The following is a 112,143-nucleotide window of genomic DNA, read 5'->3' on the forward strand; positions in this document are numbered from 1 at the left end:
ATGTTTAGGCGAGGCAGCTATATAGAAAAGGCTGACTTCCCTTCGCGAATCGGCTATGAAGCATCCGGGATAGTCATTGAAGTCGGGGAAGAGGTAAATCATTTACGCCTTGGGGACGAGGTTTGTATTGTCCCTCAGATGGGGCTTTCTCAGAACGGCTGCTACGCAGAAGAGGTTGTCGTACCAAATGAATATGTGGCACTCAAACCAGCAGGGCTAACCTTTGCCGAAGGCGCAGCAGCTTGGATGCAGTACCTGACAGCTTATGGCGCTTTGGTCGAAATTGCTAACGTGCAAAAAGGCGATGCAGTACTGATAACCGCCGCATCGAGCAGTGTTGGATTGGCTGCGATTCAAATTGTGAATTCTCTGGGGGGTATCCCTATCGCTACAACTCTAACAGGAGCTAAAAAGGCTGCTGTGCTCAAGGCTGGCGCGGCCCATGTGATTGCAGCCCAAGAAGAACCGCTGCTGGATAGCTTGAGAGGTATCTTGGGAGAAAACAATTTAAAAGTCGCATTTGATGCTGTCGGTGGGCCGCAGATAGCTGAAATTGCTGAAGCAATGAGCCCTGAAGGAACAATAATAGTACACGGAGCATTAAGTCCCGAAGTCACTCCTTTTCCCTTAAAAATAGCACTTCGTAAAAGTCTGACAGTTAGGGGATATGTGTTTACTGAAGTTATAAAAGACATCGAGCGTTTTCGCAGAGCAAAGCAATTTATCCACTCGGGTTTATCCGAGGGAACACTCAAGCCTGTCATTGATCGAAGCTTTAAATTTGAAGAGATAGTAGCAGCGCATCACTATCTGGAGTCCAATCAGCAGATTGGTAAAATAGTGGTCGTACTTGATTAACAGATGAAGGAAAACTTTATCTGTGTGTTGTGCTGGATATGGCAGTCTGGCAACGTCCTGAGGCGACACAGGCAATACTGCTTTCGGATCGTGGAACGCAATTTACCAGCGGCGATTATCAACGGTACTTAAAAAACAACGACTTATTGGGGAGCATGAGTGCTGTCGGTCATTGTGCCGATATATTTTTTTACATCGAGCGGTTTCATAATCCATTAATGCGACTTAGAGTAGCGAATCAAGACAGGTAGTTTACAAACGTTTTAAACCGTCCGTAGAAACGGGGTAGAACCCCCGCCAGAACAATAAGACAAAGGGGTAGTGTATGGTAATTAACGATCTTCTCTGGCGGCGACCGCGCCATCACATGGATGTCGATGAAGCCCATGACCACGTGCACTGGGTGGAACTTTTCTTCGATCTGGTCCATGTAGTGACAATTTTCATTCTGGGGAATTACCTGTCCCATCATCTGGGGTGGCAAGGATTCTGGGTGTTTACGGGAATGTTCCTGGCGATTTTCTATGCCTGGGCAGACAGCTCGGTCTATAACTCACTGTATATCTCCACGGACATGCCGCATCGCGTGGTGATGGCACTTAAGATTGTCACAATGATGACCATCGCAGCGGCGATTCCCGACGTGGGCGGTGAAGGCTGGATGTATTTCGCGCTGGCCTGGACTTATTTCGACTGCGTCGGCAATGAAAAACCGAAGAGCCGCACCAGTGCCGTGCTGCTGAGATACTGGTTTGCTCACATCGTGATTTTGTGGAGTGCGGTGACGATTGGCGTTGCGCTGGCCGGAGAAGTCTACGTCGGCCTGTGGGAGCCTTATCCGCCCGGCTACGCCGCGCTTGGCTCGGTCGGCCTTGCGGTGTTTTTAGCTTCGCTATGGGCGCTGCGTCGAACCGTGGCTGATGCCACCGACAAATACCATAGCGCCGGCCTGAGGCTGTTCGGCATTGTCATGGCGCTGGTTGTGCTAGCCGTTCATCCCCTCATACCGTCGATTGTCAGCAACGGCCTTTGGGCCCTGGCGCTGTTCTCGCAGATTGGTGTACCGATTTTTCTAGCGGTAAGAGATGCGCGCCGGTTTGATAAAATACTGTGATGGAACATGGCTACGCCCATGCAATTTGACAAATAGCCGTCAGGGATTTGATGCGCTCTTCTTATGCTCATTAAGCCGTAGAACCACATTCTGTTCGGAAGTATTCATCAAGCCGGCCTTTTTGTTTTCGTGATCAGTGATTGTCCGTCGGCGCTGTCCACGCCGGCGCTTCGTCCACAGTTAGCCGTGCGTCCTCCCGCATGGCGTGCCCCAGTGACTCTTCCAGCTTCATGAACAACTGCGCGTAGCGCGGGCTGAATTGGATGCCTTCCTCGATGTTGCGCCAGGCGTTGAACAGTTGGTCTTCGTTGGCAACGAAGGACTGGGTCATCCGGCAAGCGCGTTCTGGCTGGACGCCCATGGCGGTGAGGGCTTAAATTCTGGCGCGCTTTTGGGGCTCAGCGGCCTTACGGCCTAAATCGCTCATGCTTCGCTTGTCTTGTATCCGCTGTCGTCAAGCTGAAGCCCCAAAAGTTTAAATAATACCGATAGCGCCTTCTTTTAAATCCTGCGGTTTAAGAATGTGGTTTTTTACGGCGGTTAGCGCCGTAAAACTTAAAGGTGGTAAACTGGTTCTTTATATGTTAGTTTATATAAATTAGATTTCACGGCGCTATTCGCCGCAAAATTGGCAAATGATAAACTATAGAAAGGTTTTTGCGCTTGGATAAGGGCACTACTTTACAGGAAGACGTAGCGAAAGGTGCTTATAAACAGTCACTTAAGACGCTTTTGCCCTATGGCATGCTGGCTACCAAAAAGTGGTTGGCAGAGCAGGGCTTAAGTGCTCATGCACTGGACAATGCGGTCAAAACTGACACGTTATTGCTATTAGCTACAGGTGTTTATAGCCAGTACTCCCGCTCGGTGAGTTGGGAGGGCGTAATATCTTCTATGCAGCGTATGGAAAGGCGGGAAGGCGAACAACTGCCGCCTGTGGTGGTCGGTGGGCTGTCTGCTCTCTCCTTATCGGGTTTGTCACAGTATTTATCATTGGGTAATACGCCACATATCCACTTATATGCTGCGGGAAAGTTGCCGACGTGGCTTGCGCGTCTATCGCTGCCCGTTGAGTTTAAAGGGCATAGTACAAGTAAACTGTGGCCTGAAAGCTTATCTAAGGATAAAGCTTTCGTTAAAGAGTATGAGTGGGAAGCGGAATTGCCTCCTGTGTATTTTTCATGCCCAGAGAAAGCCATACTGGAAGTACTGACGGACTTACCGGAAAACGTGTCATTTGAGCACGCTGATGAACTTATGCAAGGTCTGGTGAATTTGTCACCCAGAAAGCTTGATACACTTTTAATCGCATGCAAAAGCGTAAAGGCTAAACGCTTGTTCTTCTGGCTTGCGAAGCGCCAAGCTTACCCTTGGTTTAGCAAGTTGCAGGTAAAGGATTACGATTTAGGCTCAGGAAAGCGTGTTGTTGCTAAAGGCGGGAAGTTGGATGCGGAGTATCTAATAACCGTGCCGTCGCATATGGCGTCGGTGAGTGAAGGGTAAGTTCAGGGATGGATAGAAATAGCATTTACTACAAGCAAGTGCAGCTTTAGATGAAGGTTTTGCCTTTTGTCGCTAAACAGGAATGTTTTGCGCTTAAAGGTGGTACAGCAATTAATCTCTTTGTCAGAGAATTTCCGCGCTTGTCTGTTGATATTGATTTGGTCTATCTGCCCATGAAAGGCCGTGATGAAGCCTTGCAGGAAATTTGTGATGCACTCGATGCTATCAGTGCTGAATTAAAAGCAGCGTTTAAAGACATAGAGCTGACCGAAGCCTATAAGTCGAAGCGTGATGCACTGAGGCTGATCGTTGCCCGCAACGGTGTGAAGATCAAGGTGGAATTATCACCTGTATTACGCGGCACGGTTTATGAGCCGAAGCTCATGGAAGTGTGCGCCGCTGTAGAAGATGAATTCGGTTATGTAGAAGTTCCTGTCGTCGCATTGGCGGATCTATATGCTGGTAAAATATGTGCAGCATTGGATAGACAGCATCCAAGAGACTTATTTGATGTTAAGTGGCTTTTGGAAAATGAAGGGCTGACTGACGAGATTCGCAAAGCTTTGCTGGTGTATCTCTCAAGCCACAATAGGCCTATGGCCGAATTGCTAAAGCCCCAGTTTAAGGATATTTCGGCCATTTATGCGGGTGAATTTGCCAACATGGCCGAGACCGATGTTCCCTTGGAAGAGCTGGAAGCAGTTAGGGATCGATTGGTAGCGCTTATTCATCAAGGGCTAACCGAAAATGAAAAAGCGTTTTTACTGTCGTTTAAAAACCGTGAGCCAGACTGGCCGCTGCTCGAATTGAGCGGAGTTAGTGAGCTTCCGGCCATTAAGTGGAAACAAATTAATCTGGCTAAAATGCCAGATGAAAAACATAAGCCGGCGCTAGAAAAGCTGAAAGAAGTACTGGGCGTATGATTTATAGCGCTTAGACATTTTGCTAGAATGGCGCTCAAATTTATCAATGCTTTGATGGGAGGTTTTGCTGGCTGTAGGCCTTGGCAGACAACTTGAAAATCAGGGCTTAGAGTTAACTTTATTTTTTTGTACAAACTTTTGTACAAAATGGGAATTTGGATACATGGCAAACGCCGATTTTCTTAATGAAATCAATAAGCGAAGAACATTCGCTATCATCTCGCACCCGGACGCCGGTAAAACAACCATCACCGAAAAAGTGCTGTTATACGGACAAGCATTGCAGACCGCCGGTACCGTTAAAGGTAAAAAGTCCGGCCAGCATGCTAAATCCGACTGGATGGAAATGGAAAAAGAGCGGGGGATCTCCGTTACCACTTCCGTTATGCAATTTCCCTATGGTGATAATCTGGTTAACCTGCTCGACACGCCGGGACACGAAGATTTCTCTGAAGATACCTATCGCACACTCACTGCTGTTGACTCCTGTCTGATGGTAATTGATGCGGCAAAAGGGGTTGAGGATCGCACCCGCAAACTGATGGAAGTGACCCGTCTTCGGGATACGCCGATCATCACGTTCATGAACAAGCTGGACCGTGATATTCGCGACCCCATGGAGTTGCTGGATGAAGTGGAAACAGAACTTAACATTGCCTGCGCACCGGTGACCTGGCCGATTGGCTGTGGGAAGCAGTTTAAAGGGGTTTACCACATTCATCGAGACGAAACGATTTTGTATAAAACCGGTCAGGGCCATACCATTCAGGATGTTCAGATCATCAAAGGGCTGGATAACCCGGAGCTGGATGCCGCAGTAGGCGATGGCCTGGCTGCTGAGTTCCGGGATGAACTTGAGCTGGTCATGGGGGCTTCTAACGAGTTTGATCAGGAGCTGTTCCTGGCGGGTGAAATTACGCCGGTCTTTTTCGGTACCGCACTGGGTAACTTTGGTGTGGATCATATGCTTGATGGCCTCGTGGCCTGGGCACCGCAGCCACAAGGTCGCGAAACCGATAAAGGCAGTGTGGATGCACTGGAGCCGAAGTTCAGCGGCTTTGTGTTTAAGATCCAGGCTAATATGGACCCTAAACACCGCGACCGTATTGCGTTTTGCCGTATCGTGTCAGGCAAATACGAAAAAGGCATGAAAATGCGTCATACGCGGATTGGTAAAGATGTGCGTATTTCCGACGCGCTCACCTTTTTAGCGGGCGACCGGGCATTGCTCGAGGAAGCTTACGCCGGTGACATTATCGGCCTGCACAATCACGGCTCTATCCGTATTGGTGACACCTTCTCCTCGGGTGAAAATTACCGCTTTACCGGTATTCCCAACTTTGCGCCGGAGCTGTTTAAGCGCATTCGCCTGCGCGACCCGCTGAAAATGAAGCAGCTTCAAAAAGGCCTTATTCAGTTGTCTGAAGAAGGCGCGGTACAGGTATTCCGCCCACTGGCGAATAACGACCTGATCGTTGGTGCGGTAGGTGTACTGCAGTTCGACGTGGTAGTGGCACGCCTTAAAGCCGAATACAACGTTGATGCACTGTATGAGCATGTCAGTGTGGCCACTGCCCGCTGGGTGTATTCTGACAGTGAGAAGAAGCTCGATGAATTCCGCCGTAAAGCCGAGCAAAACCTGGCGCTAGACGGTGGTGATAACTTAGCTTACGTTGCGCCAACCATGGTGAACCTGTCGCTGGCACAGGAACGCTACCCCGATATTGAATTTAGAACGACTCGCGAGCACTAGAGACCACAATGAATATTCACGCACTTCTTATTTCTCGTTTTTCTCAGGCCTTAAGTGACATGGGCATTACCGACGCACCGATCCCGGTAGCACGCAGTGGCCGACCTGAGTTTGGTGAATATCAGTTTAATGGTGCCATGGCGCTGGCCAAGCAGCTTAAACAAAAGCCCCGTGATATTGCCGGCATTATTTTAGAGCACGTAAAACTTGATGACGTGGCCAGCAAGCTTGAGATTGCCGGCCCTGGCTTTATTAATATTCATCTGGCCGACAACTGGCTGGCACAGCAGTGCCAGCAGGCGCTGGAAGATGCGCGCTCTGGCATTCCTTCTCAGGATGCACAAACGGTGGTGGTGGACTATTCTTCACCGAACCTGGCCAAAGAGATGCACGTTGGTCACCTGCGTACCACCATCATTGGCGACGCGGTGGTTAAACTGCTGGAGTTTCTTGGCCACAAGGTTATTCGCCAAAACCATATGGGCGACTGGGGCACGCAGTTTGGCATGCTGCTGGCGCACCTGAGCGATAAACTCAGCGCCAATGCCGTAGCCGAAACCGCACTTTCTGATCTGGAAAACTTTTACCGGGAAGCCAAAATCCGTTTCGATGAGGAAGAAGGCTTTGCCGATCGGGCCCGTGAATATGTCGTGAAACTGCAAAGCGGCGACCAGCAGTGTGCCGAGCTCTGGCATCTGTTCATCGATGTGTCTATTTCGCACAGTGAAGAAGTATATGAAAAACTCAATGTTAGTCTGACCCGCAAGGACATTATGGGCGAATCCGCCTATAACGAAGATCTGCCACACGTGGTAGCTGAGCTGAAAGAGAAGGGCATTGCTGTGGAAGATCAGGGCGCCCAGGTGGTATTCCTTGAAGAGCTGGCCGACAAAGAAGGCAACCCGGCAGTGTATATCGTGCAAAAATCCGGTGGTGGTTACCTGTATGCGACCACAGATTTGGCGGCAATGCGCTATCGCAGCGGAAAATTGGGCGCAGACCGCACCCTGATCCTGACCGATGCCCGCCAGGCGCTGCACTTTAAACAAACTGAAATTGTCGGTCGCAAAGCCGGCTTTATGCAGCCAGAACAAACTTACGAACACTGCCCGTTTGGTATGATGCTCGGTAGTGACGGCAAGCCGTTTAAAACCCGCAGTGGTGGTACCGTTAAACTGGTAGAGCTGCTGGATGAAGCGGTTGAGCGTGCGCGTAAATTGCTGGCCGAGAGAGATACCGGTTTAAGCGCTGACGAACTTAACGATGTTGCCCGCAAAGTGGGCATCGGTGCCGTTAAGTACGCCGATTTAAGTAAAAACCGTACCACCGATTATGTATTCAACTGGGATACCATGCTGAGCTTTGAAGGCAATACCGCGCCTTATCTGCAATATGCATACACCCGGGTGCAGAGCCTGTTCCGCAAGGCTGAGGTGAGCCCTACCGCACTGAATGCCACTATTAGCATTGAACATGCGCAGGAGCATGCCCTGGCGGTGCAGTTGTTACAACTGGAAGAACAACTGAATGTGGTTGCCCGAGATGCCACGCCGCATGTGCTGTGTAGCTACTTATATGATCTGGCCAGCCACTTTATGAGCTTTTATGAAGCTTGCCCGGTATTAAAGAGTGATGTGCCTGAAGCCACCCGTAACAGTCGTTTAGCCTTATCGGCACTGGTTGCCAAAGAGCTGAAACTGGGCCTTGAGCTGCTGGGCATCGAAACACTGGAAAAAATGTAAGGCTGATAAACGCCCACACTCACTTTGTTAATAAGGAAGACTTCATGGTTAAAGTACTGGCATTCTCAGGTAGCACCCGTAGCGGCTCATTAAATCAGGCGTTGGTGGAAAATGCCGCCGATGCCGCGCGCGAAGCGGGCGCAGAGGTTACGGTAATCAACCTGGCTGACTATGCGATGCCAATCTTTAATCAGGATGAGGAAGACGAGTACGGTATTCCTGAACGGGCCCAGGCATTTAAACAGCTGCTTATCGATCACGATGCCTTTTTAATTGCCAGCCCGGAGTACAACAGCAGTTATCCGGCGGTGCTGAAAAATGCCATCGACTGGGCGTCGCGCAAAGCCGGTGATGAAGCCGTGCTGGCCGCCTACAAAAACAAAGTAGTTGGTTTGATGGCCGCTTCGCCAGGCGCGCTGGGTGGCATGCGTGTGCTGGTGGTACTTCGCATGCTAATGCAAAACCTGATGTGTGTGGTGACGCCTGCGCAGGTGTCGGTAGCCAAAGCGGCCGACAAGCTTACCGACGCCGGCAAGCTTACCGACGATACCGTTAAGAAGCAGTTAGCTAACTTAGCCTCGCAAGTGGTCTCCATGGCTGAAAAGCTTAAGGATTAACAGCACTCTGTCTGCGCACTTAGCATACAAAACGACTGTTAAAAGCAGGCCAAATCCGGTACTATCCGTGCCCTTAAAAATGAATCAGTTAAAAGGTCATTATGTTTGAAGTAAACCCTGTGCTAAATGCGATTCGGGATATCCGTGAGCGTACTGCAGCGCTTCGGGGGTATCTTTGACTTTGATGTAAAGTCAGAGCGCTTAGAAGAAGTTAACCGCGAACTCGAAAGTCCCGACGTGTGGAATGAGCCCGAGCGAGCTCAGGCCCTTGGCAAAGAAAAAGTCGCCCTGGAAAAGGTGGTAGAAACCATTGTTAACCTGGAACAAGGTGCCGAAGACGTTGATGGCCTGGTCGAGCTGGCCGTTGAAGCCGAAGATGAAGAAACCTTCGTCGAGGCGCAGGGTGAGTTAGACGGCCTGATCGCGCAACTGGAAACCCTTGAGTTTCGCCGTATGTTTGCCGGCCCGAATGATACCTGTGACTGCTATCTGGATATCCAGTCAGGCTCTGGTGGTACCGAAGCCCAGGACTGGGCCAATATGCTGCTCAGAATGTACCTGCGCTGGGGTGAAGAGCACGGCTTTAAAACCGAACTTATCGAAGTCTCCGACGGCGACGTGGCAGGCATTAAAAGTGCTACCGTACGCTTTGAAGGCGAGTATGCCTTTGGTTGGCTACGCACCGAAACCGGTGTTCATCGTCTGGTACGTAAGTCGCCTTTTGATTCGGGTAACCGCCGCCACACTTCTTTTGCGTCGGCCTTTGTTTACCCTGAAATTGATGATGATATTGAAATCGATATCAATCCGTCTGATTTACGCATCGACACCTACCGTGCCTCTGGTGCTGGTGGTCAGCACGTTAACCGGACCGACTCGGCGGTGCGTATTACCCACGAACCAACGGGTATTGTGGTGCAGTGTCAGAACGACCGTTCACAGCATAAAAACAAAGATCAGGCGATGAAGCAGTTAAAAGCCAAACTCTATGAGTTTGAACTGCAAAAGCAAAATGCCGAAAAGCAAGCCATGGAAGACAACAAATCCGATATCGGCTGGGGCAGTCAGATCCGCTCTTACGTGCTGGATGACTCGCGCATTAAGGATTTGCGCACCGGTGTTGAAACCCGTAATACCCAGGCCGTTCTGGACGGTGGGTTAGATAAATTTATTGAAGCCAGCCTGAAATCGGGGCTGTAGTAACTCAACTTTAAGTGAACAGACTATGAGCGAACAACAACTCGACGAAAATAAACTGATTGCCGAGCGCCGCGCCAAATTAAGCGCTATCCGCGAAAACTGTCGCGCTAACGGTTTTCCGAATGGCTTCCGTCGCGAAAATTACGCCGAGGAACTGCAAGGTCAGTTCGGTGAGCTGGATAAAGAAACCCTCGAAGCTCAGGACAACCAGGTCAGTATCGCAGGCCGTGTAATGGCCAAGCGTGGCCCTTTCCTGTTGTTACAGGACATGACCGGCCGCATTCAGGCTTATGCTGACAAAGCCACGCAAAAAGACATTAAAGCCCGCTATGGTTCACTGGATATTGGTGACATCATCGGCGTGGCCGGTGCGTTGCACAAATCAGGTAAGGGTGATTTATATGTGAACATGGCCAGCTACGAACTGCTGACCAAATCACTGCGCCCGTTACCTGAAAAGTTTCATGGTTTAACCGACCAGGAAACCAAGTATCGTCAGCGTTACGTGGACCTTATCACCAGCGAAAAGACTCGCGAGACCTTTGTGGTGCGCAGCAAAATCGTTAACGGTATCCGTAATTTCCTCACCACCCGTAACTACATTGAAGTAGAAACGCCCATGTTGCAGGTAATCCCTGGCGGGGCGACAGCGAAGCCGTTTGTGACGCATCACAACTCGCTGGATATCGATATGTACTTACGTATCGCGCCAGAACTGTATCTTAAGCGTCTGGTAGTCGGTGGCTTCGAACGTGTGTTCGAGATTAACCGTAACTTCCGAAACGAGGGGCTATCTACCCGTCATAACCCCGAATTTACCATGCTGGAATTCTATCAGGCTTACGCAGATTACAACGATCTGATGAACCTGACTGAAGACATGCTGCGTACGCTGGCTGAAGATATCCTGGGTACCACCGAACTGGTGAATACCGTGCGTGATACCCAAGGCAACGTGGTAGAAGAAAAACACTACGACTTTGGTAAACCTTTCGACCGCCTGAGTATGGGTGAAGCCATCCTGAAATACTGGCCAGAAGCAAATGAAGCCGCTATCCGTGACCCGGAAGCGCATCTTGATGAGCTGAAAGCCATGGCGAAACAGCTGCACATTAAAGAGCCCGAGGTGGATGGGATCTGGGGTGCCGGTAAATATCTGTGCGAAATTTTTGAAGCGACTGCCGAAGAAAAACTCGAACAGCCCACGTTTATTACTGAGTACCCGTGGGAAGTTTCCCCTCTGGCCCGTCGTAACGATGCCAATCCGTTTATCACCGACCGCTTTGAGTTCTTCGTGGGCGGCCGCGAACTGGCCAACGGTTTCAGCGAGCTCAATGATCCGGAAGATCAGGCTGAGCGTTTCCGCAAGCAGGTGGAAGAAAAAGACGCCGGCGACGATGAAGCAATGCATTACGACGAAGATTACATCCGTGCCCTGGAGTTTGGTTTACCACCCACAGCAGGTGAGGGTATCGGTATCGACCGTCTGACCATGTTGTTTACCGACAGTCCGACGATTAAAGACGTAATCCTGTTCCCGCACATGAAACCGGAAGTGCAGGCTCAGGACGCTGAATAAGCGCTAAAGCGTTTTTATCGCTTTGTATAAAAGGGTATTGGTGGGCACATCAATACCCTTTTTCTTTGCCTGTTTAACAATGTAGCCGTTGATGCCCTCTATCTCGGTGGTGCGTTTGTTGATCACATCCTGATGCATGCTGCAAAAGTTCTCTGCGGTACGTTCGATCACGTTAAATACCAGATCGGTGATGGTATTTACCTCAAGCTCTATCTTGCACGCTCTGGCAACCGCGCACACTTCTTCACATACAGCGGCAATGGTTTCAGCGTATTGAGCTGCCAGCAGTCCGCCGTTGGGGATATTGTTAAGCGCGGTTAACGGGTTGATGGCACAGTTAACCGCGAGCTTTTGCCAGAGTGCGGTTTCGATATCATCACGCCAGGTCACCGGGCCGATACAGCGATTCATCATTTCCGCAATATGGGTATTCAGCGGCGCTCTGGTAGTGTGGCAGGGCGAGCTACCCAACATGGTTTCCCCTTTGCCGGTATACCTGATACTGGTGGCCGAGGTTTTAAGTGCGCCATGGCTGGTGGTGGCCAGAAATACCGGGTTATCCGGCAGATATTTGGCTGCCAGTTCCATCCCGCCCATACCATTATGAAGCAGGATCACTGCTGTTGAAGCTGGCAACTTATGCCGCCAGGTTTTCAGTGCTTCTTTAAGCTGCGTCACCTTAAGCGGTACTATCAATAAGTCGTTAGCCGTGAGCGCTTTGTCAGCACAGTCAGGCGGTTCGAGGCTTACCGACTGCCCGTTCAACAACGCCACATTGTTAAGCGCGGTGCTGCCGGGCCTGGGCCATAAGCGATAAGGTGTCGCGGATAACTGTGCGCCGGCGGCACATAGCCCGCCAATAGCACCACTGCCGAGAATATTCACGGTCATGGTCATATCAGATATCCTTATCCCGGGTTTTTACAGCAGGTCTGGGCCAGTTAAGCGTATTGGGGTGGGGCGCCTGAGCAAGCCAGTTTGCGATACTGCTGTGTGCAAAATATTCGCCAACAGACGGTGTGCAGAATACGCTTACCGGTTCACCTTCATATTCAAATTCAAGGCCCCAGGCATGCAGATACAGTCTGTCTGCGGGCATGGCGGTGTAGAGGGTATCGCCAACAATGGGGCTGCCCAGGCTTTTCATGGCAACACGGATCTGGTGGGTTTTACCACTTAAGGGTTTTACCAGCATCAGACGGGGCGCATCGGTAAAGCCATAACTAAAAAATTGGGTAACGGCAGGATTTTGCTGCGATTTTAATAATATATGCTGACCGTTACGGCGGTTTTTCATATCGCCGGTTATGGTGCCCTGTTTCTTTTTGGGTTTCTTCTCGACCAGCGCCAGATAATACTTTTGTACCTGTCGGGTACGAAACAGGACTTCGAAGCGTGCCGCAGCCTGAGGGTTGCGCGCCAGAATTAAACAGCCGGAGGTGCCGTCGTCAAGCCGATGAACCAGGTGTAAGTCTGTTTCTTTCAATGCTTTGCAAACCTGTTGCACAATGCCATGGTTAGCATCGTGCATGGTAACTCCGGCAGGTTTGTTAATGATGAAGAAATCGGAATGACTGAAAATGACTTCAGTCATCAGGCATTAGCATCTTCTAAGATGGCCAGGGCTTTGTCATATTCCAGCGACGACACTGCATCGACTAATTCCTGCTGGTGACTGCTATTAAGATCGAGCGTTGTCAGCCAGTTGTTGAGTTTTTCGTCGTTGATGTATTCGTGATGTTGTAATGCCTGACTCAGCGCCTGATAGGTTTGCTGCTTTTCGTCTGATGGAGCCGCTTTAGCGTTTGCAGTCAGCTCAGAATCGTCTGGTAGTTCCTCAATAACCCGGATGGTTTCAGCCAGGCGGTGAATTAATTCTTTCAATGAGGACTGTTCGGGCTTGCCCAGTTTGAGTTCTTCATTGACCAGACGGCTTGATTGATAGACTGCCGTGCAGCCAAGATTACCTGACACGCCTTTTAAGGTGTGTACCAGGTTCTCAGCTTCTGTTATCTCCTGTTGGGCGAGCATGGTTTGCAAACGGGTATCCAAAGACTGATACTCAGCTGCAAACTTGCGCAACAGGCGATATAACAGGCTACGGTTGCCATTTAGCTGCCGTAATCCGAAGTCAAAATCTATTACCATTGGCTGTTCTTGCATAAGTTCCTGTAATCTCGATATATCTGTAAATACGAAAAAATGCCGACGAGGCTTTAACAGTAAACATTTACGTGTAATTATTGTTAAACTTGTCACGTAAACTTAACGTACCTTCGCAGATGGATGCGCCATCCACTAAATTCCGGAATGTTTAATGTTGTTCAGATTTATCCTGTTGGGTTTGATTGCCCATTTATTATATGGTTGCTCTCAGACATCCGATCTCTCACCGGCCAATACAAAAAGTGTAGCACAACCTGTTGCTATTGCTTATGAGAAATATCAATTAAAAAACGGACTTACCGTTATCCTTCACGAAGATCACTCTGATCCGCTGGTGCATGTGGATGTAACCTACCACGTGGGCTCAGCCAGAGAGGAGCCCGGTAAAACCGGCTTTGCTCACTTTTATGAGCACATGATGTTTCAGGGCTCAGCCAATGTGGCCGATGAACAGCATTTTAAGCTGATCACCGATGCCGGAGGCACGCTTAATGGTTCAACTAATCGTGACAGAACCAATTATTATCAGACCGTGCCAGCTAATCAGTTAGAGAAAGTTCTCTGGCTGGAATCAGACCGGATGGGTTTTTTGTTACCGGCTGTGACCCAGGAAAAGTTTGAGATCCAGCGCGAAACCGTTAAAAACGAACGGGCCGAGCGCATTGATAACCAGCCTTATGCCCGCCGCCACGAGCGCATTGGCGAGGTGCTGTATCCCGAAGGTCATCCGTATTCCTGGCTGACGATTGGCTATACTGAAGATCTCGACCGGGTCGACGTTAACGACCTCAAAGCGTTTTTTAAACGCTGGTACGGGCCCAACAATGCGGTGTTATCTATTGGTGGTGATATTAATGTCGCTCAAACCAAAGCCTGGATTGAAAAGTATTTTGGTGATTTGCCGGCCGGTCCTGAGGTTAAAGCTCAGTTGCCAGCGCCCGCATCGCTTAGCGAAAACAAATTCATCACCATGCAGGACAACGTGCACCTGCCGCTGGTGCAAATAGTCTTTCCTACCGTGTATGCACGGCACGAAGACGAAGCCGCGCTCGACGTACTGGCCAGTATTCTGGGCAGTGGCAAAACATCGGTGTTTTACGAACAACTGGTGAAAACCGGCAAGGTGGTTCAGGCCGGTGTCTCTCATCCCTGTAGTGAACTTGCCTGCGAATTCAATCTGGTGGCCCTGGTGTCGCCGGAATCAGAACATTCACTGGCCTCGATTTACAGCGAAATTGAAACCATCCTGGCAGACTTTGAAAGCCGCCCGTTCGATGACGATGCCCTGGCCAGAGTTAAAGCGAATATTAAGGCATCTACCATTTATGGTTTGCAGAGTGTTAGCGGCAAAGTATCAACCCTGGCTTATAACGAAACCTTTTTTGGCAAGCCTGATTTAATGAATGAGGATGTTGAGCGTTATAGCGAAGTCACCAGGGAAGACGTATACCGGGTTTTCGAGCGGTATATAAAAGACCAGGCAGCGGTTGTTCTGAGTGTGGTACCCGAAGGTCAGCCCGCTTTAGCGGTTAAGCCTGCCACTGTTAGTCAGCCAGAGCGCCAGGTGGTGGTCAGTGCTAACAAACAGCAATTAGATACCAACCAAACACCAACGTCTGATTTTGACCGGAGCCAGATACCAGCAGCCGGTGAACCTCCGGTAGTAACTATTCCCAGTTTCTGGCAGCTCAAGCTGCGCAATGGTATTCAGGTACTGGGGGTCACAAACGATGAAACGCCCACGGTAACCATTACGCTGGATCTGGATGGCGGGATGTTACTGGATCCGGTGGATAAAGCCGGTTTATCGACGTTTACTGCGCTGATGATGAACGAATCAACGTTAAATTATTCTAATGAGGATATGTCCAACGCGCTGGCTAAAATGGGTTCCTCTATTAGTTTTGCCAGTAACGGCCGTTATACCCAGGTTTTTATCTCCAGTCTGACAGAGCACTTAAACGAGACGCTGGCGCTACTGGAAGAAAAGCTGTTTAACCCGGCGTTTAAAGCCGAGGATTTTGCCCGTATAAAGCAGCAATTACTCGATAACATTAATGCCCAGCGTAAAGAGCCGGGCGCTATCATGGAACAGGTTAAAACAGCTATATTGTGGGGTGGTGAGAACCGTGTTGGACTGCCTCCCGGCGGCACCGCAGAAACTGTTTCCCGGATCACCCTGGACGATATAAAAGCGTTTTACGAGCAGTACTATGTGCCGGCAAAAGGCACCATTGTGGTGGTGGGAGACATGACGCCTGGCCAAATCACTACCTATTTTGACTTCATCAATACCTGGCAGGGGGATGACTATCAGATTGCCGATTACGGTGAGTTTCCTGAGTACGATGGTCAGCAAATTGTGCTGGTGGACGTGCCGGGAGCTGCCCAGAGCCTGGTAAGAATGGTTGAGCGGGCGATGCCCTATGATGCGACCGGCGATTATTTTCGTGCCCAGCTGATGAACTTTCCCCTCGGTGATGACTTTAACAGCCGGATTAATCTTAATCTGCGCGAAGACAAAGGTTACACCTACGGCGCGTTTTCGGCGTTTAATGGTGGTAAAACCCTGGGGTGGTTTGAGGCCGGTGCCGACCTGAAACAGGAGTTCACTGCGGCGGGTATTATGGAATTACTGGCTGAAATCAATCATTATCAGCAACGCGGTATCACGGATGCTGAACTCAGTTATATGCAAAATGCCTTTACCCTGAGTGAAGCATTAGAATACGAAACACCGCTGGATAAGGCCTCTTTTTTACGCCGTTTGCTGGCCTACGATCTACCGGTTAATTATAAAAAAGCACAAAAAGCTATATTGCTCAATATCAGTAAAGCTGAAATTGATTCTGTGGCCGCCAAGGCTTTGCACCCGGAGTTATTGCAAATCGTTGTTGTAGGAGACAAAAACGTGATCCTGCCTCAGCTTGAAACCCTTGGCATTGCGATAAAAGAAGTGAGTCCTGCAGGCCTGCAATAACAGTGATTTTAAGGCTTAACCGGGGCTGCGGCACCATAAATTAACCACTTTGTGCTATGAATTATGCTTGGGTCGATATAAATATTTGATATTATACGGCCTACAGCTAACCGTCTTGCAACCAATGTAAGTCGCAAACGACATTATGGAATCGACATTGCGCCAACTGACTCACGACCTTTCTTACGATTTTGAGGCCCTTAAATCATCTTCAGCGTTTTCTGCACTCAGTGCCATTAAACGCGGGGTTGAACGCGAATGCTTGCGGATAAATCCAACCGGCATGCTGGCAACGACGCCGCATCCAAAGGCGCTGGGAGCAGCTCTTACTCATGAGAGTATCACTACTGATTACTCTGAATCGCTGCTTGAATTTATTACGCCGCCTGAGTCTGACGTCAATACCACGCTGGCGCAGTTAGAAGACGTGCACAAATTTACCATCCATAATATTGGTGATGAACGCTTGTGGCCGCTGAGTATGCCTTGCTTTATTGAAAATGCGCAGGATATCCCTATCGCTTACTTTGGCGAGTCTAACGTTGGTAAAATGAAAAAAGCCTATCGGACGGGGTTACGTAACCGCTACGGTAGCATGATGCAGGCAATTTCAGGCGTTCACTTTAACTTTTCTGTACCCGATACATTCTGGCAGCACCTGGCCACTCAGAAAGGCGTGCAAGCTACCCAGGAATGGGTGTCTGAACAGTATTTTTCTCTGATCAGAAATTACCGCCGCAGTTGCTGGTTAATTCCGTATTTATTTGGCGCTTCTCCGGCATTGTGTAAGTCTTTCGTTGAAGGGCGTGAACACGGTCTGGACTTTAAACAGCTGGGGCGCGGCACGTTATATTTACCTTATGCTACCTCATTACGTATGAGCGGCTTGGGCTACACCAGTAATGAGCAGTCTTCTTTGCGTATCTGCTACAACTCAATCGATACCTATGTGCGCTTGTTACGCGAAGCTATGTACTCGCCGTCGAAGAATTACGCCGGTTTTGCTGCCGGCGAAGGCGGTGATTATCAACAGCTCAGTAAAAATGTACTGCAAATTGAAAACGAGTTTTACTCGCCAATCCGGCCTAAACAGCCCACTGCATCCGGTGAAAAGCCCACGGATGCGCTGGCACTGAGAGGCGTAAGTTACATCGAGGTTCGGGCACTGGATGTGAATCCGTTTAGTCCGGTTGGCATCGATAAAGCGCAAATGCATTTTCTGGATGTATTTCTGATGGCGTGCCTGCTTACCGAGAGCCCTAAGTTTGATGCCGAACGTTACAAAGAAACCGAGTTTAATCTTAACCGTGTAGTGCTCGAAGGACGCAAACCAGGCTTAAACTTACTGCAAAATGAGCAGGAAGTTGCCATGCGTGACTGGGCCGAAGCCCTGTTTGCCCGTTATGCCGAAGTAGCAGCCATTATGGACGAAAACTATGATGACAATCGCTACAGCGAAGCGGTTAAACGCGAATGGTTAAAAGTTGAAGATCCAGACTTAACTTTCTCAGGGCGCTGGCTGAATAAATTACTGGCAGAGGGTGACAACGCGGTAGTGGGGCGTGAATTAGCCGAAACCTATCGCCAGCAAATTGCCGGCTTTAATTATCACTTTAAATCGGCGGAAGATTTTGTTGCTGAAGCCGAGCGTTCTTTTGCCGCTCAGCGTGAGATTGAAGCCGGTGATGACATGTCATTCAGTGAGTTTATCAGCGATTACTTTGCCCGGGAGCCAGCCAAAAAAAATGCCTGACACGGGTCAGGCATAAGAATTTGTTCCAGGGAAACACACTTTCGGAACAGTAATTTGGACAGCATATGTACAAAAAGTTCAAACGAATTTGCATCTTTTTTTCCGGCTGGGTAATTTTTTTACCGATAGTGGTCACAGGGTGTGCCACCACGCCGCCAAAAGACACCAGCAATCTTTGTGAGATCTTTTACGAAAAGGAAGACTGGTACGATGCGGCGGCCGACATGCGTGATAAATGGGGCGTACCTATCCACGTGCCCATGGCCATGATGTACCAGGAAAGTTCTTTTCGTCACGATGCACTGCCGCCCCGCGATTACATTCTTTTCGGGCTCATTCCCTGGGGCAGAGTGAGTTCGGCTTACGGCTATTCTCAGGCCAAAACTCCCACCTGGAGCGACTACATTCGTGAAACCGGGAATTCCGGCGCTGATCGTGATGATTTTGACGATGCGATAGATTTTATGGGCTGGTTTATCAGTAAAACCCATAAAGTGAATGGTGTTTCAAAATGGGATGCCTACGCGCAATACCTCAATTATCATGAAGGGTGGGGTGGCTATCGTCGCAAAACTTATCTCAAGAAGGGTTGGCTGGTAAAAGTCTCGCAGCGCGTTAAGGGCCGTTCACTGCGCTATGCTACGCAATTAAAAACCTGCGAAGAAGATCTGCAGAAAAGCTGGTTCTTCAAGTTATTTGACTAACGTCTTACGGCGGCACCAAGCCCCTGGCCGGAAAAAAAAGCAGGCGGGGCAAGTGCCCGCCTGCCAGAAGTGGGATTCCGTCCAAGACCGTAAAATTTCCGGAAACCCAACAGGCATTTTTACTTTAATCTAAATGATAACTATTATCAATAAAAGTTTTTAAAACACCGTATATTAGGTTAGCCGCATTCTTTTGATCCAGGTCATGCTTTGCGCCAGGCGGACATTTTGATATTGATTTGGATCAGCGTTTTTTCTGCCTCACGAGCGCACACTATCACCATAGAAACAGCAAATAAAAAGGTGATTGTTATGTGGTCAATGTTATTAAAAGATCCAGTGGTATGGGGCTCATTACTTGGCATTTTTATCGTATGCGTAATGATGGCGTATTACACTTACTTATTCATCCACAACAGTGGTGATGACCATAAGTAGACCCGGAACCCCAGAAAGCGTGCCCAAAAAAAGTGATTGCGATTAACGCTTTTTGCTAAACGGTGACTCGACTTCCAGCAGTACCAGCAAGGCACCCTGCCCACCATATTCCAGCGGTGCCTGATGGAACGCCATTACTCTGGGATGTTGAATAAGGTAGTGGGGCAGCGCCTGTTTAAGAACGCCAGAACCTACGCCGTGAACGATACACACACAGTCAACATGCTCCTGCCAGGCTGTGTGCAGTAAAGCGGCTAATTCATGTTTTGCCTGTGCTTTGGTCAGGCCGTGTAAATCAAGAATGTAATCCGGGCTGTAATCGCCCCGGCGCAACTGTTTCAGCTCATAGCCCGGCACATCCTGTCGGCAGTAGCGGAGTGCACCTTCTGGCGGAATGAAGCCTTCAAAGGCGTCAGAAAACTCAAAACTGGCTCTGGCCTGCCGCTGAGTTTTTTGCTGGCGACGAATTTTCACTTCCGGACGGGGCGTCTCCGGCACATAAGTATCCTGCTTCAAAGGCGCTACACCTTTAATTTCTTGTTGAAATAACGCCGTATCATCACTGTCTTCGGTGTTCTGTTGGGCGGTGACAGGGGGAAATTGCGACTTAAATTTCACAGGCCAGGTTTCCTAATCTTCATTGCGAGCAATTTTGCACTAAATTAAGCATGTCCGAAGCGGACAACATTATGTATCATATCAGCTTTATAGTTTCAGGACATTGTAGCCCGTATGACCGACAAGTTTTACCTCGACGAAGCCATTGCTGATCTGCACTCCATGTTAGATATGGTGCGCTGGGCGGTTAGCCGGTTTAATGATGCAGAACTGTTTTACGGTCATGGTACCGACAATGCCTGGGATGAGGCCGTAAGCCTGGTATTTTATGCCCTGCATTTACCTCACACGTTAACCTCTCAAACCGGTGACGGTGTGTTTGCGGCGCGGCTCACCAAGAGTGAGCGCAGTAAGGTGGCCGAATTGGTCTTGCAACGAGTGCAAACGCGTTTACCTCTGCCTTATATTACTCATGAAGCTTGGTTTTGCGAACTGCTGTTTTATGTGGATGAGCGGGTGCTCATCCCACGCTCACCATTTGCTGAGCTAATTCAGGGCAAGTTTGCGACACATCTGCAGGATAATCCCACGCGCATTCTGGATATGTGCACCGGTGGCGGTTGCATAGCTATTGCACTGGCCTATGCGTTTGATGAGGCACAGGTTGATGCGGTGGATATCAGTGCTGATGCACTGGCCGTAGCAGAACTGAATATAGAAGAACACGGACTGAGCGAGCGGGTTTTCCCTTTGTACTCCGATTTGTTCAGTCAGCTCGAAGGACAACAATACGACTTAATCGTATCAAACCCGCCTTATGTGGACGCTGAGGATATGGCCGATTTGCCGGTAGAATTCCAGCACGAACCAGAACTGGCACTGGCCGCCGGGGATGATGGCCTCGATTTAGTCGAAACCATGATTGCCCGGGCCGGCAATTACCTTACCGAGCAGGGCGTCATGTTCGTCGAAGTCGGCAACAGCCTGGTGCATATGGAAGCCAGGTTCCCGGGACTGGATATAGAGTGGGTCGAACTGGCACAGGGTGGCCATGGTATTTTCGCTGTAACCAAAGCAGCATTAGACAGTTACAACCAACAGGATAAATAGAGAGATGGCGGGTAATACTTTCGGTAAAATATTTACGGTATCCACCTTTGGTGAGAGTCACGGCATCGCCCTTGGCGGTGTGGTAGACGGTTGTCCTCCGGGACTGGAACTGACCGAAGAAGATTTACAGGTAGATTTAGACCGTCGTAAACCAGGTACCTCACGCTATACCACAGCCCGTCGCGAAGACGACGAAGTGCAAATTTTATCTGGCGTGTTTGAAGGCAAAACCACCGGCACCAGTATTGGCCTGCTGATTAAAAACAAGGATCAGCGTAGTCAGGATTATTCCAATATAGCCAACCGCTTCCGTCCGGGGCATGCCGATTATACCTACCAGCAAAAATACGGTCTTCGCGATTACCGTGGCGGCGGTCGCTCCTCGGCGCGTGAAACGGCCATTCGCGTTGCTGCAGGCGGCATTGCTAAAAAATATCTCGAGCAGGTTCATGGGATTAAAATTCACGGCTTTCTGTCGCAGTTAGGGCCGGTTGCTATCGACACAGTTGACTACAGCATTATTAACGAAAACCCGTTTTTCTGCCCGGATGCATCGAAACTTGAAGCGCTGGATGAATACATGCGCGACCTGAAAAAGTCCGGCGACTCAATCGGTGCAAAAGTGTCTGTGGTTGCCACCAATATGCCGGTAGGCCTGGGTGAGCCGGTATTTGACCGTCTCGATGCCGATATTGCCGGTGCCATGATGGGCATTAACGCGGTTAAAGGCGTGGAAGTGGGTGATGGCTTTGATGTAGTGACCCAAAAGGGCAGTGAACATCGTGACACACTAACACCCGATGGCTTTGCCTCTAATCACTCTGGCGGCGTATTAGGCGGCATTTCAACGGGGCAGGATCTGGTAGTACACATGGCACTTAAGCCCACCTCAAGTATCTCAGTACCCGGCGAAACCATTGATACTGAAGGCAACGCTATTGATATCGTGACCAAGGGGCGTCATGACCCGTGCGTAGGTATTCGTGCCGTACCCATCGCCGAAGCCATGTTAGCGCTGGTGTTAATGGATCATTGCCTGCGTCATCGCGCACAAAATGCGGCGGTTCATTGCACTACGCCGATTATTCCGGGTTCAGCCAAATAAGATGCTGAATCCGACACTCAAGTAATGGCGGCGTCTTCCAGCCGCTTTGCTATTATAGCGCTCGGCCTTACCTACGCTCTGTATTTTGGTCAGTTAGGGGTTATCACTCCTTATCTTGGCGTCTTTCTTGATGGACGTGGTTTCACGTCGGTAGAAATTGGCGAGTTGTTTGCGGTTATCACCCTGGCACGCATTATCGGCCCTTCGCTGTGGGCAGGGGTTGCCGATCGTACCGGTAAAATCCTGTTTATTTTAAGACTCGGTAGCGGCTTAACCGTACTGAGTTTTATTGGTGTATTCTGGGCTTACTCATTCTGGTACCTGACGCTCGTCATGGGCCTGATGATGATGTTCTGGACTGCAGTGTTGCCGCAGCTTGAAGTACTCACCCTGCAAACTATTGAAGGCGACTCTAAACGTTATGGTCGTATTCGTTTGTGGGGCAGTATTGGCTTTATCGTACTCACTGTTTTAGTCGGTAAGGCACTGGATTTCTTTTCTACTGACGCGCCAATATATGCTTCGATGCTGGTTTTAATCGGGCTCTTTATCAGCAGCCTTACGCTTACTCAGCCGCAAAACCTTAAACCCAAAGCGGCTGTCGCAGTGCGGATCATGCCTTTTCTGCGGGATAAAGTGGCGTTGCTGTTTTTGCTGTCTAATGCCTTATTACAATTAAGCTTTGGGGCGTATTACGGCTTTTTTGCACTGTACATGCGGGATTTGGGTTATTCCGGCATGCAAACTGGTTTATTGATTGCGCTCGGAGTAACGGTAGAGGTTGGCATTTTCCTGGTCGCCCAGCGATTAATCTCCCGTTTTGGGGTGTGGCGTTTAATGGTGTTTTGCCTGCTGGCTACGGGCTTACGCTGGCTGGTTCTGGGCACCCTGGCAGATATGTTCTGGCTGGTTTTCTTCAGTCAGTTTATCCATGCTCTAAGCTTTGGCTTAAATCACTCTACCTCGATGCATTTTATCCATCACTATTTTCCAACCCAGATCCACGGACGAATCCAGGCCGCCTATATCAGCCTGGCGTTTGGGTTGGGGGGCGCCGTAGGCAATTATGCCGCAGGGTTATTGTGGCAACAGGGCGCCGGGTCCATGCTAACGTTCTCTGCAGCCGGGGCCTGTGCGGCGGCAGGTGGATTGGTATTACTGCTGATAACGCCGCAGCAAATGGACAAGCGCCGGGAAAGTTAATCCCGATCAAGGGGTCAGGTTCTTTGAAAACACGTTTTCATAGTAAGGTAAGCCTTTTGTTTATCGCAAGAAAGAAACAGACCTGTTGACCAGTATAAATTGATAGATTTTCAAATATGATTTAAGCCAGTTTGTTTTCAGGGGGAAATAAAATTGGCTCGTCGTCCAAGAGTATTGGTTCCAAATATGCCCGTACACGTTGTTCAACGAGGGAATAATAGACAAGCGTGTTTTTTTCGGGATAAAGACTATGCCGTTTACCTTAAAAAACTCAAAGAGTGTGCAGAAAAATTTAATGTGCGGGTTCATTGTTATGTACTGATGACAAACCATGTTCATTTACTTTTGCAAGCATCAGACTATGAGGGAATTAGTCATGTTATGCAGAGCTTAGGGCGCTACTATGTTCGCTATATCAACACCACTTACAATCGAACTGGCACGCTTTGGGAAGGTAGATTTAAATCAAGTTTGGTGAACACTGACGAGTACCTGCTTCAGGTTTACCAGTATATAGAATTAAATCCTGTCAGAGCAAACATGGTAGATCACCCAAAAGATTATACATGGAGTAGCTATCATGCAAACGGAGGTGATAAAAATATTGCTATGATAGAGCCTCATCCTCTCTATTTATCCCTTGGCGTTGACTCCGCGAGTCGAAAGTTGGCCTATAACCGTCTTCTCGACAACTCCTTATCAAATGAGATATTGAACAAGATTAGATTATCAATAAATAAGTCCAGGGTGCTGGGCGATGATAAATTTGTAAAGCAGATATCCGCAAAGCTTGAACGCTTTGCCGGATATCTTGAACACGGAGGGGATAGACGCTCTGAAGAGTTTAAAGAATGGTTTCAAAGAATCTGACCCCTTGATCGCTATTGCCTGATACAGCGGGCTATTACTGCTGGCTCGCCATCATCCTGTATCTGTTCGAGTTTTACGTCGAATTTCCACAGCCGGTGCAGGTGGCGCATCACTTCGTCTTTGCTGTCGGCCAGCGGAATGCCATTTTGCGGTACATACCGCAAAGTGAGCGAACGGTCGCCGCGCACATCCACGTTATACACCTGAATATTAGGCTCTAAGTTACTCAGATTGTACTGGGCGGAGAGCTTTTCCCGAATCGCGCGGTAGCCGCGCTCGTCGTGAATGGCCGATACGCTCACATAGGGTTTATCAGAATCATCTTCTACCGCAAACAGTTTAAAGTCCCGCATGACTTTGGGTGATAAAAACTGACTGATAAAGCTTTCATCCTTAAAGTTATGCATGGCGAAATGCACGGTTTCCAGCCAGTCCTTACCAGCAATGTCCGGGAACCAGTAACGGTCCTCGTCGGTAGGCTCCTGGCAAATCCGTTTGATATCCATAAACATATTAAAGCCCAGTGCATATGGATTGATACCGCTGTAATAAGGGCTGTTATAGTCGGGTTGAGTAACCACGCTGGTATGACTGTGCAGGAACTCTAGCATAAAACGGTCGGTTACCAGTCCTTCATCATAAAGCTTGTTTAAAATATGGTAATGCCAGAAACACGCCCAGCCTTCGTTCATTACCTGGGTTTGCTTTTGCGGATAAAAATACTGCGACACTTTGCGCACTATGCGCACAATTTCACGCTGCCAGGGCTCCAGCAGAGGGGCATTTTTTTCAATGAAATAAAGCAGGTTCTCCTGAGGCTCCGCCGGGAAACGCATAGCCTTCGGCTGATTTTTTTCTTTGCTGTCGGGCAGGGTGCGCCAAAGTTCATTTACCTGCGACTGCAAATACTTAGCCCGTTGTTTCTGGCGGCTCTTTTCTTCCTGCAGCGATAGCTTCTGCGGGCGTTTGTAACGGTCTACACCAAAATTCATCAGCGCGTGGCAGGAGTCCAGCGTTTGCTCGACTTCCTCGTAACCGTATTTTTGTTCGCATTTGGCAATGTAATTTTTGGCAAACACCAGATAATCGATAATTGAACTGGCATCGGTCCAGGTTTGAAACAGGTAATTGCCTTTAAAAAAGGAGTTGTGTCCGTAACAGGCATGAGCCATTACCAGCGCCTGCATGGTTATGGTATTTTCTTCCATCAGGTAAGCAATACACGGATTAGAATTAATCACTATTTCGTAGGCCAGGCCCATCTGACCGCGGCGGTATTGCTGCTCGTTCTGAATAAATTTTTTGCCAAATGACCAGTGGGTATAATTAATAGGCATACCAATACTGGCATAGGCATCCATCATTTGCTCGGCGGTGATCACCTCAATTTGGTTTGGATAAATGTCGAGTTTATATTCTTTGGCAATCCGGTCTATTTCAGTTTCATACTGGGCCAGCATATCGAAGGTCCAGTCAGGCCCGTCGCTGAGTGTTTTCTTTACGTCTGCTACTTCAGCCGTCATTAGCTTCCTCCGCTGGTCTCACTGGTTTTTTCAAACAGTTCACGGAATACAGGATAGATATCGCTGACCGAGATGATGTGTTTGCAAACAAAGTTACTGCAGGCTTCCTCCACGCTTTGATATTCCCGCCACAGGCTTTGGTGCTGGCGTTCGGTAATTTCGATGTAGGCGAAATAGCGCGTTACCGGTAGCAGTTTTTTCATCAGAATTTCGCGGCACTGAGGCGAGTCGTCGGCCCAGTTATCCCCGTCTGATGCCTGCGCGGCATAGATGTTCCAGTCGCTGTCCTGGTAGCGTTCGGCAATAATTTCGTCCATCAGTTTAAGCGCGCTGGATACAATGGTACCGCCGGTTTCCTGAGAGTAGAAAAACTCCTGCTCATCGACCTCTTTGGCCTGGGTATGATGGCGAATGTATACCACCTCGACGTTTTTATAGGTCCGGCTTAAAAACAAATAGAGCAGGATATAAAAACGCTTGGCCATGTCTTTGGTGGCCTGATCCATCGAGCCGGAGACATCCATCAGGCAAAACATCACTGCCTTGCTGGTAGGGACAGGCTTTTTCGCGTAGTTTTTAAAGCGTAAATCGAAGGTGTCAATAAACGGAACACCAGCAATTTTGGCTTTTAACGCGCCAATGGTTTTTTCCAGTTCGATAATCGCCACGGTGTTATCGTGTTTGTCGGCTTTAAGCTTCTCCAGCTCTTCTTCGGCCTCACGCAGCTTACGCCGATCTGCGGCAGTTAGCGCTACCCGTCTGGCCATCGAGCCTTTAAGTGAGCGCACAATATCCAGATTGGTAGGCACCCCGTCGGTTTGATAACCCGCGCGGTAAGTTTCGTACTGTACTACCTGATCGAACTGGCTGTTTTTTAAATTGGGCAGGGCCAAATCTTCAAACAGTAAGTCGAGGTATTCGTCTTTGGAGATGGAGAAGGTAAAGTCATCCTCACCTTCACCGCTATTACCGGCATCGCCCTGGCCTGAGCCCTGGCCGCCCTGAGGCGGCGGCCGATCGATTCGGTCACCGGCGGTAAACTGATCGTTACCTGGGTGAACAACCGTTCGTTTGCCGCCCTTACCGGTGTGAAATAATGGTTCGGAGATATCTTGTTTGGGTATGCTGATATGTTCGCCAGACTCGACGTCGGTCACCGAACGTTGACCGACGGCATCTGACACAGCGCGTTTGATTTGTTGCTTATATCGTTTTAAAAACCGCTGACGGTTAAGGGTACTTTTCCCTTTGCTATTTAACCTGCGGTCTATGAAATGTGCCATACAACCCCTTCACGCTAAATTGCACCCTAAGATGCTTTGCGGACACGCAGGTACCATTCGCACAGTAACCGTACTTGTTTTTGTGTATACCCTTTTTCCACCATTCGGTTCACAAAGTCGTCGTGTTTCTTACGATCTTCGGCAGACCCCTTGGTGTTAAACGAAATCACCGGCAGCAGATCTTCCGTATTGGAGAACATTTTCTTCTCTATTACGGTGCGCAGTTTTTCGTAGCTGGTCCAGTTAGGGTTTTTACCCCCGTTATTGGCCCGGGCGCGGAGCACAAAATTCACGATCTCATTACGGAAATCTTTCGGGTTACTGATACCGGCCGGTTTTTCAGTTTTCTCCAGCTCGGCATTCAGCGACGCACGATCAAACAGCTGACCGGTTTCCGGGTCGCGGTATTCCTGATCCTGGATCCAGAAGTCTGCATAGGTTACATAGCGGTCAAACAGGTTCTGGCCATATTCAGAGTAAGACTCCAGATAAGCCGTTTGAATTTCTTTGCCAATGAACTCCACGTAGTGCGGAATTAAGAAGCCTTTTAAAAACTCCTTATAGCGATCCGCCGTATCCTGAGGGAACTGCTCGCGCTCTATCTGCCGCTCCAGTACGTAGAAAAGGTGCACCGGATTGGCCGCCACTTCGGTATGATCAAAATTAAACACCCGCGACAGGATCTTAAACGCGAAACGGGTAGACAATCCTTCCATGCCCTCATCTACCCCGGCGTAATCACGATATTCCTGGTAAGACTTGGCTTTAGGATCGGTGTCTTTCAGACTTTCACCATCGTAAACCCGCATTTTCGAATAGATGCTGGAGTTTTCTGGTTCTTTGAGGCGTGACAGCACAATAAACTGGGCCAAACTTTTTAACGTGTCTGGTGCGCAGGGCGCGCCGTGTAATTCACTGTTTTGCAATAGTTTGTCGTAGATCCGCATTTCTTCAGAAACTCGCAGGCAATAAGGCACTTTTACAATGTAAACCCGGTCCAGGAACGCCTCATTGTTTTTGTTGTTGCGGAACGACTGCCATTCAGATTCGTTAGAGTGGGCCAGAATCAGCCCGTCAAAGGGCAGGGCGGAAAACCCTTCGGTAGGGTTATAATTGCCTTCCTGGGTTGCGGTTAGCAGCGGATGCAGCACCTTAATTGGTGCTTTAAACATTTCCACAAACTCCATCAGGCCCTGATTGGCCTTACACAGAGAGCCTGAGTAGCTGTAGGCATCGGGATCGTTCTGAGCAAATTGCTCCAGACGACGGATATCCACTTTACCGACCAGCGACGAAATATCCTGGTTGTTTTCATCGCCAGGTTCGGTTTTAGCAATGCCCATCTGATCGAGAATGGATGGATATACCTTCACGACTTTAAATTTAGTGATGTCACCGTTGTATTCATGCAGGCGCTTTCTGGCCCAGGGTGACATAATCGTTTTTAAATAGCGCTTTGGAATGCCGTACTCTTGCTCAAGAATGTTGCCGTCTTCATTTAAGTCAAACAGACAGAACGGATGGTCGTTAACCGGTGAGTCTTTAATCATGTAAATCGGCACCTTCTGCATCAGCTCTTTAAGCCGTTCAGCGAGTGATGATTTACCGCCACCTACCGGGCCTAACAAGTACAGAATTTGCTTCTTCTCTTCCAGCCCCTGAGCAGCGTGACGCAGGTAGGACACTATCTGTTCAATCGCTTCTTCCATGCCAAAAAATTCATGGAATGCCGGATAGCGGGCGATAACGCGGTTTGAGAAAATGCGGCTGAGTGCCGGATCGGTGGATGTGTCTATCATTTCAGGCTCACCAATGGCCTGTAGCAATCTTTCCGCGGAATTTGCATAGGCCATCGGGTCGTTTTTACAGATGTCTAAGAATTCCTGAATGGTAAACTCTTCTTGCTTATGTTTTTCATAGCGCTCTTGGTAATGCTCGAAAATACCCATAAATACCCCTGTATAAAAAACGGTCTCCCGTACTTCCAGCATAGTCCTATAATTTCAGAAAACAATGGGCAAAAGGTGTAATTCGTCGTTTATTTTTGCAACAAAAATGTTAATGAAATCATGAGGCCCAAGTGAACTAAGGGCTGGCAAAGAGCAGTAATAAGCAGAAAAAAGTGAAAATTATCAGTGTGGGAGAGAAGGATCGTACCCGCAGGGTGCGGGTACGAAAAAGGGCTTACGCGCCGAAGTTAGCGGCTGCGAATTCCCAGTTAACCAGTGCCCAGAAGCCACCTAAGTACTTAGGACGCAGGTTACGGTAGTCGATGTAATAAGCGTGTTCCCACAGGTCCACGGTCAGCACTGGGGTCAGGCTGTCGTCAGTTAGTGGGGTTGCTGCATTGCTGGTGTTAACGATATCCAGGCTACCGTCAGCAGTTTTAACCAGCCAGGTCCAGCTTGAACCAAAGTTGTTAACGGCTTTATCGTTGAATGCAGCCTGGAAGTCTTCAAAAGAACCCCATTTTGCAACGATTGCGTCTGCCAGTGCGCCAGTTGGCTCACCGCCGCCATTCGGGCTTAAGCAGTTCCAGTAGAACGTGTGGTTCCATACCTGAGCAGCGTTGTTGAATACGCCGCCTTCAGAAGTCTTAACGATTTCTTCCAGGCTCTTTGATTCCAGATCAGTACCTTCTACCAGACCATTCAGTTTGGTTACGTAAGTAGCGTGGTGTTTACCATAGTGGTAATCAAGCGTCTCAGCAGAAATGTGTGGCTCCAGAGCATCTTTTTCATAAGGTAACGCTGGTAGTTCAAAAGCCATATGAGTCTCCATTTTCTTGGTTAGTTGTACGTAGTCTGTTATCAGAATAAGTCTTTTTATCTAACGGTCATTTATCCCGACACCCTATGATATAGGGACGGATTTATTTAACCCAATGACAATTAGATGAAATTTTTCTTTTTTGAGTTAGTCGGCGGTGGTGGAAACCTATTACATCGCAGTCACAAAACCGGTAACCAATCCAAATGCTGTTGTGTGTCGTAACAAGCTGACTGACTATTTGTATTACAGATTAGCCCAAGCGCTTGTGAAACTCCAACATCAGCTTGCTATATCATAGGCATAAAAGCACTTATCGGATCACTTACGATAAGGCAAACTGTGAAATCAGAATTTATGCGCGGCACATATTAATGATACAATCGGGGCTACCCGCCCTTGAAAAGTGGCGTTCATGCATACATATCCCTGCAAAGGTAAAAAGTTAAGAGGCATTCATGGAAAACAACGGTGAACAAACCACATTAGAGCGTATTCAGCAGCAAATCTCAGAGAACCCAATCCTGCTGTATATGAAAGGCTCTCCTAAATTACCCAGCTGCGGCTTCTCAGCTCAGGCATCTCAGGCACTAATGTCCTGCGGTGAGCAATTTGCTTATGTTGATATTTTGCAAAACCCTGACATTCGCGCAGAGCTGCCAGCGTACGCTAACTGGCCTACGTTTCCTCAGCTATGGGTCGACGGCGAACTAGTTGGCGGGTGTGACATTATTCTGGAAATGTTCCAGCAGGGCGAACTTCAGCCACTGATTAAAGAAACCGCTGAGAAAACCAAAGCGGAATAGTCATCCTGCATCATTGAAAAAGCCGGCTGAACACAGCCGGCTTTTTTATGCCCGCTAAAGCGAAAATGTACCTCCAGGATACCCCGAATCAGCGTTTTTTTAGCTGGCCAAATACCTATAGACAAGTCACCAAACCCGATCCTCTATCACTCTGAAATATATTTTTAATTTGACATTTTTTGTTTGTTTATTAGCTGTTTAGAGTCTATAAAACGGTTGCTGTCAGGGCTTGCCCAGGCAGTGTTGAAGGTAAAAATAAACAGATAAAAAGGCCGGTATTTTGTTTGAATATAACAGATGGCAGTACCGACCAAAAAAGACAATCCGGGAAACCATTATGAAAACAAGTTTGACGAGAATTTCTGCGCAACTTCGTCTGGTGCTGGCAGCTTCTGTAGCCGCCACCAGTGTTGTTGCTACCCCCGCTCTGGCTCAGGATGATGCCGACGCTAAATCGGTTGAGAAAATCGCTGTTGTCGGTACCCGTGCCGCGCCGCGTTCGATTGGTGATTCTGCGGTACCTATCGATATTATTTCCGAAGAAGAGTTTGTTAATCAGGGCTCTACCGACATGGTATCCATGATGCAAACTGTTGTGCCGTCGTTTAATGTTAACGACCAGCCAATCAATGATGCTTCCACTCTGGTGCGTCCGGCTAACCTGCGCGGTATGGCGTCGGATCATACTCTGGTGCTGGTTAACGGTAAGCGTCGTCACCGTTCTGCGGTCATTACCTTTTTAGGCGGTGGCCTGTCTGATGGTGCTCAGGGACCAGATATTTCAACGATCCCGGCAGCTGCCTTAAAGCAGGTTGAAGTACTGCGGGACGGTGCTGCAGCCCAGTACGGTTCAGATGCTATTGCCGGTGTGGTCAACTTCGTGCTCAAAGACAGTGCCGAAGGCGGCATGTTTGAAGCCCGTTACGGCTCTCATTATGAAGGCGACGGTGACATGATGCAGTTAAGCGGTAACATCGGTTTACCTTTGGGGGACGATGGATTCGCTAATTTCACCGGTGAATACCGTACCGCTAATCCAACCTCGCGCAGTGTTCAGCGTGACGATGCTGCCGGACTGATTGCTGCCGGCAATACCGCAGTTGCCGATCCCGCTCAAATCTGGGGTAGCCCGGAAATCAAAGATGATCTTAAATTATTTGCCAACCTGGGAATGGATTTAAGCGATGATTCCCGTTTGTACCTGTTTGGTAACTACGCAGAGCGTGAAGTCGAAGGCGGTTTCTACTACCGTAACCCACATACCCGTGGCGGTGTTGCGGATGGCGGCACGGATGAAGACGGCACGCCGTTGTTGTTAGTGGGCGATTTGGATGGCGTTGGCACAGGCGTTGAATGTCCGTTAGTGCGCATTACCGATGGTAACGTGCTGGATGACGCCGATTATGGCCTGATAGCGGATAACTCTACCGCGGTAGGCGCTAACTGTTTTGCCTTTAATGAAATGTTCCCTGGCGGTTTTACACCGCGTTTTGGCGGCACCGTGGAAGACATGTCACTGGTGTTTGGTACCAGCGGCGAACTGGGTAATGAAATTGGTTATGACGTAAGCCTGAACTTCGGTCAGAACTCGGTTGACTTTGCTATCAGCAATACTATCAACCCTTCTTTGGGGCCGGATACGCCAACCTCATTTAAACCGGGTACTTACACCCAAACCGAAAAATCACTGGATATCGACTTAACCAAGCCTATTGATATGGGGCTGTCTGAGCCGGTTTATCTGGCCGGTGGTTTCCAGTACCGCCATGAGACTTACGAGAGTGAAGCAGGCGATCCGGCATCTTTTGCTATTGGACCGTTGGCATCACAAGGCTTTGGTATTGGCTCAAATGGTTTTCCTGGCTTGTCGACCCGTAGTGCCGGTGAAGCTTCGCGCCACAATATTGCCCTGTACCTGGATGCAGAAGCTTATCTGACAGACGACCTGCTGTTAACAGCGGCCGTTCGTTATGAGGACTTCTCAGACTTTGGTGACACTACCAAAGGCAAAGTGTCGCTGCGCTATCAGGCCACCGATGCCATTGCATTCCGTGGTGCTTTCAGCACTGGTTTTAAAGCGCCAACCATTGGTCAGAGTAACGTGCGAAACGTAACCACTGCCTTTGGTACCGATGGTCGCCTTATCGACCGCGCAACCTTGCCACCTACCGATCCTATTTCTGTTCAGAAGGGCGGTACTCAGTTAACGCCGGAAGAATCTGAGAGCATGAGCATTGGTATGGTAGCTGAGTTTGACAACGGTCTGTTCCTGACTGTGGATTACTATCACATTGAAGTAACCGATCGGATCAGCACTACTTCAGGGATCCGCTTAACCGAAGAAGACATTGAAGCCTTGCTTGCTCAGGGTGTAGAGGATGCCTCGAGCTTCTCGGAAGTGAGCTTCTTTACCAATGACTTTGATACCACTACTGAGGGCGTGGACATCGTCGCCAACTATTCTTTTGACATGTACGGCGGTGAAACCAAGCTTGCGCTGGCCTACAACTGGACATCGACTACCGTTGATGATGCGTCAGATAACATCTCAGCTGAACGAATTCATATGCTGGAAGATAACCTGCCGGCCATTCGTTATAGCCTGACTGCAAATCATACTAATGGTGACTGGCGTATCTTAGGTCGCATGAACTATGCTGGCAGCATCTATGAAGATCACCTGGACTCCGGGCTGCCTATCGATAATGTCAGCGCTGAGTTCACCTTTGATATGGAAGTGGGCTATCACTTTACTGATGACCTGCAACTGGTGGTCGGCGCCAAGAACCTGTTTGATGAGCGTCCCGATCGCAACGTGATGTGGGATAACGAAATTGCCGGTTCTAAATATCCGACAACATCACCAATCGGCATCAACGGTGGCTTTTATTATGTGAGAGGTATTTATACTTTTTAAGGTAGAATAATGCCACTGGCCGGCCGGGGTAGCCCGGCCGGTTGTTTATTTAGTGTAATAGTAGCCATGTTGCCAGATACAGAACAATGAGCGGACACTCTAAAATTGCCGCAACTTATTTGAAATACCGCCAGCGTCTGATGCGAGCGGTGGCAAATATTGTGGACGATAACGACGTCGAAGATATAGTGCAGGATGCCTTTGTTAAAAGTTATGAAGCTGAATTAAATCAGGAGATTCAGTACGAGCGGACTTACATGTTAAGAACGGTGCGTAATCTCGCCCTTAATCATGTGTCCCGGGCGGCGCATAAGCTGAACGACCAGGTCGATAATATGGACCTGTTGTCACACAGCAATATGGATGCGTCTCTGGAAAAACAGTTTGAAAGTAAACAGCGGTTTATTCACTTTTGCCAGGCAACGGAAAGTTTGTCGGCGGAAGTTAAACGCGTTTTTTTACTGAAGAAAGTGTACGATATGAGTCAGCGCGATATCGCCGAACTGCTGCAACTCAGTGAAAGTACAGTGGAAAAACATGTGGCTAAAGGGCTTATGCAATGCGCTCAGTTCCTGGCTCGCCAACAGCAGCCTCAGCGCGCTGACGACAGTCAGTCAAATCTGGGGTAGGTCAATAGTAGTTATGAGTAATGTAAGTCAATTCAACAGTAAAGAAACCATACAGGCTACCGCATGTGACTGGATAGCCGCTATTGATCGTGGGCTCACGGCGCAGGAAACCGAAGCGCTGAAACAATGGGTCGCCAGCAACCCTTCTCATCAGAAAGTACTGGCAGAGATGGCCGCATTGTGGGATGAGATTAGTGTGATGAACACGGTAAGGGAACTGGCACCGGTGCAAAATACCACCAGGCCATCACCATCCAGACGCTGGCTTATCGGTGCTGCGGCTGTGTTTATGCTTACCGGATTAATCAGCTGGCAGTGGCTGAGCAGCCCGGGTGAACCTGCGCAGCAGGTAATGCTAACGGAGCACAGCCAGACACTGGTAGGTGAACAAAAAACCGTTACTTTGGCTGACGGTTCAAAAGTATATTTAAACACCGATACCGAAATTCATGTGACCTTTTACGCCGACTCCCGTCAGGTAGCACTAATTAAAGGCGAGGCGCATTTTGAGGTTGCTAAAGACCCGGCAAAACCCTTTACGGTATCCGCCGGTAACAATGCGGTAACGGCGGTAGGCACCGCGTTTAATATGCAGTTTACCCGGGACAAGGCATTTGAGCTAACCGTAACTGAGGGCAAAGTCAGGGTCTCCACGCAATTAAATGAGCCGGCGTCAGAGCAGCAACCGAAACCGGTGATCGCTCGGGAAGGCGTAATGGTCTTCGCCGGCGAAAAAGTGCTGGTCAGTGATAAAGTCTCGCCCAGAGAGTCGCTGACGCAATCGGAAATCGCCCAGAGCCTTGCCTGGCAAGATGGCCAGATTGTTTTTACCGGCGAGCAATTGCCTCAGGCGCTGCAGGAAATCAGCCGCTATACACAGGTTAAGTTTGTGATTGATGATGATGCGCTTAAAGCTACGCGGGTTGCAGGCTACTTCCGTGTAGGGGATATCAAAGGCTTGCTGGCTGCGCTGGAAAATAGTTTTGCTATCAGCTCCTATGAAGGGGCGGATAAGACGATTCATCTGCATACCACATCCGGGTCGTGATAAAAAAGTGCACGGCCTGTCGCTTTGTGTAACTATTAGCGGAATTTTACCTAACTTTAACAAGTAACATTGCGCAAACGTTGTTCTCATTGTTGGCTTTTTACTGTTCTGCTGGTGGCTGCCGGGCCGGCAGCACCTGTTTTGGGCGCTGTTAAGGAATACTCCACAGCGCCGCAATATGACTTTTCCGTAAGGCCACAAACCGCCGATAAATCCCTTATCGAACTGGCCGGTCAGGCCAGAACGACGTTATTGTTTCCCTTTGAGCTGGCCCAGCAGGTTGTTTTACCTGGGATCCAGGGGCAATACTCCCTCGAAGACGCGTTAAACGTTTTATTAGAAAATTCTCCTCTTACCATTCACAGGGATAACAAAGGTTACCTGACTATTGTTCCCAGACAGACTGAGCCTTCGGTTAACGAGCTTAGCGAAGAAAGCCCAAAAGTAACCATTGATGAAGGGCCAGTCTATGAGCGTATTTCGGTGCTGGGTAACCGGGCATCGGCGCGGGGAGCATACGATTCGGCGGTTCCACTGGATATCATTGCTACCGACAATCCTTTTTTTGCCGGCAGTCAGACCATGCTCGACGCCTTAACTCAGGTGATCCCATCATTTAATGTCAGTGCGCAAACCACTAACGATGCAGCTATGCTGGTGCGACCGGCAAATCTTCGCGGGCTGGCTTCTGATCACACGCTAACGCTCGTAAACGGCAAACGGCGTCACCGTTCTGCCGTAATCACATTTCTGGGCGGCGGTTTGTCTGATGGTGCCCAGGGGCCGGATATTTCCGTATTGCCGGTAAGTGCTATTGAACAGGCCGAAGTACTGCGCGATGGCGCTGCGGCACAATATGGTTCCGATGCCATTGCCGGGGTGATGAACTTCAAATTAAAAAGTACGCCGGGGCAGGGCAGTATTACACTCACCGGCGGGCAGTATTCGGCCGGTGATGGTGAGCAGGTCAGCGTGCATGTAAGTCAGGGGCTGGCCATTGGCCAAAACGGAGCACTGCAGCTTAGCGCAGAGTATCAACAGCAGAAACCTACCGACCGCAGTGTTCAGCGCGAGGATGCCCAGGCACTGCTGGATGCCGGCAATCAAGCTATCGCAATACCTGCGCAACAGTGGGGCAGTGCGGCCATGGATCGTGATGTTAAACTGGCGGCGAATTTAGCTGTGCCTGTTTCCCGCCAGCATGAGATATACGCTTTTGCGCTGGGCACCAGCCGGGATATGGAAGGTGAGTTTTATTTCCGCAATCCTCAGCGTCGGCAGGGCGTATTCGTCACTGGAACGAACCAGCCTAATGAACTGCTAATTGCCGACCTGGACGGCTTAGATGAGGGCATTGAATGCCCTACCATTCTGTTAACTGGTGGTAATGTGCTGGCCAGTGTTGAGTACCAACAAATTGCCGATGAACAAAGTGCGGTGGGTCGTAATTGTTTTGCTTTTAACGAATGGTTTCCAGGCGGGTTTACGCCGCGCTTTGGTGGCCGGGTGAAAGATGGCACTTTTTACGCCGGCAGCCGCGGTGAGTTTGCAGATGCCTGGCATTACGACGTAAGTGTCGGAGCTGGCTATTCTGGTATTCGCTATTACATTAATAACACCGTTAACCCCTCACTTGGGCCTGATTCGCCCACCGCATTTCGGCCAGGGGGGGCTGCACAAATAGAACGTAATGCCAGTATCGGGCTACTCAAAAGCCTGCCTACCGGCTTTTATGAACCATTTACCCTGGCGCTGGGAATGGAATGGCGCAGCGAACGCTACCGACAAATTGCTGGCGAGCAGGCTTCATACGAGGTAGGACGTTTTGCGCAAAATCGCCAGGGCGTGAGCGCAGGGTTTTCGGTGGGCGCTAATGGCTTTCCCGGCTATCGACCAGAAACATCCGGTGAGTGGCAGCGTGAAACACGGGCTGTTTATGTGGATTTAACCATGCCTTTCAGTGATACCTGGTTGACTACTGCGGCGTTCAGGGCGGAAGACTTTTCTGACTTCGGTACCCACGTAGACGGTAAGTTAAGCCTTCGCTGGCAGGCTACTGAAACCCTGGCGTATCGCTCTTCGGTAAGTACCGGGTTTAAAGCCCCCACGGTCGGGCAGAGTAATATTATTAATATCAGTACTAAATTTGGTCTTAATGGACTGGAAGATCAGATCACGTTACCGCCCACTAATAGTGTGGCGGTTAAGCTGGGAGCCCGCGAATTGACCCCGGAAGAATCGGTTAATTTTAGTGTGGGCCTGATGGCCAGTCTGTCGCCTGCTGCGCAACTTACCCTGGATTTCTATCAGATCTATTTAGCGGATCGTATCAGCACAACGTCGGCCATAGAACTGGATGAACAAACCATCGGGTTATTACTTGAACAGGGGTTTGAAGAGGCTGAAACCTATCGCAGCGCGAAGTTTTTCACCAACGATTTTGATACCCGCACCCGGGGACTGGATTTGGTGTTTAACTGGCAGTTTGACTTGCAGGGCTGGCAGCATCAGTTATTAGCCACGTTAAACTGGACCGATACCCAGGTGATCCGTGTGACCGCTCAGGATTATGAGCAACGGGACGGCACCGTAAATCTGACGACCCAGCGGATCCGCATGCTCGAAGACAATCTGCCAGCTTACCGGGCCAACATCAGCCTGACGCAATCATTCGGCGCGCACCAGTTAGCCTGGCAAGTTCATTATTTTGGTGCCTTTTATGAAGATCATCTCGACGCTTCCGCCGGCTACGATATCGAATCGTCCGGGCGTTTCACCCTGGATGCGCGATGGTCCTATCAACTGGCTGACAGCTGGGAGTTTATGGTAGGGATGAACAATGTGTTTAATACCCAGCCCGAACTCAATCCACATCGCTTTGTTGCCGGAGCGAAATATCCGTCAACGAGTCCGGGTGGGTTTGATGGGCGTTATGGGTTTATTACGTTAAAAGCGGGCTGGTAAAACAGGGGGATATAAAAAAGGACGTTAGCCAACGTCCTTAAATAAACTTTCGTTAATGATGGTCGAGTCGATGACCTGTTGGGCCATTTGTATGCATTTGCCGCACTGCGAGCCCAATTGAAGCTGCTCACGCAGATCGCGTATATTGCCAACGCCACTGTCGGTTACCGCTTTGCGTATCGCGGTATCTGTTACACCGTAACACATGCAGACATACATAAAAGATAAACTCCAATACCAATATGCAAATGATAATAATTGTTATTTGAGGTTTTTGCAAATATTTTGTGCAGAATTATGACGATTTGGTCACATATCCGGGAAATAGCAGGTCATCTGGTCTGATGAGTTTAAAAAAGTCTGTAACGTCAATTGTATTTTCATTTATTGCACTCACTATATCAGGCAGCAGCAGATACTGATGTGATATAGATCACAACTACTGCCATTCACATAATGAAAATGGAGAATAGATATGAGCGTACTTGTTGGACGTCCAGCCCCGGATTTTACTGCAGCAGCCGTGTTAGGCAGTGGTGAAATTGTTGACAGCTTTACCCTGAGCGAAGCCATTAAAGGCAAAAAAGCAGTTGTCTTTTTCTATCCACTGGACTTTACCTTTGTATGTCCGTCAGAACTGATTGCTTTTGATAAGCGTTACGAAGAATTCACTAAGCGTGGCGTTGAGGTTATCGGTGTATCAATCGATTCTCAGTTCTCGCACAACGCATGGCGTAACACCCCTGTAAACGAAGGCGGAATCGGCCCGGTTAGATACACGCTGGTTGCCGACACCAAGCACGAAATTTGTCAGGCATATGACGTGGAGCATCCGGAAGCAGGTGTTGCATTCCGCGGTTCTTTCCTGATCGACAAAGAAGGTCAGGTGCGCCATCAGGTAGTTAACGATCTGCCTTTAGGTCGTAACATCGACGAAATGTTACGTATGGTTGATGCCCTGGACTTCCACGAAGAGCACGGTGAAGTGTGCCCGGCTGGCTGGACTGAAGGTAAAGCGGGTATGGACGCAAGCCCTGCCGGTGTTGCAAAGTATCTGTCTGAGAAATCAGAAGAACTTTAATCAAGAATTAGTTAATGAAAAGAGGCACTCCGGTGCCTCTTTTTTTTGCTTTAATTTTATCGGCCAGGCAAGCCCCGACTTGGTTATAGCGTTAATTGTTAAACTTAGTTTTCGTCAGGTACGGGCAATGGCCAGCCGCCCAGACTGGCGTAGCGATTAACGATATAGCAGAATAATTCGGCGGTTCTTTCGGCATCGTAGAGGGCAGAATGAGCTTCGTTCTGATCGAAGCTGATGCCGGCGGCCTGGCAGGCTTTCACCAGTACCGTTTGTCCTAAAGCAAGCCCGGCAAGTGTGGTGGTATCAAATGAAACAAACGGATGGAATGGCGTACGTTTAATATTACACCGCTCAATCGCCGCATTCACAAACCCCTGATCGAACGTGGCATTATGCGCCACGATTACGCTGCGCTGGCAGTCCGCGGCTTTTTGCAGCTTGCGAACATGTTTGCATAATCCTTTCATCGCTTCATCTTCACTAATTGCGCCACGTAACGCGCAGTCCGGATCGATACCATTAAAATCGAGTGCGGCCTGTTCCAGGTTTGCCCCCTCAAACGGCGTAATGTGCGCATGAAAGGTTTCGGCCGGCGCCAGCATACCATCGCTGTCCATGCTCAGAGTCACGGCTGCAATTTCTAACAAGGCATCGGTGGCGGCATTAAAGCCCGCAGTCTCGACATCAATAATGACCGGAAAGTAGCCTCTGAAGCGTTGTGACAAGGGGGGAATTGTTTGTGACATATCACTCTAAATCTGGTGGTTAAATAGTAAACCTGACGGTAATGGTGAATGGACCCGGTGTTCGGTTAAGCAAACTTCAGTTCTCATCAGGGGGAGAATTATGTCAATATTAGCGCTGACTATCTACCCGGTCCTAAACTTTTATTGTTCGTTGACGATAAGATAGAGACGAAGGTTAACAGGTTTATCGATTGCTGAGGCTATACATGTTGAAATCGGTTTCGCTTATTTCATTTTCCATTGGATTGTTAGGGATGGCTGCTGCGCCTGTGCAGGCATCGCTGCGTCAGTACCATTCAACGGTAGAAAGCTCACAGTGGCAACTCAGCGAGCAAACCCGGCTCAGCTGTACTCTCAGTCATGCATTACCCGGTTACGGTGAAGCCCAGTTTACCAGTGAGGCGTCCAAGCAGCTCAACATGGAGTTTGTGCTGGATATGAATCTGCTGCCTAAGAAGTTTGGCACGGCGGCGGTTTATGCGGTCCCCCCGAAGTGGATGCCCGGCGTCAGGGCCCGGCAAATTGCTGATATGACATTGCGCACCCAGTACGATGGTGACTTGCCCGAAGATACCGCCTGGACCATGCTCAGCGAGCTGGAAAAAGGGTTCTGGCCAATCATTTATTATCAGGATTGGTACAACCCGAATGACAAAGTTGCTGTAGGGCTGAATGCCAGTAACTTTGCGCCGGTATATCAGGAGTTTGTCAGCTGCGTAGCTAACTTACTGCCATACAGCTTTGATGACATCAGCTACACAGTGCTGAGCTATGAGAAAAACTCTACCGAGTTATCTAAATACTCCAAACGACGCCTGCAAATGATTGGTGACTATTTGCGTGAAGATAACGAGCTGGAACTGGTACTGCTTGATGGCTATACCGATAGCTACGGCGGTTCCTGGAATAACCAGCAACTATCGGTAAAACGCGCCAACGAAGTAAAAAATTTCCTTACCGACTTAGGTGTAGGTGAGGATCGCATTGCAATCACCGGGCACGGTGAGAAACGTCATATTGCGCCCAATACCACCAGTCAGTCGCGGGCAACAAACCGTAGGGTAGTGGTCAGGATGGCGAAATCCTGAATCAGATGAAGCATAAAAAAGCCGCGATAACTTTCGCGGCTTTTTTATAGGGTTGGTGGTTACTGGCTTTGAAGAAAGCGTTTCACCGGCGGCACCTGATCGGTAAAGACGCCGTCAAACTGCCATTTTTTTACCATCAGCATCAGCAGCTGTGAGGCAGAAATACCCGGTGGCAGGGCATCAGTTCGGAAGGTATAGGGATGTATTAGCAGACCAGCCTGTTGAGCCGCCTGTACCCAGGTGGTGAGTTCGGTGGTGGGCTGATTTTGCTCGTAACGGGTAACGTGACCGAGCCACGGGCCTATCCCCTGAACGTACCGGCTAACCTCCTGCATACCGGCTTCCGTTTTCAGTGCATCGTAGTCGGTTGGCGTTTCCTGCCAGCTGTTTTCTGCAATGAGTTGGATAAGCTTAACCTTTGCGCCAAGCGTTCGACGAAGCCGCTTGATTTCTTCAAAGTCAAAACACTGAATATAAATATTGGCACTGGCATCATCGAGATGATGTTCGCGCAATACCTCAAGCACCGCTTTACTGATATCCACGCCCTGTTCCCGATGCCAGGCAGGGGATTTGATTTCAGCATACAAACCCACGGAACCACCGGTAGTCGCATTAAGAGAAAGGATAGTGCTGATATGTTCCTCAAATGTTGCAACAGTAAACTGACCATTGCCCTGATATCGATTTGGATAGACCTGCTTGCCCTTTGCATCGGTGCGTTCGTGGACGTTTAATAACCTGAGTTCTGCCAGGGTAAAGTCCAGCGCATAATAACGGCCGTCCTCGCGGTGCCGGTTGGGGAATACCGTTTCTACATTGGTGACCGTTTCCAGGTGAATATCATGTAACACTACCAGATGACCATCGCTGGTCATCACCAGATCCTGCTCAATGTAGTCTGGTTGCTGGGCGTAGGCCATAGCCGTGGACGCCAGCGTATGCTCCGGCAGGTAACCCGACGCGCCGCGATGAGCAATAATATCGAACGCCATGGATTGAAATGACACCAGAGCGGTCAATGACAGGATACGCAGTGTTTTTAAAGAGAGTTTTAACACAAAAGGTTACTCAGGTTGGATTAATTCAATGGCATAACCGTCCGGATCGCGAACAAAGGCAATCACGGTTTTACCGCCTTTTACCGGCCCCGGTTTGCGATAAACATCTGCACCTTTTGTTTCCAGCTGTTCGCAAAAGGCATAGATATCCTCAACGGCGAAGGCAACGTGACCATAGGCATTGCCAGGGTCATACTCGTTATCTCCCCAGTTGTAGGTTAATTCCAGGACCGCTTGCTCAGACTCATCGGCATAACCTACAAATGCCAGGGTGTATTCGTATTCAGTATTCTCGCTTTTACGCAGTAACTTCATGCCCATGGTATCCACGTAGAACGCCAGGGAATCATCCAGGTCTTTGACCCGTAACATGGTGTGTAACATTCGCATAAAAAGCTCCTTAATCAGATATTATGATTCAGCTGTTTTTCAACCGTATGACAGTGACAGCGTTTATTGTGGCACTGTAATTAATCTGCAAAGCAGATTAAAGTAAATTGTGACCAGCAGCTTAAATAGCTGGTTTGAACGTCGCGCCAGGGCGTTGAAAGGAATTGTGATTTTTTTTCGCAGTAGTGTCACACTTTGGTGATTGGCAGTTTCCTTATATAAAATGGATGCTTAAAGGAAGCCAGTACAATGAAGAATAAACTAACCAGGTTGTGCAGTAAGACTCGAAATCCCACTTTAGGAGTCATTGTTGCCATTATAGTTGCGGTATGGGTGGCAAACGCAGAAGCACATGTTTTAAGTGCAGTGTGTCAGGGAGAGACCACCTCTCAGCAAGGAGCAACAGAATGAGTGCACAAAGCGTGATTTCAAGTGACGATGTGATTGCCGCACAGCAGGGCGATGAGTCCGCATTCAACCGGCTGGTGGCGGCCAGTCGTAATACCATAGCCAGCATCGCGCTGGCGATAACCCGCGATCTTGATGCCAGTGAGGAAATTACCCAGCAGGTGTTTATCAGTTGCTGGCAAAAGCTGCACACGCTTAAAAATGCGGCCAGCTTTTTACCCTGGGTACGTCAGTCGGCGCGCTATGCGGCCTATAACTACCTGCGCGATAATCGTCTGGCAGACCGTGTGGGCGGTGAGGAGGCTGATGCCTTATTCGCCGCCTATTGTGATGACGAATTGCCGCCAGAGACCCGCCTGAGCCGCGAACAAACAGGATTGCTCCTTAAGCAAGTGGTGGATGAACTGCCTGAAGAAAGCCGGGAAATGGTGTTGCTGTATTATCGGGAAGATCAGTCTGCCAGTCAGGTTGCAGAGTTACTTTCTGTTTCGCCGGAGCTGGTTCGCCAGCGCCTAAGCCGGGCGCGCAAAGCATTAAAAGCCAGTTTGCTGGAACGCTATGGCCAGCTTATTTTAACCACTGCACCCACGTTAACTATTACTTCCATATTACTGGCCGGAGTCAGTGTCAGCGCGCCTGCCCAGGCTTCTGGTGGCACGGTATTAGCGAAATCAGGCGGTGCTGGTGTGCTGAAAATTCTGCTAAGCGGCGCATTCTTTGCTGCTTTACTGGGTGCTTTGAGTGTGTTCTGGAGTACCCGGCTACCGCTTAAGAATATGACCATGGAAAGTCAGAAAGTACGCCTTAAACAGCTGCGCAAAATCACCATCATCTGGGTACTGGCCACTGGCGTATTGCTGGCTGCTGCTTATGAGTTAACTACCGGTTGGGTAATGCCAGTACTGGCTTATACTTTATTTGCCGGAGGGTTAAGCGTACAGGTTAAGAAAATGCAGCGGGTGATAATGTATGACCTGTTCGATAGTAAAACCTTATCGGCTGATTCAGAGCGCCAGGCCTTCTGGCAACGGTGTTGGGGTAACATTGGCCTGTACGGCGCGCTGCTGGTTGGTTTTGCCAGTATGATTATCGGGCTGATAGGCAGCGGCCGATTGTAATGAAAAAAGGCCGGCAGCAGCCGACGTGGCGGTGCAAGCAGGCATTTACGGGTGATCGTATCCTGAGTCCTGATTAAACAGCACATAGCGATTGTGCTGATGGGGAAGTACCTGAGAGCGGTATTGATTGGCTACCATCAGGTTTTGGCCGGTATAATTGACGTCCTTATTTAAAAGCAAAGTCCATTTTTAACCGACTGACGTCAAGGTCAAAATAACGCTTTATGGAAGGCTGCTTAACCACTACCGGATGCTCAAGCTGACAACTGATTAGGTGTTACGCCGGATGAAATTTACCTTCAGGAGCAGCAGGATTGTAATGAGTTTCAGGATCAGTCGTCGATTTTGTCTTTGTATTCGCACAAATCTTCAATAATGCACGAACCACAGCGAGGCTTTCTGGCCAGGCAGGTATACCGGCCATGCAGGATCAGCCAATGGTGAACGTCAACCTTAAACTCTTTCGGTACGACTTTAAGGAGCTTCTCTTCGACCTTATCGACATTTTTGCCCATGGCAAACTTGGTGCGATTGGAAACGCGGTAAATGTGGGTGTCTACCGCGATAGTGGGCCAGCCAAAGGCGGTGTTAAGCACCACATTAGCGGTCTTTCTGCCTACGCCGGGCAGCGCTTCCAGGGCTTCGCGACTTTCTGGTACTTCACTGTTATGTTGTTCAATCAGGATTTGGCAAAGCTTATGGACGTTTTGCGCCTTCGAATTAAACAGGCCAATGGTTTTAATGTACTCTTTTAAACCGTCAACGCCCAGTGCATAAATGGCCTCAGGCGTATTGGCTACCGGAAACAACTTATCGGTCGCTTTATTGACACTTACATCGGTGGCCTGAGCAGATAAGGTTACCGCAACCAGCAGCTCAAAAGGGCTGGAAAAATTGAGCTCAGTGGTCGGGTGCGGATTGGCATCACGAAGACGGGTTAAAATTTCCAGTCGTTTGGCTTTATTCATTACATCTAACTCTCTGCAGTTACCCGCGCGCGGACAACTGTTTTGGTTTCACTGGCAGCGGCTTTCTCTGCCATTTTTTTATCGATAACGTTTTTCACTGCAATCAACAGGCCCATGCCCAGAAATGCGCCGGGCGGCAAAATGGCCAGTAAAAAGGGATGCTCAGTGGTGAAAACAGTGACTTTCCAGCTCTCGGCACCTGCCCCAAACAGGCGTTCTGCACCGTTTAACAAGGTGCCGTTACCCAGCAGTTCCCTTAGCCCGCCGAGCACCACCAGAATAAACGTGAAGCCTAACCCCATCATCAGGCCATCAAATGCCGAAACCGGTAAAGGATTCTTTGATGCAAAGGCTTCGGCGCGACCGATAATGGCGCAGTTTGTCACAATAAGAGGGATAAATATCCCCAGAGCCAGGTAAAGCTCGTAGGTGAAGGCATTCATCAACAGCTGAATAATCGTCACGAAGGCGGCGATGATCATGACAAATACCGGAATACGAATCGCCGGGGTAACCCAGTGGCGAATGATCGACACGGTTGCATTTGAGCCAATCAGAACCAGTGCCGTAGCCAGACCCAGGCCAAGGCCGTTAATAACGCTTGATGTAACCGCCAGCAGCGGGCAGAGCCCGAGAAGCTGTACCAGTGCAGGATTGTTTTTCCATAATCCATCAATAGTGAGCTGCTTAAACATATTAATGCTGTCCTCCGGTCGGCGCTGAGGCCTGACAGTTGCTCGGCGTGTTGAACAGCTGATGTTGGTTAGCCTCAACATAAGCCAGTGTGCGCGCTACACTGCCAACCACGGCTCTGGGAGTAATGGTGGCGCCGGTAAACTGGTCAAACTGACCACCGTCTTTTTTTACCTGCCAGCGCTTGGCCTGGTCTTCATCGTATGATTTACCATTAAATGACAGCATCCAGTCACTGACGCTCATTTCAATTTTATCGCCAAGCCCTGGGGTTTCCTGATGTGATAATACTCTTACGCCTAGTACTTCACCGTTTATAGCAACGCCGGCTATCAGGTCAATATCGCCGCTGTAGCCATCGGGGGCGGTAAATTCTACCGCCAAGGCTACGTCGTTACCGCCTTGGCGTGCTCGGTAAACGGATTTGGGCTCATCACCCAGAGCGCTGGCGTCAATAGTAATACAGTCCACGTAAAGCTGATTATCATACAGTGCTGGCGGAACCACCTCATTGAGGGTTGCCAGCTTCTTTTTAGCCCGCTGTTCATCAATACGCTGTTTGGTGCCGTCGAAGGTAATGGCAATCAGTCCAGTGGTAACCAGGGCAAAACCGGTAAGAATAAGGCCGTTTTTGGTAATGCTGTTTAGCGGCATCAGGGCTCTCCTTCCGTTTGCTTAACCGGGCGCTGCTGGCCGTAAACCTTGGGCTGCGTGTAATAATCGATAAGCGGTACCGCCATGTTCATGATCACTACGCTAAATGCGATAGCATCGGGATAGCCACCAAAGGTGCGAATAATAACCGTCCAAAAGCCGATAGCAGCGCCAAAAATAAGCCGGCCGCGAGGCGTAGTGGATGCTGAAACCGGGTCGGTGGCAATGAAAAAGGCGCCAAACAATACTGCCCCGTTAACACAGTGAAACAATGCCGAGCCATAAACATCACCATTAATCATCGATAAAAAAGTGGCGGTGACGGCAACGCCTGCGATAAGCGAAGCGGGGATATGCCAACTGATGATCCGCTGTTGAATTAACACCAGACCACCCAGCAAATAGGCCAGCGCCACCGCGCTCCAACCCAGACTGGCTGACGACCATAAGCTGTCAGTAAATTGCTGGTGATTAATGGCCTCGGAATAAGTGTAACCCTGGCTCACCTGGGTTTTGACATAGTCCAGCGGCGTTGCCATGGTGACGCCGTCAATACCGGCTCTGAGCTGGTTAATATCATATCCGCTTTGACTGAACCCGGTAAAAATAACGCTAACAACATCGCCGAAGGTAACGGCGTGAGCGGCCAGTTCGCCGGGAGGCAACCAACTGCTCATCGCGGCCGGGAAAGAGATCAGCAGCATCACATAAGCTGCCATGGCAGGATTAAACAGGTTAAAGCCAAGACCGCCATACAGTTGCTTGACTACTGCAATGGCAAAGAACGTCCCGATAACAGTCATCCACCATGGTAACAGTGGCGGCAAACTAACCGCTAAGAGCAGGGCGGTTACCACGGCACTGTAATCCTGTAGCGCCTGACCAATCTGACGTTTTCGTAAGGCCACAATCGCACTTTCTGAAACCAGTGCGGTAGCCAGGGCAATAAGCATCTGTACCAGCACGCCCCAGCCAAAAAAGTACAGCTGGGCTATCACACCGGGCACCATGGCGTAGATGACCAGTCGCATAACCTGATCGGTACGGCGTCGCACATGCTGGTGAGGAGAGCTCGATAGTACTAACTTCATGATTATTCGTTATCCTCTGAACCGCTTTGCTCGGCTTCTCGCTGTGCTTTCTTAGCTTTGGCGCGGGCAATCGCAGCGGCGATTTTTGCCTTGCGCTGGGCTTGGGGTGAGTCTTCTTCCTGCGCAGGCTCTGCCGGTTCATGTTCGGTTGCCTGAGGCTCGCTCTCAGCTTGCTCAGCCGCTTGTTTTTTAGCTTTAGCTTTGGCGACAGCGGCGGCGATTTTAGCCTTGCGCTGGGCTTCCAGCGAGTCTTCTTCCTGCGCGGGCTCTGCCGGTGCATGTTCGGTTGCCTGAGGCTCGCTCTCGGCTTGCTCAGCCGCTTGCTTTTTAGCTTTTGCTTTGGCGACCGCAGCGGCGATTTTAGCTTTACGCTGGGCTTCCGGCGAGTCATCTTCCTGTGCGGGCTCTTGCGGTTCCAGTTCAGTTGCCTGAGGCTCGCTCTCAGCTTGCTCAGCCGCTTGTTTTTTAGCTTTTGCTTTGGCCACCGCAGCGGCGATTTTAGCTTTACGCTGATCTTCCCGGCTATCACTGTCATTGTCTGTTTCGGCCGAGCTTTCTGTTGGCGCGCCTGCTGCTTCTTTCTTCGCTTTTGCTCTGGCAACCGCTGCGGCTATTTTGGCTTTTCGTGCGTCTTTAGCGCTTTCTGCAGGTGCCGAGTCAGTTGCGTTTGCAGTGTCGTCCGGTTCTGTTTGCTGAGCGGCTTTTTTGGCTTTCGCTCTGGCCACGGCAGCTGCTACTTTTGCCTTGCGGTCGTCTTCAGCACTGCCTTGTGAATCAGCTACGGGAGCTTCGGCTTGCTGGGCTTTTTTAGCTTTTGCCCGGGCAATCGCAGCGGCAACCTTAGCTTTGTTGTCGTCAGGTTTAGCATCAGCACCTGCCGGATTTTCAGTTGCCTGAGCCTGTTCAGCCTTTTTAGCTTTTGCTCTGGCCAATGCTGCGGCTACTTTATCTTTAGCTCCACCGTCTTCGCCAGTGGCCGGTTGCGTGGCCTGCTTACGAGCTGCGGCAGCTTTTTTATGCTTGGCTTCACGCTCCTGCTTTTCTTTTTCAAGGCGGGCCTTGCGGGCTTCAAAACGCTGTTTGGATTTTTCTGCTTTGTCTTTATCGTCGCGCTGTATTCTGATTTGCGCCTTAGCCTTACGGTAATAGTGCACCAGCGGAATTTCACTTGGACAAACATAAGCACAGGCGCCGCACTCGATGCAGTCAAACAGGTTGTATTCTTCAGCTTTATCGAGCTCCAGTGCCTTACTGTGCCAGTACATTTGTTGTGGCAGCAGACTTACCGGGCAGGCATCAGCACAGGCACTACAGCGAATGCATGACAGCTCCCGCTGACTAAGGTTTAATTCTTTCTTAGCGGGGATCAGCAGGCAGTTGGTGATTTTCACTACCGGTACCTCAACAGAGGGCAGTGTAAAGCCCATCATCGGGCCGCCCATGATCACCGTGGGCGCTTTTTGTTTTTTAAGCTGATACTGCGCCTGGCTGAGCAGGTGCTCTATAGGAGTACCAATCAGTGCCCATACGTTTTGTGGTTTCTGCACGGCCTCACCGGTTACGGTAACCACTCGTTGTATTAATGGTTTACCGTGTAAAATGGCATCGGCGATGGCGTAGCAGGTGCCCACGTTAAACATCATCACACCAATGTCTGCCGGCAGGCCAGTACGTGGTACTTCGCGCCCGGTTAACACCTGAATAAGTTGTTTCTCGCCTCCGGCCGGATATTTTGTAGGTATTTGCACTACGCGAATAGCCGGCGTGTCGTTACACACCTGCTGCATGGCTTTGAAAGCTTCAGGTTTATTGTCCTCAATGGCGATGATCACCACTTTTGGCTCAATCAGGTGGCTCAGGATGTCTATTCCCTGGCGAATTTGCCAGGCAAACTCACGCATTAAACGGTCGTCGGCGGTGATATAGGGCTCGCATTCCACTCCGTTGATGATCAGGAACTCAACTTTTTTGCGCGCGGTGGATTTGATGTGGGTAGGAAAGCCCGCGCCGCCCATGCCGGCGATACCGGCCTCACAAATAGCGCTGATCAGCGATGATTTGGTCTGTTGCTGGTAATCAGCGATAGGTTTGAGCTCTGTCCAGGTGTCATTGCCATCCGCCTCGACAACCACACAAAGCTCTGGCAGACCACTGGGATGAGCCGTGGTGCGTTCTTCAATTGCCGTGACCAACCCTGAAGTTGGCGCATGTACCGGCACTGAAAAAGGATGCGGGCTGCTGGTTAGCGTTTGCCCTTTTAACACTTTATCGCCAACCGACACCAGACAAGCGCCAGCGGTGCCAATATGCTGTTTTACCGGAATAACCAGCTGTTTGGGGAGTGGCAAGGTGTTGATTGCTGTTTGATTGGACAGGTGTTTACGCCCGTCCGGGTGCACACCTCCGGGGAAGGTCCAGAACTTTTGCTGGTCGATGCGCTCGACTATCTGCTCAAAATCATACGGCATATCAGGAAATCACTTTAACCGGAATGTCGCCACGGGGTGTTTGATTAAAATCCCACTGCCAGGAGGCGGTAGTGGGGTCCACCGTGACCATATCTATACAATCTACCGGGCAGGGCTCCACGCAGAGATCGCAGCCTGTGCATGCATCGGTAATGACCGTGTGCATTTGTTTTGCTGCGCCAACGATGGCATCTACCGGGCAAGCCTGAATACACTTGGTACAGCCGATACATTCGTCTTCCCGGATGTAGGCAACTTTAGGCGCGGCATCTTCACCGTGCGCGGCATCCAGCGGTTTAGCTTCCACGCCCATCAGCTCAGCCAGCTCTTTAATGGTGGATTCGCCGCCCGGTGGGCACTTGTTGATGTCATCGCCGTTGGCGATGGCCTCTGCATAGGGACGACAGCCCGGGTAGCCACACTGACCACACTGGGTCTGCGGAAGAATAGCATCAACCTGGTCAACCAACGGGTCGCCTTCCACTTTAAAGCGTACCGCTGCATAGCCCAGAGCCAGCCCGAATGCCAGCGCCAGTAGCCCCAGCGCAATTAATGAAGATAGTAACATTACAACTTAACCAGTCCGCTAAAGCCCATAAAGGCCAGTGACATTAATCCGGCCGTGATCATAGCGATAGAAGCGCCTTTAAATGGCGTAGGCACGTCGGCTGCGGCCAGCCTTTCGCGCATAGCGGCGAACAATATCATGGCCAGTGAAAACCCCACCGCGGCGCCGAAACCATAAACAATACTTTCTACCAGATTATGCTGTTCGGTGAGATTGAGCAGAGCCACCCCAAGTACTGCACAATTGGTGGTAATCAGGGGCAGGAAAATGCCCAGTAACCGGTACAGCGTCGGGCTGGTTTTGTGAACGACCATTTCAGTAAACTGGACCACTACGGCAATGACCAGAATAAAGCTTAGTGTGCGTAAGAAACTAATACCCAATGGCAGTAGCAGGTAGGTTTCAACCAGGTAGCTGCACACCGATGCCAGCGTTAGCACGAAGGTGGTGGCCATTGACATACCTATGGCGGTTTCGAGCTTACTGGACACACCCATAAACGGGCAGAGTCCGAGAAACTTCACCAGAACAAAGTTATTTACCAGGACTGTACTGATCAGTAACAGTAGAAATTCGGTCATCAGGTTTTGCTTACGCCGTTATTCAGAATTTTGCCATCAGGGCCTGTTTGACTAAGTTGCCGGACAGGCCATAAATATTAGCTCCGTATTATCTAATATTTTGCTCACAATTAACAATGTTGTTCGACTTAGTTTTTGCTAGCTAACAGATTGATTGACGATGTATTACACCGATTGCGCTTTTGTATGCGGAACCGGCGGGGGAAGATCAGTTACTGGCTGGCGGTAGTGATTTATCACTGGTAAGAAAATTGAACAGAAGTTCAGTGACCGCATTCAGTTGTGCGCGCAGGCGTTTGGGGTAAAGTTGATTTAATTTGTCCAGACGATCAGCCTGGGTATGCCAGATATAACCCCAGCGTTGTTCCTGGTCGGGATTACAGGCGGTTTTTTCACTGCGGTCGAGGCAATCCCACAGTAATGGATGCAGAGTCTGTGAGTAGCCGTCGTAGCCATCACGACCATTAATAGAAAAATTAGTGGCTTCGATATAACCGACAGGAATACCAGCACAGGCAAAAGGCGCATGATCTGACCATTCACCTGTCTCACCTTCCGGGAAACCAGGAAAAGCAGGATGTAAGCTAAACGGCAAGGCGTTGGCGCTGGCAACGCTCAGTAGTGAATCGCGCACCGACGCAGACGAATTATATCTATCGTCTTTATCGCAACGTTTATAGGTTTTCTTAGTGGGGCTGTGAACATACAAGTGATCGCCACCTGCAATAGTATCCAGGTTAATCATTGCAGTGGGGAAGGGCGCTCCGGTTAAGAAACGGCTATCGGCTTGCAGCGCGGCAGTGAAAGCTTGTGAACCAAACAACCCCACTTCTTCGGCACCAAACAGCACCAGGGTTACGGAGTCATTGAGTTCCATGGTGCTGAGCTGTTGGCCCAGAGCCAGCAGCAACGCCACCGCGATACCGTTGTCTGTTACGCCCTGCGAACCTTCATCTTCTCCCGTAGAGTCGGCGTGGGCACCAATTACGAGATGCCCCTCTGACTTACCTGGGTAGGTAATCCAAACATTAGCACTGTGCTTTTCGTTGCTCTTTACAGTAAAGGTTACCGGCTGACTGTTAACGGCAAGTCCTGTGCTCTGGCTCCAGTACCGGTTGGTAAAGTCATGCAGCAACTGGCGCTCATTAGAACTGCCTGCAGGGCGGGCGCCATTTTCACTGACGATTTCCTGGAGAATCTGCCAGCTTTGCGTAGAAACCTGTGCTGATGGTGACAGGGTGGATGCGGTGTGCGCCAGGCTGATACTGCTAAACAGCAGTTGAGTAACGAGCAAAAGGTGAATCAGAAAAAAAGTGCGGGTCATAATCCGTTTGCAATCCGAATTGAAAAGACAGGTATAACAGATCTAACGCTGGTGTGCATCGAGATTAAGAGTGTCTGGAAAGTGCTAGGATGTTGCTTAAATAAATCTGGAGCCAGTAAGTTGGCTCCCCCTCCCCGACTCGAACGGGGGACCTGCGGATTAACAGTCCGTCGCTCTAACCAACTGAGCTAAGGGGGAACACTACGTCTTGCTACTTACTATTGAAACTTGGCTCCCCCTCCCCGACTCGAACGGGGGACCTGCGGATTAACAGTCCGTCGCTCTAACCAACTGAGCTAAGGGGGACCTGTGTTTCAACGGAGGCGAATATTAATGACGTAAGATTCTTGTGTCAACAAACTTCGTGAAAATTTTCTTTCGTTTGGACAAAAAATGTCATGTGACGGTGTTTCAGCTTAAAAAACAACCGAAACGCATGTTTTTTCGACTTTACTCAGGCTTATCAAGGCTAATTCATTGAATATTATTAGGTTAATGTGAGCTGTGGAAGAAGCAGAGTCGTCTGGTGGTACTTTAGTAATTTAAATAAATAAACCTATAACTAAAAGCTATTAAAAAACTGTTGAATACTGTTCGTATATACAGATTTTCATAAATATGTAACCATTGAGGTATTCTCACGAGGTTAGTCGTTACTTACAAAAATTGCTGCCGATTAGCGCCTAAGCCGCGCCAATACTGGCTCTTAATTAGTTATCCACCAAATCTGTGGATAACTATGTTGATAGAATTGTCGGATGACTAATTGCACTGCGGGCAAGTCAATTTATTGTCACATATATGTCACATTACGGCGATTTAAAAACAATATAAAACAATTACTTATATTTAATCTATTGGATAATAGACGAATGCATGTCATTTTTTTTATTGGGGGGATAGACATGATTTTTCTTGTGTGTTAAACGCTGAAGTAATGCGTGCGGTAACGCCCTGTTAACAATAAATTCACCTGATACACAATTTTGCGCGCTGTTCAAAAGTTATTCGGTTTTTAGCATGAAGGACAGGATTTGCTTCGAAACACCCTCAAAGCGCCCAATGCCTTGTGTACAGGCTGTCATATTCGTATTTGCGTGAAATATGAACAATTAAGTTTCCGTTATTAACCGTTAAATTGATAAAAAGAGCGGAAATGTTGCCGGTTTATGTTCTAGCGTTTTTATTTGATAAATCCCTGTTGTTCACTGACGCGGTCGATTACACTTGGAAATAACATTCATTGGCTTTAAAAATCGCAAAAATAATTAACCATTCCGGGCAAGATGCAACGTAGTTATTTAAAGCTACCCCGCTGATTGCCACATTATGCCGGGCAGGCAGCCAGTAACGTCAGTCTATTAAAGTATTAAGTGAGCAGAGTGAAGCAGGATAAATCACGAGATTTAATCAATGGTGATATTGCCGAGTCGTTAAAACGCATGACCGTTCCCATGATCATTGGCATGATCATGATGATGAGCTTTGGTCTTATCGATACTTTTTTTGTCAGCCTGCTGGGCACTGAGCCACTGGCTGCAATCAGCTTTACTTTTCCGGTGACTTTTACGCTTATCAGTTTGAATATCGGCCTCGGTATCGGAACCTCAGCCGTAATCGCCCGCCTGGCCGGACAGGGCAAGCAGGATGGAGCCCGGGAGACTGGCTCAGGGGCACTGATGCTGTCTTTTATTATGGTGGGCATTCTTGCGGTGTGCGGTGGCCTGAGTATTGATTTTGTGTTTCAGTTACTGGGCGCCCAGCAACATTTAATGCCGCATATCCATGACTACATGGAAATCTGGTATTTTGCTTCAGTATTTTTAGCTCTGCCGATGGTAGGCAACAGCGTGTTGCGCGCTCGCGGAGACACCAAAACCCCGAGTATTATTATGGCCACAGGTGGTGGTATCAATGCGCTGCTGGATCCTTTGTTTATTTTTGGCTTTGGGCCGGTGCCTGCCATGGGGATTGGTGGTGCCGCGCTGGCTACGCTTATTTCCTGGATTGTATGTTCTGTGTGGATCCTGTATTTACTGGCCAGGCAACGTAATTATATTCTACCCCGTCTGTTAACTGTAAAAGAACTGGCTGAACGTAGTCGTTCTATTCTACATATCGCACTACCAGCTGCCGGCGCAAATATGTTAACGCCCATTGCCGGCGCGATTCTGACCCGTGTTGTTGCAGGGTATGGCGAAGAAGCTGTTGCAGCATGGGGAGTAGGAAGCCGACTGGAGTCATTCACTACCATTTTAGTGCTGGCGCTATCGATGTCGTTACCTCCGTTTATCAGTCAGAACATGGGCGCCAATCGCTTTGAACGGGTTAAAGACGCCTATTGGTTGGTAGTAAAATTCGTGCTGGCGTGGCAATTGTTCATCAGTGTGGTGTTATGGTTGTGTTCTGGCCTGCTGGCATCGCTGTTTGCCAAAGAGCAGCAGGTGGCCGAATTGATCCAGATGTTTCTGATCATTGTACCTTTAGGGTATGGTTTACAGGGAATCGTTATCCTCACTAATTCCTCGCTAAACGCGATTCATTTACCTATGTCGGCGCTGGTACTTAGTGTGATCCGTCTGTTTGTCTTTTTTGTGCCGATCACCATTACCATGGGCATATTTTATGACTTGCAAGGTATCTTTAGCGGCGCGGTAATCGCGAATTTGCTGATGGCCATGGTATCAGTTTACTGGTTCCGGCGGTCTCTGCGGGTAGTCTCAGCACAAACACACGAATAAAGGTTTTTAATATGGCAGATAAAGGCTTTGAGCTTGTTTCCAAATATCAGCCTGCGGGTGACCAGCCCACGGCGATTGAAGCGCTGGTGGATGGACTGGAAAGCGGTCTTGCTCATCAGACGCTGTTGGGGGTAACCGGTTCAGGTAAGACCTTCACCATGGCAAATATTATTAACCAGGTTCAGCGACCAACATTGCTGCTGGCGCATAATAAAACTCTGGCGGCGCAGTTATACGGCGAGATGAAGGAATTCTTCCCGCATAATGCCGTAGAGTATTTCGTGTCTTACTATGACTATTATCAGCCAGAAGCTTACGTACCGAGCACCGATACCTTTATTGAGAAAGATGCCTCGATAAACGACCACATTGAACAAATGCGATTGTCGGCGACTAAAGCGCTTATGGAACGTCGTGATGTAGTGATTGTGGCCAGTGTCTCGGCCATCTACGGTTTGGGCGATCCGGAATCCTACATGAAAATGCTGCTGCATTTGCGCACCGGCGATACCATCAACCAGCGGGATATTTTAAGACGTCTGGCCGAGTTGCAATATAAGCGTAATGATTTGGCTTTTGAACGGGGCACGTTCAGGGTGCGCGGCGATGTGATTGATATCTTTCCGGCAGACTCTGAGAAACAGGCGGTGAGGGTAGAACTGTTTGATGAAGAAATTGATCGCATCAGTCTGTTTGATCCGCTCACCGGCTCAGTTGAGAAAAACGTGGTGCGGGCGACCGTATTCCCGAAAACGCACTATGTTACACCGCGGGAAAAAATTCTCAGCGCGGTGGACCGTATTAAAGATGAGCTCGCCGACCGTAAAAAGCAACTGCTGGAAGTCAATAAACTGCTGGAAGAGCAGCGCATTTCACAGCGCACTCAGTTCGACATCGAAATGATGCTGGAACTGGGCTATTGCTCCGGGATCGAGAACTATTCACGCTACCTCTCTGGCCGGGCGCCTGGCGAGCCACCACCAACATTGCTGGATTACTTTCCGGCTGATGGTCTGATGTTTATCGACGAATCCCATGTTACGGTGTCGCAGATCGGCGCAATGTACAAAGGCGACCGCTCGCGCAAGGAAACCCTGGTGGAATACGGGTTCCGGTTGCCGTCGGCACTGGATAACCGGCCGCTCAAGTTTGATGAATTCGAGCATATCTCACCACAAACCATTTATGTGTCAGCCACGCCAGGTAACTATGAACTGGAAAAATCCGACGGCGAGGTGGTTGAGCAGGTAGTGCGGCCCACCGGCTTACTGGATCCGGTGATCGAAGTACGCCCGGTGGCCACTCAGGTAGACGATGTGCTGTCTGAAATTCAACTGCGGGTAGCGGTGGATGAACGGGTACTCATTACCACACTGACAAAACGTATGGCCGAGGATTTAAGTGATTATCTTAATGAGCATGGCGTAAAAGTGCGTTATCTGCACTCGGATATCGATACGGTGGAGCGGATTGAGATCATCCGCGATTTGCGCCTGGGCAAGTTTGATGTGCTGGTAGGTATTAACCTGCTTAGGGAAGGTCTGGATATGCCTGAGGTGTCGCTGGTAGCGATTCTCGACGCCGACAAGGAAGGCTTCCTGCGCGCTGAAAAATCCCTCATTCAAACCATGGGTCGTGCGGCGCGTCATGTTAATGGGAAAGCCATTTTGTATGCCGATACTATTACCGGTTCTATGCGCAAGGCCATCGATGAAACCGAGCGTCGCCGCGCCAAACAGGTTGAACATAATACGGCGAACAACATTACGCCTCAGCGATTGCATAAACCTATTACTGACATAATGGATCTGGGTGACTCTGTAGCGCCAGGCTCTGGCCAGGTGAAGCTGCGTAAAGTGGCTGAGTCCAGGAAGGCCGCTAAAGCCGCTTCAGCAACTGAGCTGATGGCGCAGGTGAGCGAACTGGAAAAGCAGATGTTCGAATATGCCAAAGAGCTGGAGTTTGAAAAAGCAGCGTCGTTACGGGATGAAATTGAGCAACTAAGAAAACAGGTGGTAGCTCTCTCTTAGTGGCTTGAAATGTTGCCGGTATGGCCCGGCAGGCCGTTATTTTAGTGCTTTCCCTGTCGAACGCGAAAAATATGATTGTAAATATTGTGTACTGTGCCTATTATGGCTTGAGTATTGATAACCATACCTATTTTGGGTGCAATCATGTTAAACCGATTACAAGAATCTGATATCAAATTACTGCGGGTGTTTTATGCAGTAGCCAGTTGTAATGGCTTCACGGCAGCTGAGCCGGTATTAAGAATGCAGCGTCCCAATATCAGTGCCGCCATCAAAAAACTTGAGGAACGGCTGGATCTCGTTCTTTGTCATCGCGGTCGCGGTGGTTTTCAGATGACCAAAGAAGGCGAAGTGGTTTTTCAGGAAACCAAGCGTATCTTTAATGCCTTCGATAACTTTGTTTTTAATTTAAAATCACTGCACGACGACTATTCTGGCCACATTACCCTGGTATTGATGGCTGGCCTGCCGCTGTCTATGCATCTGGCGGTAAGCCGGGCAGTGAAAAGCACCATGAAAAAGTTTGATGATATTCACGTGAATATCCAAACTCGTTTGTATAACGAAGTGGAGCACGTGGCGCTGTCGGGTGAATGTCACCTGGTGATCTCAACCTACGACATGGTGAAACCGGAATCGGTGACTTTCCACCCCATTGGAACGTCTTGCCAGGGCCGCTTGTACTGCGCGCCTTCTCATCCGTTGGCCAAATACCGGGATGTGGATGCCTTACCTGAAAACGTCAGAATTGAAGATTACCCGGCCATTGGCATTTCCGGCTTATCTTCGGCCAATTATATCGATGGCGATCGTCGCCTGGCTATCCAGACATTCTCTGATTCATTTGATGCCGCGATGTCGGCCATGATGACAGGTGAGTATGTGGCGCTGCTGCCTGACTACATGGCAAAAGAGCAGGGCGTTGCGTTAGGACTGGTGCCTATTGCTAACGGTAATCTGTTTGAATTCAGCCATGAGCTGTTTGTAATGAACGGCAAGAATACCCGCTTAAACCCGGTATTGCGCCACTGCATTAAAGAGCTCAGCTACTTTATTACCGAAAGCCAGAAGTAAGGTTACGCGGTTAAAAATAAAGCGCCTGAATGAGAAATCATCAGGCGCTTTTTGTTAGCTGTTATTCGTAGTCGAGAGGATCGGTTTTACCATTGTCCCGGAAAGCTTCCAGGCGTTCCTGACAAGCTCCGCACTGACCACAGGCTTTTTCCCGGCCGTTATAACAGGTCCAGGTTTTACCGTAATCCAGACCCATTCTGAGGCCGTCAGTGAGAATAGCCGTTTTACTCACCTTCAGGTAAGGGGTAACTATTTCAACCGCCTCGTAATTGGCGATGGCACACACATCATTCATTTTTTCGACAAACTCAGGGCGGCAATCCGGATAGATAGCGTGATCACCTGAGTGGGCACCGTAATAAACCTTAGTGGCTTCTTCACTCACAGCATAACCCACCGCCATAGAGAGCAGTATCATATTACGGTTTGGCACAACGGTGGTTTTCATGCTGGGCTCTTCGTAATGCCCTTCAGGTACATCAATGTCACTGGTAAGCGCTGAGCCGCCTATCAGGTCGTTGATGGCAGAGATATCCACAATTTTGTGCGGAATCGATAGTTCGGCACACACCTGCGCAGCGTAATCGAGCTCTTTTTTGTGGCGCTGGCCGTAATTGAACGACAGAGCCATGGGCGACTTTCCATCTTCCAGGGCTTTGTTGAGCACGGTAAAAGAGTCCATGCCGCCGGAATAGATAACAATCACTTTTTCAGACATAACAGGTATAATTTAATAAATGATAACGGAATTTTATGCTATCCCTGCTAGAATCCCAACAAGAATCACGACAGGATTAAACAATTGACAGATCAACGACTCAATATCAATGAAATGTTCGAAACCATCCAGGGCGAGGGCGTTTATACCGGCGTGCCAGCGGTGTTTGTTCGCCTGCAAGGGTGTCCGGTAGGTTGTCCGTGGTGCGATACCAAGCACACCTGGGAGCTGAACGAGAACATGATAGACAGCGTTGATGCCGTGATAAATAAAACCGCTGAATCGGAGCGCTATTTCGGTATTTCAGAACTGGGTTTGCTGGCCCTGTTTGAGCAGCAGCGCTACCAGGCTAAGCACGTTGTTCTTACTGGCGGAGAGCCCTGCATGTACGATTTAACCGAGTTAACTGAGTTACTTCATGAGCATGGCTATACCACCCAAATTGAAACCAGTGGTGCATTTGAAGTGCGCTGCGCCAAAGACACCTGGGTGACCGTATCGCCCAAAATTAATATGAAAGGCGGCTACGACATTCTAACCAGCGCCCTTAAACGCGCCAACGAAATCAAACACCCCATCGCCATGCAAAAACACATTGATGAACTGGATGCGCTGCTGGCTCGCCTGGACGAGGTTCCGGGCATCATTTGCTTGCAACCCATCAGTCAGCAGCCCAGAGCCACTGAACTGGCCATCAAAACCTGTATCGAGCGTAACTGGCGTTTGTCGTTACAAACGCATAAATACGTCGGCATCGCCTGAGGCAAGGCCAATGAAGAAGCACATTATTACTCTTCAGCGCAGTAGGACTTTTCGCAGAATAGGTCTGCTGTTAGTACTGTTATTGTGGACGCTTAATGCCAGTGCGGCTAACTGGTCTATTCATTATCCGCGCCCCATTAATGAAAGTGACAGCCGCCATGAATATCCGTTAACACTGCTTAAACTGGCACTCAGTAAAACCGGTGTTCGCTACACGCTTACCCCGTCTGAACGTATTTTGCTGCAGGGCAAGGCGATTCGGCAATTAAAAGAAAACCGTGAAATCAACATTATCTGGGTTATGACAGATATGCAGCGCGAAAAAGAGCTGCTACCGATTCGTATCCCTATTCATAAAGGGTTGATTGGCTGGCGTGTGTTTTTAATTAATCAGGACTTTGCTGCTAAGTTTCAGGATATCCGTGAAGTAGGAGATTTAACCTCGTTAACGGTGCTACAGGGGGCTGAGTGGCCGGATACCAAAATTCTGCAGTCCAACGGGTTTAACGTACTTACAGTGTCTGATTTCCCCGAGGCATTTAACCGCCTTGAGTTGAAGCAGGGCGATTTTTTTCCGCGCGCGGTTAGCGAAGTATTAGGTGAATTGAATGCCCGTTCACTGGATGACGATATTGTGCTCGAGCCATCTTTGGTTGTGCATTATCCTGCGGCGATGTATTTCTTTGTGAATCGTTCCAATCCCACCATGGCGCGCTTGATTGAGACCGGCTTAAGAAGGGCACTGGAAGACGGCTCTTTCGATAATATCTTTGTCAGCCATCATCGTGAGGCGTTGCTTAAAGTTAACGTTGGTGAGCGCAAGGTGTTCCACCTGGAAAATCCATTACTCCCTAAGGAAACGCCTTTGGATGATAAAGCCTTATGGTTTGATCCGCAGTTACATACGCCCCAGAGCGCGGCTAAACAAGATTAATAAGCAGATACAAAAACAGCACCTCAAGGTGCTGTTTTTTTTAAAGTGAAAGCGTAGCTTATGCTTTACCGTGAACGCCCTGCATGGAGCGGCCAGATGGGTCGGCATTGTTCTTAAAGCTCTCATCCCATTCAAGGGCTTCAACCGTACTACAGGCGATAGATTTGCCACCAGGCACACAGCGAGCTGCTGTTTCTTGCGGGAAATACCCCTCAAAAATTGTGCGGTAGTAGTAACCTTCTTTGGTGTCCGGAGTATTGATTGGGAAGCGGAATTCCGCAGAAGCCAGCTGTTGATCGCTTACTTCGTTGGCTACAAAGTCCTTGATTGAGTCAATCCAGGAATAACCTACGCCGTCACCAAATTGTTCTTTCTGACGCCATAATACTTCTGGCGGCAGCGTTTCACCATTATCAAAGGCTTCACGCAGAATGTATTTCTCCATTTTGCCGTTGCCACACATTTTATCTTTCGGGTTGAGGCGCATAGCCACATCCATGAATTCTTTATCCAGGAAGGGTACACGGGCTTCGACACCCCAGGCTGAGGTGGCTTTGTTTGCACGGGCGCAATCGAACATGTGCAGGCGGTCCAGTTTTCGTACCGTCTCTTCATGGAACTCTTTGGCATTGGGTGCTTTGTGGAAGTACAGGTATCCACCAAAGATTTCATCAGAGCCTTCGCCAGACAGTACCATTTTGATGCCCATAGCTTTAATCTTACGGGTCATCAGGTACATTGGTGTAGCGGCACGGATAGTGGTGGTGTCGTAGGTTTCCAGGTGATAAATCACATCACGAATGGCATCCAGACCTTCCTGAATAGTGAAGTGGATTTCGTGATGCACCGTACCAATCATTTCTGCAACCTTTTGAGCAGCCACTAAATCGGGCGCACCTTCAAGGCCTACAGCAAATGAGTGCAAACGCGGCCACCAGGCATCGGATTTGTCTTCGTCTTCAACCCGTTTGGCAACGTATTTGGCGGCGACAGCAGAAACCAGCGATGAGTCCAGGCCACCCGATAACAGTACGGCGTAAGGCACGTCTGACATCATGTGCGACTTAACTGCTTTTTCGAAGGCTACACGCAGTTCTTCGATGTTCGACTCGTTATCTTTAACGGCGTCGTATTCCATCCAGTCGCGCTTATAGTACTTCACCATTTCACCGGTTTTGCTCCACATGTAGTGGCCCGGAGGAAATTCACTAATCGTTTTACAAACCGGGGCCAGCGCTTTCATCTCGGAAGCCACGTAGAAATTACCGTGTTCGTCGTAACCGGTATACAGCGGGATAATACCAATATGGTCACGGGCAATCAGATAGGCATCTTCTTTTTCGTCATACAGAATGAACGCAAACATGCCTTGTAAATCATCAATAAACTCAACACCGCGCTGTTGGTACAGCGGCAGAATGACCTCGCAGTCAGAGCGGGTTTTAAAGTTGTAAGGAGTGTCCAGCTCTTTAGCGAGCTGCTTGTGGTTGTAGATCTCACCATTTACAGCCAGAGCCTGGTGACCGTTGTCACTGATCAGTGGCTGGGCACCCGTATCAACATCGACGATTGCTAAACGCTCGTGACACAAAATGGTATTGTCATTATTCCAGATACCCGACCAGTCAGGGCCGCGGTGACGCAGCGTTTTGGTTAGTTCCAAAGCTTGGGTTCTGAGTTCAGACACATCGGTTTTGATATCTAAGATACCGAAAATACCACACATAAGAAGCGTTCTCTCTTGTCACATAGTTAAAGGATAATGTTTTCTGTCGGTGCTCGAATTGACGTACAGCGGTGGATTATTTTTTTGCAGGATAAAACCTTTACACTCGCGACTACTGAATGTGCCAGCATGAGCAAAAAATGCAAGTACAATCTGGTCTATTTAAACATTTAGATAAAAAAAACCGCCGAAAGCGGCGGTTTTCTGAAAGGGGCTGATTATTTGCGCTGAAACTCACTGGTTTCACGCCATTGCGGCCAACTGTCTTTGTTGGCGACTAAATAACCAACTTCCATCAATAGCTGGGTATCCTGAGATATTCCGCTCAGATCCCAGTCGTCCCGGAACTTGTCACACACCTGATGATAACAGCCGGTAACAATCACGCTGGTACGTTTGCGGTATTTCGCGGTTTCTTCGTCAAATGGCTCGCTTCCACCTTTGGCATAGAGCGCTGGCACGCCCACTTTCGCAAAGCTGAAATGATCGGAGCGATAGTAGTAACCCGCCTCAGGGCGATCTTCCTGAGTGACAGTACGTCCCTGACGAGTCGCAGCAATAGTCAGCTCTTCCTCAAGATCTGATTTACCCATGCCAATTACCGCGATGTCTTTGGTTTTACCCAGCACATTCATGGCATCCATATTGATATTGGCTACGGTTTTATCCAGCGGGATAATCGGGTTGTCGGCGTAGTACTTCGACCCAAGCAAGCCCTGTTCCTCGGCGGTGACAATTAAAAATGACACAGAACGTTTCGGCGCCGGAGTGAGTTTACTAAAGGCTTCAGCCATAACCAGTGCGGCGGCAGTACCGGTAGCATTATCGTGTGCGCCGTTATAGATCTGGTCGCCCTCCAGACTTTCATCCTTGCCCAGGTGATCCCAGTGCGATGTATAAATCACGTGCTCATCCGGTTTTTCGCTACCCGGCAGGGTTGCCAGCACATTGTAACTGGTTGATGCCTGATAGGTGTTTTTAACAGTTACCGACATGCTTTGATCGAGCGGCACGGAATAGGGGCCTTGCATGGCTTTGGCTTTTTCTTCCTCGAATTTCAGTCCGGCGTCCGCGAATACGCGGCTGGCTGCTTCCAGCGTTAACCAGCCTTCTACAGCAACGCGGCTGGCACCTTTGTCCGGACTAACCAGGCCGTACTGCGGGCCACTCCAGCTATTGGCAACAACCGACCAGCCATAAGAAGCCGGAGCCGTTTCGTGAACAATAATGGCACCCGCGGCGCCCTGACGGCTGGCTTCTTCGTATTTATAGCTCCAGCGACCGTAATAGGTCATGGTCGTGCCCTGAAACTTGCCACCTTCTGGGTTTTCAAATCCTGGGTCGTTAACCAGAATCACTACGGTTTTTCCGTCTACATCCAGCCCTTCGTAATCATTCCAGTCGTATTCCGGGGCATTGATGCCGTAACCAACAAAAACAAGCTCTGAATCGGTAAGTGTTACCACATTCTGCTCACGCTTGGAGCCAGCAACCATATCGGTTTTGTATTCAAAGGTGTGATCGCCAATGGTCATGGTCATGTCCGGATCGGCGGTAATTTCCATCAGCTCTACCGCTTGCAGGTAACTGTCGCCGTTACCAGGTTCAAGACCAAGCTTTTTAAATTCTGAAACCAGATAGTCGAGGGTTTTCTTTTCGCCTGCTGTGGTTGGCAGACGTCCCTCAAATTCATCAGACGCCAGGGTTTTCAATGGTGGTGCTATTTTGTCGGCGGTAATGCTGTTATATACCGCATCAAAGTTATTCTGTTCTGTCGGGGTTGTGGCCGCCGGTTCCTGTGAGCAGGCAGATAACCATGCCACAGAGGAAACAACTAACGGCAACAGGAGGATTTTTTTCATTTATTTTTCTCTGTTTGCTTTACATTAGCTTTCCAGTATAGAGAATTCAGTACAAAATTGAACTGCTAAGATATCCTCCGTTTTCTCATGTCGTCACAATCCGATTCAACTAGGTCACCCACTTTGCCATTAGACACATTATTTTCCACATTCAGGATGGAAGGGCGCAATGCGTTAAGTGCGCCGCAGCTTAATGACTGTGCAAAACTGATGGACGAAGGCTGGGCAGGTCCGGACTTTATTGACGATGACCAGGCCGATTTAGCAAACCGCTATTATGAAGTGTTTATCGCTGAGGAAAATCAGGTGCCAACACGCACCAACTGGCATGACACCTTTAATGCTATGATGTGGATAGCATTTCCGCGCACTAAAAAGCGGATTAATACACTGCACTGTGAGGAAATTGCGCAGTTTGGCGTGCACCCCAGAACCCCTAAACGTAATCGGATTACGCATTTTGATGAATGCGGGTTGGTGATTGCGGTACCACAAGACAAACTCGAAAAAGGTAATCAACTGTTGGAAAGGTTGGCAAACCATCAGTGGCAGGAATGTCTGGTTGATAATCAGCACGAATGGGGCAACACGTTGTTTCCAGTGATTATTGGTCATGCCCTTTACGAAATGTTGCTGGACCCGTTTATTGGCCTAACGGCAAAATGGCTTGCCGTGATTGTGCCTGAAGGGTTTGAGAAAATGGATGAGAAAACCCGCTATAAGGTGATAGATGCAGCATTGGCTGAGCGGCTTACTGAACTTGACGGGTTGGCGGCGAAAAACACCTTAAAACCTATTCCATTGCTGGGGATACCAGGCTGGTATTCAGAACAAACCGAGGCATTTTATGCCGATACAGGATATTTTCGGCCACTGGCGCCTAACGCGCCAGCTACCGTTCAATTGCCGCTTTGCCGAACTTAGAAAAGCTTCATCAGCGCCCAGACGCCCATAATGATTACAAAGGGAGCCGCTGCGATAATAGCAGACTTTTTGGTATCGAAACTGGTCCACTGGGTAATACCTACCGTTATCAGATAGACCGACCATAACGTTTCCAGTCGCAATGCCTGAGCGAAACCAAACCAGTCTGACTCCATACCGACATTAAAAATATAGGCAACGGATAAAGGACTCAGTATAGTGGGTAATACCTGATGGTTATCTTCAATCGCGATTAGGGCAATGCCCAGTAAAGCGCTAACCACAACCGGCATGCCTGCCCACCAGGTAAAGCCATACCAGTCGGTGTAACCGTTTAGGTTTTCTTCGTCGGACTTCGTTGTCAGGTTCAGATAGAGTGCCAGAATAGCATTAACCACAATAGGGCCCAGAATTCCGAACATAATCATGGCTACCATTACCTGAGGCTGAGCCATGTTACCGCGGATGTTATCTTGCTCGGCCGGGCTCAACTCGCCATACTGAGTGTCTACCAACATGTTTTTATACCACTCGAAATCAACAAAGTTGATATACAGGTAAGCGGGTAACACACTCATCAGAATAACAACGAAAAACGGTATCCAGGACCAGTTATTTTTTTCGTCGATGGCTCTGAACACGCCATTGGGCTTAAAAAAGATATTATTGCATGCCTGGAACGGATTGGTTACTTCCGACATCCCTGACTCCTTATATTTTGTAACATTTCTACAGATTATTATTTTTAATCATGCCAGTATACTCATAATTACCATCGGTTTGCGTGAAAAAATGTAACGAAGTTTCACAAGCCAAACGGACCAATAACAATAACTTAGGGAAGGATAATGATAGAAATCTCAAATCTGGCAAAAAAATTCGCCGTTGAGAATCCTAAAAAGCTCAGCGATCAGGAAAAAAAGGATCCCAGGTTAAAAGGGCGGTTTTTCCATTCTGTACAGGACGTGTCCTTTTACTGTGAATCCGGCGAAGTACTGGGGCTGCTAGGCCCGAATGGTGCCGGTAAAACTACCACGCTGCGGATGTTATCCACTGCTCTAACTCCAGACAGTGGTGAAATCATTATAAATGGCACCAATGTGGTGACCAAGCCGGTGGTGGCCCGGCAAATGATAGGTTTTCTGTCTGGTTCAACCGGGCTATACGGGCGTTTAACTGGCCGCGAAAACATTGCCTACTTTGGTCAGCTGCATGGTATGAGTGAAGAACAGATAGATGCAAAAATCAGCGAGCTGGCTGATATTCTGGATATGCATACCTTTTTAGACCGTCGCAGTGAAAATTTCTCGACCGGTATGAAACAAAAAACCGCCATTGCCCGTGCGGTGGTGCACGACCCTAAGGTGGTGATTCTGGATGAGCCCACAACCGGCCTGGATATTATGGCCGCACAGACCGTGCTCGACTTTATCCGTCGCCTGAAAGATCAGGGCGTGCCGGTGATTTTTTCCACTCATCATCTGGATGAGGTGGCGGAATTGTGTGATCGGGTAACGGTTATTCATCATGGCAAGACCCATTTCTCTGACTCCTTTGATGCGTTTAAAGCGCAGGCTGAAGGATCACTTCACAAATCATTTATGCATGTCATTAATCAGGGAGCGTAGTTATGTGGAAAGTCATGCTGAAAGAAATAAAAGAATTGCTGCGCGACAGAAAAACGTTATTTTTCATGGTGGCATTGCCAATCCTGGTGTTTCCGCTATTGATTGGTGTGGTGATGTTTTTTGCCGGTAAGGCGGTTGATAAAGCCGAAAATAAAGTCCTCGATTATGCCGTAGTGGGCGCACAATATGCGCCGGCTCTGGTGGAAGACTTAGCTGCATCTGATTTATTCAATCAGGTTATGATTGATGAAGGTGAGGATATTGCGGCTTTTGTAAAATCGGAACAGGCCGATTTCGTGCTGGTTATTCCCGATAACTTTAGTGAGGACGCGCTGCAAAGTGGCCAGATTGAACTGAGCCTCTACTTAAATGATGCTGGCCTTAACATGGTACGCCGCCGACTGGATAAAATCGTTGATGTGTATGCCGAGCGCAGTCAGCAGAAAGCCTTCGCCTCACTTGAGCTGGATGAATCACAACAACAGGCGCTTATTGAGCCTATCGTGATTAAGAAAGTCGATGTGGCTGACAAACGGGAAAACTGGGGTGAAAAGATTGGCGGCATGATCCCTTACTTTATCTTTATGCTGTGTTTACAAGGCGCCATGATCCCTGCAACTGATTTAGGCGCAGGTGAGAAAGAGCGTGGCACACTGGAGACCCTGCTTATTTCGCCCATTGAACGCCATAAATTGGTGTTAGGTAAGTTCCTTACTATTGCGCTGGCAGGAGCCACCTCGGCGTTAATTACGGTGTCGAGTATGGCTGTGTGGGGCCTGGTAATTAGTCAGGGTATGGCAATTAAGATGGTTAGCGAGTTTATGAGCGCCATCAACGCTATCGACTTTGTGCTGATGTTCTTAATGCTGGTACCTGTGGTAGCGATCTTCTCAGCAGTGCTGTTGAGTCTGTCAATTTACGCGCGCAGCTTTAAAGAAGCTCAAGGCTATATGACGCCTCTGGTATTTGCCGTTATCGTGCCGGTTATGCTTGCAATGCTGCCCGGCGTCGAACTTAAAGGCGGCTGGGCCTGGGTACCGTTAACAAACGTAGCCCTGGCTATCAAAGAGCTGATCAAAGGCACCATGGATTACTTCCAGCTGTTTGCCATCTTCTCTTCCACCGCAGTCATTGCAGGTGCACTTCTGTACTTCTGTGTGTTCTGGTTCAACAAAGAAAAAGTGTTGTTCCGATAGCCTCTGTTAAAACGATGCCTGGTATCTTTTTACTCCGGAAGCGCCTGAGAGGCGCTATCCGGGGTCTCCTTAACAGAAAAACTTGCTAAATAATCAACGGACATGAACATTACCCAAATAGCGTGTTTTGGCGACGAGGCAAAAACGACGCTTTTATAATAAATAAAGCGCACATTACCTACTTATTTGTTCAGATACTGTACTTAATCATTTTCTCTGGCTTAATAGTCGATTAATATAACGTATACCACTGATTAAAACGGATTCCGCGTCAGTTGATGTTATTTAATTTAACCAATGAAAAGTGATAAATATGGATATACCTCTGGTAACGATTGTTGTGCCCATCTACAACGTGGAAAAATATCTTCATAGTTGTCTTGAGAGCATTTTCTCAATTAATTCAAATCAGTTTGAAGTTATTCTTATCGATGACGGGTCAACCGATAATTCTGGAGAGATTGCTGCTTTGTTTGCCGAAAAGTATGCAGATATATCCCGTTTTATCAGGCAGACTAATGCAGGCATTTCAGCAAGCCGGAATAGAGGCGTCGAGTTAGCCAGCGGTGAGTGGATTATATTCATAGATAGTGACGACCTGATTGCCCCTAAAGGGATGAAGGCTGTTTTTGATGCCTTGCAAGAGTTTGATGGCGACGTATTGGCCTTTGATTGGTGTAAATACGTCAATGGTTCAGGGAAATTGGTTGAAAAAAGTGTACGCAAGAACCCGCTCATAAGTGCCGGCATTGTTGATGGCCAAAAATATATGAGTGAGCAAGTTGAGTCTGGGATTTTAAATTTTGTTACTGTGTGGGATAAGGCTTACCGCCGCAAAACACTGTTGGACAACGCCGTTCAGTTTATTCCGGGCAGAATGCATGAAGATGTAGCGTTTACTTTTCAATTATTTCTGCACAACATTAAAGTCAAATACCTTGATGTATTAGTGGTATTTTATCGCATTAATCGCGAGGGCAGCATTATGACTGATTATAATCGCGGTAAATATCGTCACGTTTTAAGCAATGTGGAATTTCTGTTGAATGAGTTCTCTCGTCAACAAGTCACAGAAATACTTTTTTATGATTATCTTGTCTTTTTGGCTGGTACGGTTAGTAAAGGCGGAGTCACTGTACCAATAAAATTGATTTTCAGGTTATTCTGGACACCAGTTAGTATGAAAAAACGTTTGGTTTTGCTCGCTTTAGTTGCACGGAATCCTCTCATGCAATTGAGAAAAATGCGTGAATTACTTTATTTGCCTAATTTAAAATTTTCATCACGAGCTGACTAAAGAGACTGGGCTGGTGACTTGGCCTATGACAACCTTCACCGGGTTAACTATCTGGTTTTACATTGTCTGCAAGTTTAATCGGCATTACTTATACACGCTTACCAATAAATTGCGCCCTTAACGGGCGCAATTTGTTTTAGATATGTTCCAGTAGCTTTACTCAGAAATAAACCCAGTTAAGCAGTGCTATCACGATGGATGAGTACACTATCGAAATGGGTAAACCAAAGCGAATAAAGTGGCTGAATTTGTAATTGGCCGCGTTAAATACCAGCAGGTTCGTTTGGTATCCATAAGGCGATATAAAGCTTGCACTGGCAGCGAAGGCAACCGCCAGGGCAAACGGCAGTAACGGCGCACCAATGATTTCCACCAGGCCGTAGGCAAAGGGGAACATTAATGCAGCCGCTGCGTTATTGGTTACAAACTCGGTGAGCAGCAGCGTAAGTACGTACACCACAATGAGTGCCATAAGCCAGTTGGTATCAGCCAGATAGGGCAGCAGTAACTCGGTGCTTATATCGATGACGCCAGATTGCTCGAGCCCGGTAGCCAGCGATAATGCCCCCACTATAACCACAATCAGGTTTAATGGCAGGTTACGTTTTATTTCCCCGTTTGTAGTGACTTTCGCGCCCAGCAGAACGGCGGCAAAAAATAGCAAACCGATGCCGAGCGGCACCATGTCGGTGGCAGCAAGAAATACCGTAAGCAAAAAGCCACCCACAGTGATCCATTCCTGGGGTGTGGAGAGAGGGCGCGCAATACGCTGCTCGGAAAGAATAAAGAAGTTCTTTGAGATATTGTGCCGACTGTGGAAGTCTGGCCCTGCGGCAAGTAATAAAAAGTCACCGGCCTGCAGTTTAATTTCGCCCAGTTTGCCGGAAAGCTGTTCACCGTCGCGGCGAATCGCTACCACGGCGGCATCAAACAGCGCCCTGAAGCCCAGTGCTTTGATAGTCTGGCCAATAATTTGCGCACGGTTAGAAACGATTACCTCGGTAAGGTTTTCACGCAAAATACCGTCGGTCTCGGCGAAGGTTTTGAGCCCCTTAATGTGACTCAGAGTATCGAGATTCTTTACGTTTCCGGAGAAGATGAGCTTGTCATCGGCCTGGATTATCAACTCGGGGCTAACCGGCGTGATCAGCTTACCCTGGCGAACAACCTCTACCAGGAACAGTTCAGGCAGGTTACGCAAATGGTTTTGCTCAACGGTTTTACCAACCAGTTCTGAGTCTTCACTGACTTCGGCTTCAACGATGTACTCTCGGTAATCACGTTGTTTGCTGGCAATATCCGGTAGCAGTGGTGAAAGCATAAACATCAGCAGCCCGCAGCTTAATCCGGCCACTAAACCAAACAGGGTAAAGTCAAGAAAGCCGAAACCCGGGTGGCCATGTTCCTGTAAGAAACTGTCGACGATCAGGTTGGTTGATGTGCCGATGAGCGTAACCGTTCCGCCAAGAATGGCTGCATAGGATAGGGGAATGAGTAACCGCGAGGCTGGGTGGTACTGGTTCTGCTTAACAGGCCCAATCAGGCTAGCCACAATCGCGGTGTTGTTCAATAACGCCGATGAGAAAAAAGTCAGGCCAAACAGGCGCCAGTAGGACTTGGTAAAACTGGCCGTTACTAATTTTCGACCAAGACGCTTGATAAACGCCGTTTTATCGATGGCGCTGCTAACCAGTAGCAACAGAATAAGAGTAATTAAGCCCTTATTGGTTAAGTTATCGAGAATTTGATCAAAGGTAATCTGCTGGGTAGTCAGCAGACCCAACACCGTTAATGCAAATACAGTAGAAGGGCGCTGATTTGTAAAAATCAGCGCCCCGATGGTACCAAAGAAAAACATCAGTACCAGTAGCTGGTTAAGTTCCATCTTGCGAGAACCTGCTCCTACAGCTTGCTAATATCGAGAGCATTCCAGTGTGGGAAGTGCTTACGAACCAACTCGTTAAATTCCAGTTCAAAGGCTGAGAATTCCTGAGTTTGATGCTGCTGGTCCTTGGCGATTTCATCGATGATCATACCCGCACCTACGGTACCGTTAGTCAGGCGATCAATTACGATGTACGCGCCGGTAGCACGGTTTTTCTGGTAATTATCACAAGGCACTGGCTGGGTAAATTTCAGGTCAACTACGGCAATTTCGTTCAGATTCATGTGCACGCCCTGAGTTTCTTCAAGGGTGTTCACGTCGATCAGGTGATCGATTTCAGCTACCGAACCAGACGTCATCTGACTGGCAAATTTAAACAGATACTGCTTGTTAGGCATCATTGGCTCATCAGCCATCCATACCAGGTGCGACTTATACTGAGTGCTTAGCAGAGGCAGATTGTCTGATTTAACAATCATATCGCCGCGAGAGATATCAATCTCATCTTCCAGCGTTAAGGTAACTGCCAGTGGTGGGTAAGCCACGTCTAAATCGCCGTCAAAAGTCACGATGGATTTTACTTTCGACTTCTTGCCAGAAGGCAGTGCGGTAATTTCATCACCTGGTTTAACTGAACCGGATACCACGGTACCGGCAAAGCCACGGAAGTCGAGGTTAGGACGGTTGACGTATTGTACCGGGAAGCGGAAATCGTCGGTGTTCGCGTCTTTCTGGATTTCGATATTTTCCAGCATCGTCATTAGCGTCTCACCGTCATACCAAGGCGTGTGTTCGCTAACATTTACTACGTTATCACCTTCCAGTGCCGAAATTGGCACAAACTGGATATCGGTGATGTTTAGCTGCTTGGAAAACTCCAGGAAGTCAGCCTGGATATCTTTATAAACCTGCTCAGAATAATCCATCAGGTCCATTTTGTTTACCGCAACGATAACGTGTTTAATACCTAACAGCGACGCCAGGAATGAGTGACGACGAGTCTGGGTTTTTACGCCGGCACGGGCATCAACCATCAGGATCGCCAGATCACAGGTAGAGGCACCTGTTACCATGTTACGGGTGTACTGCTCGTGTCCCGGAGTATCCGCGATGATAAATTTACGCTTGTCGGTAGAGAAGTAGCGATAGGCTACGTCAATGGTAATGCCTTGCTCACGTTCAGATTGCAGGCCGTCTACCAGCAACGCCAGGTCGACTTTATCGCCAGTGGTACCGACTTTTTTACTGTCCTGAGTAATAGCTGCTAACTGATCTTCAAAAATCATTTTTGAGTCGTGTAACAGGCGACCAATCAGGGTACTTTTACCATCATCTACGCTACCGCAGGTCAGGAAACGGAGCAGATCTTTTTGTTCGTGTTGTTCTAGGTAAGACAGAATGTCTTCTTTCAATAATGCGTTTTCGTTATTCATGCTTATGCACTCACGAGGAAATAAGGGTTCAACACAGACTCTTTCTGGTTATAAGTAAGAGCCTCGGCGTCAGAGTTCAGCGGGTCAGCTGCGTCCAGTACAGTAACGTCGGCTCCGGCAGCTAATGCTACTGCGTGCGCCGCGCCGGTATCCCACTCAGACGTTGGGCCTAAGCGTGGGTAAAGGTGTGCTTCACCTTCAGCAACCAGACATAATTTTAATGAGCTTCCCATGGCAACCAGTTCGGTTTCGCCTTCAAGCTGCGCCAGTAGGTTTTGAATTTCAGGGCTTTGGTGTGAACGACTGCCCACGACTTTCCAAAGTTCACCAGGTTGATGTGGTTTAGCGCTGATGGGATTTACGCCTTCAGCGGTTTCTGTCCAGGCACCCTGGCCAACTACACCTACGTACGACTTGTTAAGCGCTGGTGCGTATACCACCCCCATAATTGGCTTTCCGCCGTCGATCAGGGCGATATTTACCGTAAATTCACCGTTTTTCTTGATGAACTCTTTGGTGCCATCGAGTGGGTCAACTAACCAGTATTTATCCCAGGTTTTACGCTCGTCCCAGCTGATATCGGCTGATTCTTCAGACAGAATAGGCAGCTCTGAGATAGCTTCTAAGCCGGTCACAATGCTCTTGTGGGCAGCTAAATCGGCTTCGGTTAACGGGCTGGTGTCTTGTTTTTCGTAGATGGCGAAGTCACGGTCGTAAATTTCCATGATCTTGTCGCCAGCTTCTTTTGCGATGGCCAGCACCTGAAGTGCCAGTGGATCCGTAATCGCCATTATAATAATCCTTTTTCTTCTAGCAGGTTGAACAGCCGCTCTGCGGTTTGTTCCGCTGGTTCATCCTGATACTGCAAATGTACTTCCGGAGACTGCGGCGCTTCATAGGTAGAGTCGATACCGGTGAAATGCTTAATTTCACCACTGCGGGCCTTTTTGTACAGGCCTTTGGGATCGCGCTGTTCGCACACTTCCAGTGGGGTATCTACATATACTTCAATAAATTCGCCGTTGGCTAACAGGTTGCGACAAAAATCGCGGTCGGCCTGAAATGGTGAAATAAACGCAGTTAATACCACCATGCCCGAGTCGACAAATAATTTAGCCACTTCGCTGATACGACGGATATTTTCTACCCGGTCTTTATCACTAAAGCCCAGATCGCCGCATAAACCGTGGCGTACGTTATCGCCATCGAGCAGGTAAGTATGTTTACCCTTTTCGTGCAGTTTCTTCTCCAGCAGGTTGGCCAGGGTTGATTTACCCGAACCACTTAAACCGGTTAACCACAATACGCGCGGCTTTTGGCCAAGGCTTTCGCCGCGAGTATCTTTATTGATCTCGTGTTGATGCCAGACGATATTGGTAGCCATTAGAAGTAACCTTCCATTTTCTTCTTCTCCATGGAGCCCGCGCTGTCATGGTCGATAACACGGCCCTGACGCTCTGACGTTTTGGTCAGCAGCATTTCCTGAATAACTTCAGGCAGGGTTGCAGCAGTCGATTCCACCGCACCGGTCAGTGGGTAACAACCCAGGGTACGGAATCGCACTGACTTCATTTCTGGTACTTCGCCTTCTTCCAAAGGCATACGGTCATCATCAACCATGATAAGAACGCCATCACGTTCTACAACCGGGCGAGGCTTCGCCAGGTACAGTTGTGGAATGTCGATGTTTTCTTTGTAGATGTATTGCCAGATATCCAGTTCAGTCCAGTTCGACATTGGGAATACACGAATGCTTTCGCCACGGTTTACCTGAGAGTTATAGATGTTCCATAACTCAGGGCGCTGATTTTTTGGATCCCAGCGGTGGTTGCTGTCACGGAATGAGTAAACACGCTCTTTGGCGCGAGATTTCTCTTCGTCACGACGCGCTCCGCCAAATGCGGCATCGAACTTATATTTGTTCAGGGCTTGTTTTAAGGCAGCTGTTTTCATTACGTCGGTATGCTTGGCACTACCGTGAGAGAATGGGCCCATGCCCATGTCAACGCCTTCCTGATTGATGTGTACCAGCAGGTCAAAGCCGTGCTTTTTAGCCTGCTGGTCACGAAACTCTATCATTTCTTTAAACTTCCACGTGGTATCAACGTGAAGTAATGGGAAAGGGATTTTGCCAGGGGCAAATGCCTTACGCGCCAAATGAAGTAAAACCGAAGAGTCCTTGCCTACGGAATAAAGCATCACCGGATTTTCAAATTCTGCGGCGACTTCACGAAAGATATGGATACTCTCGGCTTCGAGTTGTTTCAAGTGGGTGGTTGACGGGATACTATCAGTCATTTATCGAGTCCGAAGTTGTTGAGGTTTATATACGAAATGATTATATGCATAGAACCCTAACATATTTAGAAACAAAAGTGCTATGTTATTTTGCTATTTGAAATTACGTTTTTATTCCACTGTAATTCAGGCGTCATAAAGACTGATTTCTTTACGGCTAACAAAAATATCGGTGCGCGAAAACCAAGTGCGGATGAGCCCTTGATTTGTATGGGTTAGCAAAAGAACGGAAGGGGAATACAGGAACTCATCAGGCCAATGGCCTTTAAAGAAGTGCAGCAACACAGGGTGTTATCAAACCCCATATTGCTGCTCCGATGTGTTAATTAAATTACGTTTTGCTGGTGGTGTAGCGCCTCTTCAAACTTTTCAAAGGTCTCTTTAACGCTTTCCCGCGGTTGGGTGAGTTTAGACACCACTACAATAGCAATACTCGATAAAATAAAGCCCGGTACAATCTCATACATCCAGGCACTCAATGACTGACCACTAATGGTAATTGGCAGGTAAATCCATAGCAGCACCGTTACTGCGCCGGTGATCATGCCGGCAAATGCCGCCGCTCGTGTCATATGACGGTCAAACAGGCTGAATATTACCAGTGGGCCAAATGCTGCCCCAAAGCCTGCCCAGGCATTACTGACCAGCGACAATATTGTGCTGTCACGGTCATAAGCCAGCGCGATGGCTACTGCTGCTACCACAATGACGGATATCCGCCCGGCGATCACGAGTTCTTTCTCCGAAGCATCCTTACGCAGGAATACCTGATAGAAGTCGCTGGTTAGCGAGCTGGAGGTGACCAGTAACTGAGATGAAATGGTACTCATAATTGCCGCCAGTATGGCGGCCAGTAAAAAGCCGCCAATTAACGGGTGGAACAGCAGTTGCGACAGGTAAATAAAAATAGTTTCCGGGTCGATGCTCACGCCATCCTGCTGACTCACATAAGCCATCCCGTACAAACCGGTAAACAAAGCACCAATGATGGACATGATCATCCAGCTCATGCCGATACGGCGGGCAACCGGTACATCTTTTACCGAGCGTATGGCCATAAAGCGCACGATGATATGAGGTTGACCAAAGTAGCCTAAGCCCCAGGCCAGCAGCGAAATAATCCCGATAGTCGACAGCGCTGTGTTGGTAGAGGCATCGGTAAACAGGGCGAAAAGGTTGGGGTTGATATCGGTGATAATGGCATTGGCATCAGATAAACCGCCGAGGTTCATGATTACCACAATAGGCACCAGGATAAGCGACAGGAACATAATGCAGCCTTGCACAAAGTCGGTCATGCTCACCGCCATAAAGCCACCAATTAAGGTATAAGCAACTACCACACCGGCGGTTACATAAAGGCCTAATTCGTAACTCAGATTAAAGGATGACTCAAACAGTTTGCCGCCGGCTACCACACCAGAAGAGGTGTAAAGGGTAAAAAAGATAACAATCACCACCGAAGCAATTACTCGCAGCATGCGCGAGTTATCAGCAAAGCGGTTTTCAAAGTAGTCGGGCAGGGTGATAGCGTTATTGGCAATCTCGGTGTAAACCCGTAAGCGTGGCGCCACCAGAATATAGTTGGCAAACGCACCTATAGTCAGGCCCACCGCTATCCACATGGCCGATAAACCCGCCACATACATGGCTCCGGGTAAGCCCATTAGCATCCAGCCACTCATGTCCGAGGCACCGGCCGATAATGCCGTGACGGCAGGGCCAAGTTTACGCCCGCCCAGCATGTAGCCTTCTACACTGGTATCGGACTCTTTAAAGCTATACCAGCCAATGCCCAGCATAACCAGAAAATACAGTCCTAAAGAAATCATTGTGCCAACTGCCATTAGCGCTCCCTTCTCATTATTGTTTGATTTAAGTGTGCTTTTTACGGGGAAGCGCTGCCTAAGCCGTTTTGCCCCTAAAGCATCTCGTGTTGGTTCACTATAACAGGATGACAGCCAATAGGTAAGGCGAGGGCTTGAAAGCCCTTAAGTGAAGCAGAAAAGTTAATGGGGGACTCGTATAAAACCATAACTCGTTTTACATTTATAGGTTCAATAAGGTTCCAGTGCCCACAGGACTTATATTTGGTAAAACTATGGCTCAAAAAAACAGGATATTCAGTTGAATGAATATCCTGTTACAGGGTTATAGAGATTGTCTCTCAAACCATTTAAGAGTGAGATAAACGGCGGCGGTAGTCGCGCCCGCACTAAAATTTTTCGCTATCATCACCATCTGTCCCTCGGCACCGACTACTTGCTCTACGGTAATAATCACCGCTACCCCTAATAGCAAGCTGATAAAAACGAAGAATATTTCTTTGCTGAGTTGCATATCAGACTCCAGTAAATCCGGGCAGTTTAATCTGTCCATACAACATCGAGCAGATAAGCGACAGCGCCACCAACAGCGCCAACAGCCGCACCGGCCAATCCTGCTACACTTCCCGCTACAGCGCCGCCTGATGCTGCAGCGGCCAGTCCGCCAACTTCAAAGTCGCCCCAGCAGTGTTCTTCGCAGCCGCCAGATACCATAGTGATTTCATTCATTGTTAAAGTTTGCATAGTAAGTTCTATCCTTGTGGTTACGCACTGGATATTCAGTGCCATTCAACTATGCCTTAATAAATTTTTGCTTAAACTGAACGTCAGCACGGTTTTGTGACTCACTGGAATTGGTGGATGGCGAGAATATACCAACCGGGCAATTCCTGCCCGGCGTTTTACATTAGAGGGGCGTTTAAGCCGAAAATTTCAAATATTGCTTAAGTTCTGATTTAAATGCCGGGATATTGGCATCTTTATCACCTACAACCAGAATATTGGTTTTATGTAAGGCGTAACTGCTGCCCTGATACACTTCGTCGGCAAAGTCGTTGCTCATAGGCTTATCGTGATCCGGCACCAGGAAAACCGACATGCGCCCTTCCGGGGTTTCGATAATCAGGTGCAAACTACGGATCGCATCAAGTATACAGTAGTTCGCCGAAGCGATATGACCAATGGATGTATCAAGCTCGGCACCAAACTGAGCCAGTTTTGCATTGACTAACTGTGGTGTTACTTCCGTATTCGCGTGAGGTTGTTCAGTCTCTGCATAGTACATATGCGCCAACGCGGCCTGATCCAGCTGTACGTGTTGTTGCTGCCAGGCGGTGAGGGCAATACCAAAGGTAAAGGCAACACTGGCTGCAAGGCCTATATACCAGCGGTTGCGGCGTTTTTGCTGATTAAACTCCCGCATCGTTTGCTTGAGGATCAGTCGATTAGCCAAGTCTTCAGGCACGGGCACGCTAGCTGCCGCTTTCAGCTTCTCATCAAGCTGCTTGATATCCTGCCAAAATGCATCGTTGTCTGGATTTTGCGCAGCAGCTTCGAGTAAATCTTTCTCGTTATCCGCGGGGTTGGTATAGACCCGGCGGCGAAATTCTAATTCATCCACTATGAAAACCTCTTTGTTGCGACGATGATGTCAGTGCATCCTTTAATTGCGCTCTCGCTCTGAACAGCCTTGTCATAACGGTATTTTTATTAAGTTCCAGTTGCTGGGCGATTTCATCACCACTAAACCCAAAGATGATTTGCAACATTAATGGCTCGCGATAATCCGGCGCCAGTTTCCCGATCGCTCGCCGCACCTGACGTACTTCTGCGTCACTGTCCTGATCCTCATTGCCGGCAACCGAGACTTCGTCGAAGTCGACCAGATCGAATTGCTTGCGTTCGAAACGCCGTGCGTTTTCGCGTCTAAGGATGGTGATCAACCAGGATTTTGCGGCCTTTTCATCCTGTAAACTATCCAATGCCCGCCAGGCGCGCAGGAAGGTCTCCTGCACAATATCTTCGGCAGTACTCTTATCGTTTGTGAGCCAGTACGCATAGCGATAAATATCACCGTGAAGAGCACGTACCAAAGCTTCGTAGCGGAGCGTTTTTTCTTTCATGATTAACCAGACCTGACATTAATTAAATTAATTTCACAAAAGAATAAAATTTTTCAAAAAAAATAAAGGAGCTAAAACGCTCCTTTATTTATCCATTTATCCAAAGTCAGTTAACCAGCGACTAAATTAGCATTAACTGGCAGGGTAGAGGGGCGATAGTCCCTGCCCGGAAGTGCTTTGCTGGTTTGGCAGGTTCTTCAGCTTATTAAGCAGTGCAGATGGATCCCACTTTGCTGGCTGCGTGGCATAGCCAGCTGCCATCATAGCGTCAACCTCCGGTTTTATCTGTTGCTCTATTTGCCAGCGTTTAGCCGCAGAGAACTGACTAAGCCACTGGTTAAGCGCCGGTTGGATTTTCCGGATATCGCCCTGACGAACAATTTGCTGTAACTGATTGGCTGACGTTGTGGGTTGGGCGGTCTCTGCCTGCACAGGTGTAAAGTTGCGCGGGCCACGTTTTTTAAGCTGAACATAGGTAAACAACCAGCCAGTCAATGTAAGCAGCCAGAGCGCTAACATGATGGTGTGCAGGTTATCCCACTCGTTTTGTGCTGTCTCAGCCGTTGTTGGCTGAGTTGGCGTTTGCTTTGTTTCTTCTGCCGGTTGAGGCGCGGCCGGTTGCATTGGTGGCGGAGTAGCTGCTGGGGTTGATTGTCCGGAAGCGGCTATCACGTTTACCGTGCGACTGGGCAGTTTTGCGTATTCGGTTTTGCCGGTAGACACATTAAACCAGGGCACTCTGACTTCCGGAATAATATAACTACCTGCTTTGGTTGGGATCATGGCAACTGATTCGGTGCGTTGTACAATCAGGCGGTTGTCTTTTTCTGCCGATGCGCTGTTAGCCTGGTCCGGGTACAGTTTAAAATCCGGCGGATAGATTTGTTCAATCTCCGGCAGTTGCTCCTCTACCACGCCTACCGCAGTAAGCGTAAGAGTGCGGGTAACTGGCTCACCTACAGTAAAAGTATCGCTTTGCCATTCTTCATCCAGTTGTACAAAGTCGCTGGGTAACCAATGATAATCCACTTCAGCGGGAATGGGTTTCACCTCTACCTGCACATCCGGACCTACCCGGTTGATAGTTTGAGTACGATTAAAAAAGCCAAAGCGCTGGTTGGTGTTAGGAGCAATCACCTCACCGGAGAATACCGGGCCACGAATGGTAAAGGTGCCGGATTGCTGGGGTAACACAGCAAAGTTACGCTCCACAACCTGATAACGACTACCATTCACCAACTCTGTGTATTGCTTGTCATCACCGAGTTGTTGGATTTGCGCGTTTTCCAGTTCTGGCGCTTGCAGGCTGCCGCGCTCAATTTGCGAAGACAGATATAGCTTTACGGTATAACGCAACTGCTGCTGTAAATACACCGAATCGTTGTTTACTTCAGTACTCACGTAATAATCCCGCGCAGGGGCGTTATCTCCTTGCTGAACCGGAATAACCCGTACCTCCACCGGCGCACTCTTTTGCCCTTCAATGGTAAATGCAGGGATGGTAAATGTTCCGACCTTACGCGGAAACAAGGTGGTACTCCAGGTGGTAGTCCGCCGGGTATCGAAGTTGATAATTGAGGTTTGCGAGCTGACAGAAGTGCGTCCCACAACAAAGTCACTGAGCAATACCGAGCTGTCGAAAGCTTCTCTTTCGGCATCGCCTTCGGCGGTTACGGTTAGGGTGATGGCTTCATCGAGCATCACCGGGTTTTTATCCACGGTCGCAGTGACGCTGGTTACTTCTGCGTGGGCTGAAAAGGTCAGTAACAGTAACCATATAAACCAATGGCGTTGTTTAAGCATTACCAATCACTCCGGGTTGAATCTGGTGGGCGGCGATACTGCCGCTTCTGGGATTCCAGTTGCATTTTGCGTTTAAGTAAGAAAGCAGGATCATCAGGGACCCGCCGCAACAAATTGTTCAGTCGCTGCTGGGTTTCCTTATCCCGCTCGCTCTGTTCCTGTTGACCTTGTTGGGCCTGAGACTGTTGTTCGTCTTGCTCACCTTGCTGCTGTTGTTGTTCTTCGGACTGTGCATTCTGGTCGTCCTGTTGCTCGCCTTCCTGTTGCTCCTGCTCAGACTGTTGATCGGCATTTTGCTGATCTTGTTGCGAGTTTTGCTGTGAATCCTGCTGATTCTGACCATTTTGCTGGTCAGAGTTTTGTTGATCCTGTCCGGATTCACCCTCCTGTTGGTCAGACTGCTGCTGATCTTGCTGCGACTGATCCTGTTGATTCTGGTCCTGTTGGTTTTGTTGATTCTGCTGTTGTTGGTCCTGCTGTTCCTTGAGCTTTTCGATCAACGCTTTGTTGTCTTTGGCGTCAGGGAATGTCGGGCGTTTTTCCAGCGCTTTATCGTAAGCGGCTATTGCAGCATCCAATTGACCGGCTCTGGCCAACGCATTGCCCTGATTATAATACCCGTCGGCAGTGTCAAGCTGACTATAGGTCTCGGCAGCCGCCGCATAATCACCTTCACGGTACTGAGCTGCGCCTTTCCAGGCCGGGTCCTCAAAATTGCTGCTTGCGGCGTCATATTGTGATGCGTTATACGCTTCGAGACCTTGCTGATCAGCATTTAAGAAGGGTTTCTTCCACCAGGGCAGACCAGGCATATCACTTTGTGGCGTTTCTTCACTTTCAGCCGCAGACTGCTTTTCTTGTTGTTGAGCGCTGGCTGGCGGCGTGGGAAATGTCAGGGTTACTGAGACTAACAGAGCAAAGATTAAACCGCGCTTAAACGCAAAGGCGGCAATGGGTAATAACAATAGTAGTAAGTAAGGGCCGGCCTCGCGCCACTCATCACCCTGGTTGTTATTGTCATTATCCTCGGTTTCGCGGTTTTCAAAGCGGCCCGTTGCTGAGAGCTGGCGAATATCGGCATCATTGGCTGTTAACTCGGCAAAGGTGCCACCACCTTGCCGGCTAAGCTGTTGTAGTGCGCCAGCATTCAGTTTAGGTACCACAATTGAGCCATTATTCCGTTTAAGCAATTCGCCGTTAAGCTGCTTGATAGGTGCACCTTCTTCGGTGCCGACACCCAGAATATTCACCTTGAACGGGGTTTCAGAAAGAAAGTCGCTTAATTCTTTCATTTGAGAAATTTCCACGCCATCGGTGATCCAGTAAAGCATACCATTCTGAAAGCCGGCATTGGTCAGCAGAGTTTCAGCCAAGCGTAACCCTTGTACCGGATCGCTGCCAGCAACCGGCATAATTTCCGGGCTTAATCCAGGTAGCAGCGCATTGAGGGTATTGGCATCCTCGGTAAGCGGGCTGATCACAAAGGCATCACCGGCATAAGCCACCAGGCCCATGTCACCTTCGTCAATCAGATTAACCAGATCGATAGCTTTGTATTTAGCACGGGACAGGCGGTCGGGCGCTATATCGGTGGCACGCATGGAAAGCGACATATCCAGCACCAGCACGTGGCCGGTTTTAACCTGATACACTGGCTGCGGAATACGCTCCCAGGTTGGCCCTGCCAGGGCAATAACGCCTAACAGCCAGGTAAGCGCCAGAAACGGCACAAACAGCGAAGTAACAGATTGTTGTTTGCCGGTAATTAAATGCTGGTAAAGGTGACTGGCAATCACGCCCTGCCAGCCAGTTGCTTTAGCGCGCCATCGTTTAACAAACCACACTGCTACTAGCAGGGGAATGAGCGCATAGAACCATTCCGGACGTAAAAAATGAAAATCAGCAGGCAATAACATCATTCGGCTGACATCCTCATTGCAAAGAGTCGGCGCCAGAGCAGACTAAACAGCAGGCCAATTACCGGCAATATGCTTAAAATCAGTGCCAGCGCCAGCGGATAATAATACAGTGCTGTGAGTGGACGCATTTTGCGTTCATCACCGGCGATCGGTTGTAGTTGGTCGAGCATGGCGTAAATTTGTTCCAGCTCAGCGGCATCCCGGGCCCGGAAGTACTGACCACCGGTTGCTTTGGCGATGTCGGTCAGCATGCTTTCATCCAGTTCCTGTGAAGGATTGACCTGACGACTGCCGAAAAAGCTGTTCACCGTCATAACATCTGCACCCACACCAATGGTATACACGGTAACACCGGCATCCACTGCCAGCTCTTTAGCCTGTTCCGGCGAGATATTACCAGCGGTATTTTGTCCGTCGGTGAGCAAGATCAGTACACGGTTGGAGTCGGTTTTAAGCTCAAAACGCTTTACTCCTAATCCAATGGCATCGCCAATGGCGGTCTGTTCGCCTACCAGGCCGATAACGGCCTCATCGAGTAAGGTGGCAACGGTTTCTCTATCGTAAGTCAGCGGTGCCTGCAAATAAGCGGTATCCGCAAACAGTATAAGGCCAAGGCGATCGCCGACGCGACGCTTAATAAAATCATGCAATACTGATTTGATCATGGTCAGGCGGTTTACCTGACGCCCATTAACCAGCATGTCTTCAATTTTCATACTGCCGGACAGGTCCACCGCAAGCATCATCTCCCGGCCTTCGCTGGGAATACTCACCGGCTCACCAAGCCATTGAGGGCGGGCGGCCGCTAGTACCAGGCATATCCAGATAACGGCTGCCAACAAGTGTAGCCACACCGTTGAGCCTTTTGAGGGCTGCGTTTCTGGTAAGTTGTTCAACAGCGTTGGCACGCGTAGGGCCACTTCTGCACTCTGGGTTCTGCCGCTGAGTAGCCGGATTATCCACGGCAAAGGTAAAATACAAAGTATCCACCACCAGGCAAACTCAAACATTGTGGTTTACCTCCGGTGTGCTCACAGATTCGGGCGCATGCTTTAACCTGGCTTGTTGCAGCCAGAGGCTCACAGCGTGATGCATTTCAGTTAGTTGTTCACTATCCGGCGCAGCCGGCAGATAAGGGCTCTGGCAAAGGGCTTCCAGCCCTGGCTTTGCTTTGGCCTGATGCTTGTCGGCCAGACAGTTCAAAAGTAAATGTTGCCAGGCACTACCGTAGGCTGAAGCGGAATATCCGGCATCAAAATAATGGAGGGTGACCCGCTTGAGTAATTGATTGGCTTTTGCCGGGTAGTGGGCATCTACACTCAAATTTCTGTGTAACGCGATGGCCTCACGGCGGGCCCGGTTAAATCTGATGTGGCGGATTATCATACAAACTAAGCCACATAACAGCGCCACTACGAGCAGTGCAGCAACCCACCATCCCCAGGCGAGAGGCCACCAGTCTACGCCTTGCGGTGTATGAATATCTTTTAACTGAGCTAACGGGTCCACTGTGACAACCTCCGTAAGCGTTCAAACTGTTCAGTAAGCGGCAGGCCGGCATCAATAAAACTCAAAGAGGTTTTACATTGCTTGAGGTGCGACTCAACTGCCTGCCAGCGAGCCTGCTGACTGGATGAATAATGACGGGCCAGGTTGCTGTCGCCTAACAGCCAGGTTTGTTGCTGTGCGCCGTTGGTAACATTCACCGGCTGTAAGCGATGCGTTACCGGCAGTTCCCGTTCCAGCGGATCGGTAATAGCCAGTGCACTAACTTCGCAATGACGGCTGATTTGCATTAAATGCTGCAAAGCACGCTCTTCTAATTGCAGAAAGTCACTGATCACATATACCAGGCTTCCTGGTTTTGCCAGACGACGCAGGCGAGCCAGTGCGCTTTCCATATTGGTATCAGGCTGAGCAGATTGTTGGCTACGGGCATCATTCTGACAGCGCATGAGTTCGTGGCAGATAGAAAGCACGGCGCGTTTACGGCTGAGCGGTTTGCACTCGGCGTGCATATAATCGGAATAAACCAGCGCGCCCACTTTATCGCCGCGTTGGGCTGCGGCCCAGCTGATTAACGCCGTTAAATGCGCTGCCTGTACCGACTTGAGTAATAACTGCGTGCCAAACTGCATAGAGGAAGACATATCGCACAAAATAAATACCGGGCGCTCGCGCTCTTCACGGTAAACCTTGGTATGAGTTTTACCGGTGCGCGCAGTCACCCGCCAGTCAATTGCGCGAATATCGTCGCCGGGCTGGTAATGCCTGGCTTCGTCGAACTCCATGCCCCGGCCCTTATGCTTAGTCAGGTAACTGCCTGCCAAACGCGCCTGTGGCGTTCTCCGCGGGGTTAGATCCAGCAGGTTGGCAAACTGTCGGTATTGCAGTAACTCTTTGACACCTAAGTGAATGCCGTCCGACTGCAATCGTGCTAAATAAGATTGCGCAGTCATGATTTAAGGTACGGCCACCAGATTTAAAATTTTATCGAGCACCTGATTGGTGTTTACGCCTTCGGCTTCTGCCTGATAAGACAAAATAATGCGATGGCGCAGGGCATTGTGAAATACTGCCTGAATGTCATCCGGGCCAACAAAGTCACGGCCAGCCAGCCAGGCATGCGCCCGTGCACAGCGGTCCAGTGCAATAGTGGCACGGGGGCTGGCACCAAACTCAATCCATTCGGCCAGCTCCGGTGCGTAGTTTTCCGGACGACGGGTAGCCATGATCAGCTGCACCAGATAAGTCTCCAGAGCAGGGGCCATGTGCAGTGCTAAAGCAGCTTTGCGAGCGGCAAAAATATCCGCCTGGCTGAGACTGGGCGGTACCGCCTGCGGTGCACTCAATTCCTCGTTGCGGGTTAGCTGCAGGATTTGCAGTTCGGTATCGGCATCCGGGTAATCAATCTCCAGATGCATTAAAAAGCGGTCCAACTGGGCTTCTGGTAATGGATAAGTCCCTTCCTGTTCCAGCGGGTTTTGAGTGGCCATTACCAAGAACAGCTCTGGCAGCTTGTAGGTTTTGTTACCTACCGTAATTTGATGTTCTGCCATGGCTTCAAGCAGTGCCGACTGCACTTTGGCCGGGGCCCGGTTAATTTCATCGGCTAACACCAGGTTATGAAACAGTGGTCCTTGCTGAAAAACAAATTCGCCGGTCTCCGGGCGGTAGATATCCGTGCCTGTGAGGTCGGCAGGCAGTAAGTCAGGAGTAAACTGTACGCGGTGAAAGTCACCATCAATACCTTTAGCCAGCGCATTGATGGCACGGGTTTTTGCCAGCCCGGGAGGTCCTTCTACCAGTAGATGACCATCAGCCAGTAATGCAATTAACATATTGAGCGTAAGTTGAGACTGACCAATTATCTGTGAGTCGAGGTATGCGTGTAACTGTCTGAACTGCTCAGCTGCCATAGGAGAATCTTACCTTTTTATGTTATTGAAAATGCAAAATAATGGGTAAAAATTGCGCGATATCCGTTGGACCGGTACCGGCACTGAACCGATAGGACTTTTCAGGGTCTTAAAGGTTCCCGCTAAAATGGGCAGAAAGCCATTTTTTGCTTGTCCAATTGTTGTTATATCAACAATCTGTAATAGGGTCGCTTTATTTTGTTTCAAGAGATGTCCGTCCTCAAGTGAATAAATGTTGCAAAATATTCCGCCGCACATTTGCTATTTGTTTAATAGTTTGTAAAAATCTGCCCACTAACTACAGGTCAGACCACTTGATGGTCGCAAATACAGGTTGAATTGCATGGCTAAACAACAATCAGTCACAACGCGCAACGGCGACAGGATCGCAATTGTTGCCGGCCTCAGAACGCCGTTCGCAAAAATGGCGACCTATTTTCACGGCGTGCCCGCTGTTGATTTGGGCAAGATGGTGGTAAACGAACTACTTGTTCGCAATGCGGTGGATCCCAAGCTGGTTGAACAACTGGTGTACGGCCAGGTTGTACAAATGCCTGAAGCGCCCAATATTGCTCGCGAAATCGTGCTGGGCACTGGTATGAACGTTCACACTGATGCCTACAGTGTCTCCCGTGCCTGTGCTACCAGTTTTCAGTCTACCGTGAATATTGCCGAGTCGATGATGGCGGGTAATATTGAAGTCGGTGTGGCAGGTGGTGCCGATTCAACGTCTGTATCGCCTATCGGGGTATCGAAAAAACTGGCCAGAGCGCTGGTGGATTTGCAGAAAACTAAAACGCTGGGGCAAAAATGGGCCGTGCTCAAAAAACTGGGCTTAAAAGACCTGCTGCCGGTACCTCCTGCAGTAGCAGAATATTCAACCGGATTATCCATGGGACAGACGGCAGAGCAAATGGCTAAAAGCCATGGCATTACCCGTCAGGCTCAGGATGAGCTGGCGCACCGTTCTCACAGTCTGGCGGCAGAAAGCTGGCAAGCTGGTAAGCTGGCCAACGAGGTCATGACTGCCTATGCCGAACCTTATAAAGGCGCGCTGGAGCAGGATAACAACATTCGTTTTGACTCTAAAATCGAAGGGTATGCAAAGCTGCGCCCGGTGTTTGATAAAAAGTATGGCTCAGTTACGGCCGCGAATGCCACGCCGCTTACCGACGGCGCTTCTGCTGTACTGATGATGACAGAAAGCAAAGCGAAAGCGCTGGGCTATACCCCGCTGGGTTACATTAAGAGTTATGCGTTTGCGGCAATTGACGTGTGGGAAGACATGTTGATGGGGCCTTCGTATGCAACGCCCATGGCGCTGGATAAAGCGGGTATGACGCTGAACGACTTAACCTTAATCGAAATGCACGAAGCCTTCGCTGCGCAAACGCTGGCCAATATCAAAATGTTCGCCAGTGACAAGTTTGCTCAGGAAAAACTTGGCCGCAGTAAAGCCACCGGCGAAATTGATATGGACAAGTTTAATGTCATGGGGAGCTCTATTGCTTACGGTCACCCGTTTGCGGCCACCGGCACCCGAATGATCACCCAAATGCTTAACGAACTGAACCGCCGAGGCGGTGGAACCGGTCTGTTAACTGCCTGTGCGGCAGGTGGATTAGGTGCAGCGATGATTGTGGAGACAGCATAATGACAGAACAAACTCAAAGCGCATTTACGCTGACCAGACAGGATAACGGTATTGCCATATTAACCATGGACGTGCCGGGGGAGTCGATGAACACTCTGAAGGCAGCGTTTGGCGAAGAAATGACCGTCCTGCTGGATGAAATTGAAAATGACAGCAGTATTAAGGGCGTTGTGTTGGTAAGCGGTAAGGATAATTCATTCGTTGCCGGTGCCGATATCACCATGCTGGATGCTTGCTCTACGGCAGAGGAAGCCATGGCACTGGCCAAAGGCGGGCAGGATATCTTTAACCGCATTGAAAATATGCGCCAGACGTTTGTAGCGGCTATTCACGGGCCTGCGCTGGGCGGTGGCCTGGAATTGGCAATGGCGTGTCATTACCGAATTTGTACCGAAAGCTCAGCGACCCAGTTGGGCCTGCCAGAAGTGCAGCTCGGTCTGTTGCCGGGCAGTGGTGGCACGCAACGCTTACCCAAACTGGCCGGTATTCAGCAAGCGATTAAAATGATGCTGACGGGGTCTTCCGTTCGCGCTAAACAAGCCAAAAAATACGGCATAGTGGATGACGTGGTACCGCGTTCTGTGCTGGTTGATGTCGCTTCTCAATTTGCCGCTAAGTCGAAACCTTCCCGTAAGGCCGAACCGAAAGGGCTGGTAAATAAGTTTCTTGAGGGCACTGCCCCGGGGCGCAATATTGTCTTTAAAAAAGCGGGTGAGCAAACCCAGGCCAAAACACGCGGCAATTACCCGGCACCACAACAGATCCTTGATGTGGTGGCCATTGGCATAAACAAAGGCATGCAGGCGGGCCTGGAAGCAGAGGCTAAGGCTTTTGGTCAATTAGTGATGACGCCAGAGTCAAAGCAGCTGCGGCAAATTTTCTTCGCTACAACAGCGATGAAAAAAGAGTCTGGCGTTGCTGATGTCCCACCAGAGAAAGTTAATAAGGTGGGTGTGCTTGGTGGCGGTTTAATGGGCGGCGGTATCGCCTACGTTACTGCTACCAAAGCAGGTGTTCCGGTGCGGATTAAAGATATTCAGCCGGCTGGTATTGCCAATGCCATGAAGTACAGCTATGACTTGCTCAATAAAAAGGTTAAGCGCCGCTTTATGCGTAAGTCTGAGATGCAAAAACAAATGGCATTATTAACCAGTACGCTGGATTACTCGGGCCTGCAGGACGCCGATATTATTGTTGAAGCGGTGTTTGAGGATGTTGGCCTTAAGCGTAAAATGGTGGCCGATGTAGAGCAGGGGTGTAAAGCCGACACCATTTTTGCCTCGAACACGTCATCCATTCCTATTGCTGAAATTGCCGCCGAGGCTGAGCGCCCGGAAAATGTTATCGGTCTGCATTACTTTTCGCCGGTAGACAAAATGCCGCTGGCAGAAGTGATTGCCCACGAGAATACCTCCGATCAGACAATTTCTACCACGGTGGAGTTTGCTAAAAAGCAGGGTAAAACACCGGTAGTCGTCAAGGATGGGGCGGGGTTTTACGTTAACCGAATTCTTGCTCCTTACATGAACGAAGCCGCAAGTCTTATTCTGGCCGGCGAGCCTATCGATCACATTGATAAAGCGCTCCTTAACTTTGGTTTCCCGGTAGGACCGGTGAAGCTGCTGGACGAAGTTGGTATTGATGTAGGCACTAAAATTATTCCTATCCTTATGGATGCCTTTGGCGAGCGTTTTACCGCTCCCTCAGCGTTCGATAAAGTGCTGGCAGACGACCGCAAAGGTAAGAAGAATAAAAAAGGCTTTTACGACTATAGCGGCAAAAAGCCAGGTAAAGCGGTAGATGAGAGTATTTACCCGCTGCTGGGTGTTTCCCCCTCTAAGAGCCGCAGTGAATCAGAGATTTCAGAGCGCTGCGTGCTGATGATGCTTAATGAAGCCGCACGCTGTCTGGATGAAGGGGTTATCCGTAGCGCCAGGGACGGTGATATCGGCGCTATCTTCGGAATTGGTTTTCCACCATTCCTTGGTGGACCTTTCCGCTACATGGATCAGTTAGGTGTCGCAAAAGTGGTGGAGCGGTTAAATTACTATGCTGATAAGGTCGATGCCAAGTTCAAACCAGCGGCTGTACTGGAAACAATGGCAGCCGAAAACACCAACTTTTATTAACCCAGTGTAACTCAAATGTTAAAAATCCGGCTTAGGCCGGATTTTTTCATTATAAGCCAAATAAATGATGGTTTTGTTACCAAAAAAGGGTACTATGCGCCCGCTGAAAATGTTGAGTGTTTTTCCAGCAAGTCAAAAAAACCTTATAGATTAAAAGGGTGTCAATATGTTGACAGTGATTTTAGTTTGTCTGGCCAGTAGCTGTTACTTTTTTGTCGAAGCGACAAAAGCCGGACTATCGGCAAAGCAGTGGGCGTTAGTAGGGTTATTAATGGGCCCGCTGGTGTGGCCAATGTTTTCTATAAGCCGCCATGTGCGGATGAGAAAGGATTGCGGCTTTAATAACGCCTATTTGCAGGCGTAGCAGGCATAAAAAAAGGAGCCTGAGCTCCTTTTTTAGAATTCTTGTAGAAGCTTAAATGCGAACACCGCCAGTTTTAGGCTTGTAAGACTGGGTTTCAGTTGCGACTTCTTTTTTCTGTACAGGAGCTTTCTGTGCGCCTTCTTGCTTATCGGCTGCTACAGGTGCGGTTGTAGAAAGTACTAGGGCTACTGCGTATGCTTTCAACATCTTTCTTTCCTCGTTATATTCTTATATACAAAACAAACAAAACTGATTGACAATCCTCATTGTCATTCTTAGTAATGCGAACCCTATGCCAACTTTTAAACTCCTTTAAAAACAAAGGCTTGCAGCATCCATTTGGACGGCGTCAATTTTCCGTTGCCGGAAATTATTGCCGTTCTATGCATTTATCTGCCGCTTGTCAGAATACTTAAGGTAAAAGAGTCAAAAAATTGCCTTTATTCGATAAAAAGGCGCCAATTAGCACACATTTAAATAAAAGTGACAAAGTTATTTATAGTTGTAACTGGTTAATAACATAAGGGGTTTTATCGAGGACTGCCTCAAATAGCAGCGTACGGACAAGTTGGAAGGCATTTAGTAGTAAAGTGAGTTTAAACTCTTAAGCATGAGCATTAATCGCGGCTAGTTTATTTTGATGCACAGGGCTCATGGGATAGGTGAATGGCATCGGAAAATGAGGAGCGCCTGCGATAATAGCCCCACAGGCTTAGTTAGGTTGGAGAAACCTTATTGATGATTTTATGTAGCAAGCTGTTTTCACGTAGCAGCTTCTCGAAGCGTTCGGCATTGAGCGGTTTGCTGTACAGGTAACCCTGCAGCATTTCGCAATCGTAGCGGCGCAGAATGTTAAGCTGCTCTTCATATTCTACCCCCTCGGCAACCACTTTCAGGCCGAGATTGTGCGCGATATTTATAATTGCTGCAGCCATATGACGGTCGACATTACTGTTGGCGATATCATCAATAAAGGCTTTATCGATTTTTAAGGTATTGAGAGGGAATTTCTTCAAATAAGCCAGTGAAGAGTATCCCGTACCAAAGTCATCCAGTGCCAGGTGAATACCGCGATCACGCAGCCGCTGCATCATTCTGAGGCCTTCTTCCGGGTTTTCCATCAGGGTGCCTTCTGTAATCTCACACTCTAAGTGAAGAGGAGACAGCCCTACCTGACGAAGCACGTTTTCTATGCGGTCATCAAGGTCTGGTAATTCAAACTGTTTCGCCGAAATATTAACCGCCACCCGGCCGCTGAATAAGCCTTCACTGACCCAGCGCTTGGTGTCTTCGCAGGCTTTGCGCAAAACCTGCTCGCCAATCTCGATAATCTGCCCAGTTTGCTCAGCCAGTGGAATAAACTGCCCCGGGCTTACAATGCCTTTATTGGGGTGTTCAAAGCGTACCAGCGCTTCCATGCTGACCAGCTTACCGGTGGTAATATCCACTTTAGGCTGATAATAAACAGTAAACAAATTGTCTTTTATGCCCTGACGGATCAGGTTTTCGATCTGAAGCTGACGAACGGCGTTCTGGTTCATTTCGCCACTGAAGAACTGATAACTGTTACCGCCGTTGTTCTTGGCAAAATACATGGCCGTGTCAGCGTTTTTCAATAATTCCTGGGGAGAGGAGCCATCTTCAGGGAATAACGCTATACCAATACTGGCACCTAACACAAACTCTTGCTTGTTGATGATAAATGGCCGTGAAAGGGTGTTTAAAATACTCTGAGCAAAGTGGGTGATAGTATGTATATCCGAAAAATCTTCCATCAGAATACTGAACTCATCACCGCCGAGGCGATAGCAGGTAGAGTTGCTGTCGGTCATGCGCTGGATACGCTTAGCGATTTGCTTAATCAATATATCCCCGGTTTGGTGACCGAGCGAGTCGTTAATTTTCTTAAAGTTATCCATATCCAGGCAGAGTAGGGCATGGGGAGTCGCCCGGCGCACCAGGTTGCTATGACTGGCCTGGAAAAACGAACGGTTAGGTAACTCGGTGAGCGGATCGGAGTTAGCCAGTTTCAATAATTCTTTTTCTGTACTCTTACGAGAGGTGATGTCTGAAAATACGCCTACAAAGTGCGAGATACGACCGTCGTCGTCGTGCACCGCATCGATATTCAGCTCGATTTCGTAACGCTCACCATTTACCCGGCTACTTTCAACTTCACCGCTCCAGTTTCCTCTGGATCTCAGTGTTTTCTTAATTTCTTCGGTAAAGGCTTCCGGATACTGATGGAAATACAGATAAGTTGCCAATGCCTGATCCCGGGTTTCACCGGTGTAGGTACAGTAGGCATTATTCACGGAAATAAAACGGAATTTAGTATCGGTGATAAATACGCCTTCTGAAATGTTTTCGATAGAGCGTTTAAACAGGTTGAGCTGCTCTTCGGCGTCTTTCAGATGCTGAATATCTTTTAATGTACCCGTCATTCGAATGGGCTCATTATTGTGGTCACGTTGTACCACTTTGCCGCGATCAAGTATCCATAACCAGGTGTTGGTGAAGGTTTTAGTACGGTAGGCAATTTCGTAAAAGTCAGTTTTACCTTCCAGATGCTCTTTCAGAGCATCCTGAACGCGCTTAAGGTCGTGAGGGTGGATGTTTGCGTCATAAGCGCTGCTGGTGCGGATGTCGTCCTGGGGAAAGTCCAGTGTGCCCCAGGTGTTTGACCGGTAAACCTGACCACGGTAAACATCCCAATCCCATAATTCATCACCGCTGCTCCAAAGTGTGAGCTTCAAGCGTTCTTCCGACTCAGAGACGGCGATTCGTTGTCGACGACGAACGTGGTATTGACGAACAACATACAGTGTAATAATTGCCGCAAAGAAACCATAAAATATTAAAGCCGCAGGGTGTAGCCATGGTGGCGGTAAGATCGTCAGGTTTAACTCACGAGAGGGGGACCAGGCTTTACCGTCTTCCTGAGCTTGCACTTCAAACGTATAATCACCAAAAGATAAGTTGTTGTAAGGAGCTTGTCTTTCTTCTCCAGCTTCTGTCCAGTTCTTATCTAGTCCTGTTAATCGATACCGGTATTTTACGCTTGAAGGTGAAATTGCATTTAGCAATGTAAAGCCAAGACTAAAGCGAGAGTCATTCACGGATAAAGTTAGCGAATCCTTTAGATTAATTGGCTTATCAAGAACTGAGTTCTGTTTACCATACTCTTGTTCTTTCCCAAAAATCTTTAATGAGACTAGTTGCGGCTTCTGTGAGGGAGTGTCGGTAAAATGATCCAGAGAGAGTAACTCAGGGTGAAAATAGTGAAATCCTCTGTCGCCGCCGAATACCAATGCGTTTTCTTTTGTTTTGGTGACAGCACCCTCTGAATAATCGTTTAATTCTAATTTGGTGCTAGAGAGGTTTAATACAATCTGTAGGTTTGGTAACAAGACCTGTTTAATCTCATTAGAAGCTGTAGAAATCCAAATCGAGTCTTTTAATCCAATAGAGGCTAGTATATTTGCATCTATATTGAGCGAATGATTCCGGACAACATTAAATGTCTTTTTATCGACTTGGAAGATTCCCGAAGCTTGTGTTGTTAACCAGTAATAATTACCCCACAAATATACTGATTTTACTCTTGCTAATAAATTTTTCTGGTCCGATTTAAGGTTGATAACATTACTAACTGAATCGGCTTCAGGATCGAAGATTGTGACCAGACCTTCAGATGAAAGCCAAACTTTACCATCGCGGTCTGTATACACCGGCGATGACATTTTATCTTTCAATGAATCTGAGTGGAATTTCAACTTATAATTTTGAGAAGGGGACGAATGGTCTGTGTTTTCTCCTTCAATGGATATTAGTCCTTCTTTCTCTGTCCATGCCCAAATGTTTCTTCCAACAAGATGGATGTTATCGACTATTTCACCCTTTAAGAAGGTCTTCTGTAGTTCAAGTTTGTCACCATTGACTCGATAGAGTTCTATACCTTTTGAAGTGGCAAGCCATATCTGGTCGTACTCATCAATTGCCAAATCCCATAACTGATTAGCCCGGTCATTCAAGAATATTATCTGGTTAGCGTCATAAAAATTGAGACGGCTAAGGCCTGCACTTTGGGTTGCGATCCAAAGGTTCCCTTTACTGTCTTCCCTAATACCCCAAATCCGTGGAGAGCCACTATCCTGTTCTGAATTTGCCACCGGATACAATCTTAAAACATTAGACCCAGCAGAGTGACGATAGAGCCCCTCAACGGTTGCTAGCCATATTGATGACGCAGAGTCTTTGTATATTCGCCGAACAAATTGATTATCCAGGTAGGTCAGGTTTTGCATCTCTGCATCAATTACTATCAGCTTTTCTTTTATTGTGTTGTAAGTACCAAGTCCATCTTCAGTACCAAACCATATGACACCATTCGAAACTTCAGCAATTGAGCGAACAACTTCATTCTTAAGGTTTGGATAGTTTGCTTTATTTACTCGTTTAACAATTTCGCCATCATTGTTCAGAACGATAATTCCCTGGTTCGTAGCTATCCAGTATTGACCATCAATAACCTGGATATCAAAAACGGCATTGGCTGGTAGATTGATGCCCCAAGGGTTTACGGACTTTAATGAATAAAGCTGACGGCGTTTCTTGTCGTAAATGTACGCACCGGAGGCAAACGTCCCTATCCAAATGCGTGTTGGCTCATTGCGGATTTCTTCAATCTCATCCGGGAAGTCAACACGTTCATCTAATAATGATAATGTCCCCGATTTTTGATCAATTCGGTAAATATTTGACGCATCAGCTATTAGAATATCGCCTGATGCATCTTCATCAATGGACCAGATTTCATTGTTTCTTAAAACTGAATTATTGTTGTCGTAGACCTGAAAATCGTCTGTGTCCGGGCGATATTTGGCCAGCCCCTCATAAGTCCCAATCCATAAGTCGTCATTTGACGAAACGAACATTGTTCTGGCAAAGCCTTGAGGTATTGAGGTTGGATTAGTAGGGGAGTGTTTGTATTCTTTAAACTGATAACCATCGAAGCGAAACAGACCTTCAATAGAACCTACCCAAATGTACCCTCGTGAGTCCTCAACGATTGACATGATGGTGTCTTCAGGCAGGCCGTCTTCTCTGGTGTACTCAGTAAATTTGATATCAGTAAGCACCGTGGCAGCAAAAACTGCACGGGTAAATAGGAATAGCACTGAAATTATCAGTGCAAAAGTCGTTCTTTGGGTTGAGCGCACCATACACCTTTGGCATTGACTGCCTTATCTTTTTTTTACTTCTTATCGTGTCTAGCTTCCCTACTATCCGCTACCCAATATGCCCAATAAACAGCGTCTCTACAAGGTTTTTTTTGATTGCCACCACTGCCTGTGTATTTCTTGGGCAACCAGTGGTGACGGCAGGGGGAAAGAGGGTATTTATTGCTCAGAGGTAAAATTCAACTTTAGACTTAAAATCCGCGATATTCGGAATAAAGACGTCATTTGCCACGTTCATGGTTTTAAATTTACCCGGGGCAAACAATACCAGCTGTCCGAAAGTCTGGTTGAGATTCATGTCTGTGGCGTAGCGTTCGATATCGCTGAATCGCATCGACTCGATAGCCTGTGCAAGGCGTTGGTTGGTATTAAGTTGTGGGTCTCCGGCGCCCAGGCTTTGCCAGATATTTTGTGAGCGCATGGACTGATTAATATCGACATCCTGCAACTGTTTTAACAGGTTGCGCTGAATGTGTGGCCAGTAACCTTCGTAAAACGCTTTTTCACTGGTTTGCTGCTGCAAAAACGTGGATATGTGATCGAGCAAAACCTGTGGTGCATTGTTAGGACTTTGAATGTAAAAAGCGATGCCCGGATGCTGATTATGCGGAACATAACCAGTGCCCACAATATAGCCGAGTTGTTTCTCTGTACGCAGGGTAGTAAAGAAGGAACCCGCCAGCATTTGCTCCAATACCATGCACATGGCGACATCCTGGATGTCATTGCTGGGCGCCTGTAAATACAAAACAACTGCGGCGTCATCGTGCTCACACGTTACTTCATGATATAAGGTTTTGCCTACCGGTAGTTTGGCAACCGGTCGGGGCAGCGGCGGCGCTTTGGCAGAGACGGTTTGTGTCAGTACACTGTCAACAATGCGTTGGGCAGCGCTGGAAGACCAGTTACCATGAATCAACCCGTCAACATGGTAATAATCAAAGGCTCTGTCCCGTAGTCGCTGAATATCATCAAACTGACAATGCTGCACGGCATCCAGCATTTCTACCGGCGCGTGTGTGTTCTTTTGAATTAATACGCTCAGGCGCGAGAATAAGCGGTTGATCGGCTTATTTAGCAGTGTGTTATGTAAGCTCTGACACTGCAGTACCTGCACTTGTTTAAAGGTCTGTGGATCCGGTGTGAATCCTTTGATGGCATCAATCAAATGATTCAGTAATTGCCCTTGCTGGGCACTGAACCCACGGGTGTGGATACTGAAGCCACCCTGATGGCCGTATATCCGGTAATGCAGTCCGGCAATTTCCGCCCGGTAAAACCGGCCTTGCAGAAAATCATTGAGGGCTGCCAACCATAGCCGCTTAGCCGCTACCTGATGAATATTTTGCGCCAGAGACGGGATGTCAAAAGACACGAAAATATCGCCTTTGGGTACATTGAATATGTGATCCTGACAAAACCAGAAATCAAATCCTTTATTACTCACTAATTGTTGCGGTAGTGCAAATTGTGCTTCGTGTTTACAAAGGCTGTAGCTATCACCAATAAAAGGATTGGGAGGCGACATAAATATAGCCTGCACCGGGCTGGGAGTCTGCCACGCTGTCAGTTGCTGCGCTGTATAAGGTTCAATCGCATAGGCTGCATCGTAATAAGCACACCTTTTAGTGGTATGCACGCCCTGAGCGATGACTTTCACCCGCATATTCGCCGGCGTAAAATAAGCCAGCGCATCACACAAGCTTTGCTGAGTTAAGGTTTCAGAAACACAGGCTTTGGCGATGTCATCCCAGCTAAAATACTGGTGTAGTTCAGCCAGTTCACTAATCGCCTGCAAAGGCTTATGGGAATCATCGTATTGCCGGGCTAACTGATTCAGCTTGGCTTTTTCCTGCAGGCGCCATTCTTCCGTAGCGGCTTGCTTAAGTTGCTCAATAACGTAAAACACCGCGTTGATGATTTCGTTTTGGTGTTTAAGCCCGCTCTCGGTAAGTTGCAGGTTAATATTAAAGTCTTTGAAATTCTGTCCTTCGATACCAGAGCCAGCAATCAGATTGCTGGCCCAGCCTTTGGCTTTTAGATAGGCAAACAAGCTGCCTGAGGCCTCATCGCCGAGTACATGGCTGATAAAATCCAGCGGTTTGCTACTGATATCCAAATGCAAGGCTGGCAAAGCAAAGGTAATGATCAGGCGTCTTGCTGCCTGCAACGGCTCAATATTAATTTGTGTGCCTAACTGATCAGCCGTATACAGTGGCGGTAACTCAAGTTCTGCAGCGGAGCCAGCGTCGAGCAGGTTAAATGATCCTTCAAGCCACGGAGTTAACTGACTAACGCTAAACGGGGAATAAACACACAGGGTAAGGTTTTTCGCGCAATAATACTGCTGATGGAAATTACTGAGCATTTCTTTGAGCGTAGACACCGGGAACTGATTAAATATCAGTTCATTGCCAACCGAAAACTTGGCAAAAGGATGCGCCGGGTTGGCCGTTTCTTTATGGATTTGATAGAGCCGCCGTAAGTCATCCTTGCGCTTGTAATGATACTCCGCATCGATGGACTGGATTTCAGCTGCTATGCGCTCCTGATTAAAGTGGGGCGCTCCCAGCATCGCAGCTAAAGCGGGCAGTAAGCGTGGCAAAGCCTGGGCATGAGCCTGAAAATGGTAGTTGGCAAATTCGGTCCCGGTCCATGCGTTGATAGAGCCGCCAGCCTGTTCAACCAGATCATTAATGCCATTTGGCTCAGGGATGAGGTCGTTGCCCATAAACAACATGTGTTCCAGCAGATGCGCAAGACCGGGGCAATCTGCAGGGTCAAAGAAGTGGCCAGCCTTACAGCTAACCGACACGCAGCAGGTGTCTACTTCAGGTTTATGAATAACGAGTACCCGGAGTCCATTTTCGAGAACAAGTGATTCAGTACTGTTTAAGTCCTGGGAAATATTCAATGTATTTGTCTTCGCTTATTCGCTTATTATTATACTTCCGGCCCGGCTCACGGACTGAGTTCTCCCACCTTAGTCTAAGTCAATGCGATAGTACTAGGCGAGGGGCGCGACCTTTGTTATCGTACACTTGTCATTTCTCATCATATTAGCAATGTTATGTCAGGTCAAAGTAGCAAAGACGACATTTTAATTTTTATCATGCGCCATGGTGAGGCCGAGGGTCTCCTTACCGATGACAAGAGCCGGCGGCTTACTGCCGTGGGCAACGCGGAAGTTGGGGCTTCCAGCCATTGGCTGGCTGAGAGCTATTGCCTCGATAACCAGATTGCAACCGCACTGGTCAGTCCATACACCCGTACCCGTCAGTCTTATCAGCAGGTTGCCAATACTCTGCATGCCAGTCAGTTTGAAATCTGCGCCGACATCACGCCCGATGGCAATGTAAAACTGGTTCATGATTATGTCGACGTACTTGCCCGGCAGAGCATCAAGAACAACGCTGGTCAGCCGCTATTGCTGGTTAGTCATATGCCATTTGTATCGTTTTTTCTCGACGAAATCTGCGATGTGCCAAAAATGTCATTGTTTGCCACCGGCTCAGTGGCGGTGGTGCGCTATTCATTAAGCCGAAGCAAAGGCGTTTTACTCAAGCACTATCAGGGGCTGTAACTGGCAGACCAGCTATGAGCTGGCATTATCTGCAATGTTCTCAGCTTTGAATTTCTGGTTATTCTGACAAATTTTCTGCTTTAGAAATCCGGCCGCTTTCCGATATAGAACCTGTAGTGAATCTATTATTTGAGAGTGTATGTCTGGCCAGTCGATCCCTGAACAGTTGCGTAAATCGCTTCAGCGTCATGTTGAGGAAGCAGACCTGCATGAAGATGAAGAGCTGACGCAACTGATGGGCAAACTAAGTGATTTGTCGGCCAAGGTGGCAGCGGCCAAAGCGAAGGCTCTGGCCAAGCGGAAAATTACTCGTTAGAAGTTGGCGCGCTTTCCCGGAAATACTCAGGCATCACCCGCACGGTTTTAATCATATTTTCGTTAATATCAATAATTTCAATTGGATATCCTGCTAGACGTAGGCTGACATTGTTCTCCGGGATTTCTTCCAGGTATTCCAGAATCAAACCGTTAAGGGTTTTCGGGCCCTCGGTTGGAAAACTCCAGTCCATCTCTTTATTTAATTCACGAATGTTGGCGCTGCCATCCACCAAAACGCTGCCGTCCTGTTGAATGGATACTTCCTTGCTGTGATCGGGCAGGTTAGTAGTGGTGAAGTCACCAATAATTTCTTCCAGAATATCTTCCAGCGTTACCAGACCCTGAATATCGCCGTATTCATCAACTACCAGGGCAATCCGCTCTTTCTCGGCCTGAAACTGATACATCAGGGTATGCAGTGGAATAGACTCGGGTGCAAAGTAGATTTCCCTAACTGCACGAAGCAGCGAGGCCTTGGTAAATTGATCTTTGGACAACAAGCGCAGGGCATCGCGCACGTGCACAAAGCCAACCGCATCATCAATACTATCGCGATACAACAACACGCGGGTATGTTGCGCCGTTGTAAGCTGTTTTTGAATGATTTTCCAGTCGTCATTAATATCAATGGCAACAATATCACTGCGCGGCACCATTATGTCTTCTGCAGTGACGTTTTCTAAGTCCAAGATGCTAACCAGCATGTCCTGGTGCTTTTTAGGGATCATGGTTCCCGCTTCATATACCACCGTTCTAAGCTCTTCCCGGCTGAGGGAATCGCCCGCACCGTCATGCGGCCTGATACGCATAATTGCCAGAATGCCGTTGGTAATGCCGTTAATAAAGGCAACGAAAGGGTAAAGAACTTTCAGTAATGGCGACAGGATCAGCGAGCTGGGAAAGGCAATTTTTTCCGGGTACAGCGCAGCCAGTGTTTTGGGCGTCACTTCAGCAAAAATCAGCAGGATAATAGTTAGGCCAATCGTGGTGGCAAACACCGCCCAGTATTCGCCAAACCAGCGGGTACAGATAATGGTCGCAATGGCTGAGGCGGCAATATTGACCAGGTTGTTACCAATAAGGATCAAACCAATCAAACGGTCCGGACGATCGAGGAGTTTCTGGACCCGGTTAGCCCCGCGGTGCCCTTCGCCCTGAAGGTGCTTTAGGCGGTAACGGTTGATAGACATCATTCCAGTTTCTGAACTGGAAAAATAGGCTGAAAGTGCAATCAAAATGCCCAGTGCAATCAGCAGTGCACTGGTAGATATGTCGTCCAACTAAGGAATCCCTTGTACTAATCAGAACCACCAATGTAGACAGTCAGCTACGTGGTTTCAAGTGTTTATTCGGTGAATGCGACTATAAGAGTATTTCGCTAACAAACCGGCTGCCAAAATACGCCAGAGAGAGCAGAACTACACCAACTACAGTTAGTGATATGACTTGTTTTCCGCGCCAGCCCCAGAGCTTCTGGCCAACCAGCAGCACTATAAAAACAACCAGACCGGCAATGGATAATACCGTTTTATGGATGTATCCGCGACCAAACATGTTGTCGAGGAAGATAAAGCCACTTAACTGAGCAATCACCAGCAAAATAGTGCCCAGCAAAATCAGTTTAAACAGGATTGACTCAACCAGCATGAGCGGGGGCAGGGAAGAGTGCAATAACCCTGCGCCTTTGTGTTTAAGCTGATGGGTAATATAAGACATCTGCAGCGCATATAAAAAGCCAATCACCAGCGCCCCGTAGGCAAACAGCGATAGGGTGATATGAATCACCAGTCCCGGCCGCATGTCGATATGCATAATATGGCTGACCGGTACAAACATGGATGCCAGCACCGTAAACGCAGAAAAGCTGAATACCACGGGTAACAAGATGGTGTTGGGTAGCAGGCTGCTGCTAACCAGCATCGATAAGGTAATCAACCAGGCAACCAGTGAGAGTACGTTAGTAATACTCATATTCTGCCCGGCCTGAGCGGCCAGGATCGCATCGCCCAGATAAAATGAGTGAAATACCACTGCCAGTGCCGCAATGCTCAGCGACAGCATGCGGTTGGGCCCCTGATTATGAAAAAATCGCCCCGTCACCGAAACCGCTGAAAACAAATAGGCAGCAACTGCCAACAGCGCAAACAAGGTAGCCATTCGTTGTAGATAACCCGTTGAGAATAAATAAGTCCGTATAGATACGTGAGAATAACAAAGAATTCAACCAGATGTCTGCCTGATTGCGATAAATCGTTAATCCCCCCTACGTAAACAGCGTAAATTTCGGTATACTTCAGCGATTACTTTTTGTTTCAGGTTATTGATTTATGTTTGAGAATCTCTCCGAACGCCTCGGCCAGACACTTCGCAATGTAAGCGGGCGCGGCCGTCTGACCGAAGACAACATCAAAGATACGCTGCGAGAAGTGCGTATGGCACTGCTTGAAGCAGACGTAGCCTTACCGGTTGTTAAGGAATTTGTGAGTCAGGTGAAAGCCCGTGCCGTAGGTACCGAGGTCACCAAAAGCCTTAAACCGGGCCAGGTTTTTATCAAAATAGTTCAGTCCGAACTGGAAGCGGTAATGGGGGAAGCGAATGAAAAGCTGAACCTGGCAACCCAACCTCCGGCAGTAGTACTGATGGCAGGTTTACAAGGGGCGGGTAAAACTACCTCAGTAGGTAAACTGGCAAAGTATCTCACCGAACGTGAGAAGAAAAAGGTCATGGTGGTCAGTGCCGACGTTTACCGTCCGGCAGCTATCAAGCAGCTGGAGACCCTGGCTGAAGAAGTAGGTGTGACTTTTTTCCCGTCCACTATTTTGCAAAAGCCTATCGATATTGTTAACGACGCAATCGATGATGCGCGCAAGCAATTCTTCGATGTGCTGTTAGTCGATACCGCCGGTCGTTTGCATGTCGATAATGACATGATGGACGAAATTAAAGGCCTGCATGCAGCGGTTAAGCCGGTAGAAACACTGTTTGTGGTAGACGCCATGACCGGTCAGGATGCGGCAAATACCGCCAAAGCGTTTAACGAAGCCTTGCCGCTTACCGGGGTTATTCTTACCAAAGCAGATGGTGATGCCCGTGGCGGTGCAGCCCTGTCGGTACGCAAGATTACTGGCAAGCCTATTAAATTCCTGGGTATGGGTGAAAAACTTGATGCCCTGGAGCCGTTCCATCCGGAACGAATCGCTTCTCGTATTCTGGGCATGGGTGATGTGCTTAGCCTTATTGAAGAGGTGGAGCGCAAAGTCGACAAAGACAAGGCACAAAAACTTGCCAAGAAAGTGCAAAAAGGTAAGGGCTTTGATCTACAGGACTTTAAAGAGCAGCTCGAGCAAATGCGCAACATGGGCGGCATGATGGGCATGCTCGATAAAATGCCGGGCATGGGCAATATGACCGCCAAGATCAAGGATCAGGCTAACGACAAGCAGTTTGTGCAAATGGAAGCTATCATCAATTCCATGACGCCGGCTGAGCGTGAAAAGCCTGAAGTCATTAAAGGATCACGCAAACGGCGAATTGCAGCTGGTTCTGGTACTCAAATTCAGGACGTAAACCGGTTGCTTAAGCAGTTTACTCAAATGCAAAAAATGATGAAGAAAATGTCTGGCGGCGGCATGAAGAAAATGATGCGCCAGATGAAAGGGATGATGCCACCAGGTGGCGGAGGCCCGGGTGGTATGGGCGGAATGTTCCCGCCACGGTAACGTAGCCAACGCCGAACAGTCTGATTATTCTGTTCGGCGTTTTAGTATCGTTACATTGGTAAGGAAAAGTTGTAACCGCGGTCTGCGAAAAGCTCATCGCAAAGGCTATACTTACACAACCCGTTTATTGAAATCAGGTTACTTGTTGTTAAATGGAAAGAACTTATCACCCTGCTTTGTTAACCGCAGTCTTGTTGCTCGCGTTGCTTACAGTGGGCTTGTATTCTGGTCAGGGCTTACTGGCTGCTGAGGAAATGCCTGCCAAACCTCAGGCGGATATTCGCTGGATAAAGAACCCGTCGCCGCCTTTTCATATTCTGGATGGGCATCATGCCGGCTACGGTATTTGCGATGTGCTGGTGGATAAAATAAACGCCAGGCTGTCACCGCTTGATACCACCATTGATGTGTACCCGCAGTCAAGAATAAACCGCCTAATCGAGGGGACGGAAAATCTGTGTTTTCCCTGCATGATTAAGCGCAAAGATACCGAACGTTTTGTCTACAGCAAAACAACTACCGTTTATCCGCCACTGGGCATCATTCTGCGTAAAGAGCTGTTTGCACAATTATATCCAACGCCTCCAGAAGCGCTGTCACTGGCAGAATTGCTTAACAACGATTCGCTTATATTCGGCTTTGCCGGTGCGCGACGTTTTCCCGACGAGTTACAAAGTGCCATTGACGCTCACAAAGATGACGATAATGTTCTGGCGCTACCCGGCGTGTTGGGCCCGCTTCGATTGCTCAAGCAAATTGACTTTGAAAGGATCCACTACACGCTTGATTATCCCGGCGTACTGCGCTATTTCGCAATCAAAGAAAATAACCAGTCGCTTACTTATATGTTAACTAAGGAATATGGTGAGCAGCCTGTTTATGGCGCCATTGGTTGCACCAACAATGCCTGGGGCAAACGCGCGGTTAAAGCCATCGACTCGGTGCTGGATGAGGTAATAGCGGATCCGGAGTACCGGGAAAACCAGACATTCTGGTTGAATACGCTCCCCGAAAACCCTTAGTACCAAAAAGCTTGATTAAATAATGCGCGATTGTGTCGATTTTTTCTCATGAGCCCAAAACTGACCCCCTCAAACCTGTGCAACAGCACAATTTCATAATAAACTGACGCGTTAATTTCGCCGTGTAGTAAAGCCAGCCATCAGCCGCGCTGGCAATGGATCTTCAGTTAATAAACCAAACAACCACGGCGAAGAATATTCTAATAAAGAAACAGGAATCCTATGGCCGGTCTTAAACGAATTATACTTATCGACACTCATTTACCGGGCGTCGTTGAACTTAAGCTTGACGGGCACACTAACATCTGCGGAACCAACGCCTCGGGTAAAACCACGCTACAGCGTTTGATCCCGGTTTTTTACGGCGAATATCCGAGCCGGGTAGTGCCGGCAACCCGCGATAGTTTTGAACGCTGGTATCTGCCTCGTCAGTCATCCTTTATCATTTATGAATATACCCGCGCCGACGGCGAACTATGTCAGGCGGTCTTAAGCTCAAATGGCACCGGTGTTAACTACCGGTTTATTGCCAAAGCGTTCGATTTGGATGACTACCTGTATCAGCAAAAAAGCGGTAAGCATGCCTCGCTGTCCTCCACCGAAATCGCCCGCGCCATGAAGCGCAATAATATTGTGGTATCTAGCCTGTTAACCACCAAAGACTTTCGTGCGGTATTGCAAAACGATCAGGGTGTGCTGAATCAAAGCAGCAGTGCCCGTGAGTTACTGGGATACGCCAAGGTATTCAGCCTGAGTGAGTCTAACGAGCACTTACGTCATATCGAAAAGCTAGCAAAAGCGGTGCACTCCAAAGAAGGCAAAATGGAAACCATTAAGGCCATGATTGCCGCTATTCTGGAAGAAGACGGCGTGCAGCCGCCCACCTCCAGTTTGTCGCGCAACCGGGTAGATGACTGGATCCGCGAGTGCCATCTGATCCGCGCCTTCGACAAGGTGCGCCCCGAGTTTACCCGCCTGGAGCAGGCCAATATGGCCCTGCAGGAAGCCGAAAGCGGCCTTGCAGAAATCAGTCAGGCCTTTGAACTGGATAAAACCAAACTCACCGCACGCAGCGAAGAGGCCCGTCAGCAGCTTGATGATGTATTGCATCAGAAAAAACTCAGCGACAGCACCTGGAACGAACGCCGCGACGAACTTAACCAGCAGGTCTCCGCCTCGCGGGCCGATGTGGAAAAGTACACCGCAGAACTTGATGCCGTGGAGCGCGAATTCGATAACTGGCAGGATCAGAATATCGAACAGCTGAAAGAAGACGTAGCCAAACTGCCCCAGTGGCAGCGTGATTTAGAGCTGGTCTCAAGCCGCTACACGCTGCTTACTGAACAGCACCAGGATATTGAATCGGCCTATAACCGCAGGGTAGCGGAAATTGGTGAAACCTTAAGTGCCCAGGTAGAAGAACTGTCGGCAACCCGCCAGGAAGCTGCAGAAAAACGCAGCGAGCAGCAACAGCAGGAGCGGGAAGCGCTCCAGGACATTAAGGCCGACTACGAAGCACAAATTCATACCTTGAGCGACAGCTACCACGCCAAGCTTAACGAACTCAAAGTCAGTGAAGCAGAGGCCAAAGTGGCGCTGGCTAATGCCGGTTATAACGAGTTTGAGCAGTCTCAGCTTGAACTGCTCGATGCTGCCATTAAAGAGGCAAGCATCAGCGAAGACAGCGTACGCAGCGAATACCGGCAGACACAAAGCAGCTATCAGAAGGCGGTTCAGCAGCGCGATGCTGCCAACCAGGCGCTGGAAAAAGCCCGCACCGCGCACCGCAAAGCCGAACAGCAGGTCGAAGACGTAAACGCATTGCTGTACCCCGGTGAAGGCTCTCTGCTGGAGTATTTACGCGCCAATGTGGATGAGTGGGAAGGCTCCATCGGCCGCCTGATCCGCCCGGAATTACTCGACCGCACGGATCTCAACCCTAAGCCGGCCGAAAGTGCTGGTGGCCTGTATGGCGTAGCACTGGCGCTGGAACATCTAGAAGCACCGGCTTACGCACAAACCGAGCAGGATTTGAAAAAGGCGCTGGGTGAGGCCGAAGCCGCGCTTTCTGATGCGCTGGATAAACAAAACGAATGTGAAGCCGAGCTGGCTAAGTGCAATGAAGCGGTGCGGGTGGCCGAACTGGCAATGACCCGCCAGGACAACGCGGTACGCAGCGCAGAAGCGGCCCGTAAACGCGCCACGCAGGATAAAGAGTCGGTACTCAGCGAATATCAGCATGCGCTTAAAGAGCGTAAGCAGCGTGCAAAATCGCAACTGGAAACAAACCAGCAAGCGCAAAAGAAACTGCAAAGCCAGTTTGAAATGGACCGCGATGATATCAAGGATCAGCAGCGCGAAGCGGTTACCGAGCATAGCTTCCACTGGCAGCAACTGATTGCCGATAGCGATGCCCGTCTGGCGCAGCTGGATGGCGAAATTAAGCAAGCTAAAGCGTCGGCGGCTCAGGATCGGGAAGAAATGGCCAAATGGCTGGAAAACGAGCTTAACCAGCGCGGTCTGGATGTCGATGAAATTGGCCAGCTTAAAAAGCAGGTTAAAAGTCTTAAAGACGCCATTTATAAAACCGAGACGCAGCGCCACAAAGTGGCCGATTACGACCGCTGGTATCAAACGGTATTTACCGGCCAGAAGGTTACCTGGCAGCAGGGCTTAACCAAAGCCCGCAAAGCCCTTGGTGAGGCGGAGCGCGAGCTCAACGAATTGCAGGTGCAATACCGGGAAACCCGTGAGACCTTAAAAACCAAACAATCTGAGCTGGAAAAACTGCTCAGCGTGGCTACCGAGCAGCTTGGTCAGGTAGATACTCTGGCGAAGAATCTCGCCAAACAAACGCTGCCTAAAGTCGAAGCCGTGGCTGAGTGGCAACATGACGAGCTAAGCATCACTCAGCGATTATCCCGTGCTCAGGCGTTACTTAAAGAGCGGGAAGAGCTACTCAGCGATATCCGCAATTACGTTGAACGTTTCGACCAGCTGATTGCCGCTCAGGCGGGCACCGGTTTGTCAGACACCTGGGAACGCGCGCGGGAAGAGTGCGCTGTGATCAACTCCCACGGCGTGAAAGGCATTGACCATCGCCGCATGGTGGGGCACTTATCCCAGTTATTAAACGTGATTGTGCCGCAGAAGATTCAGGGACTGCGCGAGCAGGGCCGGATCTTTGGTGCCGATTTGAGTCAGTACTACTTTGTACTGGCAGACATTGATAAGCGTATTGTTAGTCAGAGCCGCCGCATCAGTAAGGAAGTGGATGGTGAGTTATTCCTTGATGGCGTATCGGATTCCGCGGTGAAAATCCGTTCCCGCATCAGTGAACTGGAATTCTGGCCGGAGCTGGAGCATTTCCGCACCCTGTACGACAGCTGGATGGAAGAGGGCGCCCACGAACTGCCGGATGATGAATACGGCCAGAGTATGCGCCGGGTGCTGGATATCCTTGGCCGTGCGGCTCTGACTGGTGGCATCAGTAAATTGCTGGATATCGAACTGCACCTGCGGGAAGGCAACAGTGACTTGGTGATCCGTACCGACAGACAGTTAAATGAATCTTCGAGCCATGGTATGGCTTACCTGATTTTATGTAAGTTCCTGCTGGCCTTTACCCGCTTACTGCGTGGTGAAGCGGAGGCGGTTATCCACTGGCCAATCGATGAGCTCGGCACGTTGCACCAGAGCAACGTGAAAAAGATTTTCGATGCCTGTCAGGCTAATAACATCAGTGTGGTTGGCGCGTTCCCGAATCCGGAGTCTGATGTATTAAAGCTGTTTGAGAACCGTTATCTCATCGACAAAGTGTCTAAGCAACTGCAGGTGGTTCAGCCGAAGAGCTCTAACCTGTCATCATTGATTCAGGCCCGTAAAGCCAAGCAGGAGGTGTCAGCATGATGACCGAACAGGGCAAAGTATTAAGCGCATTACTCAATGGCCAGTTTATTTGTCAGGTGAGCGATGAAGACAGCTGGCGCTTTTTAAAAAGCCGCGATAATGCCAATAAGCTTGAACCGCATTTAAACCTGCTTAACCGCACCCTCGCAACCACTGGTGAAGGCGAGGTGTTTTTTGCCGGTTACCTCACTCTGGGCGACGAAGAACGCAAAGTATTACTGCAGCAGTTTCAGGAAACCACATCCAGTCTGGTGCCACTAGTGGAGTGGTTGTTGCTGGTACAGCAGGCCAGTGAGTCGGATATGCCGCTCACCATGGGCAATGCTATCCGCTTAAATGAGCTTCAAACCGTTATCGAAGACACCCCGGCGTACAGTGAGCAGCTGGAAAAAATTTCCCGTTATCGTTTATTTGGCTCTACCAGTGTCAATCTGGACGGTCAGCTTAAGCAGGTGTTTAAAAAGCTCACGGATTTAGGGTACTTAATGAAACCCAATCCGGAAAAGCAGATTTATCTGGCTACCGGCAAAGTAGAGCACTTATTCGAAGTTATCCGCTTTATCGATGAGACTGAGTCGCTGTCGTTATCTGAGCAGGCGGAAGCGGCTATTCAGCAGGGTAGTCTGCTATGAGTCAGGTGCTGATCCAGGCAGGAAGCCGGTTTTTAAATGCACTGGGTCGCCACAGCGATCTCATTATGCACGCCTACGTAAATGGCTCGGTCGATGAATCAAACTTTAGCCGCAAGGTCCTCGAGCAACTTATTCAGTTGGGCATTTTATGGCGCCCGGATCCACAAAGCGCACTTCGCCTTAAAAGCGCGGTCAGGAATTTGTTGGAAAGCGGCTTACAGGATGAGCGTAACCGCAACATTAACGCCAATATCGGCACCGCGCTGGCGAGCCTGAAAACAATAGCAGAACACTACAAAGAGTCGTTGCACTACAACCGGTTTAACGAAGCCCATGCTTATATGACCGACCTGACTGAGCACGTATACCAGCTCACCGAATCGCTGGCCAACAGCGTGCGGGTGATGTTCAGCCGCATTAATAACGAGTTTGGATATGTGTCCTCAGTGGAAGCTAAAATTCGCGAAAATGAGTTGGCGCAGGGGCAGGTATCGGAGCTATTAAATCAACTGGAATGTTTCCGTTTTGACGAGCTCAGTGAGATCGCCGGCAGTAACCGTGAGTTGCGTCATTTGCTGGTAGTCGCTTTGCAGCAGAGTTTCTCTAAGGCAACTCAGGAGCTATCTGTAGCGCAAGCCCGGCTGCTTGATTTACTTGGCCGTTTTCGTGAGTTCCAGGGCCGTACACGGCTGCTGAAGGGCTTTTTACTGCACATGGAGCATCACCCTGATTTTGCGCCGGGTAATTACCCGAATCTTACTCAGGTTCCCGTATTGTTTAATCAGTCGGCGGCCATGCTTAAACCGGCCAGCATCGATGTTAATCAGGTCGCTCACGAACAGGAGCTACAGCAGATTGTTGCCTCGCTAAGCTCGGTGTATCGCCGTAAGCCTGTGGTAAGCGAGCCGGAAAAAGCATCGACCATTGATGTCAGTGAACAGCAGTCAGTAGATCTGGAAAGCGATCCGCTACAGGAAGAGGTGGATGCCTATTTCTGTGAAGTGATTGATAACGGTCAGTCCTTATCGGCGCTGGATTATTTCAGCCAGCGCGAGCTGGAGTTCGATCCGGAAGTGTGGATTTATCAGGTGATTGGCGGTTATCAGGCACTGGATGATGAAGATAAACAGTTCTTTGCTATCGACCCGGTCGGGCACGCCGACGAAAAATATACCGGTAACTTTGTGATCCATGATGTCACTTTGGGACTAAGATAACTGTACCCAATCAGCGTAATGCAAAACGGCTCGCTGTCGGTTAGGCAGGAGCCGTTTTTTATTGCCATTAAAACCCGTTTACTTAGATGAAATTGGTCTTGGAAAATCATAAATTAAACCTATAATTAACATCTGTATAACATGATAGGGTACTATCTGTTAAAGAAGTTACCGGCCGGATGCTGGTTGTAGTGAACAGGAGCTGTTATGCATTTGTCAGAAGAACAAAAATTTAATCAGGCGCTGATAAAACTTGCGGTATTGTTTTATCAGGTAGACAGAAAAATCCTCCTTAGCGAGCAGGACTACCTCGAAGAGCTGGTCGAATCCCTTGAATGGGACAGTCCCATCTGCCGCGAAGCTTACGTTAACGAAGTTATTTATCAAACTCGAACGGCCCTGGACACAGGAGATGCCGCAGATATTTTACGCAGCTTGCAGACTGATTTAGCGTTTAATGCCAATCAGGCGCTGGAAGTTGCTATGGCAATGTCCGGCGTAGACGGTGAGCGCAGTGAAGAAGAAACGGAGCTCCTGAGCCTGTTAACGCACAAAATACTGGCCCGGGAACTAACCGCCAGCCGGGTAGAGCTGCCAGCTGCTTCCTGAAGCACTTATTGAAATACAGCCGGAACAAAGGTAGGGTCAGGGATAGTTAGCGCAATCAAATTATGCCTGCCTTATGAAATTATTTCGGCTGTTTTGCCTGGTGATATTGGTGATAGCTGGCTCAGTCATGTTATTGAGCAGTTGCCAGCAAACCCGCGATGTACGATTTTCTCCGTCGGCCAGCCTCGTGCCGACCACAATCACTCCCTTTAGTGCTTACCAGCAAGCGGTAGCAACGTGGCTTAGTGGGCATCGTCAGGCCACCGGCCCGGATAAACGCTGGGAAGTACAAATCAACACCCCTTTCGAATGTGGTGTCGGCAATACCAAAGGTGTCTTTTTTATCCATGGTCTGGGGGATTCGCCATACTTTTTTCAGGATGTTGCCCAACGCCTGTGTGATCAGGATGTGTGGGTTCGGGCAATATTGTTGCCTGGCCATGGCTCTAAGCCCGGCGATATGCTAAATGCCAGCTACGAATTATGGCAACAGACCACGAATTTCTATGTCGATGAATTCTCACGCGAGGTTGATGCATTATATCTGGCCGGATTTTCTACCGGTACTAATCTGGCCGTCGTGGCCGCCGGTCAGCGTAATGACATTAACGGGCTTTTGCTGTTTTCGCCGGCATTTGAATCCCGATTTGCGGTAACTTGGCTGGCGCCGTATTTAACCGGTATCTTCAGCTGGCCGAACGTAGAACCTGAAGATAATCCGACACGGTATAACTCCATGGCCATGCAGGGGTTTGCTGCCTATCAGAAAAGCGTTGATGCGGTTCAGGCGTCATTACAACAGCAACCGGTTATTGTACCTGCCTTACTGGTGGTGCCAGAGGGCGATAGTGTGGTGGATGTGAACACCGTAGCTAAGCTTTACACGGCGTATTTTCGTCACCCAACGAGTCAGCTGTTATGGTTGGGGGAAGAAGAGGATGCGCCTGCTGACAGTCAGGTGCTTAGCATGCAAATACCGGCGCAGCGGATCGGGGCAGCCTCGCATATGAGTGTATTGTTTAGTGCAGCCAATCCATTGTATGGGGTCGGTGGAACTCAGAGAATTTGTGATAACGGTCAGGGCAGCAGTAAAACCAAGCGCTGTGAAGCGGGTGAGGAGGTCTGGTATGGCCCCTGGGGATTAACCGAGGAAGGTAAGGTATTTGCCCGTCTTACTTATAACCCTTACTTCGACACCATGATGGGGGCGATTGAACAGCTGCTGGAAATTGACCCACAAGAGGTAGTAAAGGAGTAACCAGGCACCGTAGTCAGCGTTGAGCAATTGCCCGAATGGTTTATTTGTTGAAGCATGTAAATTGGCCATGATGATTTCTGGTTTTGGTCATTGGACTAAACCGCTCCGCGGTAGTAGTGCCGCCCCCACCTCATTAATTATATTCTGATCTCGTTCTCCGCTTCTAAGCTGAAGGAAGGGCAATGTCGCCCTGAATTCACTCAGGAGTGAAACCATGAGTTACTTTGAAGGATCCAACCCCATACGCCAACGCATGATTGAAGATATGACCATGCGTAGGCTCAGTCCTAAAACGCAAATAGGCTACATCAGAGGCGTGAAGAAACTCGCTACCTTTTTGAAACGCTCGCCAGAGGATGCCACGGCTGAAGAATTGCGCCAATTCCAACTCGCATTGGCCGAGCAAGGTACATCTAACATCACCATCAATGCCACGTTATCGGGTTTAACGTTCTTATTTCATAAGTCCTTGAATCGACCTGATGTGATGCTCAAAGTCAGCACCGTGCCGGTGCCAAGGAAGTTGCCGACGGT

The 112,143-nt window shown here is 48.8% G+C and carries 94 protein-coding genes, 2 tRNA genes and 1 pseudogene; 48 read left to right on the top strand and 49 right to left on the bottom strand.

What is annotated here, in order from left to right; translation table 11 throughout:
• The 3 genes and pseudogenes from D9T21_RS11500 to D9T21_RS11510 form a co-directional block, all read left to right on the top strand.
• Nucleotides 1-858: zinc-dependent alcohol dehydrogenase family protein (locus D9T21_RS11500; protein WP_123325083.1), on the top strand; the 858-nt coding region annotated here is incomplete at its 5' end.
• A pseudogene (locus D9T21_RS11505) lies at nt 858-1,147 on the top strand (IS3 family transposase); the annotation flags it as partial. The gene D9T21_RS11500 and the pseudogene D9T21_RS11505, both read left to right, overlap by 1 nt.
• A gap of 36 nt (nt 1,148-1,183) precedes the next feature.
• Entirely contained in the window at nt 1,184-1,972 is a 789-nt protein-coding gene (locus D9T21_RS11510; protein ID WP_123325084.1) for a low temperature requirement protein A, read from the top strand.
• A 133-nt stretch (nt 1,973-2,105) separates the two neighbouring features.
• On the opposite strand, the gene D9T21_RS11515 is transcribed toward D9T21_RS11510, so the two are convergent.
• Nucleotides 2,106-2,303 (bottom strand): hypothetical protein, encoded by a 198-nt coding sequence (locus D9T21_RS11515; RefSeq protein WP_241155697.1) that lies wholly within the window; start codon nt 2,301-2,303, stop codon nt 2,106-2,108.
• A 332-nt stretch (nt 2,304-2,635) separates the two neighbouring features.
• On the opposite strand from D9T21_RS11515, the gene D9T21_RS11520 reads away from it, so the two are divergent.
• The 7 genes from D9T21_RS11520 (at nt 2,636) to lysS (ending at nt 11,289) form a co-directional block, all read left to right on the top strand.
• Complete coding sequence (locus D9T21_RS11520; protein ID WP_241155698.1) at nt 2,636-3,475, top strand: type IV toxin-antitoxin system AbiEi family antitoxin; 840 nt, start codon at nt 2,636-2,638, stop codon at nt 3,473-3,475.
• Between the two features lie 50 nt (nt 3,476-3,525).
• A complete protein-coding gene (locus tag D9T21_RS11525) occupies nt 3,526-4,398 on the top strand; it encodes a nucleotidyl transferase AbiEii/AbiGii toxin family protein (protein ID WP_164464658.1) in 873 nt (290 codons plus the stop codon).
• Nucleotides 4,399-4,561: 163 nt separating this feature from the next.
• The gene (gene prfC / locus D9T21_RS11530; protein ID WP_123325177.1) at nt 4,562-6,151 is read left to right on the top strand and encodes a peptide chain release factor 3; all 1,590 of its coding nucleotides are present in this window, start codon (nt 4,562-4,564) and stop codon (nt 6,149-6,151) included.
• 8 nt (nt 6,152-6,159) lie between these two features.
• Complete coding sequence (argS, locus tag D9T21_RS11535; RefSeq protein WP_123325085.1) at nt 6,160-7,893, top strand: arginine--tRNA ligase; 1,734 nt, start codon at nt 6,160-6,162, stop codon at nt 7,891-7,893.
• A 44-nt stretch (nt 7,894-7,937) separates the two neighbouring features.
• Complete coding sequence (locus D9T21_RS11540; RefSeq protein WP_123325086.1) at nt 7,938-8,510, top strand: NADPH-dependent FMN reductase; 573 nt, start codon at nt 7,938-7,940, stop codon at nt 8,508-8,510.
• Nucleotides 8,511-8,611: 101 nt separating this feature from the next.
• Nucleotides 8,612-9,710 (top strand): peptide chain release factor 2 gene (prfB, locus tag D9T21_RS11545; protein ID WP_123325087.1). Its coding sequence is split into 2 segments (ribosomal slippage): nt 8,612-8,686 and nt 8,688-9,710, totalling 1,098 coding nucleotides; the frame shifts between segments, so codons are not numbered across the junction.
• A gap of 25 nt (nt 9,711-9,735) precedes the next feature.
• Nucleotides 9,736-11,289, top strand: coding sequence for a lysine--tRNA ligase (gene lysS / locus D9T21_RS11550; protein ID WP_123325088.1), 1,554 nt, complete (start codon nt 9,736-9,738; stop codon nt 11,287-11,289).
• A gap of 3 nt (nt 11,290-11,292) precedes the next feature.
• Here the strand turns inward: lysS and D9T21_RS11555 are convergent, their stop codons facing one another.
• From D9T21_RS11555 to D9T21_RS11565, 3 genes are read right to left on the bottom strand one after another with little or no spacing between them, the layout of a single operon-like run.
• Nucleotides 11,293-12,186: a ketopantoate reductase family protein gene (locus tag D9T21_RS11555; RefSeq protein WP_123325089.1), complete on the bottom strand. Its 894-nt coding sequence runs from the start codon at nt 12,184-12,186 to the stop codon at nt 11,293-11,295.
• A 1-nt stretch (nt 12,187) separates the two neighbouring features.
• A complete protein-coding gene (locus D9T21_RS11560) occupies nt 12,188-12,883 on the bottom strand; it encodes a TIGR01621 family pseudouridine synthase (RefSeq protein WP_123325090.1) in 696 nt (231 codons plus the stop codon).
• A complete protein-coding gene (locus D9T21_RS11565; RefSeq protein WP_123325091.1) occupies nt 12,883-13,452 on the bottom strand; it encodes an Hpt domain-containing protein in 570 nt (189 codons plus the stop codon). The genes D9T21_RS11560 and D9T21_RS11565 overlap by 1 nt, the downstream gene beginning before the upstream one ends.
• A 154-nt stretch (nt 13,453-13,606) precedes the next feature.
• On the opposite strand from D9T21_RS11565, the gene D9T21_RS11570 reads away from it, so the two are divergent.
• The 4 genes from D9T21_RS11570 to D9T21_RS11585 all read left to right on the top strand — a co-directional run bounded on the left by D9T21_RS11570 (nt 13,607) and on the right by D9T21_RS11585 (nt 19,330).
• Entirely contained in the window at nt 13,607-16,435 is a 2,829-nt protein-coding gene (locus tag D9T21_RS11570) for a M16 family metallopeptidase (RefSeq protein WP_123325092.1), read from the top strand.
• A gap of 145 nt (nt 16,436-16,580) precedes the next feature.
• Complete coding sequence (gene gshA, locus D9T21_RS11575; RefSeq protein ID WP_123325093.1) at nt 16,581-18,188, top strand: glutamate--cysteine ligase; 1,608 nt, start codon at nt 16,581-16,583, stop codon at nt 18,186-18,188.
• 65 nt (nt 18,189-18,253) lie between these two features.
• Entirely contained in the window at nt 18,254-18,892 is a 639-nt protein-coding gene (locus D9T21_RS11580; RefSeq protein WP_123325094.1) for a transglycosylase SLT domain-containing protein, read from the top strand.
• A 321-nt stretch (nt 18,893-19,213) separates the two neighbouring features.
• On the top strand, nt 19,214-19,330 hold the full coding sequence (locus tag D9T21_RS11585; RefSeq protein ID WP_377907587.1) for a DUF3149 domain-containing protein: 117 nt from the start codon (nt 19,214-19,216) through the stop codon (nt 19,328-19,330).
• A gap of 42 nt (nt 19,331-19,372) precedes the next feature.
• Here the strand turns inward: D9T21_RS11585 and smrB are convergent, their stop codons facing one another.
• Nucleotides 19,373-19,948, bottom strand: a complete 576-nt coding sequence (gene smrB, locus D9T21_RS11590; RefSeq protein WP_123325095.1) for an endonuclease SmrB — start codon at nt 19,946-19,948, stop codon at nt 19,373-19,375.
• Nucleotides 19,949-20,062: 114 nt separating this feature from the next.
• Between smrB and prmB the strand changes: the two genes are divergently transcribed.
• The 4 genes from prmB to D9T21_RS11610 all read left to right on the top strand — a co-directional run bounded on the left by prmB (nt 20,063) and on the right by D9T21_RS11610 (nt 24,176).
• Nucleotides 20,063-20,998, top strand: a complete 936-nt coding sequence (prmB, locus tag D9T21_RS11595; protein WP_123325096.1) for a 50S ribosomal protein L3 N(5)-glutamine methyltransferase — start codon at nt 20,063-20,065, stop codon at nt 20,996-20,998.
• Between the two features lie 4 nt (nt 20,999-21,002).
• The gene (gene aroC / locus D9T21_RS11600) at nt 21,003-22,103 is read left to right on the top strand and encodes a chorismate synthase (RefSeq protein ID WP_123325097.1); all 1,101 of its coding nucleotides are present in this window, start codon (nt 21,003-21,005) and stop codon (nt 22,101-22,103) included.
• A 24-nt stretch (nt 22,104-22,127) separates the two neighbouring features.
• Nucleotides 22,128-23,306 (top strand): MFS transporter, encoded by a 1,179-nt coding sequence (locus D9T21_RS11605; RefSeq protein WP_123325098.1) that lies wholly within the window; start codon nt 22,128-22,130, stop codon nt 23,304-23,306.
• A 153-nt stretch (nt 23,307-23,459) separates the two neighbouring features.
• Nucleotides 23,460-24,176, top strand: coding sequence for a transposase (locus D9T21_RS11610; RefSeq protein WP_164464659.1), 717 nt, complete (start codon nt 23,460-23,462; stop codon nt 24,174-24,176).
• Between the two features lie 11 nt (nt 24,177-24,187).
• Here the strand turns inward: D9T21_RS11610 and D9T21_RS11615 are convergent, their stop codons facing one another.
• From D9T21_RS11615 to sodB, 4 genes are all read right to left on the bottom strand, one after another.
• The gene (locus tag D9T21_RS11615; protein WP_123325100.1) at nt 24,188-25,699 is read right to left on the bottom strand and encodes a SpoVR family protein; all 1,512 of its coding nucleotides are present in this window, start codon (nt 25,697-25,699) and stop codon (nt 24,188-24,190) included.
• The gene (locus tag D9T21_RS11620; RefSeq protein WP_105934032.1) at nt 25,699-26,982 is read right to left on the bottom strand and encodes a YeaH/YhbH family protein; all 1,284 of its coding nucleotides are present in this window, start codon (nt 26,980-26,982) and stop codon (nt 25,699-25,701) included. The genes D9T21_RS11615 and D9T21_RS11620 overlap by 1 nt, the downstream gene beginning before the upstream one ends.
• A gap of 26 nt (nt 26,983-27,008) precedes the next feature.
• On the bottom strand, nt 27,009-28,931 hold the full coding sequence (locus tag D9T21_RS11625; protein WP_123325101.1) for a PrkA family serine protein kinase: 1,923 nt from the start codon (nt 28,929-28,931) through the stop codon (nt 27,009-27,011).
• Nucleotides 28,932-29,166: 235 nt separating this feature from the next.
• Complete coding sequence (sodB, locus tag D9T21_RS11630) at nt 29,167-29,751, bottom strand: superoxide dismutase [Fe] (RefSeq protein WP_070174795.1); 585 nt, start codon at nt 29,749-29,751, stop codon at nt 29,167-29,169.
• Nucleotides 29,752-30,209: 458 nt separating this feature from the next.
• Here sodB and D9T21_RS11635 point away from each other — a divergent pair, with 458 nt between their 5' ends.
• The 5 genes from D9T21_RS11635 (at nt 30,210) to D9T21_RS11655 (ending at nt 38,115) form a co-directional block, all read left to right on the top strand.
• Nucleotides 30,210-30,557, top strand: a complete 348-nt coding sequence (locus tag D9T21_RS11635) for a Grx4 family monothiol glutaredoxin (RefSeq protein ID WP_105934029.1) — start codon at nt 30,210-30,212, stop codon at nt 30,555-30,557.
• 337 nt (nt 30,558-30,894) lie between these two features.
• Entirely contained in the window at nt 30,895-33,474 is a 2,580-nt protein-coding gene (locus D9T21_RS11640) for a TonB-dependent receptor plug domain-containing protein (RefSeq protein ID WP_123325102.1), read from the top strand.
• An 86-nt stretch (nt 33,475-33,560) separates the two neighbouring features.
• Entirely contained in the window at nt 33,561-34,103 is a 543-nt protein-coding gene (locus D9T21_RS11645; protein ID WP_123325103.1) for an RNA polymerase sigma factor, read from the top strand.
• Nucleotides 34,104-34,116: 13 nt separating this feature from the next.
• Nucleotides 34,117-35,151 (top strand): FecR domain-containing protein, encoded by a 1,035-nt coding sequence (locus tag D9T21_RS11650; protein ID WP_123325104.1) that lies wholly within the window; start codon nt 34,117-34,119, stop codon nt 35,149-35,151.
• A 141-nt stretch (nt 35,152-35,292) separates the two neighbouring features.
• Nucleotides 35,293-38,115 carry a TonB-dependent receptor gene (locus tag D9T21_RS11655; protein ID WP_241155700.1) on the top strand — a complete coding sequence of 941 codons (2,823 nt, stop codon included), beginning with the start codon at nt 35,293-35,295 and terminating at the stop codon, nt 38,113-38,115.
• 24 nt (nt 38,116-38,139) lie between these two features.
• On the opposite strand, the gene D9T21_RS11660 is transcribed toward D9T21_RS11655, so the two are convergent.
• Nucleotides 38,140-38,334 (bottom strand): (2Fe-2S)-binding protein, encoded by a 195-nt coding sequence (locus D9T21_RS11660; protein WP_105936733.1) that lies wholly within the window; start codon nt 38,332-38,334, stop codon nt 38,140-38,142.
• Nucleotides 38,335-38,590: 256 nt separating this feature from the next.
• On the opposite strand from D9T21_RS11660, the gene D9T21_RS11665 reads away from it, so the two are divergent.
• Complete coding sequence (locus D9T21_RS11665) at nt 38,591-39,196, top strand: peroxiredoxin (RefSeq protein WP_123325106.1); 606 nt, start codon at nt 38,591-38,593, stop codon at nt 39,194-39,196.
• Nucleotides 39,197-39,300: 104 nt separating this feature from the next.
• Here D9T21_RS11665 and rnt read toward each other — a convergent pair whose 3' ends face one another.
• Nucleotides 39,301-39,942 (bottom strand): ribonuclease T, encoded by a 642-nt coding sequence (gene rnt / locus D9T21_RS11670; protein WP_105936735.1) that lies wholly within the window; start codon nt 39,940-39,942, stop codon nt 39,301-39,303.
• Nucleotides 39,943-40,148: 206 nt separating this feature from the next.
• Here rnt and D9T21_RS11675 point away from each other — a divergent pair, with 206 nt between their 5' ends.
• Nucleotides 40,149-41,030 carry a flagellar protein MotY gene (locus D9T21_RS11675; RefSeq protein WP_123325107.1) on the top strand — a complete coding sequence of 294 codons (882 nt, stop codon included), beginning with the start codon at nt 40,149-40,151 and terminating at the stop codon, nt 41,028-41,030.
• Between the two features lie 59 nt (nt 41,031-41,089).
• On the opposite strand, the gene glpQ is transcribed toward D9T21_RS11675, so the two are convergent.
• Nucleotides 41,090-42,091: a glycerophosphodiester phosphodiesterase gene (glpQ, locus tag D9T21_RS11680; RefSeq protein ID WP_123325108.1), complete on the bottom strand. Its 1,002-nt coding sequence runs from the start codon at nt 42,089-42,091 to the stop codon at nt 41,090-41,092.
• A 6-nt stretch (nt 42,092-42,097) separates the two neighbouring features.
• Nucleotides 42,098-42,481: a lactoylglutathione lyase gene (gene gloA, locus D9T21_RS11685; protein WP_123325109.1), complete on the bottom strand. Its 384-nt coding sequence runs from the start codon at nt 42,479-42,481 to the stop codon at nt 42,098-42,100.
• Between the two features lie 407 nt (nt 42,482-42,888).
• Here gloA and D9T21_RS11690 point away from each other — a divergent pair, with 407 nt between their 5' ends.
• On the top strand, nt 42,889-44,007 hold the full coding sequence (locus D9T21_RS11690) for an RNA polymerase sigma factor (RefSeq protein WP_164464660.1): 1,119 nt from the start codon (nt 42,889-42,891) through the stop codon (nt 44,005-44,007).
• Nucleotides 44,008-44,052: 45 nt separating this feature from the next.
• On the opposite strand, the gene D9T21_RS23125 is transcribed toward D9T21_RS11690, so the two are convergent.
• The 11 genes from D9T21_RS23125 to D9T21_RS11740 all read right to left on the bottom strand — a co-directional run bounded on the left by D9T21_RS23125 (nt 44,053) and on the right by D9T21_RS11740 (nt 52,660).
• A complete protein-coding gene (locus tag D9T21_RS23125; RefSeq protein ID WP_277423857.1) occupies nt 44,053-44,187 on the bottom strand; it encodes a hypothetical protein in 135 nt (44 codons plus the stop codon).
• A 152-nt stretch (nt 44,188-44,339) separates the two neighbouring features.
• Nucleotides 44,340-44,975, bottom strand: coding sequence for an endonuclease III (gene nth, locus D9T21_RS11695; RefSeq protein WP_123325111.1), 636 nt, complete (start codon nt 44,973-44,975; stop codon nt 44,340-44,342).
• A 5-nt stretch (nt 44,976-44,980) separates the two neighbouring features.
• Nucleotides 44,981-45,676, bottom strand: coding sequence for an electron transport complex subunit E (locus D9T21_RS11700; protein ID WP_123325178.1), 696 nt, complete (start codon nt 45,674-45,676; stop codon nt 44,981-44,983).
• Nucleotides 45,672-46,322: an electron transport complex subunit RsxG gene (gene rsxG / locus D9T21_RS11705; protein ID WP_123325112.1), complete on the bottom strand. Its 651-nt coding sequence runs from the start codon at nt 46,320-46,322 to the stop codon at nt 45,672-45,674. Before rsxG ends, D9T21_RS11700 begins: the two co-directional genes overlap by 5 nt.
• Entirely contained in the window at nt 46,322-47,413 is a 1,092-nt protein-coding gene (gene rsxD, locus D9T21_RS11710; protein WP_123325113.1) for an electron transport complex subunit RsxD, read from the bottom strand. The genes rsxG and rsxD overlap by 1 nt, the downstream gene beginning before the upstream one ends.
• Nucleotides 47,414-47,415: 2 nt before the next feature.
• Nucleotides 47,416-49,881 (bottom strand): electron transport complex subunit RsxC, encoded by a 2,466-nt coding sequence (gene rsxC, locus D9T21_RS11715; RefSeq protein ID WP_123325114.1) that lies wholly within the window; start codon nt 49,879-49,881, stop codon nt 47,416-47,418.
• A 1-nt stretch (nt 49,882) separates the two neighbouring features.
• A complete protein-coding gene (rsxB, locus tag D9T21_RS11720; RefSeq protein WP_105936743.1) occupies nt 49,883-50,449 on the bottom strand; it encodes an electron transport complex subunit RsxB in 567 nt (188 codons plus the stop codon).
• The gene (rsxA, locus tag D9T21_RS11725) at nt 50,449-51,030 is read right to left on the bottom strand and encodes an electron transport complex subunit RsxA (RefSeq protein ID WP_123325115.1); all 582 of its coding nucleotides are present in this window, start codon (nt 51,028-51,030) and stop codon (nt 50,449-50,451) included. Before rsxA ends, rsxB begins: the two co-directional genes overlap by 1 nt.
• Before the next feature lie 208 nt (nt 51,031-51,238).
• A complete protein-coding gene (locus tag D9T21_RS11730) occupies nt 51,239-52,354 on the bottom strand; it encodes a M28 family metallopeptidase (protein WP_123325116.1) in 1,116 nt (371 codons plus the stop codon).
• A gap of 121 nt (nt 52,355-52,475) precedes the next feature.
• Nucleotides 52,476-52,552, bottom strand: a tRNA-Asn gene (locus D9T21_RS11735).
• Between the two features lie 31 nt (nt 52,553-52,583).
• A tRNA-Asn gene (locus D9T21_RS11740) sits at nt 52,584-52,660 on the bottom strand.
• Nucleotides 52,661-53,796: 1,136 nt separating this feature from the next.
• Between D9T21_RS11740 and D9T21_RS11745 the strand changes: the two genes are divergently transcribed.
• The 3 genes from D9T21_RS11745 (at nt 53,797) to D9T21_RS11755 (ending at nt 58,199) form a co-directional block, all read left to right on the top strand.
• The gene (locus D9T21_RS11745; protein ID WP_123325180.1) at nt 53,797-55,095 is read left to right on the top strand and encodes an MATE family efflux transporter; all 1,299 of its coding nucleotides are present in this window, start codon (nt 53,797-53,799) and stop codon (nt 55,093-55,095) included.
• An 11-nt stretch (nt 55,096-55,106) separates the two neighbouring features.
• Nucleotides 55,107-57,125 carry an excinuclease ABC subunit UvrB gene (gene uvrB / locus D9T21_RS11750; protein ID WP_123325117.1) on the top strand — a complete coding sequence of 673 codons (2,019 nt, stop codon included), beginning with the start codon at nt 55,107-55,109 and terminating at the stop codon, nt 57,123-57,125.
• 144 nt (nt 57,126-57,269) lie between these two features.
• Entirely contained in the window at nt 57,270-58,199 is a 930-nt protein-coding gene (locus D9T21_RS11755; RefSeq protein WP_123325118.1) for a LysR family transcriptional regulator, read from the top strand.
• A gap of 61 nt (nt 58,200-58,260) precedes the next feature.
• Here D9T21_RS11755 and queC read toward each other — a convergent pair whose 3' ends face one another.
• On the bottom strand, nt 58,261-58,917 hold the full coding sequence (gene queC, locus D9T21_RS11760; RefSeq protein WP_123325119.1) for a 7-cyano-7-deazaguanine synthase QueC: 657 nt from the start codon (nt 58,915-58,917) through the stop codon (nt 58,261-58,263).
• A gap of 114 nt (nt 58,918-59,031) precedes the next feature.
• Between queC and queE the strand changes: the two genes are divergently transcribed.
• Both queE and D9T21_RS11770 read left to right on the top strand, forming a co-directional pair.
• Nucleotides 59,032-59,679, top strand: a complete 648-nt coding sequence (gene queE / locus D9T21_RS11765; RefSeq protein WP_123325182.1) for a 7-carboxy-7-deazaguanine synthase QueE — start codon at nt 59,032-59,034, stop codon at nt 59,677-59,679.
• Between the two features lie 10 nt (nt 59,680-59,689).
• A complete protein-coding gene (locus tag D9T21_RS11770; RefSeq protein ID WP_123325120.1) occupies nt 59,690-60,613 on the top strand; it encodes a type 2 periplasmic-binding domain-containing protein in 924 nt (307 codons plus the stop codon).
• A gap of 58 nt (nt 60,614-60,671) precedes the next feature.
• On the opposite strand, the gene asnB is transcribed toward D9T21_RS11770, so the two are convergent.
• Together asnB and D9T21_RS11780 are read right to left on the bottom strand one after the other, a co-directional pair.
• Complete coding sequence (gene asnB / locus D9T21_RS11775; protein ID WP_105936751.1) at nt 60,672-62,339, bottom strand: asparagine synthase B; 1,668 nt, start codon at nt 62,337-62,339, stop codon at nt 60,672-60,674.
• A 218-nt stretch (nt 62,340-62,557) separates the two neighbouring features.
• A complete protein-coding gene (locus D9T21_RS11780) occupies nt 62,558-64,201 on the bottom strand; it encodes a M28 family metallopeptidase (protein ID WP_123325121.1) in 1,644 nt (547 codons plus the stop codon).
• Nucleotides 64,202-64,324: 123 nt separating this feature from the next.
• On the opposite strand from D9T21_RS11780, the gene D9T21_RS11785 reads away from it, so the two are divergent.
• Entirely contained in the window at nt 64,325-65,125 is an 801-nt protein-coding gene (locus D9T21_RS11785; protein ID WP_164464661.1) for a DUF3025 domain-containing protein, read from the top strand.
• On the opposite strand, the gene D9T21_RS11790 is transcribed toward D9T21_RS11785, so the two are convergent.
• Nucleotides 65,122-65,826, bottom strand: a complete 705-nt coding sequence (locus tag D9T21_RS11790) for a Yip1 family protein (RefSeq protein ID WP_123325123.1) — start codon at nt 65,824-65,826, stop codon at nt 65,122-65,124. The genes D9T21_RS11785 and D9T21_RS11790 overlap by 4 nt on opposite strands.
• Nucleotides 65,827-65,973: 147 nt before the next feature.
• Between D9T21_RS11790 and D9T21_RS11795 the strand changes: the two genes are divergently transcribed.
• The 3 genes from D9T21_RS11795 (at nt 65,974) to D9T21_RS11805 (ending at nt 69,246) form a co-directional block, all read left to right on the top strand.
• Nucleotides 65,974-66,753: an ATP-binding cassette domain-containing protein gene (locus D9T21_RS11795; RefSeq protein ID WP_105936755.1), complete on the top strand. Its 780-nt coding sequence runs from the start codon at nt 65,974-65,976 to the stop codon at nt 66,751-66,753.
• A 2-nt stretch (nt 66,754-66,755) separates the two neighbouring features.
• On the top strand, nt 66,756-67,949 hold the full coding sequence (locus D9T21_RS11800) for an ABC transporter permease (protein ID WP_123325124.1): 1,194 nt from the start codon (nt 66,756-66,758) through the stop codon (nt 67,947-67,949).
• Between the two features lie 313 nt (nt 67,950-68,262).
• Complete coding sequence (locus D9T21_RS11805; protein WP_123325125.1) at nt 68,263-69,246, top strand: glycosyltransferase; 984 nt, start codon at nt 68,263-68,265, stop codon at nt 69,244-69,246.
• Nucleotides 69,247-69,406: 160 nt separating this feature from the next.
• Here the strand turns inward: D9T21_RS11805 and D9T21_RS11810 are convergent, their stop codons facing one another.
• From D9T21_RS11810 to D9T21_RS11885, 16 genes are all read right to left on the bottom strand, one after another.
• On the bottom strand, nt 69,407-71,131 hold the full coding sequence (locus tag D9T21_RS11810) for an SLC13 family permease (protein WP_123325126.1): 1,725 nt from the start codon (nt 71,129-71,131) through the stop codon (nt 69,407-69,409).
• Between the two features lie 17 nt (nt 71,132-71,148).
• A complete protein-coding gene (cysN, locus tag D9T21_RS11815; protein WP_123325127.1) occupies nt 71,149-72,564 on the bottom strand; it encodes a sulfate adenylyltransferase subunit CysN in 1,416 nt (471 codons plus the stop codon).
• A 2-nt stretch (nt 72,565-72,566) separates the two neighbouring features.
• Entirely contained in the window at nt 72,567-73,355 is a 789-nt protein-coding gene (gene cysQ, locus D9T21_RS11820) for a 3'(2'),5'-bisphosphate nucleotidase CysQ (RefSeq protein ID WP_123325128.1), read from the bottom strand.
• The gene (gene cysC / locus D9T21_RS11825) at nt 73,355-73,948 is read right to left on the bottom strand and encodes an adenylyl-sulfate kinase (RefSeq protein ID WP_123325129.1); all 594 of its coding nucleotides are present in this window, start codon (nt 73,946-73,948) and stop codon (nt 73,355-73,357) included. Before cysC ends, cysQ begins: the two co-directional genes overlap by 1 nt.
• A complete protein-coding gene (cysD, locus tag D9T21_RS11830; protein ID WP_123325130.1) occupies nt 73,948-74,862 on the bottom strand; it encodes a sulfate adenylyltransferase subunit CysD in 915 nt (304 codons plus the stop codon). Before cysD ends, cysC begins: the two co-directional genes overlap by 1 nt.
• Nucleotides 74,863-75,188: 326 nt before the next feature.
• Complete coding sequence (gene putP / locus D9T21_RS11835) at nt 75,189-76,709, bottom strand: sodium/proline symporter PutP (protein WP_123325131.1); 1,521 nt, start codon at nt 76,707-76,709, stop codon at nt 75,189-75,191.
• A 304-nt stretch (nt 76,710-77,013) separates the two neighbouring features.
• Nucleotides 77,014-77,241 (bottom strand): hypothetical protein, encoded by a 228-nt coding sequence (locus D9T21_RS11840; protein WP_164464662.1) that lies wholly within the window; start codon nt 77,239-77,241, stop codon nt 77,014-77,016.
• Complete coding sequence (locus D9T21_RS11845) at nt 77,229-77,432, bottom strand: Blp family class II bacteriocin (protein WP_123325133.1); 204 nt, start codon at nt 77,430-77,432, stop codon at nt 77,229-77,231. Before D9T21_RS11845 ends, D9T21_RS11840 begins: the two co-directional genes overlap by 13 nt.
• Nucleotides 77,433-77,607: 175 nt before the next feature.
• A complete protein-coding gene (locus D9T21_RS11850) occupies nt 77,608-78,309 on the bottom strand; it encodes a DUF3379 family protein (protein ID WP_164464663.1) in 702 nt (233 codons plus the stop codon).
• A complete protein-coding gene (locus tag D9T21_RS11855) occupies nt 78,302-78,811 on the bottom strand; it encodes a sigma-70 family RNA polymerase sigma factor (protein ID WP_105936765.1) in 510 nt (169 codons plus the stop codon). The genes D9T21_RS11850 and D9T21_RS11855 overlap by 8 nt, the downstream gene beginning before the upstream one ends.
• A gap of 132 nt (nt 78,812-78,943) precedes the next feature.
• Nucleotides 78,944-80,614: a BatD family protein gene (locus D9T21_RS11860; protein ID WP_123325141.1), complete on the bottom strand. Its 1,671-nt coding sequence runs from the start codon at nt 80,612-80,614 to the stop codon at nt 78,944-78,946.
• Entirely contained in the window at nt 80,614-82,533 is a 1,920-nt protein-coding gene (locus D9T21_RS11865; protein ID WP_123325143.1) for a VWA domain-containing protein, read from the bottom strand. Before D9T21_RS11865 ends, D9T21_RS11860 begins: the two co-directional genes overlap by 1 nt.
• Nucleotides 82,530-83,543, bottom strand: coding sequence for a vWA domain-containing protein (locus tag D9T21_RS11870; protein WP_123325145.1), 1,014 nt, complete (start codon nt 83,541-83,543; stop codon nt 82,530-82,532). The genes D9T21_RS11865 and D9T21_RS11870 overlap by 4 nt, the downstream gene beginning before the upstream one ends.
• Nucleotides 83,536-84,042: a DUF4381 domain-containing protein gene (locus D9T21_RS11875; RefSeq protein ID WP_123325146.1), complete on the bottom strand. Its 507-nt coding sequence runs from the start codon at nt 84,040-84,042 to the stop codon at nt 83,536-83,538. Before D9T21_RS11875 ends, D9T21_RS11870 begins: the two co-directional genes overlap by 8 nt.
• Nucleotides 84,030-84,995, bottom strand: a complete 966-nt coding sequence (locus tag D9T21_RS11880) for a DUF58 domain-containing protein (RefSeq protein WP_206427264.1) — start codon at nt 84,993-84,995, stop codon at nt 84,030-84,032. The genes D9T21_RS11875 and D9T21_RS11880 overlap by 13 nt, the downstream gene beginning before the upstream one ends.
• On the bottom strand, nt 84,996-85,952 hold the full coding sequence (locus tag D9T21_RS11885; protein ID WP_105936771.1) for an AAA family ATPase: 957 nt from the start codon (nt 85,950-85,952) through the stop codon (nt 84,996-84,998).
• Between the two features lie 343 nt (nt 85,953-86,295).
• Here D9T21_RS11885 and fadI point away from each other — a divergent pair, with 343 nt between their 5' ends.
• From fadI to D9T21_RS11900, 3 genes are all read left to right on the top strand, one after another.
• Nucleotides 86,296-87,606, top strand: coding sequence for an acetyl-CoA C-acyltransferase FadI (fadI, locus tag D9T21_RS11890; protein ID WP_123325149.1), 1,311 nt, complete (start codon nt 86,296-86,298; stop codon nt 87,604-87,606).
• A complete protein-coding gene (gene fadJ / locus D9T21_RS11895) occupies nt 87,606-89,735 on the top strand; it encodes a fatty acid oxidation complex subunit alpha FadJ (protein WP_123325151.1) in 2,130 nt (709 codons plus the stop codon). The genes fadI and fadJ overlap by 1 nt, the downstream gene beginning before the upstream one ends.
• Nucleotides 89,736-89,901: 166 nt before the next feature.
• Nucleotides 89,902-90,099 (top strand): hypothetical protein, encoded by a 198-nt coding sequence (locus D9T21_RS11900; RefSeq protein WP_123325152.1) that lies wholly within the window; start codon nt 89,902-89,904, stop codon nt 90,097-90,099.
• A gap of 51 nt (nt 90,100-90,150) precedes the next feature.
• On the opposite strand, the gene D9T21_RS22725 is transcribed toward D9T21_RS11900, so the two are convergent.
• The 3 genes from D9T21_RS22725 to D9T21_RS11910 all read right to left on the bottom strand — a co-directional run bounded on the left by D9T21_RS22725 (nt 90,151) and on the right by D9T21_RS11910 (nt 98,256).
• Entirely contained in the window at nt 90,151-90,306 is a 156-nt protein-coding gene (locus D9T21_RS22725) for a hypothetical protein (protein WP_164464664.1), read from the bottom strand.
• A gap of 509 nt (nt 90,307-90,815) precedes the next feature.
• Nucleotides 90,816-95,279 (bottom strand): EAL domain-containing protein, encoded by a 4,464-nt coding sequence (locus D9T21_RS11905; RefSeq protein WP_241155701.1) that lies wholly within the window; start codon nt 95,277-95,279, stop codon nt 90,816-90,818.
• 229 nt (nt 95,280-95,508) lie between these two features.
• Nucleotides 95,509-98,256: an insulinase family protein gene (locus tag D9T21_RS11910; protein WP_123325154.1), complete on the bottom strand. Its 2,748-nt coding sequence runs from the start codon at nt 98,254-98,256 to the stop codon at nt 95,509-95,511.
• Nucleotides 98,257-98,412: 156 nt separating this feature from the next.
• On the opposite strand from D9T21_RS11910, the gene sixA reads away from it, so the two are divergent.
• Both sixA and D9T21_RS22730 read left to right on the top strand, forming a co-directional pair.
• On the top strand, nt 98,413-98,925 hold the full coding sequence (gene sixA / locus D9T21_RS11915) for a phosphohistidine phosphatase SixA (protein ID WP_123325156.1): 513 nt from the start codon (nt 98,413-98,415) through the stop codon (nt 98,923-98,925).
• 139 nt (nt 98,926-99,064) lie between these two features.
• On the top strand, nt 99,065-99,241 hold the full coding sequence (locus tag D9T21_RS22730; protein WP_164464666.1) for a hypothetical protein: 177 nt from the start codon (nt 99,065-99,067) through the stop codon (nt 99,239-99,241).
• Here D9T21_RS22730 and D9T21_RS11920 read toward each other — a convergent pair.
• Together D9T21_RS11920 and D9T21_RS11925 are read right to left on the bottom strand one after the other, a co-directional pair.
• The gene (locus D9T21_RS11920) at nt 99,231-100,523 is read right to left on the bottom strand and encodes an HlyC/CorC family transporter (protein WP_123325158.1); all 1,293 of its coding nucleotides are present in this window, start codon (nt 100,521-100,523) and stop codon (nt 99,231-99,233) included. The two genes, D9T21_RS22730 and D9T21_RS11920, sit on opposite strands and share 11 nt — an antisense overlap.
• Nucleotides 100,524-100,605: 82 nt before the next feature.
• On the bottom strand, nt 100,606-101,400 hold the full coding sequence (locus tag D9T21_RS11925; protein ID WP_123325160.1) for a cytochrome C assembly family protein: 795 nt from the start codon (nt 101,398-101,400) through the stop codon (nt 100,606-100,608).
• Nucleotides 101,401-101,570: 170 nt separating this feature from the next.
• On the opposite strand from D9T21_RS11925, the gene ffh reads away from it, so the two are divergent.
• The 8 genes from ffh to D9T21_RS11965 form a co-directional block, all read left to right on the top strand.
• Nucleotides 101,571-102,962 (top strand): signal recognition particle protein, encoded by a 1,392-nt coding sequence (ffh, locus tag D9T21_RS11930; RefSeq protein ID WP_123325161.1) that lies wholly within the window; start codon nt 101,571-101,573, stop codon nt 102,960-102,962.
• A gap of 152 nt (nt 102,963-103,114) precedes the next feature.
• On the top strand, nt 103,115-103,984 hold the full coding sequence (locus tag D9T21_RS11935; RefSeq protein ID WP_123325164.1) for a hypothetical protein: 870 nt from the start codon (nt 103,115-103,117) through the stop codon (nt 103,982-103,984).
• 222 nt (nt 103,985-104,206) lie between these two features.
• On the top strand, nt 104,207-107,893 hold the full coding sequence (locus D9T21_RS11940) for an ATP-binding protein (protein ID WP_123325166.1): 3,687 nt from the start codon (nt 104,207-104,209) through the stop codon (nt 107,891-107,893).
• Nucleotides 107,890-108,525 (top strand): condensin complex protein MksE, encoded by a 636-nt coding sequence (locus D9T21_RS11945; RefSeq protein ID WP_123325168.1) that lies wholly within the window; start codon nt 107,890-107,892, stop codon nt 108,523-108,525. The genes D9T21_RS11940 and D9T21_RS11945 overlap by 4 nt, the downstream gene beginning before the upstream one ends.
• Nucleotides 108,522-109,742, top strand: a complete 1,221-nt coding sequence (locus D9T21_RS11950) for a phosphoenolpyruvate carboxylase (protein WP_123325170.1) — start codon at nt 108,522-108,524, stop codon at nt 109,740-109,742. The genes D9T21_RS11945 and D9T21_RS11950 overlap by 4 nt, the downstream gene beginning before the upstream one ends.
• Nucleotides 109,743-109,949: 207 nt before the next feature.
• On the top strand, nt 109,950-110,351 hold the full coding sequence (locus D9T21_RS11955; RefSeq protein ID WP_123325172.1) for a TerB family tellurite resistance protein: 402 nt from the start codon (nt 109,950-109,952) through the stop codon (nt 110,349-110,351).
• 73 nt (nt 110,352-110,424) lie between these two features.
• Entirely contained in the window at nt 110,425-111,609 is a 1,185-nt protein-coding gene (locus tag D9T21_RS11960) for an alpha/beta hydrolase (RefSeq protein WP_123325174.1), read from the top strand.
• Between the two features lie 214 nt (nt 111,610-111,823).
• A partial coding sequence (locus tag D9T21_RS11965) for a site-specific integrase (protein WP_164464544.1) occupies nt 111,824-112,143 on the top strand: 320 nt, incomplete at its 3' end.

Origin of the sequence: Marisediminitalea oceani (genome assembly GCF_003731635.1) — a bacterium.
GTDB lineage: Bacteria > Pseudomonadota > Gammaproteobacteria > Enterobacterales > Alteromonadaceae > Alteromonas > Alteromonas oceani.

What these genes read in the sequence shown, in the direction of transcription:
- D9T21_RS11510 (WP_123325084.1), top strand. Translation starts at nt 1,184, where the DNA reads ATGGTAATTAACGATCTTCTCTGGCGGCGACCGCGCCATCACATGGAT.
- D9T21_RS11515 (WP_241155697.1), bottom strand. Translation starts at nt 2,303, where the DNA reads ATGACCCAGTCCTTCGTTGCCAACGAAGACCAACTGTTCAACGCCTGG.
- D9T21_RS11525 (WP_164464658.1), top strand. Translation starts at nt 3,526, where the DNA reads ATGAAGGTTTTGCCTTTTGTCGCTAAACAGGAATGTTTTGCGCTTAAA.
- prfC (WP_123325177.1), top strand. Translation starts at nt 4,562, where the DNA reads ATGGCAAACGCCGATTTTCTTAATGAAATCAATAAGCGAAGAACATTC.
- argS (WP_123325085.1), top strand. Translation starts at nt 6,160, where the DNA reads ATGAATATTCACGCACTTCTTATTTCTCGTTTTTCTCAGGCCTTAAGT.
- D9T21_RS11540 (WP_123325086.1), top strand. Translation starts at nt 7,938, where the DNA reads ATGGTTAAAGTACTGGCATTCTCAGGTAGCACCCGTAGCGGCTCATTA.
- lysS (WP_123325088.1), top strand. Translation starts at nt 9,736, where the DNA reads ATGAGCGAACAACAACTCGACGAAAATAAACTGATTGCCGAGCGCCGC.
- D9T21_RS11555 (WP_123325089.1), bottom strand. Translation starts at nt 12,186, where the DNA reads ATGACCATGACCGTGAATATTCTCGGCAGTGGTGCTATTGGCGGGCTA.
- D9T21_RS11560 (WP_123325090.1), bottom strand. Translation starts at nt 12,883, where the DNA reads ATGACTGAAGTCATTTTCAGTCATTCCGATTTCTTCATCATTAACAAA.
- D9T21_RS11565 (WP_123325091.1), bottom strand. Translation starts at nt 13,452, where the DNA reads ATGCAAGAACAGCCAATGGTAATAGATTTTGACTTCGGATTACGGCAG.
- D9T21_RS11570 (WP_123325092.1), top strand. Translation starts at nt 13,607, where the DNA reads ATGTTGTTCAGATTTATCCTGTTGGGTTTGATTGCCCATTTATTATAT.
- gshA (WP_123325093.1), top strand. Translation starts at nt 16,581, where the DNA reads ATGGAATCGACATTGCGCCAACTGACTCACGACCTTTCTTACGATTTT.
- D9T21_RS11580 (WP_123325094.1), top strand. Translation starts at nt 18,254, where the DNA reads ATGTACAAAAAGTTCAAACGAATTTGCATCTTTTTTTCCGGCTGGGTA.
- D9T21_RS11585 (WP_377907587.1), top strand. Translation starts at nt 19,214, where the DNA reads ATGTTATTAAAAGATCCAGTGGTATGGGGCTCATTACTTGGCATTTTT.
- prmB (WP_123325096.1), top strand. Translation starts at nt 20,063, where the DNA reads ATGACCGACAAGTTTTACCTCGACGAAGCCATTGCTGATCTGCACTCC.
- aroC (WP_123325097.1), top strand. Translation starts at nt 21,003, where the DNA reads ATGGCGGGTAATACTTTCGGTAAAATATTTACGGTATCCACCTTTGGT.
- D9T21_RS11605 (WP_123325098.1), top strand. Translation starts at nt 22,128, where the DNA reads ATGGCGGCGTCTTCCAGCCGCTTTGCTATTATAGCGCTCGGCCTTACC.
- D9T21_RS11615 (WP_123325100.1), bottom strand. Translation starts at nt 25,699, where the DNA reads ATGACGGCTGAAGTAGCAGACGTAAAGAAAACACTCAGCGACGGGCCT.
- D9T21_RS11620 (WP_105934032.1), bottom strand. Translation starts at nt 26,982, where the DNA reads ATGGCACATTTCATAGACCGCAGGTTAAATAGCAAAGGGAAAAGTACC.
- D9T21_RS11625 (WP_123325101.1), bottom strand. Translation starts at nt 28,931, where the DNA reads ATGGGTATTTTCGAGCATTACCAAGAGCGCTATGAAAAACATAAGCAA.
- sodB (WP_070174795.1), bottom strand. Translation starts at nt 29,751, where the DNA reads ATGGCTTTTGAACTACCAGCGTTACCTTATGAAAAAGATGCTCTGGAG.
- D9T21_RS11635 (WP_105934029.1), top strand. Translation starts at nt 30,210, where the DNA reads ATGGAAAACAACGGTGAACAAACCACATTAGAGCGTATTCAGCAGCAA.
- D9T21_RS11640 (WP_123325102.1), top strand. Translation starts at nt 30,895, where the DNA reads ATGAAAACAAGTTTGACGAGAATTTCTGCGCAACTTCGTCTGGTGCTG.
- D9T21_RS11645 (WP_123325103.1), top strand. Translation starts at nt 33,561, where the DNA reads ATGAGCGGACACTCTAAAATTGCCGCAACTTATTTGAAATACCGCCAG.
- D9T21_RS11650 (WP_123325104.1), top strand. Translation starts at nt 34,117, where the DNA reads ATGAGTAATGTAAGTCAATTCAACAGTAAAGAAACCATACAGGCTACC.
- D9T21_RS11660 (WP_105936733.1), bottom strand. Translation starts at nt 38,334, where the DNA reads ATGTATGTCTGCATGTGTTACGGTGTAACAGATACCGCGATACGCAAA.
- D9T21_RS11665 (WP_123325106.1), top strand. Translation starts at nt 38,591, where the DNA reads ATGAGCGTACTTGTTGGACGTCCAGCCCCGGATTTTACTGCAGCAGCC.
- rnt (WP_105936735.1), bottom strand. Translation starts at nt 39,942, where the DNA reads ATGTCACAAACAATTCCCCCCTTGTCACAACGCTTCAGAGGCTACTTT.
- D9T21_RS11675 (WP_123325107.1), top strand. Translation starts at nt 40,149, where the DNA reads ATGTTGAAATCGGTTTCGCTTATTTCATTTTCCATTGGATTGTTAGGG.
- gloA (WP_123325109.1), bottom strand. Translation starts at nt 42,481, where the DNA reads ATGCGAATGTTACACACCATGTTACGGGTCAAAGACCTGGATGATTCC.
- D9T21_RS11690 (WP_164464660.1), top strand. Translation starts at nt 42,889, where the DNA reads ATGAGTGCACAAAGCGTGATTTCAAGTGACGATGTGATTGCCGCACAG.
- nth (WP_123325111.1), bottom strand. Translation starts at nt 44,975, where the DNA reads ATGAATAAAGCCAAACGACTGGAAATTTTAACCCGTCTTCGTGATGCC.
- rsxG (WP_123325112.1), bottom strand. Translation starts at nt 46,322, where the DNA reads ATGCCGCTAAACAGCATTACCAAAAACGGCCTTATTCTTACCGGTTTT.
- rsxD (WP_123325113.1), bottom strand. Translation starts at nt 47,413, where the DNA reads ATGAAGTTAGTACTATCGAGCTCTCCTCACCAGCATGTGCGACGCCGT.
- rsxC (WP_123325114.1), bottom strand. Translation starts at nt 49,881, where the DNA reads ATGCCGTATGATTTTGAGCAGATAGTCGAGCGCATCGACCAGCAAAAG.
- rsxB (WP_105936743.1), bottom strand. Translation starts at nt 50,449, where the DNA reads ATGTTACTATCTTCATTAATTGCGCTGGGGCTACTGGCGCTGGCATTC.
- rsxA (WP_123325115.1), bottom strand. Translation starts at nt 51,030, where the DNA reads ATGACCGAATTTCTACTGTTACTGATCAGTACAGTCCTGGTAAATAAC.
- D9T21_RS11730 (WP_123325116.1), bottom strand. Translation starts at nt 52,354, where the DNA reads ATGACCCGCACTTTTTTTCTGATTCACCTTTTGCTCGTTACTCAACTG.
- D9T21_RS11745 (WP_123325180.1), top strand. Translation starts at nt 53,797, where the DNA reads ATGACCGTTCCCATGATCATTGGCATGATCATGATGATGAGCTTTGGT.
- uvrB (WP_123325117.1), top strand. Translation starts at nt 55,107, where the DNA reads ATGGCAGATAAAGGCTTTGAGCTTGTTTCCAAATATCAGCCTGCGGGT.
- D9T21_RS11755 (WP_123325118.1), top strand. Translation starts at nt 57,270, where the DNA reads ATGTTAAACCGATTACAAGAATCTGATATCAAATTACTGCGGGTGTTT.
- queC (WP_123325119.1), bottom strand. Translation starts at nt 58,917, where the DNA reads ATGTCTGAAAAAGTGATTGTTATCTATTCCGGCGGCATGGACTCTTTT.
- queE (WP_123325182.1), top strand. Translation starts at nt 59,032, where the DNA reads ATGTTCGAAACCATCCAGGGCGAGGGCGTTTATACCGGCGTGCCAGCG.
- D9T21_RS11770 (WP_123325120.1), top strand. Translation starts at nt 59,690, where the DNA reads ATGAAGAAGCACATTATTACTCTTCAGCGCAGTAGGACTTTTCGCAGA.
- asnB (WP_105936751.1), bottom strand. Translation starts at nt 62,339, where the DNA reads ATGTGTGGTATTTTCGGTATCTTAGATATCAAAACCGATGTGTCTGAA.
- D9T21_RS11780 (WP_123325121.1), bottom strand. Translation starts at nt 64,201, where the DNA reads ATGAAAAAAATCCTCCTGTTGCCGTTAGTTGTTTCCTCTGTGGCATGG.
- D9T21_RS11790 (WP_123325123.1), bottom strand. Translation starts at nt 65,826, where the DNA reads ATGTCGGAAGTAACCAATCCGTTCCAGGCATGCAATAATATCTTTTTT.
- D9T21_RS11795 (WP_105936755.1), top strand. Translation starts at nt 65,974, where the DNA reads ATGATAGAAATCTCAAATCTGGCAAAAAAATTCGCCGTTGAGAATCCT.
- D9T21_RS11800 (WP_123325124.1), top strand. Translation starts at nt 66,756, where the DNA reads ATGTGGAAAGTCATGCTGAAAGAAATAAAAGAATTGCTGCGCGACAGA.
- D9T21_RS11805 (WP_123325125.1), top strand. Translation starts at nt 68,263, where the DNA reads ATGGATATACCTCTGGTAACGATTGTTGTGCCCATCTACAACGTGGAA.
- D9T21_RS11810 (WP_123325126.1), bottom strand. Translation starts at nt 71,131, where the DNA reads ATGGAACTTAACCAGCTACTGGTACTGATGTTTTTCTTTGGTACCATC.
- cysN (WP_123325127.1), bottom strand. Translation starts at nt 72,564, where the DNA reads ATGAATAACGAAAACGCATTATTGAAAGAAGACATTCTGTCTTACCTA.
- cysQ (WP_123325128.1), bottom strand. Translation starts at nt 73,355, where the DNA reads ATGGCGATTACGGATCCACTGGCACTTCAGGTGCTGGCCATCGCAAAA.
- cysC (WP_123325129.1), bottom strand. Translation starts at nt 73,948, where the DNA reads ATGGCTACCAATATCGTCTGGCATCAACACGAGATCAATAAAGATACT.
- cysD (WP_123325130.1), bottom strand. Translation starts at nt 74,862, where the DNA reads ATGACTGATAGTATCCCGTCAACCACCCACTTGAAACAACTCGAAGCC.
- putP (WP_123325131.1), bottom strand. Translation starts at nt 76,709, where the DNA reads ATGGCAGTTGGCACAATGATTTCTTTAGGACTGTATTTTCTGGTTATG.
- D9T21_RS11840 (WP_164464662.1), bottom strand. Translation starts at nt 77,241, where the DNA reads ATGGACAGATTAAACTGCCCGGATTTACTGGAGTCTGATATGCAACTC.
- D9T21_RS11845 (WP_123325133.1), bottom strand. Translation starts at nt 77,432, where the DNA reads ATGCAAACTTTAACAATGAATGAAATCACTATGGTATCTGGCGGCTGC.
- D9T21_RS11855 (WP_105936765.1), bottom strand. Translation starts at nt 78,811, where the DNA reads ATGAAAGAAAAAACGCTCCGCTACGAAGCTTTGGTACGTGCTCTTCAC.
- D9T21_RS11860 (WP_123325141.1), bottom strand. Translation starts at nt 80,614, where the DNA reads ATGCTTAAACAACGCCATTGGTTTATATGGTTACTGTTACTGACCTTT.
- D9T21_RS11865 (WP_123325143.1), bottom strand. Translation starts at nt 82,533, where the DNA reads ATGATGTTATTGCCTGCTGATTTTCATTTTTTACGTCCGGAATGGTTC.
- D9T21_RS11870 (WP_123325145.1), bottom strand. Translation starts at nt 83,543, where the DNA reads ATGTTTGAGTTTGCCTGGTGGTGGATACTTTGTATTTTACCTTTGCCG.
- D9T21_RS11885 (WP_105936771.1), bottom strand. Translation starts at nt 85,952, where the DNA reads ATGGCAGCTGAGCAGTTCAGACAGTTACACGCATACCTCGACTCACAG.
- fadI (WP_123325149.1), top strand. Translation starts at nt 86,296, where the DNA reads ATGGCTAAACAACAATCAGTCACAACGCGCAACGGCGACAGGATCGCA.
- fadJ (WP_123325151.1), top strand. Translation starts at nt 87,606, where the DNA reads ATGACAGAACAAACTCAAAGCGCATTTACGCTGACCAGACAGGATAAC.
- D9T21_RS11900 (WP_123325152.1), top strand. Translation starts at nt 89,902, where the DNA reads ATGTTGACAGTGATTTTAGTTTGTCTGGCCAGTAGCTGTTACTTTTTT.
- D9T21_RS22725 (WP_164464664.1), bottom strand. Translation starts at nt 90,306, where the DNA reads ATGTTGAAAGCATACGCAGTAGCCCTAGTACTTTCTACAACCGCACCT.
- sixA (WP_123325156.1), top strand. Translation starts at nt 98,413, where the DNA reads ATGTCAGGTCAAAGTAGCAAAGACGACATTTTAATTTTTATCATGCGC.
- D9T21_RS22730 (WP_164464666.1), top strand. Translation starts at nt 99,065, where the DNA reads ATGTCTGGCCAGTCGATCCCTGAACAGTTGCGTAAATCGCTTCAGCGT.
- D9T21_RS11925 (WP_123325160.1), bottom strand. Translation starts at nt 101,400, where the DNA reads ATGGCTACCTTGTTTGCGCTGTTGGCAGTTGCTGCCTATTTGTTTTCA.
- ffh (WP_123325161.1), top strand. Translation starts at nt 101,571, where the DNA reads ATGTTTGAGAATCTCTCCGAACGCCTCGGCCAGACACTTCGCAATGTA.
- D9T21_RS11935 (WP_123325164.1), top strand. Translation starts at nt 103,115, where the DNA reads ATGGAAAGAACTTATCACCCTGCTTTGTTAACCGCAGTCTTGTTGCTC.
- D9T21_RS11940 (WP_123325166.1), top strand. Translation starts at nt 104,207, where the DNA reads ATGGCCGGTCTTAAACGAATTATACTTATCGACACTCATTTACCGGGC.
- D9T21_RS11945 (WP_123325168.1), top strand. Translation starts at nt 107,890, where the DNA reads ATGATGACCGAACAGGGCAAAGTATTAAGCGCATTACTCAATGGCCAG.
- D9T21_RS11950 (WP_123325170.1), top strand. Translation starts at nt 108,522, where the DNA reads ATGAGTCAGGTGCTGATCCAGGCAGGAAGCCGGTTTTTAAATGCACTG.
- D9T21_RS11955 (WP_123325172.1), top strand. Translation starts at nt 109,950, where the DNA reads ATGCATTTGTCAGAAGAACAAAAATTTAATCAGGCGCTGATAAAACTT.
- D9T21_RS11960 (WP_123325174.1), top strand. Translation starts at nt 110,425, where the DNA reads ATGAAATTATTTCGGCTGTTTTGCCTGGTGATATTGGTGATAGCTGGC.